We start from the raw sequence: 112,462 nt of genomic DNA, 5'->3' as shown, positions 1-112,462 counted from the left end.
CCGCCTACCGTGACCGTCTCAAACGGGCGGTGCCCGAGGACGCGGCCGGTATCGACCGGTTCATCGACCTGTCGGAGGCGGTGGCGGCCACCAGCAGGGCCGGACTGACCGGCAAGTCCATGGTGAACCTGTTCCGCGAGTCCCCGCAGACGATGCGCTTCAGCCGCCGCTCCCTGGCGAAGGTCCTCGACCACTGCGGGCTGACGCCCCGGGGACGCACCCTCGTCGCCGCCCAGGCCGGCAACTACGGCGCCATGCCCGACAGCATCACCTTCGCCGAGCACGCCAACATCACCGACCACTACCTGCGCGGCGCCTACTACCCCGAGGGCGGCGGGATGACCCTGGTCGCCGCCTTCGTGGAGGCCCTGGAGGCGTACGGCGGCGAACTGCACACCCGGTGCCCGGTGCGCCGCATCCTCGTCGAGGACGGCCGCGCCACCGGCGTCGAACTCGACGACGGGCGCCGGATCTCCGCACCGCTGGTGGTGTCCAACGCCGACTACCGCCGCACGGTCCTCGAACTGTGCGGCGGCGAGCGCAGCTTCCCCGCCGAGGTCGTCGAACGCACCCGCGCGGCAACCATGCGCGGCGCCATCGTCGCCGTCTACGTGGCCCTGGACACCGAGCTGACCGGACTGCCCAACGCCAACATCTGGTGGCACGCCGACGACGACATGGAGGGCGCGCACGCGCGGATGCTGGAGCAGTACGCGCGGGACGGCTCGATGCCCGCCCTCACGCACCTGACGTTCTCCTTCGCCTCCCTCAAGGACGCGGGGGCGCCCGCGGTGTGCCCGCCCGGGCACAGCAACTTCCAGATCATGACGGGCTGCCCGCCCGGCTACGGCTTCTGGGGCGTCGAGGGCGGCCCCGTCGACGGCAAGCCCTACCGCCGCGACCCCGCCTACCTGCGCCGCAAGCACGAGATGACCCAGCTGATCGTGGACACCGCCGAGAAGGTCATCGGCCCGTTCCGGGACCGGATCACCCACCTGGAGACGGCGACCCCGCTCAGCAACGAGCGCTACATCGGCGCCAGCGGCGGCACCCCCTACGGCCTGGCCTCCTGGGGCTCCTTCGGCCGGCGCCCCGACGTACGCACCGAGGTGGAGGGCCTGTACGTCGTCGGCCAGAGCGTCCGCCACGGCAGCGGCATCGGCGGCGTCGCCCGGGGCGGGATCCACGCGGCCGCGACCATCCTGGACCGCCCGCTGCTCGCCGAGGCATACGCCGGCACGCGCCTCGGCGACCCGGCCCGGCTGCCCGACCGCGGCCCCGACTGGGACCCACTGGCCGTCTCCCGCGGACGCGCCCGGCAGCGCGCCAAGGGCCTGGCCCGGATCGGCTGACTCCGCCCGCCCTCCACCCCCCTTTTTTTCCGGCCCTCTTCCCGGCCCCTCTCCCAGGAGCAGTGTTTCCCATGACCCAGGTCCCCGACTTCGCCGTCGTCCCCGGCGCCCAGGTGCACGAGGCACTCACCGGCCACGAGGACACCGTGATCGCCGCCGTCGAGGCCGCCTACCGGCTGCACGGCGAAGGCGAGACCGTCAACCCCGACTCCTACTTCCTGCGGTTCCCGGACCGCCCTTCCTCCCGGATCATCGCGCTGCCCGCCTCCGTCAGGGGCGAGGTCGGCGTGCACGGCATCAAATGGATCTCCAGCTTCCCGGAGAACGTGGCCGCCGGGATCCCGCGCGCCTCCGCCGTCCTCGTCCTCAACGACGCGGAAACCGGCTACCCGTTCGCCTGCCTGGAATCCTCCATCATCAGCGCCGCCCGCACCGCGGCCTCCGCCGCCCTCGCGGCCGACCGGATCAGCGCCGCCCGCGGCCCGCGCCCCGCCCGCGTCGGCTTCTTCGGCGTCGGCCTCATCGCCCGCTACATCCACACCTACCTCAAAGCGGCCGGCTTCTCCTTCGAGGAGATCGGCGTGCACGACCTGTCAGCCGAACACGCCGACGGCTTCAGCGACTACCTGCGGCGCACCGAGAACGACGGCGTCCGCATCACCGTGCACGACAAGGCCGAGGACCTGATCCGCTCCAGCGACCTGATCGTCTTCGCGACCGTCGCCGGCGAACCCCACGTCACCGACCCCGGATGGTTCACCCACAACCCGCTCGTCCTGCACGTCTCGCTGCGCGACCTGTCACCCGAGATCGTGCTGTCGGCGTGGAACGCCGTCGACGACATCGACCACTGCCTGAAGGCGAACACCTCGCTCCACCTGGCCGAACAGCGCACCGGCAACCGCGACTTCGTCGCCGGCACCCTCTACGACATGCTCACCGGCACCATCGCCCCGCCCACCGACCGGCCGGCGATCTTCTCCCCGTTCGGCCTCGGCGTACTCGACCTCGCCGTCGCCAAACACGTCTACGACCGCGTCCACGAGGCCGGCGGCCTGCACACCGTCCCCGGCTTCTTCCACGAGCTCAAGCGCTACGGCTGAGCCCGAGGCCACGACAGAAGCGACTGCCATGAGATCTTTCGCCAACCTGGACGAGTTCACCGCCGCCGTGGGAGAGCACCTCGGCCACAGCCCCTGGCAGGAAATCGGCCAGGAACAGGTCGACCAGTTCGCCGGCGCCACCGGCGACCTCCAGTGGATCCACGTCGACCCCGAACGGGCGTCGACCGGCCCCTTCGGCGGGACCATCCTGCACGGCTACATGACCCTCGCCCTGCTGCCCGCCATGATGCGCGCCATCTTCGACATCGAGAAGATCGAACTCGGCGTCAACTTCGGCCTGGACAAGGTACGTTTCCCGCACCCCGTGCCGGTCGGCGCCCGGGTGCGCGGCGGCGCGAAACTGACCGGCGTGCGCGAGACACCCGTCGGTCATCTCGCCGCCGTCCGCATGACCGTCGAGGTCGAGGGGCAGCCTCGGCCCGCATGCATAGCGGACACCCTGTCCCTGTTCGTCGGGCCCTGACCCAGCCCCCGCGGCCGGCCGGGAGGGGAGGAACCACCACCTTCCGGCTCGCCAAGAGGGGAGTTAATACCACCGATTTCCAGGGCCCCTCGCCGCCACAATGAACGAGGGCCGGAGATCCGGTCCCACGGACCGCCAGGGAACAGGCAAGGCCAGGAAGGAGCGAGTCCCATGGACCGCACGATGCAGCTCTCAGAGCGTCGCGACCCGGGTGGGATCAGAGGATTCTCGGTCGCCGCAGGATTACTGGGACTGAGCCGCGCACTGACCCTGTGCTGGATGTCCATCGCCGCCTTCGGCCGCTCCCTGGCCGTCTCCGGTGCCATCTCCCTGCCGGCCCCCGGCCTCGGCGTGGTGCCGCGCGCCATGGAGGGCGTACGCAACCTCGCCGCGCGCCAGCGCGAACTGGCCCTGCGCTGGTCGGGGGTGAGCATCCCCGGCCCGCCCGGACCACTGCCGCCGGCCCCCGCGCAGGCATCCGGGACGGTCGCCCGCTACCGGTGGATCATGAGCGACCCGCAGACCCGCCGCGAGTACGTGTGGATCCTGGTCGACCCGATAGCCGGCGGACTGCTCGCCTTCGTGCCGTTCGCCCTCCTGCTCAGCGGCGTATGGGGCGTCTTCCTCGCCTTCTTCGGCGTCCCGCTGTCCCACGAATGGGACGGCCTGTGGTACCAGTTCATCCCCATCGAGGGCCACGCCACCGCGACCCTCGCCGGCGTCCTGGGCGTCCTCCAGGTCCCCCTCGCCATGTGGGCCGCACCCCGGATCGTGCGACGGCACGCCCTCTACACCCGGGCCATGCTGGCGCCGAGCGAAAGCGAACTGATGGCCAGCCGCATCCAGCACCTGGCCAGCACCCGCTCCGACGCCGTCGACACACAGATGGCCGAGATCCGCCGCATCGAACGCGACCTGCACGACGGCGCCCAGGCCCGCCTCGTCGCCATGGGCATGACCCTGGACGCCGCCGACCACCTCCTGGAGACCAACCCGCAGGCCGTGCGCGCCCTGCTCGCGGAGGCCCGCGAGTCCTCCTCCAAAGCCCTCCAGGAACTGCGCGACCTCGTACGCGGCATCCACCCGCCCATCCTCGCCGACCGCGGACTCGCCGACGCCGTAAGGGCGCTGGCCATCGAATGCCCCGTCCGCACCGAGGTCACCGTCGACCTGCCCGGCCGCCCGCCGATGCCCGTCGAATCCGCCGCGTACTTCGCCATCTCCGAGATCCTCACCAACGTCGCCAAGCACTCCGGCGCCGTCCGCGCCTGGATCGACATCCGTTACGATCGCGGGATGCTGCGCATCACCGTCACCGACGACGGCCACGGCGGTGCGGACGCGTCCCGGGGCACCGGACTGCGAGGCATCGAGCGCCGACTCGCCACCTTCGACGGAATCCTGGCCGTCAACAGCCCCGTCAACGGCCCGACCATGGTGACGATGGAGCTCCCGTGCGGATTGTCCTCGCCGAAGACCACTTCCTCCTGAGGGACGGCCTCATCCGCCTCCTCGGCGCCTACGGCCACGAGGTCGTGGCCGCCGTCGACAACGGGCCCGAACTCCTCAAGGCCCTCACCCGCGAGCAGCCGGACGTCGCCGTCGTCGACGTCCGGCTGCCGCCGGATTTCACCGACGAAGGCCTCAGAGCCGTCCTCGCCGCCCGCCGCGAGATGCCCGACCTGCCCGTACTGCTGCTGTCCCAGTACGTCGAACCCCTCTACGCGCGCGAGCTGCTCGCCAGCGGCGGCCGCGGCGTCGGCTACATGCTCAAGGACCGCGTCACCAACGGCAGCCAGTTCCTCGACTCCATCCAGCGCGTCGCCGACGGCGGCACCGCCATGGACCCCGAGGTCATCACGAAACTCCTCGCCCGCAAGGACCGCGACGAAGCCGTCGGCAGCCTCTCCGAACGCGAACGCGAAGTCCTCGAACAGCTCGCCCAGGGCCGCTCCAACGCCGGCATCGCCCAAGGGCTGTTCATCACGGAGAAAGCCGTCGCCAAGCACATCGGCAACATCTTCACCAAGCTGGGACTGCACGCCACGGACACCGACAACCGTCGCGTCCTGGCCGTGCTCGCCTACCTGGACCAGTGATCCCCGCGGCACACCACCGCGGGGCGGGAGACACCCGGGCCTCCCACCCCGCGACGGTCGGTCGCACCACTCCGCGTCAGGGACGGTCCTCGTCCCGCGCGGACTCCTCCGCCTCCTTCGCCTGTACCTCGGGATCGAGCGGAGCGCCGTCCACCGACGCCAGCCGACCCGACTCGGGCACCTCCGTCGCGGCGGGCGGTTCCACCAGCCAGTCGGGATTGGCCTGCTTGTCCCACCACTTCCAGGCCGCGAAAGCACCACCGGCCACCGCGCCCGCCACGGCCAGCGCCTTGGCGATACGACCGGCCCTGGCCCGCCGCCGGTGCTTGCGAGCCAGCTTCTGGATCTCCTTGGGCGAGACCTGGCCACGCAGCGCGGCCAGCGCCGCGGCACCCCGCGCCGCCGCCTCGTCGCGCACCGGCCCGGCCGCGGCCACGGCCTGCTCGATCTTCGGCCGCGAGTACTCCGCCGCCTGCCGGGCGGCCTTGCGGGTGCGGACCGCCGCCTCACGGGCGGCCTGGTCGACGTTCGGCGGGACATGGGCCATGGCCTGCGCCCGGGCCAGCTCAAGCCGTGGCGCGAGACGGGCGTCGTACTGGACGCGGGCCTGTTCGGCGGCCTGCGACACCTTGGGCGCGAGCCGTACGCGTGCCTCCTGCGCGTAGTGCGCGGCACGCTCCTTGGCCGTGTCGGCGTAGGGCGCCACCACTTCCGCGGCGTGCAGCACGCTGTCCTTCGCCGAGCCGGTCGCGGCGCGCACGCTGTCGATGCGGGTCACGGGTTCCTCCTCCTCGGTGGCGTACGGTATTTCGACTTTCCACCCTTTTACGGATCATGCCTGTCAACGGGACATGGGGCATGCGAGGACGGGCATACGGGTGCCGAACGAGCCGCTCACACCCCACGCCCCACACGAAGAGCGGATGAATACGGGGCAACACGAGCCTGTCGACGACAATCCCGACAATGCCACGAATCGCCGCCGCGCGCGCCCGCCCCGGGACGATTCGCGCCCACTGGACACGGTCGGGCGACGCGCGCCCTGGAGCGTGCGAGGATCAGAGGGTCACAGGAAGACAACGGAAGGCAGATCGTGGCCGAGCAGCTCTACGCCACCCTGAAGACCAACCACGGCGACATCGAGGTCCGGCTCTTCCCGAACCACGCGCCCAAGACGGTCAAGAACTTCGTCGAGCTCGCCCAGGGCGAGCGCGAGTGGAAGCACCCGGCCACCGGCGAGGCGAGCCACGACAAGCTCTACGACGGCACGGTCTTCCACCGGGTGATCGGCGGCTTCATGATCCAGGGCGGCGACCCGCTCGGCAACGGCATCGGCGGCCCCGGCTACGAGTTCGAGGACGAGTTCCACCCCGACCTGTCCTTCAACAAGCCCTACCTGCTCGCCATGGCCAACGCCGGCCCCGGCACCAACGGCTCGCAGTTCTTCATCACCGTCTCCCCGACGCCGCACCTGAACCGCAAGCACACCATCTTCGGCGAGGTCACCGGTCCGGCCGGCCAGAAGGTCGTGGACGCCATCGCCGCCGTCCCCACCACCAAGCCCAACAACCGTCCGGTCAACGACGTCGTCATCGAGACCGTCGTCATCGAGCGCCGCCAGGTCTGACCGGCCCCCGACGGGCCGGGAACCAATGACCCCGCTCGTCCGTAAGGATGAGCGGGGTGGTGCAGTGTCCACGAGACGACCGAGGTGACCGGCATGGACCAGGAGGCCGCAGGCAGCACGCAGGACGCCAGGAGCGTGCCCGTGTGCTACCGGCACCCGGACCGCGAGACCGGCGTCCGCTGCACCCGCTGTGAGCGCCCCATCTGCCCCGAGTGCATGGTCAGCGCTTCCGTGGGCTTCCAGTGCCCGGATTGCGTACGCGGCGCTTCCGGCCCCGGGCAGCCCCGTGCCGCGTCCCGGCCGCGCACCGTGGCGGGGGGCACGGTCACCGCGGACCCACGGCTGGTCACCAAGATCCTCATCGGCTTGAACCTGGCCGCGTACCTGGTCCAGCTGTCCATCGGTGACCGCTTCACCAACCGGTTCGAACTCCTCGGCCAGGCTTACGTGCCGCTGCTCGGTTCCGCCGAGGGCATCGCCCAGGGCCAGTGGTACCGGCTGGTGACCGCCATGTTCCTGCACGGCGGCTACGTCCACATCCTGTTCAACATGCTCAGCCTGTGGTGGATCGGCGGCCCCCTGGAAGCAGCCCTCGGCCGCGCCCGCTACCTCACCCTCTACTTCGTCTCGGGCCTGGCCGGCAGCGCGCTCACCTACCTGATCGCCGAACCCAATCAGCCCTCGCTCGGCGCCTCCGGCGCGATCTTCGGCCTCTTCGGCGCCACGGCCGTCCTGATGCGCCGGCTCAACTACGACATGCGGCCGGTCATCGCCCTGCTGGTGATCAACCTCATCTTCACCTTCGGGTTCAGCGGCATCGCCTGGCAGGCCCACATCGGCGGCCTCGTCGCAGGCGTCGTGTGCGGCTACGCCATGGTCCACGCCCCGCGCAAGAACCGCGCCCTGATCCAGTACGGCACCTGTGCGCTGGTCCTGGCCGTGGTGGTGGTCCTGACGCTGGTCAGGACGGCTCAGCTCACCTGATACCGAACCGTTGTCCACAGTCTGTGCCGGATCTTGTGCACAGTGTGTGGCAACAGCTGCGCCCCCTGCCGCTCAGGTGTGTTTCCCCAGGTCGGGCAGGGGGCGAGGGTTACGCGTCAACCGGTACGTCTGTCATACCGGCGTCAACCTCCGACGGGTTATCCACAGATCGTCTTTCTTTTGTCCCCAGCGTGTGGACAGTGCCTGTGGATAACTCAGCGGATAGCCCTGGGCAGAGCTGCGTTCACCCGGAAGCAGTCGTTACTTCCACTGGGTGGAGACGCCGAATCCCGCCGCGATGAAGCCGAAGCCCACCACGATGTTCCAGTTGTCCAGCTTGTCGATCGGCAGCGAACCGTCGGTCACGTAGAAGACGACGATCCAGGCCAGGCCGATGAGGAACATCGCCAGCATGACGGGCGCGACCCAGGCACGATTGGTCAGCTTGATGGCCGTGGCCTGCTTCGACGGCGGCGGCGTGTAGTCGGCCTTCTTGCGGATACGTGACTTCGGCACGAGGGTCTCTCCTGTCGATGCGCTGCGTGGCCGCGCAGGTAACTGGGTCGGGCTCCGGGGCAGCGTACAAGGGGACAGTAAGGGCAGACTGAGCACTCCCCCGGGCGTCCGTTAGCGTAGTGCTTCCGCGGCGCCGAAGGAGATAAGGGTACGTTGAGCAATTCTGCCGACTCCCCCGGGACGGGATCAACGGGTTCCGGCCCTGTCCCCCCTGCCGGCGGGTCCCGTTTTCGGCCGGTGCGGGTGCTGACCGCGGCGGTCTTCGCTCTCGCCGGGCTGATCTTCTTCACCAGCTTCAACACCGCCAAGGGCACCGACATCCGTACGGACTCGTCCTTGTTGAAGCTGTCCGACCTCATCCAGGAGCGCAGCCACAAGAACAAGGGGCTGGACGAGTCCAACGCGGCGCTGCGGGACGACGTCGAGTCGCTGGCCGAGCGGGACGACGGCAGCACCAAGGCGCAGGACGAGAAGCTCTCCGGGCTGGAGAAGAACGCGGGGACGGAGAAGCTCAAGGGCAAGGCGATCACGGTCACGCTCAACGACGCCCCGCCGAACGCCACGGCCAAGCTGCCCGGCTATCCCGAGCCGCAGCCCGACTACCTGGTCATCCACCAGCAGGACCTCCAGGCCGTGGTGAACGCGCTGTGGCAGGGCGGGGCCAAGGGCATCAAGGTCATGGACCAGCGGCTGATCTCCACCAGTGCCGTGCGCTGCGTGGGGAACACGCTGATCCTCCAGGGCCGTGTCTACTCGCCGCCGTACAAGATCACGGCGGTCGGTGATCCGGCGAAGATGCAGCAGGCGCTGGCGGCGTCCCAGGCGATCCAGACCTACATGGTGTACGTGAACGTCTACGGCCTCGGCTGGAAAGTCACCGAGGACGGGACGGTGACTCTGCCCGGCTACTCGGGCACAGTGGACCTGCACTACGCGAAGCCCGTGAAGTAGGTGCCCTCACCAGGAGCCGCCGGTGCGCGTGTTCGTCAGGACCGTCAGCGAGCTCTGCATCACGGTCGGCACCTTGATCGTGCTGTTCGTGGTCTATGTGCTGTTCTGGACCGGCGTCAAGGCCGACAGTGAGATGAACGACCAGATCGACCAGCTGCACCAGCAGTGGTCGAAGGGGGCCGTGCATCCCACGGCCGCCGCGTCGCGGGGGGCGGGCAAGGCGGCGCCGACGCCCGCTCCGGAGCCCGGGCCGTACACGTACGGCAGGCCTTTCGCGATCATGTACGTCCCGCGGCTCGGTTTCACGTGGAACAAGCCGGTGCTCGAGGGCACCGGCACCGACGTGCTGAAGAAGGGGCTCGCCCACTACGCGCGCACCGCGCGACTGGGCCAGGAGGGCAACTTCGCCGTCGCGGGTCATCGGCGGACGTACGGCGACCCCTTCAAGGACTTCCCGAAGCTGAGGGCCGGTGACGCGGTCGTGCTGACGGACGGAACGACCTGGTTCACCTATCGGATCGACAAAGGGCCTTACAAAACGGTTCCGAGCGACGTTGAAGTGATCGACCCTGTGCCACGTAAGTCGGGGTACACGCGTCCGGGCCGGTATCTGACGCTGACCACGTGCGATCCCGAATGGGGTCACAGTCATCGGCTGATCGTCTGGGCGCACCTCGACTCCACACAGCCTGTGGAGGCAGGCGAACCGAAGGCTCTGCGCCGTTAGTCTGGTGACGTACGGCGGGAGTCTGGTGCCGTGGTGGAACGGAAGGGACGGCATGTACGGCTGGATCTGGCGGCATCTGCCGGGAAACACGTGGGTGAAGGCGCTGACCTCACTCCTGCTGGTTCTGGCCGTGGTCTACATCCTCTTCCAGTACGTGTTCCCCTGGGCCGAACCGCTGCTGCCCTTCAACGATGTGACGGTGGACAACCAGTGAGTGCGCGGATTCTCGTCGTCGACAACTACGACAGCTTCGTCTTCAACCTGGTCCAGTACCTCTACCAGCTGGGCGCCGAGTGCGAGGTGCTGCGCAACGACGAGGTGTCGACGGCGCACGCCCAGGACGGTTTCGACGGTGTGCTGCTGTCCCCGGGCCCCGGTACGCCGGAGGAGGCGGGGGTCTGCGTGGACATGGTCCGGCACTGCGCCGCGACCGGGGTGCCCGTCTTCGGTGTCTGTCTGGGTATGCAGTCGATGCAGGTGGCGTACGGCGGGGTGGTGGACCGTGCGCCCGAGCTGCTGCACGGCAAGACCTCGCCGGTGGAGCACGAGGGCAGGGGCGTCTTCGCCGGGCTGCCCTCTCCCTTCACCGCGACCCGCTACCACTCGCTGGCCGCGGAGCCGGCCACCGTCCCGGCGGAGCTGGAGGTCACGGCCCGGACGCACGACGGGATCATCATGGGTCTGCGCCACCGCGAGCTCCCGGTCGAGGGCGTGCAGTTCCACCCCGAGTCGGTGCTGACCGAGCACGGGCACCGGATGCTGGCCAACTGGCTGGTGGAGTGCGGCGACCAGGGTGCCGTGGCGAGGTCGGCGGGGCTCGCCCCGGTGGTGGGCAGGGCCACGGCGTGACCGCGCTGCGCCCCGAGCGCGAGGACTCGTACGGCGGCGCGTCGTACGGCTCCTACGGCATGCCGCCGCACGAGGCTCCCATCGATGAGGAGACGGTGGCGCTGCGGCTGCCGGAGCCACCGCCTGTGTCGTCCTCTGCGGCCCCTTCGGCCTCGCCCGCCACTCGAACCACACCGGGCGGCCGAGCGGCCCGTAGAAAGGCCGCCAAGCGGCGTGGCGGGCGTCATGGCGGTGCGCGGGAGGCCGCGCAGGAGCCGTCCGGGGAGCCGAGGTCCGGGGCGCCGCTGTCGCGGGTCGAGGCCCGGCGGCAGGAGCGGGCCCGCAAGCCGGGCCCGGCGGTCGTCGCGAGCCGGGCGATCGGTGAAATCTTCATCACCACGGGTGTGCTGATGCTGCTGTTCGTCACCTACCAGCTGTGGTGGACGAACGTCCGGGCGCACGCCCAGGCCGGCCAGGAGGCGAACAGCCTCCAGCAGGACTGGGCGAGCGGCAAGCGCGCGCCGGGGACCTTCGAGCCGGGGCAGGGCTTCGCGATCCTGCACATTCCGGAGCTGGACGTGGTGGCGCCGATCGCGGAGGGCGTCAGCAACAAGAAGGTGCTCGACAAGGGCATGGTCGGCCACTACGGCGAGGGCGCGCTGAAGACGGCGATGCCGGACGCGAAGACCGGCAACTTCGGCCTGGCCGCGCACCGCAACACGCACGGGGAGCCCTTCCGGTACATCAACCGGCTCAAGAAGGGCGACGCGGTCGTCGTCGAGACGCAGGACACGTACTACGTCTACAAGATGACGTCGATGCTGCCGGTGACGGCGCCCTCCAACACGAGCGTGCTGGACCCCGTCCCGAAGGGGTCGGGCTTCACCAAGCCGGGCCGCTACATCACCCTCACCACGTGCACGCCGGAGTTCACGAGCAAGTACCGGCTGATCGTCTGGGGCAAGATGGTCGAGGAACGGCCGCGCAGCAAGGGCAAGCCGGATGCGCTCGTCGAGTAAGGGCAGATGAACAGTGGCAGCGACCGCCGACGACACCGAAGAACACACGGGGGCGCCCGCGGCGGCGCCCGCGCCACGGCGCCGGGGCACCGGCCCGATCGCCACGGCGGTCAGCTTTTTCGGTGAACTCCTCATCACGGCGGGCCTCGTGCTCGGCCTCTTCGTCGTCTACTCCCTGTGGTGGACGAACGTCGTCGCCGACCGTACGGCGCACAAGGAGGCCGACAAGGTCCGGGACAGCTGGGCCCACGGCTCGTCGGGCGGCCCGGGGGCGCTGGACACCAAGGACGGCATCGGCTTCCTGCACGTTCCCTCGATGAAGAACGGGGAGGTCCTGGTCGAGAAGGGCACGTCGACGGACGTCCTGAACGACGGCGTCGCCGGCTACTACACGGACCCCGTCAAGGCCACGCTGCCGACCTCCGGCAAGAAGGGCAACTTCACTCTCGCGGCCCATCGTGACGGTCACGGCGCCAAGTTCCACAACATCGACAAGGTGGAGAAGGGCGACCCGATCGTCTTCGAGACGAAGGACAAGTGGTACGTCTACAAGGCCTTCGCCATCCTCCCGGAGACCTCGAAGTACAACGTCAAGGTCCTGACCTCGGTCCCGAAGGAGGCAGGCGTCAAGAAGCCCGGCCACTACATCACCCTGACGACGTGCACGCCGGTGTACACGTCGCGGTACCGCTACGTGGTGTGGGGCGAACTGGTCCGCGTGGACAAGGTCGACGGCAAGCGGACGCCGCCGAAGGTACTGAGCTGACTGGGCTCAGCGCAGCACCTTCACGCGGTCCAGCACGTCCGTGCGGTCCAGCACGCTGTCGCGCGGGGACTTCGATCCCAGCAGCGCCGATTCGGTGATCACGTTCTTTGCGTGCGCTGCGTACGAAAGAGCCCCGGCACCCATCTCACACGGGTGCCGGGGCTCTTTCGGTATGCGGTCAGCCGCCGACACCGCCGAGGAAGTTGGTGCCGCCGTTGTTGTTGCCGCCGTTGTTGTTGTTTCCGCCCTGGCCGACCGTGACCACGTTGACCGAGGTGCCCTGGTCGACCGGGTTGCCCGCACCGGGGTCGGAGGTGAAGACGATGGCGTTGTCGTCCTGGGACCCGGTGACGTTGCCGAGCTGGAGGCCCGCCTGCTGGAGCAGGGTCTTGGCGTTCTTCAGCGTCTGGCCCTGGAGGTTCGGAACCTGCGTCTGCTGGTTCTGCTTGGCCTTGCCGATCTGGATCTGCACCGTCGAGTTCTTGCTGACCTGTGTGTTGGCCGGCGGGTCGGTCGAGATGACCTTGCCGACCTTGGAGTTGTCGTCGGTCTCGACCTCGGTGCAGTTGCCGACCAGGTTGTTGGCCGTCATCTGGGCCTTGGCCTCGTCGCAGGACTTGCCGCTGACGTCGGGGACGGTCGACTTGGCTTCGGCCTTGGCGACGGTGAGGGTGATCGTCGAGCCCTTCTCCTTCGATGTGCCGGCGTCAGGGTTCTGGGCGGTGACGACGCCCGGTGTCCGGGTGGACACCTCGATCTTCTTCTCGACCACGAAGCCCTTGTCCTCGAGCTGGGACTTGGCGTCGTCGAACTGGGCGCCGAGGACGTCCGGCACGATGACCTTCGGCGTGCCCGTCGACACGGTCAGGGTGACGGTGTCGCCCTTCTTCACGTCCGTGTCCGGGGTGGGGTTCTGAGCGCAGACCGTTTTCGTCGGCTTGCCGCAGGCCTTCCTGGTGACCGAAACCTTGAGGTCGACGTTCCTGGCCATGCTCCTCGCGTCGGACTCTGTGTGGTCGACGAAGTTCGGAGCCTTGAAGGTGTCGTCCCCCGAGTTGTTCCCGGGGAACGCCCACTTCCCGATCAGGATCGCGCCGACCAGGACCAGGATGCCCGCCACGACGAGCAGGATCGTGGAGGTGTGGTTCTTCTTCTGCTGGCGGCGGCGGTCGGGGCGGTCGTCGTAGCCGTAGCCGCCGTCGTCCGGGTTCATCGGCGGCAGCATGGTCGTGGCGCCGCCGCCCGCGTCGGAGCGGAGGGCCGTCGTCGGCTGGTCGTCCGGGTAGCCGCCGTAGCCGACGGCGCCCAGGGCCGCCGTCGCCGCGACGGGCTGGCCGTCGAGGCAGGCCTCGATGTCGGCGCGCATCTCGTCGGCGGACTGGTAGCGGTAGTCGGGGTCCTTGACCAGTGCCTTGAGGACGATGGAGTCGATGTCGGGCGTGATCTCGGGGTCGAAGACCGAAGGAGGCTGCGGTTCCTCGCGGACGTGCTGGTAGGCCACCGCGACCGGGGAGTCGCCCACGAAGGGCGGGCGGACCGTCAGCAGCTCGTAGAGGAGACAGCCGGTCGAATAGAGGTCCGAGCGGGCGTCGACCTGCTCGCCCTTGGCCTGCTCCGGGGAGAGGTACTGCGCGGTGCCGATGACCGCCGCGGTCTGCGTCATGGTCATGCCGGAGTCGCCCATCGCACGGGCGATGCCGAAGTCCATGACCTTGACCTGGCCGTTGCGGGTCAGCATGACGTTCGCCGGCTTGATGTCGCGGTGGACGATGCCGCTGCGGTGGGCGTACTCCAGGCCCTGGAGGATGCCGATGGTCATCTCCATCGACCGCTCCGGCAGCAGCTTGCGGCCGCTGTGCAGAAGCTCACGGAGCGTGGAGCCGTCGACGTACTCCATCACGATGTACGGGATCGAGACCCCGTCGATGTAGTCCTCGCCCGTGTCGTAGACCGCGACGATCGCGGGATGGTTGAGCGAGGCGGCCGACTGGGCCTCCCGGCGGAAGCGGGCCTGGAAAGACGGATCGCGCGCGAGGTCGGCGCGCAGCGTCTTCACCGCCACGGTGCGGCCGAGGCGCGTGTCATGCGCGAGGTAGACCTCGGCCATGCCACCACGTCCGAGCACCTGGCCCAGCTCGTACCGGCCGCCGAGGCGACGCGGCTCTTCCATAGTTCCCTACCAGCCCTCTCCGTCGGTCCCGGCCGGCACGTGGGTGTGCGACCGGAGGCTGTCGTCCGGGCCTACCGTACCCGGCTCGCTCTGTGTGACCTGGCCAAGCCCGTCACCCGATACAGGACCGGTATCGCAACGTGCACCGATGCGTGGGAGACGTGAGCGGAGTCACTTCTTGGACTTGATGACCGCCTCCATCACGCTCTTCGCGATCGGGGCCGCGAGGCCGCCGCCGGAGATGTCGTCGCGGCTCGCCTGGTCGTCCTCGATCACGGTGGCCACCGCGACCGGCGAGCTGCCGTCCGGGAGCTTCGCGTAGGAGATGAACCAGGCATACGGGTTCTTGCTGTTCGCGACGCCGTGCTGGGCGGTACCGGTCTTGCCGCCGACCGTGGCGCCGCTGATCTGCGCCTTCGTACCCGTGCCCTCCTTGACGACCGTCTCCATCATGTCCTGGAGGATCTGGGCGTTCTTCGGCGACAGCGGCTGGCTCAGTTCCTCCGGCTGGGTCTTGGCGACCGGGTCGAGGCTGGGGGACTGGAGCGAGTCGACCATGTACGGCTTCATCAGCTTGCCGTCGTTGGCGACGGCGGAGGCGACCATCGCCATCTGGAGCGGGGTCGCGGCGGTGTTGTACTGGCCGATCGAGGACAGCGCGGTCTGCGACGCGTTCATCTTGTCGGAGAACACCGAGGCGTTGGATCGGACCGGGGTGAACTGCTCGGCGTCGAAGCCGAACTTCTTGGCCTCTTCCAGCATCTTGTCGTTGCCGAGGTCCGCGCCGATCTTGCCGAAGACGGAGTTGCAGGAGACCTTGAGCGCGACCCGCATGGGCGCGTTCTTGCAGGGGATGTTGCCCTCGTTCTTCAGCGGGGTGGTGGTGCCCGGCATGATCCACGGCAGCGGCGACCTGGTGTTCTCGTCGGCCGAGGTGTACAGCCCGTTCTCCAGCGCGGCCGCCGCGGTGACCACCTTGAAGGTGGAGCCCGGCGGGTAGGTCTCGCGCAGCGCCCGGTTCAGGGTCGGGTCGGCGGGGTTGTTCTCCTTCTTCAGCGCGGTCCAGGCCTTGGTGTCCGTGGTGAGGCTGTTGCCCGCGAAGGAGGAGGGGTCGTACGACGGGTAGGAGGCCAGGGCCAGGATCTTGCCGGTGGACGGTTCGAGGGCGACCACGGCGCCCTTGCCGCCCTGCTGCTTCAGGCCGTTGTACGCGGCCTTCTGCGCGGCCGCGTTGAGCGTGGTGACGACGTTTCCGCCCTGCTGGGGCTTGCCCGTGATCATGTCGAGGGTCTTGCGGAAGAAGAGCCGGTCGTCGTTGCCGGTGAGTATGCCGTCGTCGATGGACTCCAGCTGGGTGGCGCCGAAGGCCTGGGAGGCGTACCCGGTGACCGGCGCCCACATGGCGCCGTCCTTGTAGGTGCGCTTGTACTTCAGGTCGCCGCTGCTCGTCTTGACGGACCCGGTGATGGGGTTGCCGTCGACGATGATGTCGCCGCGCGGGGTGGCGTAGCGGGCGATGGTGACGCGGCGGTTGTTGGTGTCGTCCTTGAGGCTGTCGGCCTTGACGTACTGGAGCCAGTTGTCGCGCAGGAGCAGCGTGAGGACGAGGAGACCGCAGAAGATCGCGATCCGGCGCAGGGGCTTGTTCACGGGCGGACCACCTGGGTCATCTCGGCGTCGGGGCTGGCGGCGGGGGCGGGCGCCGGACGTCTGGCGGTGTCGCTGATGCGGATCAGGATGCCGATCAGGGCCCAGTTGGCCAGCACGGAGGAACCGCCGTACGCGACGAACGGCATCGTCATACCGGTCAGCGGGATGAGGCCCATCACACCGCCGGCCACGACGAACACCTGGAGCGCGAAGGCGCCGGACAGGCCGACGGCGAGGAGCTTGCCGAAGGGGTCGCGGGCGGCGAGGGCGGTGCGCACGCCGCGCTCCACGATCAGGCCGTAGAGCAGCAGGATCGCCATGATGCCGGCCAGGCCGAGCTCCTCGCCGAAGGTGGCGAGGATGAAGTCGGAGTTGGCGGCGAACTTGATCAGGTCGGAGTGGCCCTGGCCGAGGCCGGTGCCGAGGGTGCCGCCGGAGCCGAAGGCCCACAGGGCCTGCTGCAACTGGTCGGAGTGGAGGATGCCGTCGTGGGTCACCATGCGGCTGAGCTTGTACTCGCGCATCGGGTTGAGCCAGGCCTGGACACGGGTCTGGATGTGCGGCTCGAAGCTGGCCACGCCGACGGCGCCGACCGCGGACATCAGCAGGCCGAAGACGATCCAGCTGGTCCGCTCGGTGGCGACGTACAGCATGATCACGAACATGCCGAAGAACAGCAGCGAGGTGCCGAGGTCGGTCTCGAAGACCAGGATGAGGATCGAGAGCACCCAGACGACCAGGATGGGGCCGAGGTCGCGGCCGCGCGGCAGGTAGAGGCCCATGAAGCGGCGGCTGGCCAGCGCCAGCGCGTCGCGCTTCACCATCAGGTAGCCCGCGAAGAAGATGGCGAGGGCGATCTTCGCGAACTCGCCGGGCTGGAGGGAGCCGAGGCCGGGAACCCTGATCCAGATCTTGGCGCCGTAGATGTTGGCGCCGAGGCCGGGCACCAGCGGCAGGATGAGCAGGACCAGTGCGCCGAACATGGAGATGTAGGTGTAGCGCTGAAGGACGCGGTGGTCCTTGAGGAAGATCAGCACGACGACGAACATCGCGATGCCCAGCGCGGTGTAGAGCAGCTGCCGGGGCGCGGCCGCGGTGAAGTGGGGCAGCGACTGGAGGAGCTTCGACTGGTCGAGCCGCCAGATGATGACGAGCCCGAGGCCGTTGAGGAGGGTGGCGATGGGCAGCAGCAGCGGGTCCGCGTATGCGGCGAACTTTCTTACAGCGAGGTGGCCGACGCCGGCCAGCAGGCCGAGGCCGAGGCCGTAGCTCAGCAGTCCGGCGGGTACCTGGTCGTTGATGGCCAGGCCCACGTTGGCGTAGGCGAACACCGGGATGGCGACGGCGAACACCAGGAGCGCCAGCTCGGTGTTGCGTCTGCTCGGTGCGCCGATGGCGCCGATGGTGGACGTGTGGTGCGTCGACGGGTTGGTAGTGCTCATCGTGTGACGGGGCCTCTCACGGCTTGCCTACTGCTTACCGCACAGCGAGACGACCTTCTGCTCATCCTCCGAGAGGGTGGGGCCGGGGCTGGGGGTCGCGGGCGGGGTCGTGGACGGAGACTTCGAGTTCGAAGGGGACGGCGCCTTGCTGCCGGACGGGTTCGGTGTCGGCGAGGCCTTGGACGTGAAGGAGGTGTTGGTGGTTCCCGTGGTGCCCGAGGTCTTGCCCTGGCCGGTCTTGCTGTTGCTCTTGTCGGCGGCCGTCTGGCGCTCGGTCTCCTTCTTGCAGGCGGAGGCCTGTACAAAGAGTTCGTCGATCTTCGACTGGGCGTCCTTGAGGCCGCCCTCCGCGATCGTGTTCTTGACCTGCTTCTGCTGGTAGGGCGGCAGGTACTTGAGTTCGATCTCGGGGTGGTCCTTCTCGACCTTCGACAGTGACACCCAGGCGAGGTCCTGGCTGATGCCCCGGTACAGGGCGACGTGCTCGTCCTTGGTGCCGACGTAGTACTGGGTCTGGGTCCAGCGGTAGCCGCCGTAGAGGCCGCCGCCGATGACGGCGAGGGCGAGGGCGCTGTAGACGGAGCGCTTGAGCCACCTGCGGCCTCTGCGGGGTTTGACGAAGTCCTCGTCGGTGTAGTCGCCGAAGCTGCCGCCGGGGACGTAGCCGGTGGTGTCGCCGCTGCCGGGCGGGCCGAACTCGCCGCCGCCCTGGCCGTGGCCCTGGCGGCCGAGGCCGGAGGCGCGGCCGGCCGGGGTCTGCATGATGTTGTTGTCGTGCAGGTGGTTCTGGTTCTCGGCGACGGCGCCGACCACCACGGGGGTGTCGGACAGCTGTCCGGCGAGGGTGTCGCCGGTGTCCAGGTCGAGGACGTCGGCGATGATCACGGTGATGTTGTCGGGGCCGCCGCCGCGCAGGGCGAGCTGGATCAGCTCCTGCACGGTCTCCTGCGGGCCCTGGTAGCTGGCGAGGGTCTCCTCCATCGTCTGGTGGGAGACGACGCCGGAGAGGCCGTCGGAGCAGATCAGGTAGCGGTCGCCGGCCCGTACCTCGCGGATCGACAGGTCGGGCTCCACGTGGTCGCCGCTGCCGAGGGCGCGCATGAGCAGGGACCGCTGGGGGTGGGTGGTGGCCTCTTCCTCGGTGATCCGGCCCTCGTCGACGAGCCGCTGGACCCAGGTGTGGTCCTGGGTGATCTGGGTGAGGACGCCGTCGCGCAGCAGGTAGGCGCGGGAGTCGCCGACGTGGACGAGGCCGAGCCGCTGTCCGGTCCACAGCAGGGCGGTGAGGGTGGTGCCCATGCCCTCGAGCTGGGGGTCCTCCTCGACCATGGAGCGCAGCTGGTCGTTGGCGCGCTGCACGGCGTGGCCGAGGGAGGTGAGGATGTCGGAGCCGGGCACGTCGTCGTCGAGCGTGACCAGGGTGGAGATGACCTCGGAGGAGGCGACCTCGCCGGCCGCCTGGCCGCCCATGCCGTCGGCGATGGCGAGCAGGCGCGGACCGGCGTAACCGGAGTCCTCGTTACCCTCCCGGATCATGCCCTTGTGCGATCCGGCGGCGAAGCGCAGTGACAGACTCATGCGCACCTCGCCCGTCGGCTCCGGGTACAGCCGGTCGTGTCGAGCCACACTGCCCACCCTCCGGTCGGGAGCGCGCCGGAGACCGGGGTGCGGTCCGCCGTTGCGTGCTCGCTCCGCTCGCGCTCAGTCATGATGTAGCACTACTTCCGCAGCTCGATGACGGTCTTGCCGATGCGGATCGGCGCGCCCGGCGCGATCGGTGTGGGAGTCGTCAGCCGGGACCGGTCCAGGTATGTGCCGTTGGTGGAGCCGAGGTCCTCGACGATCCACTGGCCGTCGCGGTCCGGGTAGATCCTGGCATGACGGCTGGAGGCGTAGTCGTCGTCCAGCACGATCGTGGAGTCGTGGGCGCGGCCCAGGGTGATGGTCTGGCCCTGGAGTGCGACGGTGGTGCCGGTCAGTGTGCCCTCGGTCACGACCAGTTTGGTGGGGGCGTTGCGGCGCTGCCGGCCGCCGCCCTGCTGGCCGCGCTGCTGCGGGGGCGCGGCCTGCTGCCGGGCCGCGGCCTGCTGCGGGCGCGCGGCCTCCCTGCGCGCGCCGCGCTGGGTGACGCGCGTACCGAACAGGTCGCTGCGGATGACCTGCACGGCCACGATCACGAACAGCCACAGTACGGCCAGGAAACCCAGCCGCATGACCGTGAGGGTCAGCTCTGACATTGCCCCCGCTTCACCCTTCGGCTTGCCGGTAAATGATGGTGCTGCTGCCCACGACGATCCGCGAGCCGTCGCGGAGCGTAGCGCGGGTGGTGTGCTGCCCGTCCACCACGATGCCGTTGGTGGAGCCGAGATCCTGGATCGTCGAGGGCGTTCCGGTCCGGATCTCGCAGTGCCGGCGGGAGACGCCGGGGTCGTCGATCCGCACGTCGGCCTCGGTGCTGCGGCCCAGCACCAGCGTCGCGCGGGAGATCTGATGGCGGGTGCCGTTGATCTCGATCCAGTAGCGGGTGCGTCCGCCGCTCATCGGGGCGGCCGCGGGCCGCTGGGTGGCGGGCTGCGGGTAGCCGTATCCGCCGGGGCGCGCGCCGGGGGGCGGCGCGGAAGGCATGGGCGGGGCGGCGGCGGGCGGGTAGCCGTATCCACCGCCGGGGGCGCTCGGGCCGGGCCGTCCGGTGGGCGGAGCCGCCGAGGGCGCCGCGGGTGCGGAGGGGGCCTGCTGGCTGCTCGACGAGGCGAGCGTGCGGCTGCGCACCCGGTACAGGCCGGTGTCGAGGTCGTCGGCCTTCTCCAGGTTGACCTTGATCGGGCCCATGAAGGTGTAGCGCTGCTGCTTGGCGTAGTCGCGCACCATGCCGGCGAGCTCGTCGCCGAGCTGGCCGGAGTAGGGGCTGAGGCGTTCGTGGTCCGGCGCGCTCAGCTCCACGATGAAGTCGTTGGGTACGACGGTCCGGTCGCGGTTCCAGATGGTGGCGTTGTTGTCGCACTCCCGCTGGAGCGCGCCGGCGATCTCCACCGGCTGGACCTCGGACTTGAACACCTTGGCGAAGGTGCCGTTGACCAGACCTTCGAGGCGCTGCTCGAACTTCTTCAGGACTCCCATGGGGCACCTCCTCCGTAGCTGTCGTCCTGCCTTGCCGTACTGCGGTTCCGTACTGCCTTGCCTGGTACTGCTTACTGATCGTATCCACGCGGCCCGGCAATCAGCCGGTTCCCCGAGCGGCTCCCCTTCGAACTCCTCTTGTCAAGGATCGTAGAGGGGCGTGAAGACCAGTGTCCCGCACCTGGCTGTGGACCTGGCCGCCTCCTGGAGAGATGACCGTGACCGGTACGAGGTTGATACGTGAACAGGGTCTCCTTGATACGTGGTCCCAGGGAGCGGGGCGCGGGCGGGGAACGGATGTGAATCGGCCCTGTCCGGCGTGCTAATGTTCTGGGTGTCGGAAGGGGCCAGCCCGAAAGGGCCGGAACCGGAAGGCACACCCAATGCGCGGGTGGCGGAATAGGCAGACGCGCTGGATTCAGGTTCCAGTGCCCGCAAGGGCGTGGGGGTTCAACTCCCCCCTCGCGCACAGAGGCTACGGGCCCATCGTGTTCATCACGGTGGGCCCGTTGCCGTTGGTGGAGCGACGGCGTGCGGTGTGACGAGTCTCTCAGGTCGTGCGGCGGTGCGCCGCGAGTGCGGCCGGTACGACGGAGGCCGTCACCGCGAGGAGTGCGCAGGCGCTCGCGGTGGTGCCGAGCGCGGCCCAGGGGAGGCGTACGGCGGCCGGGGCGGACAGCAGGTGCAGGGCGGCGCCGAGCCCCCACAGGTTGAGGGCGGTGACCAGCAGTCCGAGGAGTGTGCCGACCGCGACCACCGTCAGGGCCTCCGCCGCCACCAGCCGCAGCGCCTGTGCCCGGGTCGCGCCGGTCAGGCGCAGGACGGCCAGGTCGCGCCGCCGGTCCGAGGTGGCCATCACCGCGGTGTTGGCCACCGAGACGGCGGTGCACAACAGGGCGATGCCCAGGACCAGCAGGAGCCCGAGGCGGGTGGTGCGGTCGGTGCCCGGGGTGTTCGCCCGCAGCCACTGCTCCTTGGTCAGCACCTGGCCCCCCGAGGCGTTCACGGCCGTGCGCAGTCCCGCGGCCACGGTGTGCGCGTCGGCGCCGGGCGTGAGGGCGATGTCGACCCGGTCGACCGGTGCGCCGGGGGCGTTGCGCGGGGTGACGTAGACGCCGTTGTCGCCGGTGCCGGTGGTCATGACGGCGGCGATCCGCAGCGTCTTCGGGGTGCCGTCGCCGAGCCGGACCCGGACGCGCTGCCCGACGGTGTGCCGCCGCCACTCCTGGTTGACGATGATCGAGCCGTCGTCGAGGTCGGCGATACGTCCGGCGGTCAGCGGGAGCCGGGCGGTGGCGGCCAGCCGTGCCGGGTCGGCGGCGTGGGCCTCGGATCTGATCAGTGCCACGCCGTCCTCGAGGACGTACACCGCGGTCGAGGAGATCGCCGTCACGCGAGCGCCGGGCACCGCGCGCAGGCGGCTGAGCGTCGCCGTGTCGAAGCCCACGCCGTCGGCCGGTCCGTCGGCCGGGCCGTCGCTTGGCGCGTCGGCCCGGGCGTCCGGGGTGATCACGAACGCGGCGGTCGTCCGGGCGCGCGTCTCGGCGGCCTTCGTCGCGTTCAGCGTCGCGGTGGCGCCCAGCAGTGAGCCCGCGAGAGCGACGGTGACCAGCACCGGGGCGGCGACCGCGGCGGTGCGCCGCACATCGGCGGCCGCGCTCTGCCGCACCAGCATGCCGGTGACGCCGGGCAGCCGGACCAGCGCACGCACCACGGGCCGCACCACGGCGGGTGTGAGCAGCGCGACCGCGGTGATCAGCAGCATGGGTCGGCTCACGTACGACTTGCGGTGCAGCAGGTCGCCCGGGTCGCCGGCCAGGGTCAGGCACAGTGTGGCGGCGGCCGTCAGCAGCAGTGCCGTACCGCACAGCCACCGGCTGGCGGTCATCACCCGGCCGTCCACGGACGCCCGGCGCAGCGCCTGGAGCGGCCCGGTGCGCCCCGCCCGCCAGGAGGCGGCCAGCGCCCCGCACACCGCGACCAGCAGGCCCGTCCAGAAGGCCAGGTGGTACGGCCAGACACTGTCGCCGATCGTGAACCAGCGCGGGGCGAGACCCTCGTCGACGACCCGTCCGGCGAGCCAGGGCGCCCCGTACGCGCCGGCCGCGCAGCCGGCCGCCGAGGCGAGCACGCCGACCGTCAGGGCCTCGGCGAGCACCGTCCGGCGGATCTGCCCGGCACTCGCCCCGACGGCGCGCAGCAGCCCGAACTCCCGGCGCCGCAGGGTGACGCAGAAGGCGAAGGTGGAGGCCACGACGAACACCGACACGAAGGCGGTGACCCCGCCGGCCGTGCCGAACAGGGCGTTCAGCGCGGTGAGGGCGTCGCGGTCCCGGTCGGGGTCGGCGTCGGCGAGGCGGCGGGCGTCGCCGGTGAGGACCTGGACGTCCGTGCCGTGGGTGTTGTGGGTGCCGTGGGCGCCCTCTGTGGTTCGTATCACCTCCTGTACGGCTGCGGGGTCGGCGTCGACGGTCAACTGGGTGCTGGTCGGGGAGAGTCGGGCGGCCCGGGCGTCGGTGTAGAAGACGGCGTGCTCGAAGTCGTTGCGTGCGGTGACGGTTCCGACGACCCGGACGGTGCCGTGGCCGGTGCGGACGCGCTCGCCCGGACGCGCCCAGCGGCCGCTGGTGACGACCTCGTCCGCGGTACGGGGCGCGCGGCCCGCGGTGAGGGTGTACGGAGCGAACGCGGCCGTGGACCAGGGGTGGCCGACCAGATCGCCGGGTCCGCTGTCCGCTCGTACGGGGAACGAGCGGTCCTCGACGACGGTTCCCAGCTCCCTCAATCGGGTGATGGCCGCCGCGGGGACGGGGCGCGGCCGGGCGAGTTTCCGCACCCGGTCCCCGGCCGGGGTGGCCACGCGCAGGGTGTCCGCCCCCTTGACCACGACCGGCGCGGCGGCGAACCGCTCGGGGGCGCGGTGGGGTGCGTGCAGGGACGCGGCGAGGGTCAGGCCCGTCACGGTGAGGAGGGTGACACCGAGGAAGAGGGCGATGAAGCCGCCGGTGAAGGTGGTCCAGCGGGTGCGCAGGGTGCTCAGGGCGAGGGTCAGCACGCGGCGCCCTCCAGTCCGGTCATGCGGGCGGCGATCCGGCCCGCGTCCGCGCCGTCGAGTTCGCCGGTGAGGCGGCCGTCGACGAGGAAGACCACGCGGTCCGCGCAGGCGGCGGCCACCGGGTCGTGGGTGACCATGACCACGGTCCGGCCGTCCTGGTCGACCATGTCGCGCAGCAGTCGCAGTACTTCGCGGCCGGTGCGGGAGTCGAGGGCGCCGGTCGGTTCGTCGCCGAAGAGCACCTCGGGGCGGGTGATGAGGGCGCGGGCCAGGGCGACCCGCTGTTGCTGGCCGCCGGACAGTTCGCCCGGGTGGTGCCGGGCGCGGTCGGCGAGGCCGACCCGGTCGAGCGCCTCGCGGACCCGCGCGCGGGAGGGGCGGCGGCCGGCCAGGCGCAGGGGGAGGGCCACGTTCTGTTCGGCGGTCAGGGACGGCAGCAGGTTGAACGCCTGGAAGACGAACCCGATGCGGTCGCGCCGCAACAGGGTCAGCCGTCTCTCGCTCAGCCCCGCGAGTTCGGTCCCGCCGACCCTCACCGACCCGGAGGTGGGCCGGTCCAGCCCCGCCGCGCACTGCAACAGCGTCGACTTGCCCGAGCCGGAGGGGCCCATGACGGCGGTGAAGCTGCCGCGCGGGAAGCCGAGGGTGACCCCGTCGAGCCCGGTCACCGTCCCGTCGCCCGTGCCGTATTGCCTGCTGACCGCCCGTAGCGTGATCGCGTCGGTGCTCATCGGTCCCCCTGGGGTCGTCGCCGGTCGACGGCGCCATGAATCGGTGGCTCCACCTGGTGGCTTCATCGGGTGGCTCCATCTGGTGGCTCCACGAAACCGTCGGCGGCCCCCTCGGCGCAGTGCGGCAGGACCGAGAACCGGGGTAGGGCCAGGCATACCCCGACTCCCCTGCCTGGACGGATGGTCCGGGCCGCACCGGCCTCCTACGGTGATCCGCATGCAGCCCCCTCGGAACGTGTGGCAGGCCATGGCCCGGCCCGGCTTCCCGCTGTCGGCCTGGCCGTGGCGCTCGGCCCTCTACCTGCTCTCCGGCGCGCTGACCGGCGCCGTCACCCTCGTGCTGCTCGCGGTCACGGCGGTGGCCGGCGGTGTCCTGGCGGTCGTGCTCGTGGGGCTGCCGCTGCTGCTCGCCACCGCCCTCGCGGGGATCTGGGTGGCCGCGGTGGAGCGGCGCAGGCTGCGCCTGGTCGATGCCGTGCCGGTCGCCGACCCGCACCGGGCGCCGGCGGCCGCCGGGTTGCGGGCCTGGCTGGTGACGCGGCTGCGGGAGCGGGCCACGTGGCGCGAGCTCGGGTACGCGCTGCTGTTCGCGGGCCTGCTGTGGCCGGTCGACGCGCTCGCGGCCGGCGTCGCCCTGGGCGGGCCGCTGTCCCTCGTCGCCACCCCGCTGTTGATGGCCACCGTCGGTGAGGGCCGTGAGGCGAAAGTGCTCAAGCAGTGGACGGTGACCGGCTGGCCGGAGGCGTGCGGGGTGGCCGTGCTCGGCCTCGTCCTGCTGGCCGCGGGCGCCTATGCGCTGGGCGTCACGGCGGGCGCCCGGGCCGCCCTGGCGCGGCTGCTGCTGTCCCCCGAGCCGAGTGAGACGGTGACCGAACTCACCCGCTCCCGCGCGCGGTTGGTGGACGCCTTCGAAGCCGAACGGCGGCGCATCGAGCGCGATCTGCACGACGGTGCCCAACAGCGCCTGGTCGCCCTGACGATGACGCTCGGCCTGGCCCGCCTGGACGCCCCGCCCGGGCCCCTCGCCGACCAACTCGCCAAGGCCCACCAGGAGGCCGGCACCGCGCTGGCCCAACTCCGCGAGCTGATCCACGGCATCCACCCCAAGGTCCTCGCCGACTACGGTCTGGAGGCCGCCGTCGCCGACGCGGCGGACCGCTGCGCGATCCCCGTCGACGTGGACCTGGAACTGCCCGGACGGCTGCCCCGACCGGTCGAGGCGGCCGCGTACTTCGTGGTGTGCGAGGCCCTCGCCAACGTCGACCGGCACAGCGCGGCCACCCGCGCGCGCGTGAGCGGCGAACACCGCGCCGGGCGGCTGGTCCTGCGGGTGCGCGACGACGGCCGGGGCGGCGCCGAGGCCGGCCGGGGCAGCGGGCTGACCGGACTCGCCGACCGGGTGTCGGTCCTCGATGGCACACTCTCCCTGTCCAGCCCCGTGGGCGGACCGACCCTGCTGCGTGTGGAGATTCCTTGCGAACCTTGCCGGCCACGCCCGCCCCGGGAGGGGGCCGAGCGCTGCGCGTAGTGCTGGCCGAGGACAGCGTGCTGCTGCGGGAGGGCCTGACCGGCCTGCTGACCCGTTTCGGCCACGAGGTCGCGGCGGCCGTCGGCGAAGCGGAGGCGCTCGTCGCCGCGGTGGCCGAGCACCGCCCGGACATCGTGGTGACGGACGTCCGCATGCCCCCCGGCTTCCAGGACGAGGGCCTGCACACGGCGGTCCGGCTGCGCGAGCACCGGCCCACGCTGCCCGTCCTCGTACTGAGCCAGTACGTGCAGCGGGCCTACGCCTCCGACCTGCTCGACTCCGGCGACGGAACGGGCGTCGGCTACCTGCTGAAGGACCGTGTCGGACAGGTCGAGGAGTTCGTCTCGGCGCTGGAGGAGGTCGCGTCCGGCGGCACGGTGGTCGACCCCGAGGTCGTACGGCAACTGCTGCGCCGGCGCCGGGATCCGCTGCAACGGCTCACCCCGCGCGAGCGGGAGGTGCTCGCGCTGATCGCCGAGGGCAGGTCGAACAGCGCGGTCGCCCGGCACCTGGTGGTCTCCGAGGCGGCCGTCGGCAAGCACATCGGCAGCATCCTCACCAAGCTGGACCTGCCGCCCGCCGAGGAGACGCACCGGAGGGTGCTGGCGGTGCTGGCGTATCTGCGCGGGTGAGGACGTCCCCCGGCGGGCGGTTCGACCGGCGGTCCGACCGGTGGTGCGACCGGCGGGACCGGCGGGTTTTCCACAGGCTCGGAGTTGTCCACAGGGCCTGACGCGTTTCGGCCACCGGCTGTACGGTCGGCAGGCGTTGATGTTCGTACGAGTGGGTTCGGGGGAGGCGGTCGCGATGACCGAGACCGGTGCTGGAGTGGTGGGGACGGAGACCGGAGCGGCGCGCCGGCTGCCGCGGGTGCGGGGGTTCGCCGACTGGCCGGCGGAGGGTTCGCCGAAGGCGGAGGGCAAGGCGCTGCGGGCGAGCGTCCCGCGCCGCGCGCACAGCGCCCTGGAGCTCGGCGGCTCGCGCCCGGACGCGGTCAGCGCCGTGGAGGAGTCGAGCCTCGGCCGCATCCCGGAACTCACCCCGATCCGGGTCGGCAGGATGGCGGCGACACCGTTCGCGTTCCTGCGGGGCTCGGCGGGCCTCATGGCGTACGACCTCGCCCGCACTCCCACGACCCGCATAGGCACCCAGATATGCGGTGACGCGCACGCGGCCAACTTCGGGCTGTACGGGGACGCGCGAGGCGGTCTGGTCATCGACCTCAACGACTTCGACGAGACGGTGCACGGCCCCTGGGAGTGGGACCTCAAGCGGCTCGCCGCCTCGCTGGTACTGGCCGGCCGGGAGGCGGGCGCCGACGAGGACACGTGCCGTCTGGCGGCACACGGCGCGGTGGGCGCCTACCGGCGCACCATGCGGCTGCTCGCCAAGCTGCCGGTGCTGGACGCCTGGAACGCCATCGCTGACGAGGAACTGGTCTCGCACACCGACGCGCACGATCTGCTCGGCACGCTGGAGCGGGTCTCCGAGAAGGCGCGGGCCAACACCAGCGGGCGGTTCGCGGCCAAGTCGACCGAGGCCGCCGAGGACGGCGGGCGCCGCTTCGTAGACGCCTCGCCGGTGCTGCGCCGCATCCCGGACGCGGAGGCCGCGGCGGTGGCGGCGTCCCTGGAGCGGTACGTCACGACCCTTTCCGAGGACCGCCTGCCGCTGCTGGCCCGCCACACGGTGCACGACGTCGCGTTCCGGGTGGTCGGCACGGGCAGCGTGGGCACCCGGTCGTACGTCGTGCTGCTCCTGGACCACCGCGGCGAACCACTGGTCCTCCAGGTGAAGGAGGCCCGTCCCTCCGCGCTGGTCCCGCACCTGGCGACGGCCGGGTTCGAAGCGCCGGCCGTCGACCACGAGGGCCGGCGGGTGGTGCTGGGCCAGAAGCGCATGCAGGTCGTCAGCGACATCCTGCTGGGCTGGACGACGGTGGACGGGCGGCCGTTCCAGGTGCGGCAGTTCCGCAACCGCAAGGGCAGTGTCGATCCCGCCGCGCTCGCCGCCGACCAGGTCGACGACTACGGCCGGATGACCGGTGCCCTGCTGGCCCGCGCCCACTCCCACAGTGCCGATCCCCGTCTGATCGCCGGCTACTGCGGCAAGAACGAGGAACTGGACGAGGCCATGGCCGCGTTCGCGGTCGCCTACGCCGACCGCACGGAGGCGGACCACGCGGATCTGGTGGCGGCGGTGCGGTCGGGGCGGATAGCGGCGGAGCTGGGCGTGTGAGGCAGGGCACTTGGCACGGGGCGGGCTGCGGACGCCGCACGGGTCCCGGGGCCGACCGTCGTAGGCCACCAGCCCCCGGCCCCGGCTCGGCGGTCCCGGCTCGGCGGCAGGCGTCTCGTCCGGGGTGTCCGATCGGCGGCGGGAGGCGCTTTCGCAGTGGATGACCAGGACCTCAGTGGGGTGGGCTGAGAGGTGGGCCGGGGCCGGGGGCTGGTGGCCTACGCTGGTCGGGTGACGACCCCGGAAGCTGAGCAGTCCCAGCCGCCCCGGCCCGAGGAGCGGCTCGAGCGGGCCGTGCGGGCCGCCGAGCAGGCCCTGATCGAGTTCGAGATCGCGGTGGAGACCTTCCGCGTCGAGGTCGAGAACTTCTCCCGGCTGCACGAGCAGCGGCTCGGCCCGATGTACGCCAGGCTCGAGGAACTGGAGGCGCGGATCGCCGAGGCCAGGGCCGCTCGCACCGGTGATCCCGAGGACGTGCGGCGGGCCGAGGAGGCGCGGGCCCGGGTGATGCCCATCCCGGGTGTCGAGGAACTGCTGCACGGCTGGATGGACGGCCACGGGCTGTTCCCGGAGGCCGCCGCGATGCTCACCGAGCAGGAGGTACGGCCCCCGCAGCGGGTCCGCCCCAGCGAGGAGGCCCGCAAGCTCTACCGCGAGCTGGCCCGCAAGGCCCACCCGGACCTGGCGCAGGAGGAGCCCGAGCGGGCGCGGCGCGAGGAGTTCCTCACCCGCGTCAACGCCGCCTACGCCCGTGGCGACGAGACGCTGCTGCGGGAGCTGGCCGAGGAGTGGGCCGCGGGGCCGGCGCTCGCCGAGCGGCTCCCCAGTCGCAGCGAGGAGCTCTACGCCCGCCTGGAGTGGCTGGCCGAGCGCAAGGAACTGCTAGCCCTGGTCGCCCGCGAACTGGAGGACAGTGCGATCGCCTCGATGCTCCGCCTGGCCCCCGACGACCCCGACGCCCTCCTGGAGGAGATCGCCGAGAAGCTCCGCAAGGACGTGGCGGAGCGGGAGGCGGAGCTGGCGGAGCTGCTCGCGCAGGAGTAGCCCGGATGGTTCCGGGAGCCTCTTCGGGTAGCGTCGGCTGCATGAGTTTCGGAGCTGGTGTGCCCACGGTCGAGGTCTCGGACCTCAAGGACGACGACTTCCTGCTGGACGTCCGGGAGGACGACGAGTGGCAGGCGGGTCACGCCGAGGGGGCGCTGCACATCCCCATCAGTGAGTTCGTGGCCCGGTACGGTGAGCTGACCGAGGCCGCTCCGCAGGACGGCCGGGTCCATGTGATCTGCCGCTCCGGTGGCCGTTCCGCCCAGGTCACGATGTATCTGGTGCAGCAGGGCCTCGACGCGGTCAACGTGGACGGCGGCATGCAGGTGTGGGCGGCCGCGGGCCGTCCCGTCGTCACGGATCAGGGACAGCCCGGGCACGTGCTGTAGCTTCACCGCCGGGCCGGGCGGTCAGCCCAGGGGATGGGTGGCCAGCAGGTCGCCCAGCGTCTCCTCGTACGCCGCCGCCGGACCGAGCGACAGCTCCAGCTGCTTGGCCCAGGCGTGGTAGCGGTGCAGGGGGTAGTCGGTGTCGGCGCCGAACCCGCCGTGCAGGTGCTGCGCGGTCTGCACGACCCGCCGTACGCCCTCCGCGGCCCAGATCTTCGCCACGGCCACGTCCCCGGCGGCGGGCAGTGTGCCCGGCGCGCCCGAGGCGATGCGCCATGCGGCCTGCCACAGCGTGGCCTCCATGGCCCGCAGGTCGATGTACCGGTCGGCGGACTGCACGGCGACCGCCTGGAAGGTCGCGATCGGGTGGCCGAACTGCTCACGCCTGCCGGTGTAGTCGCTGGTCATCCGCAGCACCCGCTCGCCCAGCCCGAGGGCGAGCGCGCACGTCCCGGTGGCCAGCAGCGCGCGCAGCCACTCCCAGGCGCCGTCGGCCTCGATGACGTCCCCGGCCAGGATCCGCGCGGACCGCAGACGCAGTTCGCCCAGCCGCTCCCCGGAGGTGGAGACCTGCTCGGCGAGCACGACGCCGTCGTGGCCCGGGGGGACCAGCGCGAGGACGGTCCGGTCGGCATCGGTGTGCGCCGGTACGACGATGAGGTCGGCGCCGTACGCCCACGCCACCCCGGTCTGCACCCCTTCCAGCACCCATGCCTCGCCGTCCCGCCGTGCCGTCACGGCGAGTTCGGCCGGATCGTGACCGGTGCGTCCGTGCGCCGCGACGGTGAGCACGAGCTCGCCCCGCCCGGCACGCGGCAGCAGCCGGGACCGCAACTCCTCGCCGCCGTGGGCCTGTACGGCCGCGGCCGCCGCGCTGCTCTCCAGCAGCGGCACCCGCGCCAGCACCTTCGCGGACTCCCGCAGCACCTGGCACAGCGCGATGGCGTCCAGGCCCGCGCCGCCGTGCTCGGCGTCGAGCAGCAGGCTCAGCAGGTCCGCGTCGGCGAGCCTGGACCACAGCGTCCGGTCGAAGTCCTCGGCCACGGCACCCGCGGTCAGTGCGGGACTCGGCACCGCGTCCGGCGCGGCCCCGGCGAACACCCCCCTGGCCGCCTCGGCCGCCGCCAACTGCTCCTCGGTGAAGGTGAAGTCCACGGTCCTGTCCTCCCGGCGGATCCGCCCGTACGACGGTGCTGATCTGACGGTCCGTCAAGATAGAACAGGTTCTAGAAGAAGGGAACGGTACTTCAAGGGAACAGTGCTTCAAGGGAACAGTGCGGTCTGCCCCGGCCGGTGCTTCAGCGGTCGAAGTCCAGCTCCACCTTCTCCGTCACCGGGTGCGACTGGCAGGCCAGCACATACCCGGCCTCCGTCTCCTCCGCCTCCAGCGCGAAGTTGCGGTCCATGCGCACCTCGCCCGCGACCAGGAAGGCCCGGCATGTTCCGCACACCCCGCCCTTGCAGGCGTAGGGCGCGTCGGGCCGGTTGCGCAGCACCGTCTCCAGGAGCGATTCGCCGTCCCGGACCGGCCAGGTGCCGCCGCGCCCGTCGAGCCGGGCGGTCACGGTGCTGTGCTCGGGGGCCACGGTGACCGTCGCCGGCGCGGCGCCCGCGTCCACGTGGAAGATCTCCTCGTGGATCCGGGTCCGGTCCACCCCGAGCCCGCGCAGTGCCCGCTCCGCGCCCTGCACCAGCCCGTAGGGCCCGCACAGGAACCAGCCCGCCACCTCGCCCACCGGCAACAGCGCCGGCAGCAGTCCTGTCAGCCGCTCCTGATCCAGCCGCCCGGACGGCAGCCCCGCCTGCTGCTCCTCCCGGGACAGCACCGTAACCAGCTGCAACCGCTCCGGGTAACGGTCCTTCAGGTCGGCGACCTCCTCCAGGAACATCGTGGAGGAGGCCGTGCGGTCGCTGCGTATCAGGCAGAACCGGGCGCGGGGCTCGCGCGCAAGCAGTGTGGAGACGATCGACAGCACGGGGGTGATCCCGCTGCCGCCGACGACCGCGGCGTACAGTCCGGGCGCGGGGTCGAGGGTGAACCGCCCGGCCGGGGTCATCACCTCCAGCTCGTCCCCGACGTTCACCTCCTTCAGCGCGTACGTCGAGAACGCCCCGGCCTCGACCAGCCGTACCCCGACCTTCAGGGTGCGCGGCCCCTCGCCGCCGGGATCCGGCGCCGGTGAGCAGATCGAGTACGTCCGCCGTATCTCGACCCCGTCGGCCCGGCGCCGCAGCGCGAGGTGCTGGCCCGGCGCGTGCCGGTACTCCTCGCGCAGCTCCGGCGGGACGGTGAAGGTGAGGGCCACGGAGTCGTCGGTGAGCCGGTCGACCGCGGCCACCGGGAGCGGGTGGAAGCGGGCCATCACAGCTCCTTGAAGTGGTCGAACGGTTCCCGGCAGGCCAGACAGCGGCGCAGCGCCTTGCAGGCGGTGGACGAGAACCGGCTCAGCAGCTCGGTGTCCGCGGATCCGCAGTGCGGGCAGCGGACGGGGTCGGTCGCGGGCATCGCGTCGGCCGCGTCGGGTCGGCCGGTGCGGGTGCGGGTCGGCCCCAGCTCCAGGGCCACCGGTCCGGCGTCCCGTCCCGCCCGCGGGGGCGCTATCCCGAAGTCCCGCAGCTTGCGCCGCCCTTCGTCGGAGATGTCGTCCGTCGACCAGGCGGGCGTGAGCACCGTGCGTACCGTGACCTCCCGCATGCCGTGCTCGCGCAGCACCCGCTCTATGTCCAGCGACATCGCCTCGATCGCCGGGCAGCCGGTGTAGGTCGGCGTCAGCTCGACCTCCACGGCGTCCGTGCCGCGCACCCGCACCGCGCGCACCACGCCCAGCTCCTGGAGGGTGAGCACGGGCAGTTCGGGGTCGGGGACGGAGCCCGCGAGGCGGAGCAGCTCGGTCTCCAGGGGGGTCGTCGCGGTCACCATGACGCCCCCGGATGGCTGCGGTGCAGGTGCTGCATCTCGGCGAGCATCCGCCCGAACGGCTCGGTGTGCAGTCCCTGACGGCCGGCGCCCGCCGACCACCCCCCGGCCCTCGGCCCCTCGGGCACCGTCAGGGTGGCCCGGCGCAGCACGTCCCCGACCGACTCCAGCCAGGCCGCCTCCAGGGCCGCCCGGTCGACGTCCACACCCTCCACCGGCTGGAACATCTCCCCGGTGAACCGCCACAGCGCCGCGCACGCCCGCCGCATCCGCTCGTGACTGGCCTCCGTGCCGTCGCCGAGTCGCAGGGTCCACTGCTCGGCGTGGTCGCGGTGGTAGGCGACCTCCTTGACGGCCTTCGCCGCGAGCGGGGCGAACGGCCCGCTCCCGGCGGCCAGTTCGCCGTAGAGCAGGTGCTGGTAGGTCGAGAAGTACAGCTGGCGGACGATGGTGTGCGCGAAGTCGCCGTTCGGCTGCTCCACGAGCTGGAGGTTGGTGAAGGCGCGTTCCTCGCGCAGGTAGGCCAGTTCGTCCTCGTCCCCGGCCATCGACAGCAGGACCCGGGCCTGGCCCAGCAGGTCCAGCGCGATGTTGGCGAGGGCGACCTCCTCCTCCAGGACGGGCGCGTGGCCCGCCCATTCGCCCAGGCGGTGGGAGAGCACCAGGGCGTCGTCGCCGAGGGCGAGGGCGGCTGTCATGGGCACGGTGGTCGCCGTCACAGGTGCTTCACCCCCTCCGGGATGTCGAAGAAGGTCGGGTGCCGGTACGGCTTGTCGGCGGCCGGTTCGAAGAACGGGTCCTTCTCGTCGGGGGAGGACGCCGTGATCGCGGAGGCGGGGACGACCCATATGGAGACGCCCTCGCCGCGCCGGGTGTACAGATCGCGGGCGTTGCGCAGGGCCAGCTCCGCGTCCGGGGCGTGCAGGCTGCCGGCGTGGGTGTGGGAGAGCCCGCGGCGGGAGCGCACGAAGACCTCCCACAAGGGCCAGTCGGTGGTGGTCATGCTCGGCTCGCTCCTGTCCCACCGGGGTGCTTCTCACCGGTGTGCTTGGCCGCGTACGCCGCGGCCGCCTCCCGTACCCACGCGCCCTCGTCGTGTGCGCGGCGGCGCTGGGTGATCCGCTGTTCGTTGCACGGGCCGTTGCCCGCCAGGACCTCCTGGAACTCCGTCCAGTCGATGTCGCCGAAGTCGTGGTGCCCGCGTTCCTCGTTCCACTTCAGGTCCGGGTCCGGCAGGGTCAGGCCCAGCGACTCGGCCTGCGGGACGCAGATGTCGACGAAGCGCTGGCGCAGCTCGTCGTTGGAGTGGCGCTTGATCTTCCACGCCATCGACTGCGCGGAATGCCGTGAGGCGTCGTCGGGCGGACCGAACATCATCAGGGACGGCCACCACCAGCGGTCCACGGCGTCCTGCGCCATCGCGTGCTGCTCCGGCGTGCCGCGGCTGAGGGCGAGCAGCAGTTCGTACCCCTGGCGCTGGTGGAAGGACTCCTCCTTGCAGACGCGGACCATCGCGCGCGCGTACGGACCGTAGGAGCAGCGGCACAGGGGCACCTGGTTGGTGATGGCGGCGCCGTCCACGAGCCAGCCGATCGCACCGACGTCGGCCCAGGTCAGGGTGGGGTAGTTGAAGATCGAGGAGTACTTCTGGCGGCCGCTGTGCAGCTTGTCGAGGAGTTCCTCCCGGCTGGTGCCGAGGGTCTCGGCGGCGCTGTACAGGTACAGGCCGTGGCCCGCCTCGTCCTGGACCTTGGCCATGAGGATGGCCTTGCGGCGCAGCGAGGGGGCGCGGGTGATCCAGTTGGCCTCCGGCTGCATGCCGATGATCTCGGAGTGGGCGTGCTGGGCGATCTGCCTGACCAGGGTCGCGCGGTAGGCGTCGGGCATCCAGTCGCGCGGCTCGATGCGCTCGTCCGCGGCCACGGCGGCGTCGAAGGCGCGCTCGTACGCCTCCGTGCCGACGGTTGGCTGCGCGGCTGCTGTGGCCATGCGGTCCCCCTGACCTCGGGCTCTGCTGGAGCACTCTCCCGACCGATCGTTCGGTCCGTGTGGATTCAATGGTGGGGCGAGGCGCCGCGAGGTGTCAACCGCTGTGGAAAATCGCCCCCACAGCCTGTGGACAACCTCGCTCGTCACGCTGTGCCCCACCGTGCCGTACCGCATCGGGAGTGCCTCGGGGCTGCGCCGGACGGGTGAGGCTGAGTACCGTTCCGTGCGGGCGCCGACGAGACGTGCGGTGTCCATGGGCCATACGGCGGTGACAGGGAACGGGGCGGCATGGACGCGTACGACGAGGACTCGACGGCCCCGCCGGGGCCTGACGGCCCGGGCGGGACGCGTCACCGGCCCGGGCCGTCAGGCCCCGGCGGATCGGCCGAGGAGCAGAACGGGCAGAAGGAGCGGACGGAGCAGGAGGAGCCAGAGGAGCAGGAGGAGCCGGAGGAGCCAGAGGAGCAGGAGGAGCCGGAGGAGCCAGAGGAGCAGGAGGAGCCGGAGGAGCAGGAGGGGCAGGAGGAGCTGGAGAACCGTCCGCGCACCGGCCTGGCCGCGCTCTCCCTCCGTTACCAGGTCGGCGCCGCCCTCGCGGTGGCGGTCGTCGCGGTGGCCGTCGGCGTGCATCTCGGCATGGTGTTCCTGCACGTCGCGCCGGCGAACACGGTGACGAAGCAGCACGGCCGGGCGATCGACGAGTGGATCTACCCGGAGTTCGAGCAGAACTGGAAACTGTTCGCGCCGAATCCGCTTCAGCAGAACATCGCGGTGCAGGTCCGCGCCGAGGTCCGGGCGGCGGACGGCACGGTCACGGCCACGGGGTGGTACGACCTGTCCGCGCAGGACGGCGAGGCGATAGACGGCAGTCTGCTGCCCAGCCACACCCGGCAGAACGAGCTGCGCCGGGCCTGGGACTTCTTCGGCTCCACGCACGGCCCCGACAACCGTCCGGTGGGCCTGCGCGGCTCCCTCTCCGAGCAGTATCTGCGCCGCATCGTGGTCCGGCGTCTGTACGCCGAGGACGGCATCGGCCGGGAGGGCGTGATCCGCCGCGTGGAGGTCCGCTCCCGCACGACCAACGTGCCGCCGCCCTCATGGAGTCACGAGCAGGTCTCCGACACCCCGGTCTACCGGGTGCTGCCCTGGTGGACGGTGACGCACGACGAGGCGGCCGGGGGTGTGCGGTGAACCGTCTGGCGCTGTCGGTCTCCCGCGGTGTCGCCCGCGTCACCGAGTCGGCCCTCGGCCCCTACCAGTCCGCCGTGATCCGCATCGGCTCCGCCGGGACCTGGCTGCTGTTCCTGTTGCGCGAGTTCCCCCACCGTGAGCAGCTCTACGGCCCCGACGGTCCCTGGAGCTGGGCCATGGCCCACCGCCTGACCTCGGACAACGGCGCCTTCTCGGCGCTGATGTGGACGGACGGGCGGCCCTGGTTCGAGGCGTTCTACGTGCTCGCCGTCGTCGCGAGCGCCCTGCTCCTGCTGGGCTGGCGCACCCGCACGGCGTCCGTACTGTTCATGGTCGGCGTGCTCTCCCTCCAGAACCGCAGCGTGTTCGTGGGCGACGGCGGCGACAACGTGCTGCACCTGATGTCGATCTACCTGGTGTTCACCCGTTGCGGCCAGGTGTGGTCCTTGGACGCGCGGCGGGCCCGGCGCGCGGCGGCGGCACGCGCGCGCGGGGAGCGGGTGGCCGACCGGGTCGGCCCCCTGCTGTGGGGGGTGCTCGGTCTCGCGCTGGCCGTGGTGACACTGACCGGCAGCATGCACAGCGACCTGTTCGTCCCCGTGCTGCTGTGGACGGTCTGGCTGGTGCAGGGCCTGTGGTGGGTGGTGGGGCGCCGGGCGCGCTCCGCGGAGCCCCGGATCCTGCTGGACGTGGTCGCCAACATCGTGCACAACGGCGCCCTCTTCGTGATCATGGCGGAGGCCTGCCTGATCTACGCCACGGCCGGCTGGTACAAGATCCAGGGCTCGCGCTGGCAGGACGGCACGGCCGTCTACTACCCGCTGCACCTGGACTACTTCTCGCCCTGGCCCGCCCTCGCCGATCTACTGTCGGCCAACGGCACCCTGCTCATGCTGGTGACGTACGGGACGGTCGTCGCGCAGGTCGCCTTCCCGTTCACGCTGTTCAACCGGCGGGTCAAGAACGTGCTGCTGGCCGTGATGATGACCGAGCACGCCGTGATCGCGGTCGTCCTCGGGCTGCCCTTCTTCTCGCTGGCGATGATCGCCGCGGACTCGGTGTTCCTGCCGACGTCCTTCCTGCTCCGGCTCGGTGGCTGGGCGGCACGCGCGCGTGAGCGGCTGATGCGGCGCGGCGGCCGGGACCTGCCCCCGCCGCACCTGTCGGAGGACGGTGAGACCGCCCGCGTAGGCTTCGGGGCATGACCGGCCCCGTGACCCGCTGGCGCGAGCGCGCCGCCGCCTGTGTGCTGCTCGACGGCTTCCACGCCCTCAAGCACGCGCTGCGTTTCGGGGCCGGGGTACCGGTCGCGGTCACCACCGACCGGTCGGCGGCGCTCGCCCTCGCCGACGAGCTGGCCCCGGACGTCCGGGACACGCTGGGCACCCTCCTGGCCGAGGTGCCGGAGGCGACGTACGCCACCCTCGTGCCGCGCCCGCACCCCACCGGCGTGGCCGCCCTGGCCGTACGGCCGTCCCGTGCGGCCAACCTGGAGAAGCTGGCGCACGCTCCGCGCAGCGCGCCCGTCGTGGTCCTCGACAACCCGCGCAATCTCGGAAACGCGGGGGCCGTCATCCGCCTGGCCGCCGGCTTCGGGGCGACCGGCGTCGTCACCACGGGCACCCTCGACCCGTGGCATCCCACGGTGGTGCGCGGTGGGGCGGGGCTGCACTTCGCGACCGCCGTGGAGCGGCTGACCGTCACCGAACTGCCGCCCGGCCCCCTGTTCGCCCTCGACCCGGAGGGCGAGGACCTGCGGGGCATGAAGCTGCCGGACGACGCGGTGCTCGCCTTCGGCTCGGAGCGCAGCGGGCTGTCCGCCGAGCTGCGCGCCCGTACCGACCACCTGGTGTCCCTGCCGATGCGCCCCCAGGTCTCCAGCTACAACCTCGCGACCAGTGTGGCCATGACGCTGTACCACTGGAGCGCCACCGGGGGCGCGCCCGCCTGAGCCGGCCTGTTCCGGACGAGAGGCCCTAGACCTCCCGGCGGACCTCCACCACCCGGAAGCGGCCCGCCACGAAGGCGCCGTCGCACAGGGCCGCGTTGGCCGCCGGGTTGCCGCCGGAGCCGTGGAAGTCGGAGAAGGCGGCCGTCTGGTTCACGTACACCCCGCCGGTGAGGTTGAGCGACAGCTGGGCGGCCTCCTCCAGGCAGGCCTCCTCGATCGCCTGCTCGACCTGCGCGTCGGTGGTGTAGGCGCCGACCGTCATCGCGCCCTTCTCGCGGACCGTGCGCCGCAGCAGTTCCACCGCGTCGGCGGCCGAGTCGACGGCGACGGCGAAGGAGACGGGGCCGAAGCACTCGTTCATGAAGGCGGCCTCGTCATCCGCCCCGTCCCAGTACTTCCGCGCGCCGTCCAGCTTGACGATCACCGGGGTGCGGACGACCGCGCCCGGGAACTCCGGGTTGGCGACCTCGCGCGAGGCGAGCGCGACCTCGCCGAGTCCTGCCGCGGCCTCCAGGCGGGCCTTCACGTCCGGGTTGACGATCGCGCCGAGCAGGGCGTTCGCGCGCGCGTCGTCCCCGAGCAGGCCGTCGACCGCACGCGCGAGGTCGGCGACCACCTCGTCGTAGGACTTGGGACCCTGGTCGGTGCGGATGCCGTCGCGGGGGACGAGCAGGTTCTGCGGGGTGGTGCACATCTGGCCGCTGTACAGGGACAGCGAGAAGGCCAGATTCGAGAGCATCGCCTTGTAGTCGTCCGTCGACTCCACGATCACCGTGTTGACGCCGGCCTTCTCCGTGTACACCTGCGCCTGGCGGGCGTTGGCCTCCAGCCAGTCACCGAACGCCGTCGAGCCCGTGTAGTCGATGATCCTGATCTCGGGGCGGGTGGCCAGCGTCTTGGCGATGCCCTCGCCGGGGCGCTCGGCGGCGAGGGCGACCAGGTTCGGGTCGAAGCCGGCCTCGGCGAGTACCTGGCGGGCCGTCTGGACGGTGAGGGCGAGCGGCAGCACCGCGCGCGGGTGGGGCTTGACCAGCACCGCGTTGCCGGTGGCCAGGGAGGCGAACAGGCCCGGGTAGCCGTTCCACGTCGGGAAGGTGTTGCAGCCGATGACCAGCGCGGTCCCGCGCGGGACCGGCGTGAAGCGCTTGACGAGGGCCAGCGGGTCGCGCTTGCCCTGCGGCTTGGTCCACTCCGCGGTGTCGGGGGTGCGCACCTGCTCCGCGTAGGCGTACGCCACCGCCTCCAGGCCGCGGTCCTGGGCGTGCGGGCCGCCGGCCTGGAACGCCATCATGAACGCCTGGCCGGAGGTGTGCATGACCGCGTGCGCGAACTCGTGCGTCCGGTCGCTGATCCGCTTGAGGATCTCCAGGCAGACCACGGCCCGGGTCTCCGCGCCCGCGTCCCGCCACGCGCCCTGCCCCGCCCGCATCGCGGGCAGCAGGGTGTCGACGTCCGCGTGCGGGTAGGTGACGCCGAGCTCGATGCCGTAGGGGGAGACCTCGCCGCCCACCCAGTCGTCGGTGCCGGGCTGGCCCAGGTCGAGGCGGGTGCCGAGGAGGGCGTCGAAGGCGGCCTTGCCCGCGGCCGCGTCCAGGCTGCCGTTCTCGCCGTACGCCTTCGGGTGCTCGGGGTGCGGGGACCAGTACGCGCGTGTGCGGATCGCCTCCAGCGCCTGGTCGAGGGTGGGCCGGTGCTTGGCGATCAGCTCGTGCGCGGTCAGTTCGGCGGCCATGCGGGACCAACTCCTCGTCTCAAGAGCTCTCCGTCGAGCTCATGACCTGGGCAGAAACAGCAGAACCATGGGCAGGAACAGCCGGACAGAGTTAGAGTAACCGAACGATCGGTCGGGACAAGGGGGTCCGCCGCATCTGTGGAAAACCCCGTGCGGGAGGATCGCGCCCATGACAGCACTCGACCTCAGCAGCCCCGTGGCCGTGGTCGGCACCGGCACCATGGGCCAGGGCATCGCCCAGGTCGCGCTGGTCGCGGGCCATCCCGTACGGCTGTACGACGCCGTGCCCGGGCGCGCCCAGGAGGCGGCCGCCGCGATCGGCGCCCGGCTGGACCGGCTCGTGGCGAAGGACCGGCTCACCGGCGCCGAACGGGACGCCGCCCGTGACCGGCTCCGGCCGGCCGCGAGCCTGGCCGAGCTCGCCGACTGCGCCCTGGTGGTCGAGGCCGTCCTGGAGCGGCTGGAGGTCAAGCAGGAGCTCTTCCGCGAGCTGGAGGACATCGTCGCCGAGGACTGCCTGCTCGCCACCAACACCTCCTCCCTTTCGGTGACCGCCATCGGCGGCGCACTGCGGGGCGCCGGACGGTTCGTGGGCCTGCACTTCTTCAACCCCGCCCCGCTGATGCCGCTGGTCGAGGTCGTCTCCGGGTTCGCCACCGACGTCACCTCGGCCACGCGCGCGTACGAGACCGCCCGCGCCTGGGGGAAGACCCCGGTGGCCTGCGCCGACACCCCGGGCTTCATCGTCAACCGCATAGCCCGGCCCTTCTACGCCGAGGCCTTCGCCGTCTACGAGGCCCAGGCCGCCGACCCGGCCACCATCGACGCCGTCCTGCGCGAGTGCGGCGGCTTCCGGATGGGAGCGTTCGAACTGACCGACCTCATCGGGCAGGACGTCAACGAGTCCGTCACGCACTCCGTGTGGCGGTCCTTCTTCCAGGACGTCCGCTTCACGCCGTCGCTCGCCCAGCGCCGGCTGGTCGAGTCCGGCCGCCTCGGCCGCAAGACGGGCCGCGGCTGGTACGACTACGCCGAGGACGGCGACCGTCCCGAGCCGCACACCGCGGAGAAGGCGCAGGCGCCCGCCTACGTCGTCGCGGAGGGCGGCCTGGGTCCGGCGGCCGAACTGCTCCCGCTGATCCGCGAGGCGGGCATCCAGGTCCGCGAAGAGGAGGAGGACCACGGCACCCGCCTGGTCCTGCCCAGTGGCGGCCAGCTGGTCCTCGCCGACGGCCAGACCTCCGTGGAGTTCCGCGACGTCGTCTACTTCGACCTCGCCCTCGACTACCGCCGGGCCACCCGTATCGCCCTGTCCGCCTCCCAGGACACCTCCCCGCAGACCCTCCAGGAGGCCACCGGCCTCTTCCAGGCGCTCGGCAAGGACGTCAGCCTCATCGGGGACGCCCCCGGCATGATCGTCGCCCGTACGGTCGCCCGCATCGTCGACTTCGCGCACGACGCCGTCGCCAAGGGCGTGGCCACCGAGGAGGACATCGACACCGCGATGTGCCTGGGCGTCAACTACCCCCTCGGCCCCTTCGAGTGGAGCCGCAGGCTCGGCCGCGGCTGGGCCTACGACCTCCTGGACGACCTGCACCTGCGCGACCCCTCCGGGCGCTACGCCCCGTCCCTCGCGCTCTACCGGCACGCGTACGCCACCGAGAGGCGGGAGGGCGCCTGATGACCACCGCCAAGCGGGACACCTACACCCCCGAGACCCTGCTCTCGGTCGCCGTGCGGGTCTTCAACGAGCGCGGCTACGACGGCACCTCCATGGAGCACCTGTCCAAGGCCGCAGGCATCTCCAAGTCGTCGATCTACCACCACGTGACCGGCAAGGAGGAGCTGCTGCGCCGCGCCGTCAGCCGGGCGCTGGACGGCCTCTTCGGAATCCTCGACGAGGACCGCGCGCGCGTGGGGCGGGCCGCGGACCGCCTGGAGTACGTCGTCCGGCGCATGGTCGAGGTACTGATATCCGAGCTTCCCTACGTGACGCTGCTGCTGCGCGTGCGCGGGAACACCGCCACCGAGCGCTGGGCGCTGGAGCGGCGGCGCGACTTCGACCACCGGGTGGCCGACCTGCTGAAGGCGGCCGCCGACGACGGGGAGGTGCGCGGCGACGTGGAGGTGCGCCTGGCGACCAGGCTGGTCTTCGGCATGATCAACTCGATCGTGGAGTGGTACCGGCCGGACGGCCGCGGCATGGGCGAGCGCGAAGTGGCCGACGCGGTGGTACGGCTGGTCTTCTCGGGGCTGCGCCAGGCCGACTGAGGGCACGCTTCGGCGTGAGTACGCGCGCGTGGCGGGCATGAGTACCGCAGCGGATGTCCCACCGGGCCTGTCGGCGATGGGGTGGAGCACATGATCCGAACCGCTGCGCGCCGTCACGCGACCTGGTGGAAGGCGCCCCTCGTGGCCTCGCTGCTCGGCCTGCCGTTCCTCGCCCTGGAGTACCGGTGGTTCGGTTCCCATCACGAGACCGGCGCCTTCGGCGGCGTCCTCTACTGGGCGTGCGGCCTGCTCGCGCTCGCCTGGCTGCTGCCGCGCCGCCGGTCCCTGCGCACGTCGCGCATACTGGCCGCCGGCGCCGGACTCGGCTTCGCGCTGCTTCCGGCGCTGTGGCTGATGGTCGCGATCGCGGTGACGCCCTCGTCCTGACGGCCGGCCGGGCGGTCAGGACTCCGGTTCGAGGTCCTCTTCCTCGAACACCAGCAGCGTCCGGGTGCTGAGCACCTCCGGGATGGCCTGGAGCCGGGTGAGCACCAGCTCGCGCAGGGCCCTGTTGTCCGGCGTGTGCACCAGCAGCAGGACGTCGAAGTCGCCGCCCACCAGAGCGATGTGCGAGGCGCCCGGCAGCTGTCTGAGCTGCTCGCGCACGGTGCGCCAGGTGTTCTGCACGATCTTCAGGGTGATGTAGGCCGAGGTGCCGTGCCCCGCCCGTTCGTGGTCGACGCGGGCGCCGAAACCCCGGATGACACCGTCCTCGATGAGGCGGTTGATGCGCGCGTAGGCGTTCGCGCGCGAGACATGGACCCGCTCGGCGACCGACCGTATGGACGCGCGGCCGTCCGCCTGGAGCATCCGCAGGATGTCCTGGTCGATGGCGTCCAGCGGACGCGGCGGTGGCAGAGTGGCACCGGACTCCGGGCTCTCGGCCTCCGGGCTCTCGGCCATTTGTTCAGATGCCATGTCCCCCCGCCTTCCCGCCGTGGACGACCTGCGTTCATTCCAGGGTGTGGAGAACCGTTTGTCCACAGCCTCGGGGGCCCCGTAGCCAAAATGTGTCGACGACCGAACAATCGGTAGGTGAGGCGGGTCACTGACGACACGCCTCCCGTAGCCGCTCCCACGAGGAGGTGCCGTCATGACGGTCATGGAGCAGCGGGACGCGTACCGGCCATCGCCGCCGCCCGCTTGGCAGCCCCGTACCGACCCCGCGCCGTTGCTGCCCGACCCCCAGCCGTACCGCGTCCTCGGCACCGAGGCGGCCGCCGAGGCCGACCCGGAGCTGCTGCGCCGGCTCTACGCCCACCTGGTGCGCGGCCGCCGGTACAACACGCAGGCCACCGCGCTCACCAAGCAGGGCCGGCTCGCCGTCTACCCCTCCAGCACCGGCCAGGAGGCCTGCGAGGTCGCCGCCGCGCTCGCCCTCGCGGAACAGGACTGGCTCTTCCCCAGCTACCGCGACACGCTCGCCGCCGTGGCCCGCGGCGTGGACCCCGTCGAGGCGCTCACCCTGCTGCGCGGTGACTGGCACACCGGCTACGACCCCTACGAGCACCGTGTCGCCCCGCTGAGCACACCGCTCGCCACCCAGCTCCCGCACGCCGTCGGCCTCGCCCACGCCGCCCGCCTCAAGGGCGACGACGTGGTCGCGCTCGCCCTGGTCGGCGACGGCGGCACCAGCGAGGGCGACTTCCACGAGGCGCTGAACTTCGCAGCCGTCTGGCAGGCCCCGGTCGTCTTCCTGGTCCAGAACAACGGCTTCGCCATCTCCGTCCCGCTCGCCAAGCAGACCGCCGCCCCCTCCCTGGCCCACAAGGCCGTCGGGTACGGCATGCCGGGCCGCCTGGTGGACGGCAACGACGCGGCCGCCGTGCACGAGGTCCTCAGCGACGCCGTACGCCACGCGCGCGCGGGCGGCGGCCCCACCCTGGTCGAGGCGGTGACGTACCGCATCGACGCCCACACCAACGCCGACGACGCCACCCGCTACCGCGGCGACGCCGAAGTGGAGACCTGGCGCGGACACGACCCCGTACAGCTGCTGGAACGCGAACTGACCGAACGTGGCCTCCTCGACGGGGACGGCGTACGCGCCGCGCGCGAGGACGCCGAGGCGATGGCCGCCGACCTGCGCGAACGCATGAACCGGGACGCGGAACTCGACCCCATGGACCTCTTCGCCCACGTGTACGCCGAGCCCACCCCGCAACTGCGGGAGCAGCGCGACCTGCTGCGGGCCGAGCTGGAGGCCGAGCAGGAAGGCGGTCATCGATGACCACCGTCGCCGTCAAGCCCGCCACCATGGCACAGGCCCTCACGCGCGCGCTGCGCGACGCGATGGCCGCCGACCCCGCCGTGCACGTCATGGGCGAGGACGTCGGCACCCTCGGCGGGGTCTTCCGGGTCACCGACGGGCTCGCCAAGGAGTTCGGCGAGGACCGCTGCACGGACACCCCGCTGGCCGAGGCGGGCATCCTCGGCACGGCCGTCGGTATGGCCATGTACGGGCTGCGCCCGGTCGTGGAGATGCAGTTCGACGCCTTCGCCTACCCCGCCTTCGAACAGCTGATCAGCCATGTCTCGCGGATGCGCAACCGCACCCGCGGCCGGATGCCCCTGCCGATCACCGTCCGTGTCCCCTACGGCGGCGGCATCGGCGGTGTCGAGCACCACAGCGACTCCTCCGAGGCGTACTACATGGCGACTCCGGGGCTCCATGTCGTCACGCCCGCCACCGTCGCCGACGCCTACGGACTGCTGCGCGCGGCCATCGCCTCGGACGACCCGGTCGTCTTCCTCGAGCCCAAGCGGCTGTACTGGTCCAAGGACTCCTGGAACCCGGAGGACCCGGGGACCGTTGAGCCGATAGGCCGTGCGGTGGTGCGGCGCACGGGCCGCAGTGCCACGCTCATCACCTACGGGCCGTCCGTACCCGTCTGCCTCGAGGCCGCCGAGGCGGCACGGGCCGAGGGCTGGGACCTCGAAGTCGTCGACCTGCGCTCCCTGGTGCCGTTCGACGACGAGACGGTCGCCGCGTCGGTGCGGCGCACCGGGCGCGCGGTCGTCGTGCACGAGTCGGGCGGGTTCGGCGGACCGGGCGGTGAGATCGCGGCCCGTGTCACGGAGCGCTGTTTCCACCATCTGGAGGCGCCGGTGCTGCGCGTGGCCGGGTTCGACATCCCCTACCCGCCGCCGATGCTGGAGCGGCACCACCTGCCCGGCGTCGACCGGATCCTGGACGCCGTGGCGCGTCTTCAGTGGGAGGCCGAGGGCTGATGGCACACGCTTCTCATATGCACAGCCTGGAGTTCAGGCTCCCCGACCTCGGGGAGGGGCTGACCGAGGCAGAGATCGTCCGCTGGCTGGTCGAGGTCGGAGACCTCGTAGCCATCGACCAGCCGGTCGTCGAGGTCGAGACGGCCAAGGCGATGGTGGAGGTCCCCTGCCCGTACGGCGGCGTGGTCACCGCCCGCTTCGGCGAGGAGGGCACGGAACTGCCGGTGGGAGCGCCGCTGTTGACGGTGGCGGTGGGGCCGCCGGCGGACGGCGGGAACACCGAGGGTTCGGGCAACGTCCTGGTCGGTTACGGCACCTCGGAAGCACCGGCGCGGCGCCGGAGGGTGCGGTCGGCCGCCGCCGACGGGAAGGCCACGGCCCCCGCTCCGGCGCCGTCCGCCCCCGTGCCATCCGCCACCGCGCCCGTCGACGGCCCGGTCCCCGTGATCTCGCCGTTGGTGCGCCGGCTGGCCCGGGACAACGGCCTCGACCTGCGGCAGCTGTGCGGGTCCGGTCCCGACGGGCTGATCCTGCGGGCCGATGTCGAGAACGCCCTGCGGACCAAGGCCGCCCCCGCCCCCGTGGCGGAGGAAGCCCCCGCCCCTGCCCCGGCCTCCGCCGTCCGCAACGGCGTCCGCACCCCCCTCAAGGGCGTCCGCGGTGCCGTCGCCGACAAGCTCTCCCGCAGCCGGCGGGAGATCCCGGACGCCACCTGCTGGGTCGACGCCGACGCCACCGAGCTCATGCGCGCGCGGGCCGCGATGAACGCGGGCACGGGACCGAAGATCTCCCTGCTCGCACTGCTCGCCCGTATCTGCACCGCGGCCCTCGCCCGGTACCCCGAGCTGAACTCCTACGTCGACACCGACGCCCGCGAACTCGTCCGACTCGACCACGTCCACCTCGGGTTCGCCGCGCAGACCGAACGCGGCCTGGTCGTACCGGTCGTCCGGGACGCCCACGCGCGCGACGCCGAATCCCTCGGCGCCGAGTTCGCCCGGCTGACCGATGCCGCCCGGTCCGGGACGCTGACGCCCGGGGAACTCACCGGCGGCACCTTCACGTTGAACAACTACGGGGTGTTCGGCGTCGACGGCTCCACCCCGATCATCAACCACCCCGAGGCGGCCATGCTCGGCGTAGGCCGCATCGTGCCCAAACCCTGGGTGCACGAGGGCGAGCTGGCCGTACGCCAGGTCGTCCAGCTGTCGCTCACCTTCGACCACCGGGTGTGCGACGGCGGCACGGCGGGCGGCTTCCTGCGGTACGTGGCGGACTGCGTGGAACAGCCGGCGGTACTGCTGCGCACCCTGTGACATCCGCGATGTCCGGAAGAAAGGACACACAGGACATACTCGGAGGGTGACCGACAACCTCCCGGCCGCCGGACCCGCCCTGCCGTACGACGCCGTCGTGCTGGCCGGCGGCGCCGCCCGGCGGCTCGGCGGGGCCGACAAGCCCGGCCTGCGGGTCGGGGGACGCCCACTGCTCGACCGGGTGCTCGCGGCCTGCGCCGACGCGGCCACGACCGTCGTCGTGGCCGACCCCCGCGCCACCGCCCGCCCGGTGCGGTGGGCCCGCGAGGAACCCCCGGGCGCCGGGCCGGTCGCCGCGCTCGACGCCGGGCTGCGGCACACCACGGCGGAGCACCTGGTCCTGCTCTCCGCCGACCTGCCGTTCCTCGAAGCGGCCACCGTGGGGCGGCTGCTGGCGGCGCTGCGCACCACCGCCGCCGAAGGCGTGCTGCTCACCGACGCGGACGGACGCGACCAGCCGCTGGTGGCCGCGTACCGCACGGCCGCGCTGCGCCGTGAGCTGACGACGCTCACCGACGCCCACGGCGGCCTCACCGGGCTGCCCCTGCGCCGGCTGACCGGCGCGCTGGACCTCACCCGCGTCCCGGACCCCGTCGCCTCCTTCGACTGCGACACCTGGGACGACATCGCCGCCGCCAGGGCACGGATCAGGGAGCATGGGCACGTGTTGGATGAATGGATCTCCGCAGTCAAGGACGAGCTGGGCATCGACCTGGACGTCGACACCGGCGTCCTGCTCGACCTCGCCCGTGATGCCGCGCACGGCGTGGCCAGGCCCGCCGCACCGCTGACCACCTTCCTCGTCGGCTATGCCGCGGCCCAGGGCAAGGGCGGCCCCGAGGCGGTCGCCGAGGCCGCCCGGAAGGCCGCGGCACTGGCCCTGCGCTGGGAGGAAGAGAGCAACCCCGCCCAGCCCGCCCCGGGTCCGGACGCCGGATGACCGCCCGCGCCACCCGGACCGGCGGGTACGCCGAGCACGCCGAGGAAACGGACGACCTCGACGTCGAGGAGGCGCTCGCCCTCGTGAGGGAACCCCGCGAAGACAACGGCCCCGCCGCAGGCGGCCCCACCCGCGGCGGCCAGGTCCCCGCGCCCGCCGCCGAGGCGGGGCACGCCTGCGACGACCGGCACCACAAGGCCTCCCCCTGGCCCCAGGCGCGCGAGACCGCCGCCCGCGCGGCCCGGGCCGGTGCCCGCCGTGCCCCGGTCGCCGTCTCCCTCGGGGACGCCCTGGGCCTCGCCCTCGCCGCCCCCCTCGACGCCCTCACCGACCTCCCCTCCTTCGACACCTCCGCGATGGACGGCTGGGCCGTGGCGGGCCCGGGCCCCTGGGACGTCCGGGAGGAGGGCGTCCTGGCCGGTCACGGCCCTGCCGAGCCGCTGACGGACGGAGAGGCGGTACGGATCGCCACCGGTGCCCGCATCCCGCCGGACACCACCGCCGTCCTGCGCAGCGAGCACGGCCGCACCGACGGCAAGGGCCGACTGCACCCCACCCGCGACACCGTCCACGGCCAGGACATCCGCCCGCGCGGCCAGGAATGCCGCAGCGGAGACCAGCTGCTGCCCGTCGGCACCCTGGTCACCCCCGCCGTCCTGGGGCTCGCGGCCGCCGCCGGATACGACACGGTCACCGCGGTCCCCCGTCCCCGGGCGGAAGTCCTGGTCCTCGGCGACGAGTTGCTCACCGAGGGCCTCCCGCACGACGGGCTCATCCGTGACGCGCTCGGCCCGATGCTGCCGCCCTGGCTGCGCGCCCTGGGCGCCGAGGTCACCCGGGTGCGCCGACTCGGCGACGACGCCAAGGCCCTGCACAAGGCCGTCACCTCGTCCGACGCCGATCTCATCGTCACCACCGGCGGCACCGCCTCCGGCCCCGTCGACCACGTCCACCCCATCCTGCGCCGCATCGGTGCCGAACTCCTCGTCGACGGCGTCAAGGTGCGCCCCGGCCACCCCATGCTGCTGGCCCGCACCAAGGAAGGGCAGCACCTCGTCGGCCTGCCCGGCAACCCCCTCGCGGCCGTCTCCGGTCTGCTCACGCTCGCCGAGCCCCTGCTGCGGACCCTCGCCGCCCGCCCGGCCCCCGAGCCGTACACGCTGCCGTTGAAGGACGCGGTGCACGGGCATCCGCACGACACCCGGCTCATCCCCGTCGTGCTGCGCGGCGATCACGCCGTGCCGCTGCACTACAACGGCCCGGCGATGCTGCGCGGCATCGCCGCCGCCGACGCGCTCGCGGTCGTACCGCCGGGCGGTGCCCGTCAGGGGCAGGAGGCCGAGCTGCTCGACCTGCCATGGGCGGCCGCCGGGATCGGGGTGTGTTTCACGTGAAACCCCGGGACCGGGCCGGCCACGACCGGGTGGCCCTCGACCGCTCGGCTCCCGGCGAGGAGTAGCGTCGCCGCCATGTATGCGATCACGATTCCCGAACCCGGTGGACCCGAGGCGCTGGTCTGGGACGAGGTCCCCGATCCGGTGCCCGGGGAAGGCGAAGTGCTGGTCGAGGTGGTGGCCGGCGCCGTCAACCGTGCCGACATCATGCAACGGCAGGGCTTCTACGACCCGCCCCCCGGTGCGTCCGTGTACCCGGGCCTCGAGTGCTCCGGCCGGATCGCCGCGCTGGGGCCCGGTGTGGCCGGCTGGTCGGTCGGTGACGAGGTGTGCGCGCTGCTCTCGGGCGGCGGCTACGCCGAGAAGGTCGCCGTCCCGGCCGGGCAGCTGCTGCCCGTGCCCAAGGGCGTCGGCCTGAAGCAGGCGGCGGGGCTGCCCGAGGTGGTCTGCACCGTCTGGTCCAACGTCTTCATGGTCGCCCATCTGCGCCCCGGTGAGACGCTGCTCGTGCACGGCGGTTCCAGTGGCATCGGCACGATGGCGATCCAGCTCGCCAAGGCGGTCGGCGCCAAGGTCGCCGTCACGGCCGGCACCAAGGAGAAACTGGACTTCTGCGCCGAACTGGGCGCCGACATCCTGATCAACTACCGGGAGCAGGACTTCGTCGCCGAGGTCAAGGAGGCCACGGGCGGCGCGGGTGCCGACGTCATCCTCGACAACATGGGCGCCAAGTACCTGGACCGCAACGTCAGGGCCCTCGCCGTCAACGGCAGGATCGCCGTCATCGGCCTCCAGGGCGGAGTCAAGGGGGAGTTGAACCTGGGCGCGCTGCTCACCAAGCGGGCCGCGATCAGCGCGACCTCGCTGCGCGCCCGTCCGCTCGGCGAGAAGGCGGCCATCGTCGCGGCCGTACGCGAGCACGTCTGGCCACTGCTCGACGGCGGCCACGTCCGGCCGGTCATCGACCGCGAGCTGCCGATGCCCGAGGCGGCCGAGGCCCACCGGGTGGTGGAGGAGAGCGGTCACATCGGCAAGGTGCTGCTGACGGTGCCCGAGCGGAGCTAGGACAGGCTCTGGTACGGGTACGGGTGCCTGACTAACCGCGCCGCACCCGCAGTCCCACGAACGCGAGCCCCAGGCCCAGCCCGACGAGGATGAGGCCGCTGCCCAGCGGCAGGATCCGCACGAAGGGCTCGGCGGCGTCCTCGCGGCCCCGGGCGACGGTCCGGTCCTGGTCCTGCGGCGGCGCGGAGGGGACCGGTACCGCCTGCCCCGGCGACTCGGAGACGGCGGGGGGCTCCGTGCCGCCGTCCTGCGGCTCCTGTGCCTCCTCCGCCTCGTCCTGCGGGTCCACGTCCTGTGGATCCGCGTCCTGGGCGGGGGCGGTGTCGTCGTCCCCCTCGATCCGCGCGGCGGGCTCCTCCAGCCGCCCGGGCCGCCGGCGCCCTTCACCGGCCCGGCTGCCGGCCCGGGAGGGACTGGCGGAGGGCGAGGAGGAGCGGCCGGGGGCGGGGGAGTGCGTGGCGGAGCCCGAGGGCGTGGGCTGGGCGCCGTACGACGCGGTGGCGCCGTACGGCAGCACGACCGCCGCGAGGAGAAGCGGCAGCGGTGCCACGCGAAGTGTGAAGCGCAGCCATGGAGTCACGTCGGTGACCTCCCGAGCCCAGTCGGCAAGACCGTCGCCGACAAGCCTCACATTCACCTCTCAACCAGGCATTCCGGATTACTCCGGAGGGTCTAAGGGGGGCCCGAGGCGGGTCGAAAAGGTGGATCAGCGGCGTCGGGGGGCACGACGGTGATGAGGTGTACACGTGCGAGAGAATGGCGGCATGGAGATGCCGAGGAACGATAGGTCGCCGGAGAACCCGCAGATCCTGGTCGTGGGCCAGGACGGGACGGCGCTCGGTGGCGGTGGGGACGAGGGCTCCCGTGAGATCCCGGTGACGGAGCAGGTGGAGCAGCCCGCCAAGGTCATGCGGATCGGCAGCATGATCAAGCAGCTGCTGGAGGAGGTCCGGGTGGCGCCTCTGGACGAGGCCAGCCGGGTCCGGCTCAAGGAGATCCACGCGAGCTCGGTGAAGGAGCTGGAGGACGGCCTGGCGCCGGAGCTCGTCGAGGAGCTGGAGCGGCTCTCCCTGCCGTTCACCGACGAGGTGACCCCCAGCGACGCGGAACTGCGGATCGCGCAGGCCCAGTTGGTGGGCTGGCTGGAGGGACTCTTCCACGGTATCCAGACGACCCTGTTCGCCCAGCAGATGGCCGCGCGGGCCCAGCTGGAGCAGATGCGCCGCGCCCTGCCGCCGGGCATGAGCCAGGAAGGCGCCGACGATCCCCGTGCGGGCGGCCGCTCGGGTGGCCCGTATCTGTAGACGACCGCAGCGTAGAGCGCCGCAGTGTAGACGGCCGTAGCGAGACGGCCTCAGCCATAGAGGGCCGCAGCCGTAGACGGCCTCAGCACGAAGGGCCCGGCCAGGAGGCCGGGCCCTTTCCGATGCGCATGGCGGCTCAGCCGGTCGCCGGGTTGCCGGTGGAGACCCTGATCTCGATCGTCGGCATGTCCTTCGGGGAGACGTCCGTGCCGGCGGTGGGGAACTGCCCCATGACCGCGCCCTCGCCGTAGGTGTTCTCGTCGACCTTGACTTCCTTCATCTGCCAGCCGGCGGCCTGGAAGCACGCCTTGACCGACTTGATGTACTTGAACTTGAAGTCCGGGACCTGGATCTTTTTCGGGTCGTTGTAGGACTCCTCCGGCTCCGTGCACTCGGTCGTCTCGACCGTCTTCGACGTGTCCGGTCCGCGGTGACCCACCGCGTCGGAAGGCGAGGCCGAGGTGCTGGAGCCCCCGCCCTTGGCGTCGTCGTCGCTGCCGCCGGTGTTCATCACCAGTGCCACGATGAGGCCGACGACCGCGACCAGGGACACCGCGATCGAGCCGATGATCACCGGTCGGTTGCCCTTGCCGCCGCCCGGCCCGGAGGACTGGACGGAGGTCTGGGGCGTGATGTTGTACGGCGGCGGGGTGCCGGGCGCCTGCTGCCCGTAGCCCATCGGCGCCGTCTGGTAGCCGCCCTGCTGGGGGTAGCCGTAGGACGGGGCGCCGTACGGAGCCGGCGCCGGGACAGGCTGGTACGGCGTCTGCACGGGCCCGGTGGGTGCCGGGGTGGCCTGGTCGACCGGCGGGAACACCGCGGAGCCGACGCCCGCGCCGCTCTGCGTCGGGCCGGCGCCGGGCACGATGCTCGGCGCGGCCGTCTGGAGGGAGGCGGCGACGCGCAGGCACTCGTCACGCATGGACTCGGCGGTCGGGAAGCGCTCGTTCGGGTTCTTCTTCAGCGCACGGGTGATCAGCGCGTCCACCGCGGGCGGCAGGGAACGGTTGATCGAGGAGGGCACCACCGGCTCCTCCTGCACATGCGCGTACGCGATCGCCAGCGGCGAGTCCGCCTCGAACGGCAGCCTCCCGGTGACCAGCTGGAACAGCATGATGCCGACCGAGTACAGGTCGGAGCGGGCGTCCACCCCACGGCCGAGCGCCTGCTCCGGCGACAGGTACTGCGGGGTGCCGACGACCATGCCGGTCTGCGTCATCGAGGTGACCCCGGACTGCATCGCGCGGGCGATGCCGAAGTCCATGACCTTGACGACACCGCGCTTGGTCATCATCACGTTGCCCGGCTTGATGTCCCGGTGGACCAGGCTCATCTCGTGGCTGATCTCCAGCGCGGCCAGCACATCGGCGGTGATCTTCAGCGCCTTGTCGGCGGGCATCGCGCCGTACTGCCGGACGTCCTCGTCGAGGACCGAGCCCAGCGGGCGGCCCTCGACGAACTCCATGACGATGTACGGCGTGGTCATCCCGTCGAGGGAGTCCTCGCCCGTGTCGAAGACCGAGACGATGTTGGTGTGCGTGAGCTTGGCCACTGCCTGGGCCTCGCGGCGGAAGCGCTCGCGGAAGGCCTGTTCCCGGCCGAGTTCGGTGTGCAGTGTCTTGATGGCGACCTGGCGGTCCAGCACGGTGTCGTACGCCAGGTGCACCGAGGCCATGCCGCCTTCGCCGAGCAAGTCGCGCAGCTGGTAGCGGCCGGCGGCGAGAGACCGCCCCGCGTACCGGCCCTGAGCGCCGTCCTGGCTCATGTTCTGCGTCCCCCATAGGCGCCGGTGACCGTGCAGCCGGTGACCCGAAGCCGGTGATCCAATGTGCTATTCCCGGCCAAGTCTGCCCCAGGGCGGTGACACGTCAAGCTCGGTGCCCGATCCGTGACCGTAAGCGAAAGAAGCGTCGCGGAAGCGTTACAGCGGGCGTACCTCCGGTACACAGAATTTGCACGACAGCGCGTGCTAGAGGTTTCATGGCCGGTCCGTCTCGGGCCGGTCCCGGATCCGATCCCGGACCGGAGGCTTGCGCGGAGGCTGTAGCGTGGCCGACGGAGACCGTAACAACACCGCGCGCACCGCGGGCAGAAACGACGGCGAGGACCGATGGCACAGACGCACAGCGCCCAGGGCCCGTCCGACCCCGAGGCGTCTGGCGGCGGCATGTCAGAGACGCCGGAGATGTGGGGCAACGGAGGGCTCGTCGGCGACGGCCGGTACCGGCTGACCCACCGGCTCGGCCGGGGCGGCATGGCCGAGGTGTTCGCGGCCGAGGACGTCCGCCTGGGCCGGACGGTCGCCGTGAAGCTGCTGCGCGCGGACCTGGCCGAGGACCCGGTGTCCAAGGCCCGCTTCACCCGCGAGGCACAGTCGGTGGCCGGGCTCAACCACCACGCGATCGTCGCCGTGTACGACTCCGGTGAAGACTTCGTGGGCGGCCAGTCCGTGCCGTACATCGTGATGGAGCTGGTCGAGGGCCGCACCATCCGCGACCTGCTGCTCAACGCGGAAGCGCCGGGCCCCGAGCAGGCCCTGATCATCGTCTCCGGCGTCCTGGAGGCGCTGGCCTACTCGCACCAGCACGGCATCGTGCACCGCGACATCAAGCCCGCCAACGTCATCATCACCGACAACGGCGCCGTCAAGGTGATGGACTTCGGCATCGCCCGCGCCCTGCACGGCGCGTCCACGACGATGACGCAGACCGGCATGGTCATGGGCACCCCGCAGTACCTCTCCCCGGAGCAGGCGCTCGGCAAGGCCGTCGACCACCGCTCCGACCTGTACGCGACGGGCTGTCTGCTGTACGAACTCCTCGCGCTGCGGCCCCCGTTCACGGGTGAGACCCCGCTGTCGGTGGTCTACCAGCACGTCCAGGACATTCCGGTGCCGCCGTCGCAGACCTCGGAGGGGACCTGCCCGCCGGAGCTGGACGGCCTCGTCATGCGCTCCCTCGCCAAGGAGCCGGACGACCGCTTCCAGACGGCCGAGGAGATGCGCGGGCTGGTCCAGTACGCGCTCCAGATGCTGTACGACCAGGGCGGCCACACCGGCACCTGGAACACCGGCCCGGTGGACACGCACGACGGCCGGCACACCCCGGCGGCCGGTTTCGCCGGGACGACCGTCATGCCGCACCCCGCGGACGCCTCGGGCACCACACAGATCCCGCAGACGATCCTGCCCGCCGGGTACGGCAACGGCGACGACGGCGGCTTCGAGGGGCACGGCAACAAGGGCAGCGGCCGCGGCAAGCTGTGGATCCTCGCCGTGCTCGCGGTGATCGCCATCGCGGCGGGCGTGGCACTGGCGCTTCAGCACAAGGGGACCAACACCGACGATCCGGGCACCAAGACGTCGCCGACCAGCTCGCACTCCTCCAAGGAGACGAAGAAGGCCGAGAGCCCGACCGACGAGCCCACCGACGAGCCCACCGACACGTCCACGGACGACAATTCGGACAACGGCAGCGGCGGGAACTGGCAGCCCTCGTCGCCCACGCCGTCGTACACCCAGTCCGACACGGCCAGCAGCGACCCGACCGACGAGCCGACGGATCCGCAGACCTCCCAGGAGCAGCCGACGGACCCGGGGACCGAGACCCAGACGCAGCCGTCGGACCCGGCCACGGACCCGGGCACCGGCACGGACGACGGCGGGGCCACGGACGGCGGCGCCGGGGGCGGTGCCCCTTGAAGGACACCCACACCGACTGACGCGGGTGCGCCGGCCCACTGAGCCGCGACCGGCCGCGCCGCGTCACTCCACGAACGCGTCGCACACCGCGTCGTACTCCCGCGTCCACCACACGGCGAGCGCCGAGGCCGCCGGGAACTGCGGGTCGGCGCGGGTGTCGCCGCGTTCGTAGTGCCAGCGCAGCATCCAGAAGTCGTTGAGGCGCTCCCACCACACCCGGTGCACCGCCGCGGCCAGTTCGGAGGGCGTGGCCCCGGCCGCGCGCCGGTACGCGCGCGCGTACGCCCGCACTTTCGGCAGGTCGAGGGCTCCCATGGGCCGTACGAAGAAGATCGCGGCGGCGCGGACGGCCTCCTCCGCGCGGGGCTGCACGCCGAGCCGGTCCCAGTCGACGATCGCGGCCGGCGCATCGCCCTTGTAGAGCAGGTTGAAGGGGTGGAAGTCGCCGTGCACCCAGCCCACCGGGCCGCCGCGCGGCGGGCGCCGGTCGACGTGCCGCTCCAGCAGTTCCCGGCGTTCCAGCAGCCGGTGGCGGGCCAGTTCGTCGAAGGCGTCGAAGGGGCGGTGGCGGCGGACGTGGGCGAGCAGGTCGTCGATGAGGGCGAACGTGTCGGCGGGGTCGGCGCTCTTCACCGGATGGGGGCTCGTGGCGGGGCGGGTACGCCCCTTGGGGGGCATCACACGCTCTAGGCAGGCGTGCACCGCGCCCAGGAGCGCCCCGAGCCGGGCGCACTGGCCGGGGGTGAGCTGGCCGCCGTGGCGGTGCCTGCCGTCGATCCAGGGGTACAGGGCGTAGGCGTGGCCGCCGACGACGGCGACCGTGCGTCCGTCGCGGTGGGCGAGCGGCTGGGCGACGGGGACGCCGAGGGCGGCCAGGCGCTGGGTGGCCCGGTGCCGGCGTTCGATCGCGGCCGGGTCGGCGGTGTCCGGGTCGAAGTGGTGCTTGAGGAAGTAGCGGCCGCGGGTGGTGCACACGCGGTAGCCGCGGTTGAGCAGACCCTGGTCGACGGGCTCGCAGGTGACGGCGGAACCGGCGGCATAAAGGCGCAGCAGGGCGCCCAGAGGGGGCGCGTGGGGTACGAGGGGGGGTACACATGAGCGCGGCACGCGCCAGATGGTAGGGCAACGCAAGAGCCCGTGAGCTGGGCCTTGTCACAGGCAGTCGCGGGCGGTCGCTTTCGGTCACGACTGCGTCACGCCTGCGTCAGGTGTGCGGCACCGTGCCCGCCGTGCCTCCGTCGTCCGAAAAGATGCGCCCGGCCGCCCGGCGCCGGTGGCCGGCGCGCGACACCGACTCTTCCCGTGACCTGGGTGAGCGGGATAACGTGCCGTTGCTCCGGCCTCCTGCAAGGCTGTGACCAGCATCCTTCCGGTCCTGACCGATTTACTTGGAAATCCAAGCAAAATGGCAGGTCAGGAGGGGTTTCACAGAAATGTGGCGCACTGGGTAACGTGACCGTTGCAGGGCGCTCGCCGGGGCACCTGTCACGCCTGTTCCCGGCCGAGTGGCACCCACCCCGTGCCCGGTGGTCGAAAACAGGTGAGCCGCACTGGCCTACCGGCAACCCCGGGGGCCGGACCGACGGAGGAGCACACGTGACCGTGGACAGCACTGCCGCGCGCCAGCCGCGACGCAGCGCCGGAAGCAAGGCCGGCACCACCGGCACCAAGCGCACCACTCGCACCACCGCCCAGAAGAGCGCCGACCCGGAGCTCGTGCAGCTGCTGACCCCCGAGGGCAAGCGGGTCAAGCACGCCGAGTACGACAAGTACGTCGCCGGCATCACGCCCGAAGAGCTGCGCGGCCTGTACCGCGACATGGTGCTCACCCGCCGCTTCGACGCCGAGGCCACCGCCCTCCAGCGCCAGGGCGAGCTCGGCCTGTGGGCCTCGCTGCTCGGCCAGGAGGCCGCCCAGATCGGCTCCGGCCGCGCCCTGCGCGACGACGACTACGTCTTCCCGACCTACCGCGAGCACGGCGTCGCCTGGTGCCGCGGGGTCGACCCGACCAACCTGCTCGGCATGTTCCGCGGTGTGAACAACGGCGGCTGGGACCCGAACGGCAACAACTTCCACCTGTACACGATCGTCATCGGCTCCCAGACGCTGCACGCCACCGGCTACGCGATGGGCATCGCCAAGGACGGCGCGGACTCGGCGGTCATCGCCTACTTCGGCGACGGCGCCTCCAGCCAGGGCGACGTCGCTGAATCGTTCACCTTCTCCGCGGTCTACAACGCCCCGGTGGTGTTCTTCTGCCAGAACAACCAGTGGGCGATCTCCGAGCCGACCGAGAAGCAGACCCGCGTCCCGCTCTACCAGCGCGCGCAGGGCTACGGCTTCCCCGGCGTCCGCGTCGACGGCAACGACGTACTGGCCTGCCTCGCGGTCACCAAGTGGGCGCTGGAGCGCGCCCGCGGCGGCGAGGGCCCCACCCTGGTCGAGGCGTACACGTACCGCATGGGCGCCCACACCACCTCGGACGACCCGAGCAAGTACCGGGCCGACGAGGAGCGTGAGGCCTGGGAGGCGAAGGACCCGATCCTGCGTCTTCGCCGGTTCCTCGAGGCCTCAAACCACGCGGACGAGGGATTCTTCGCGGAACTCGAGACCGAGAGCGAGACGTTGGGCAGGCGAGTGCGCGAAGCGGTCCGCGCCATGCCGGACCCGGACCACTTCGCGATCTTCGAGAACGTGTACGCGGACGGGCACGCGCTCGTCGACGAGGAGCGCGCCCAGTTCGCCGCCTACCAGGCGTCGTTCGCCACGGAGTCGGACAGCGGCCTCGCCGCTGGAGAGGGGGTCTGATCATGGCAGTGGAGACGGTGAAGAACCTGCCCCTGGCCAAGGCGATCAACGAGTCGCTGCGGCGCGCCCTGGAGGCGGACCCCAAGGTCATCATCATGGGCGAGGACGTCGGCAAGCTCGGCGGTGTGTTCCGGGTGACCGACGGCCTCCAGAAGGACTTCGGCGAGAGCCGCGTCATCGACACCCCGCTGGCCGAGTCGGGCATCGTCGGCACGGCGATCGGGCTGGCCCTGCGCGGCTACCGCCCGGTGGTGGAGATCCAGTTCGACGGCTTCGTCTTCCCGGCGTACGACCAGATCGTCACGCAGCTCGCGAAGATGCACGCCCGCTCGCTCGGCAAGGTCAAGCTCCCGGTCGTCGTGCGCATCCCCTACGGCGGCGGCATCGGCGCGGTGGAGCACCACTCCGAGTCGCCGGAGGCGCTGTTCGCGCACGTCGCCGGTCTGAAGATCGTCTCCCCGTCCAACGCCTCGGACGCCTACTGGATGATGCAGCAGGCCATCCAGAGCGACGACCCGGTGATCTACTTCGAGCCGAAGCGGCGCTACTGGGACAAGGCCGAGGTCAGCACCGAGGCGATCCCCGGCCCGCTGCACAAGGCGCAGGTGGTCCGAGAGGGCACCGACCTGACCCTCGCCGCCTACGGTCCCATGGTCAAGCTCTGCCAGGAGGTCGCCGCCGCGGCCGCCGAGGAGGGCAAGAACCTGGAGGTCCTGGACCTGCGCTCGGTCTCCCCGATCGACTTCGACTCCATCCAGGCCTCGGTGGAGAAGACCCGCCGCCTGGTCGTGGTCCACGAGGCACCGGTGTTCTTCGGCTCCGGCGCGGAGATCGCCGCCCGGATCACCGAGCGCTGCTTCTACCACCTGGAGGCCCCGGTGCTCAGGGTCGGCGGCTACCACGCCCCGTACCCGCCGGCCCGCCTGGAGGAGGAGTACCTGCCGGGCCTGGACCGGGTGCTCGACGCCGTCGACCGCGCCCTGGCGTACTGAGGAGAGGGTCGTGACGACGATGACGGAAGCATCCGTGCGTGAGTTCAAGATGCCGGATGTCGGCGAGGGCCTGACCGAGGCCGAGATCCTCAAGTGGTACGTCCAGCCGGGTGACACGGTCTCCGACGGCCAGGTGGTGTGCGAGGTCGAGACCGCCAAGGCGGCCGTCGAACTGCCCATCCCGTACGACGGAGTGGTCCGCGAACTGCGCTTCCCCGAGGGCACCACGGTGGACGTGGGCACGGCCATCATCGCGGTGGACGTGGCGGGCGGCGCGCCCGCCGAGGCACCGGCGCCCGCTGCCGCGCCCGCTGCCGCGCCCGAGGAGAAGAAGCCGGAGGAGCCGAAGACCGAGGGCTCGGGCCGCCAGCCGGTACTGGTCGGCTACGGCGTCGCCGCCTCCTCGACCAAGCGGCGCCCCCGCAAGGGCCCGGAGGTCGCGGTCCCCCAGGCCTCGGCGGCGGTCCAGTCGGAGCTGAACGGCCACGGGCCCGCGGCCGCGAAGCCCCGCCCGCTGGCCAAGCCGCCGGTGCGCAAGCTCGCCAAGGACCTGGGCGTCGACCTGGCCACGGTCACCCCGTCCGGCCCCGACGGCATCATCACGCGCGAGGACGTCCACGCGGCCGCGGCCCCGGCGGCAGCGGCCCCCGCGCCGGTGACGGCCGCGCCCGTGTCCGTACCCGCCGTTCCCCCGGCGCCGGTCGCGACGTACGACACGGCCCGCGAGACCCGCGTCCCGGTCAAGGGCGTCCGCAAGGCCACCGCGCAGGCCATGGTCGGCTCGGCGTTCACGGCACCGCACGTCACGGAGTTCGTGACGGTCGACGTCACACGCACGATGAAGCTGGTCGAGGAGCTCAAGCAGGACAAGGACATGCAGGGCCTGCGGGTCAACCCGCTCCTGCTGGTCGCCAAGGCCCTGCTGGTCGCCATCAAGCGCAACCCGGACATCAACGCGTCCTGGGACGAGGCGAACCAGGAGATCGTGCTCAAGCACTACGTCAACCTGGGCATCGCGGCCGCCACCCCCCGGGGTCTGATCGTCCCGAACATCAAGGACGCGCACGCCAAGACGCTGCCGCAGCTGGCCGAGGCGCTCGGCGAGCTGGTCGCCACGGCCCGCGAGGGCAAGACCTCCCCCGCGGCCATGCAGGGCGGCACGGTCACCATCACCAACGTCGGCGTCTTCGGCGTCGACACCGGCACGCCGATCCTCAACCCGGGCGAGTCCGCGATCCTGGCGGTCGGCGCGATCAAGCTCCAGCCGTGGGTCCACAAGGGCAAGGTGAAGCCCCGCCAGGTCACCACCCTGGCCCTCTCCTTCGACCACCGCCTGGTCGACGGCGAGCTGGGCTCCAAGGTGCTGGCGGATGTGGCGGCGGTGCTGGAGCAGCCGAAGCGGTTGATCACTTGGGCGTGACGAGCGTCACAGGGTAACCTCGAAGACTCGGAGGTGACGGCCGCAACTTCGTCTTGCGACCGCCCCCTCCGTCTTTCTCACTAAGGGCCTCTCAGGCCTGGTTGAGCACGTACACCGGCGCTCCGTTTTCCGCCGCACCCTGCGAACGGATGCAGGCGTGCTTCTGCAGCAGGCGCAGGCACTCGTTGACGCGGCGCACCGGAAGTCCCGTACGGGCCGCGATCGATTCGAGCGGCTCGCGGAGCTCACCCTGCTCGACGAGGACCGGGGCGATCACCACGGCCACCGTCCATACGTCCTCGGTCACGGACAACCGGTGCCGCCAGTCCGCCAGCAGGGATTCCGTGGTGGGCAGCGCCGTGAGGCGGCCGCCGGGCGCCCGACGTTCGAGGACGAGAGCGTCGAGCCGGTCCGCGATGCGTTCCATCGCCCGGACCATGGCCTGCTGCACGGCGAGTGTGGCCTGCTGGGTGGTCAGCATCTCCCTCTGCAGCGTGACTGTCTCCTTCTGCAGCGCGAGCGATTCCTGCTGTGCGTTCGCAAGCTGCTCGTCCAGCTGGAGGTTGTGCGCCTCGAGCCGGACGATGGCCTCCGCGACCTGGTCCGGCATGGCGTACACGACCGGAGCGCCGGGGTCGAGGGGCTGCACCTCGGCCTCTTCGAGAGTGTAGGAACCCTCCCGCTGAACTGTCTCGATCACCTCGGCGGCCCACTGCTTGAAGGGCTCGCAGGAGGGTTTCGTGCAGGCCTGGACGAGGCGGATCAGGCCCTGGAGATCGATGAGCTGCAAGTCTCGGCGCCACTCCCTACCTGCGGGAACGCTGAGAGAGTGACTTCCAGTCACTGTCTCAAGACTCTCTCGATGGTCCTCCGGGACATGGTCCGTCAGGGCCTTTCGGGTCGTGGTGTACCCCAGCTCCTTGCAGACATCCACCGCCGGAAACCAATGGCTCCCGTCCGGCATCGTCAGCCGCCGCACCCGGGCGCCGGTCGCCGCGTACACGAAGTCGCTGATGTCGATCGCCTCGTGCCGTTCGGCAGAGTCGTGGCGCTTGCTTGGTTCGATCATGTGAACCACCTCCGCTGCGGAACGTAGAGCGGAGCAAATCGAATATGCCAACTCGGACCCGGATATTCACGATTGCGAGCGAAGATCAGCAATATTGCTGACCCACACGGCACTTGAGCGTCAGTGATCTCAACTGACTTATTCTGAACACATGGTGACGGAGTTAAACAACAGCAGAGCGCGGCACGCCAAACGGCGTGACAAGGACAAGGGCGGACTCGCACGCTCCTCCGCGCTCATGGCCGTCGGCACCGTCGTATCCCGGGCGACCGGGCTGATCCGGACGGCTCTGCAGGGCGCGGCGCTCGGCAACGGGCTGCTGGCCACCACGTACAACACCGCCAACACCGTACCCACACCAGCCTGTACACGCTGCTGATCGGCGGCGCGCTCAACGCGGTCCTCGTGCCGCAGCTCGTCCGGGCGCGTAAGACCGATCCCGACGGCGGAAAGGCCTACGAGCAGCGTCTGGTGACTCTGGTCGTCACCGTGCTGGCCGTCGGAACGGCACTCGCGGTGTGGGCGGCGCCGCTGATCGTGCGCATCTACATGCCTGACACCCCCGACGGCCACCAGGCGTTCCGGCTCACCGTGGTCTTCGCCCGGTTCCTGCTGCCGCAGATCTTCTTCTACGGCCTCTTCTCGATCTACGGCCAGGTTCTCAACGCCCGCGAGAAGTTCGGCGCGATGATGTGGACGCCGGTGCTCAACAACATCGTGCTGCTGGCGATGTTCGGCGGCTATCTGAGCCTGATGACCGTGCCGAAGTCGGTCGCGGATATCACAGACACGCAGGTGCGCTGGCTCGGCGTCGGAACCACGGCCGGGATAGCGGTCCAGGCCCTCGCGCTGATCCCCTTCGCCCGCGCCGCCGGCTTCCGCTTTCGTCCCCGGTTCGACTGGCGCGGTACGGGACTGGGTTCCGGCATCCACGCGGCCAAGTGGACACTGCTCTTCGTCCTGGCCAACCAGGTCGCCCTCGCCGTGGTCACCCACTTCGCCGCCGCCGCCGATCAGGAGCTGCCGGACTCCGACGTGGGTTACACCGCGTACAGCTACGCACAGACCATCTGGTTGCTGCCCCAGTCCATCGTCACGGTCTCCCTGGTCACCGCACTGCTGCCGCGCATGAGCAAGGCCGTCGCCGAGGGCCGGATCACCGACCTGCGCTCCGACCTGTCCCGATCGCTGCGGATCAGCGGGGTCGTCATCGTGCCGACGGCCTTCCTCTTCCTCGCGCTGGGCCCGCAGATCACCACGCTGATCTTCGCGCACGGTGCCGCCGACCCGGCCTCCGCCCGGCCGATGGGCCACATGCTCCAGGCGTTCGGTCTCGGCCTGATCCCGTTCTCGGCCCAGTACCTGCTGCTGCGCGGCTTCTACGCCTTCGAGGACACCCGTACGCCGTTCCTCATGGCGGTGTGGATCGGGGCGTGGAACATCGCCCTCGTCACCGCCTGCCACCTGCTCTTGCCCACCCGTCTGGCGGTCACCGGCATGGCCGGCGCCTACACCCTGTCCTACCTGGCCGGACTCGCCCTCACCGCCCGCCTGCTGGCGAGAAAGGCCAGTGGCCGGCTCGACGACGGAACCGTGCGGGTCACCTACACCAAGCTGCTGACCGCGGCGGCCTGCGCGGCGGGGGCGGGCTGGGCGGCCGCGCGGTCCTGCGGCACCGCCCTGGGCACGGGCACCGTACCGGCGGCGCTCGCCGTCCTCGCAGGGACGCTCGTCCTGGCGGTCGTGTACCTCGTACTCGGCCGGCTTCTGAAGGTCGGTGAACTGCGGCGGCTGCCCGGCCTGGGCTGAGTGCCGGACATGCGAAGGGCCCGCCGCTCACCGCGACGGGCCCGTACTCCGCGAGGGCGTCAGCCGAGCTTGGCGAAGCCGTAGTTCATGATCTTCTTCGCGTCCGACTCGCGCTGGGCGATGGAGGAGGAGGCGAGGACGGTGCCGATGACCGTCTTGCCGTTCCGGGTCGCGGCGAAGACCAGGCAGTACTTGGCCTCGGGGCCGGAGCCGGTCTTCACGCCGATGGTGCCGCTGTAGCTGCTGAGGAGCCCGTTGGTGTTGGTCCACGGGTTCATCGTGCGGGTGCTGCCGGTCTTGGTGATCGTCTTGGCCGTGTACGACTTCGTCTTGACGATCGTGCGGAACGTGGAGTTCTTCATCGCGCTGCTGGCGATCTTCGTCAGGTCGCGCGGCGTCGAGAGGTTGTTGCCGTTGCCGATGCCGTCGAACGAGTCGAAGTGCGTGTGCGTCAGGCCCAGGTTCTTGGCGGCGGTGTTCATCTTGCCGATGAAGTTGGCCACGCGCTTGGCGCGGGTGGAGCCGGAACCGTACTTGTCGGCCAGCGCGTAGGCGGCGTCGCAGCCGGAGGGCAGCATCAGGCCGTAGAGCAGCTGACGGACGGTCACCTTGTCGCCGACGATCAGGTGCGCCTGGGAGGCGTTCTTGGCGACGACGTAGTCGCTGTAGGCCTTCTGGATGGTGACCTTGGCGTCGAGGTTGAGGTTCGACTGCGCGAGCACGACCTTGGCGGTCATGATCTTCGTGGTGGATCCCGTGGGAAGCTGGGTGTCCGCCTTCTTGGTGAACAGCGTCGTGGCGTTGGCGTTGTTCATGAGGTAGCCGCCCTTGGCCACGATCGAGGGCGTGGTGACGGCCTGCGCGGGTGCCGCGGTGAGGGCGCCCGTGGCGAGCAGCGCGCCGGAGGTGACGGCGACGGCTGCGGCTCGGCGGATGCGGATGCCCTTAATGCCGGTAATCAAGTAAATACCCCGATTGTCTCGAATGCCCTAGATAATGCGGCCGAGTTGAGGTGGCACAGGAGTGGGGCCGCACGTGTCTGACACGTAAGTAGCACAGAAGGTTGTGTGGCTTCTCGGGGGGTTCCCCATTCCGGATGTGAGATGGGTGACGCCCGGGATGCCGCCGGGACACGCGGGGTCCGCATGGTGGACGGGGAAGGGCTGCGTGTACGTGTTGTATCTAAGATGTGCACATGCCACCAGTGCCGTCCGTCGCCCCGCCCGCACCCCTCAAGCAGCCACCCGCCGCCGACCGCGTCTACACCCACGTCAAGCAAGGCGTCCTGGACCGTCGTTACGAGGGCGGCATCCTGCTCACCGAGGGCGAGCTGGCCGAGGCCGTGGGTGTCTCCCGCACGCCGGTGCGCGAGGCGCTGCTGCGCCTGGAGGCGGAGGGGCTGATCAAGCTCTACCCGAAGAAGGGCGCCCTGGTGCTGCCCGTCTCCGCGCAGGAGATCGCCGACGTGGTGGAGACCCGGCAGCTGGTGGAGGAGCACGCGGCGCGCAAGGCCGTACCCGCCGGGCCCGGGCTGATCGAGCGGCTCGAGGAGCTGCTCGCGCAGCAGAAGGCGCAGGCCGCCGCCGGAGACCTGGCCGCGGCCGCGGTCACCGACCGCTGCTTCCACGCCGAGATCGTGCGCAGCGGCGGCAACGAGATCCTCTCCCGCCTCTACGACCAGCTGCGCGACCGCCAGCTGCGGATGGGCGTCGCCGTGATGCACTCCCACCCCGACCGGATCGCCAAGACCCTCACCGAACACGAGGAGATCCTCGAGGCACTGCGCTCGGGGGACGCGGAAGCGGCGGTGGCGGTCGTGCACCGGCACGTGAGCTGGTTCTCGCACCTCGCGCGGGGGGAGGTCCGATGAGCGCCACGAGCGCCCACACCACCCTTCCGGGGGACCCGCCGGGCGGCCGCCGCGCCGTCGCCGTGTGGTCCATCGGCGTCTCGGTCTACTTCGTCGCCGTCATCTTCCGTACGTCCCTGGGGGTCGCCGGGCTCGACGCGGCCGAGCGCTTCCACGTGAACGCCTCCGCCCTGTCGACGTTCTCGATCCTCCAGCTCCTGGTGTACGCGGGCATGCAGATACCCGTGGGCCTGCTCGTCGACCGGCTCGGCACGAAGAAGGTGCTGACCATCGGCGTCGTGCTGTTCACGGCGGGCCAGCTCGGCTTCGCGTTCTCCCCCTCGTACGGCACGGCGCTCGCCTCCCGCGCGCTGCTCGGCTGCGGTGACGCGATGACCTTCATCAGCGTGCTGCGGCTGGGCACGCGCTGGTTCCCGGCCCGGCGCGGGCCGCTCGTCGCGCAGCTCGCGGGCCTGGCCGGGATGGCCGGCAACCTGGTCTCCACGCTGGTGCTGGCGCGGCTGCTGCACGGTGTCGGCTGGACCCCGGCGTTCGCGGGCAGCGCGGTCGCCGGCGCGGTCGTCCTGGTTCTCGTCCTGCTGTTCCTCAAGGACCACCCCGAGGGCTGCGAGCCGGAGCCCTTCCCGCACCGGGGCGCGGCCTACGTCCGCAGGCAGATCGCCGCCTCCTGGCGGGAGCCGGGCACGCGCCTCGGCCTCTGGGTGCACTTCACCACCCAGTTCCCGGCGATGGTGTTCCTGCTGCTGTGGGGCCTGCCCTTCCTCGTCCGGGCGCAGGGCCTCAGCCGTGCCACGGCCGGTGAACTGCTCACCCTGGTCGTCCTGTCGAACATGGTGATCGGCCTGGTCTACGGTCAGGTCGTCGCCCGGCACCACGCGGCCCGGCTGCCGCTGGCGCTGGGCACGGTCGCGGCGACGGCGGTGATGTGGGCGGCGACCCTCGCCTGTCCGGCCGACCACGCCCCCATGTGGCTGCTGCTGGTGCTGTGCGTGGTGCTGGGCGCCTGTGGCCCGGCGTCGATGCTCGGCTTCGACTTCGCCCGCCCCGCCAACCCGCCGGAGCGTCAGGGCACCGCCTCCGGAATCACCAACATGGGCGGTTTCGTCGCCTCCATGACGACCCTGTTCGCGATCGGTGTCCTCCTGGACGCCACCGGCGACGACTACACCATCGCCTTCTCCGCCGTCTTCGTCCTCCAGGCGCTCGGCGTCAGCCAGATCCTGCGCCTGCGCGGCCGGGCGGCCCGCCGGGAGCGGGAACGGCTGGTCGCCAGCCGGGTGGAGACGGTGCACGTACCCGCCTGACGCGAGCGAGAGGGCCCAGGGCCTGGCGCGAAAAGTCCCTCCCCCAGCCTTCGGCCGGGGCCGCCAGGGCACGCACCGACTGCGACACCAGGCCTGCCCCACGCTCGAACACACTCGCGCGGGGGCACCCCCGTCGCGGCGGGCGCCGGGCCCGCCCTTCGGGCGGACGACGGGACTTTCGCGACGGGCCCTAGCCGGTCACCGGTACGAGGGTGAGGTACGCCAGGCCCAGGACGCCCCGGTAGCCCATCCACTGCCCCCGGTGTCCGTCCAGGCGTTCGCGGGTCCCGGCCGCGAGTGGGTGGTCCGGGTGGCTCGCGAGCCACACCTCGGTGTCCGCCTGGTACGCGGACTCGAACTCCCCCCACTCGGCCGGGCTCGCCGTCTCGGTCCACTCGGGCCGGAACCCGGCCGCCACGGCCAGGTCGACGAGCCGGGCCAGGCTGTGGTGGTCCTCGGCGGAGGCACCCGGCCACATGCCCGACAGCTCGGCCGGCGTCGGCGTCCGCTCCCAGAAGCCCTCCCCGAGCACCACCCGGCCGCCGTCGGTCACCAGCCGGCGCAGCTCCCGCAGGGCTTCGGTGGTGTGCGCGGAAGACTCGGCCGTGCTCAGCGCCTGGCTCGCGCCGAGGCACAGCACGAGGTCGGCGGGGCCGCGCCCGGTGCCCAGGGCGGACTCCTCGACGAACTCCACGCGGTCGGCCAGCCCCCGCGCCCCGGCGTTCAGCCGCCCGCGGGCCAGATCCTCGGCCCGCACATCGATGCCGGTACCCCGGGCGTCCGGTACGGCGTCCAGCACCCGGAGCATCAGTTCGCCCCACCCGCAGCCGATGTCGAGCACGGTCGCGGGACGCGGGCCGGCGAGCCGCCGCACCATCGCCGCCGCCCGGGACTCGGAGAGCGGGCCGTGGAAGGTGAGCCGGGTGAGCCGGGGCGGAAGGCTGTCTTCGGTCGTCATGGCGGCCACGCTAATTTCCGCCGGCCGCCCGGGACACCGGATTTCCCGGCTCCTCACCCCGTCACGGCCTCACCCCGTCACGGCGTCACCGCGAAGTTCCGCAGGATCGCCCCCGTCAGAGCCGGTTCCCCCTCGGCCTTCACCCGGTCGGCTACGGCCTCCGGCGTGACCCGGCCGCAGGCCAGGCGGACGTACGTCTCCCAGTCGAGGGTGAGGGTGGCGGCGGGGCCGAGCGCGGGCGTGCTCTCCAGGGTGCCGCGGCCCTGGATGTCGACGCGTATGGTGCGCAGGAACTCCACGGGCCCGTGCACGTCGAAGACGATCGCCGAACTCCGGGGCGCCTGCGCGTCGTGCGCGACCACCCGGGGCAGCGCCTCGAGCAGCACGTCCCGGGCGACGTGCGCGCCGGGCGAGTCCAGGTTGCCCGGCCGGCCGAGGGCCGCGCGCAGGTCCTGCTCGTGCACCCACACGTCGAACGCGCGGGCGCGCATGGCCTCTTCGAGCGTGATCTCCCGGCCGAGCGGGCCGCGCACCTTGTGGCCGGGGTCGCGGGACTCGTTGCGCAGCTGGCGGTTGCGGCGGATGACCGTGTACTCCAGCTCCGAGGTCATCTCCGGGGCGGTGTGGTGCCGGCGGACGTCGACCTGCATCTCCATGTAGCGCTGGTGCTCGTTCGTGACGTGGAACAGGTCGCGCGGCAGCGTGTGGATGGGACGCGGGTCGCCGAGCATCTCGCAGTCCATGCCGATGACATGCGAGACGACGTCGCGGACCGACCAGCCCGGGCACGGGGTCCGCCGGTTCCACTCGCCCTCGACGAGCGGCTGAACCAGTTCGGATATCGCTTCGATGGAGTGGGTCCAGGCGTCGGCGTAGGGCTGGAGGGTGGGATGCAGACTCACGGAACGGGACCCCTCGGCGGTCGGTACACGGGCAGGTTGTGGCGGCGTTGCCAGCGGGACGTTGCTGTCGGCGGGTGTCTTGGAACGCTAAGTTACGCTGCTGTGAGGCACCCCGGCAGTGCTTTCGTGTGACGATCGTAGGCCCGGTATGGACGGCTCGAATGCCAGGACGGTGGTAGTGTGCGCGCCTCGCTGATCCAGATCGCCGTAGAAGAGGACGAATCGGTCGAAGACCGGCGGCTCCGAGTGGCCGCGCTGGTCCGCGACCAGGCCGGGTCCGATCTGGTCGTGCTGCCCGAGCTGTGGACGACGGGTGCCTTCGCCTACGAGGAGTTCGGGCGGGAGGCCGAACCGATCGAGGGCCCCACGTACGAGGCGATGGCGAAGGCTGCGAGCGACGCGGGCGTGTGGCTGCACGCGGGCTCGATCCCGGAACGAGACCCGGAAGGCCCCCTCTACAACACCTCTCTCGTCTTCTCCCCCTCCGGTGACCTGGCCGCGGCCTACCGCAAGATCCACCGCTTCGGCTTCGACAAGGGCGAGGCCGTGCTGATGGGTGCGGGCCGGGACCTGGTGACGGTCCGTCTGCCCGGCACCACCCTCGGCGTGGCCACCTGCTACGACCTCCGTTTCCCCGAACTCTTCCGCGCGCTCGTCGACGCCGGCGCCGAGACCCTGGTGCTCCCGGCGGGCTGGCCCGAGCGCCGTCGCGCGCACTGGACGCTGCTGGCCCAGGCGCGGGCGGTCGAGAACCAGGCGTTCGTGCTCGCCTGTGGAACGGCCGGGACGCACGCCGGAGTTCCCCAGGCGGGTCACTCGATCGTGGTGGATCCGTGGGGCGAGGTACTGGCCGAGGCGGGCGCCGGCGAGGAGGTCCTCACGGTGGAGTTCGACCCGGCGAAGGTCGCCACGACCCGTGAACAGTTCCCGGCGCTCAAGGACAGGGTCCTGGGCCTGGAGCCGCCTCGCTGATCCGGGGAGGGTCTTGGTGAGCATCTCCCGGCCGCCGGCGTCCCTCCTGGCGTAGTCGGGCGCCTTGCCCTTGCCCTTGCCCAGCGAGGTGCCCTCCGCCGGAACGGACCCGGGGTGCCTGCGGTCGGCCGCCAAGCCCTCCGGGTACAAGGTGTCGAGGGCGGTGTCGCGGATCTGCCGGTCCCGTTCGTCCTCCAGGGCCTTCTTCTCCTCCGGCGCGGTACCGGCGGCCCGGGTGAGCATGAACCGGCCGAGGGCCCCGCCCGACACGGCCGTGGCCGCGCGCCTGGCCTCCCGCGCGGCTGAGGAAGACCCTGGACCGGCGGGTGATGCGCGATCCAACGTACCCCCTAGTCCTCCCGCTCCTGCTCCGCCAGGTGGATCACGCACACCGCCACCGCGATCAGCAGCGCCGGGTCCGCGTCATCCCGTACGACGTCCACGCCGTACGTCTCCCTGACGTGCAGCCAGCGCCGGGAGATCACCGCCAGCAGCTCACCGTCGTACTCGACGGCGAACTCGCGGTCCAGGATCTTGCCGCTGACGTCCAGCTCCGTGCCGTCCACCAGGGACACCCGGTAGTGGTTGCGCAGCAGGGACAGCCGCTTGCGCTTGATCCGCGCCAGCGGCTCGCCGTCCCGCTCGATCACCATGGTGTTCCGCAGGCTGAGCATCTTCTGGTGGATGTCGATGAGGACCCGCCCCTGCGTGTCCTTCAGCTCGAAGGTGTCCCGCAGTCGCATCGCCTTGCCGTCGACGAGGAACACCTTGCTGCCGTGCTCGTCCTCGATCCAGTAGTCGTCACCGATGCCGAGGATCCGGTCGCGTACGAGGAATCTCATGGCGTTACGGTTTCCCCGGGCACCGGCCCGGGACGCGGGACGTGGGCTGATGGGATGACCGGCCCACGCGGACGGCGTGGTGGACCCGCGTCGTCAGCCGGACGGCCGCTGTCCCCGGGCGGCCACGGCGAGCTCCTAGGGGTGGAAGTCGGCCCGTGGCGCGCCCGCCGCCCGAGCGCTGCGGACCGGGGTCTCGACGAGTGCGGCCGGGGAAGAGGCGGTCGACTGGCTTTCTGAAGCCGGTCCTCCCGCTTGGACCGACAGCGACTCCCCGGTGGCCGGTCCGAAACGCCGCCGGTACGCCGACGGGCTGAGCCCCGTCCCCTGCCGCAGCCGCGCGCGCAGATTGGCCGCCGTACCCAGCCCACTGCGTGCCGCCACGACGTCGAGCCGCTCCTCGCCGCGCTCGATCAGCCGGCAGGCCAGCGCCACCCTCTCCCCGGTCAGCCAGGCCAGTGGGGTCGTCCCGAGCTGGGCCCGGAAGCGCCGGTGGAGCGTCGCGGGGGAGACCGCCGCGCGGGCTGCCAGATCCGCCACCGACAGCGGCTCCCCCAGCCGCTCCTGCGCCCACGCCAGCAGCGGGGCGAGCGACTCGTCGGGCACGTCCGGCACCGGCCGCTCCACGAACTGCCGCTGCCCGCCGTCCCGGTGCGAGGCGAACACCAGCCGCCGGGAGACGGCGTTGGCGATCTCGGCGCCGTGGTCCCTCCGCACGATGTGCAGCCCCAGGTCGAGCGCCGAGGCGCTGCCGGAAGCGGTGAGGATGTCCCCGTCGTCGACGAAGAGGACGTCCGGTTCCAGCCGTACCTGGGGGAACCGGGCCCGGAACGCCTCCGCCCACATCCAGTGACAGGCCGCCCGCCGCCCGTCCAGCAGCCCGGCCTCGGCCATGGTGAACGCCCCCGAACAGAAGCCCACGAGCCGCGCGCCCCGCGCGTACGCCTGGCGCACGGCATCGAGTACGCGTGGGGAGCGCGGGACGCCGGTGTCGGGACGGTTCGGCACGATCAGCGTGTCCGCGTCCTCCGCCGCCTCCAGTCCCGCGACCCCGGTGAGCGTGAAGAACCCGTCCCGCATAGGGGTCTCGGCCCGGTCCGCGCACAGCCGGAAGTCGTACAGCTCCCGCCCGAGCTCGGGCCGCCGCAGCCCGAACACCTCGATGGCGCAGCTCATCTCGAAGGGGTTGGAGTTCTCGTCGACGACCAGCACCACGCGATGCGGCTGAGAGGATCCTTGCGGCATGTGCGATTTCTAGCACTCGTACGGCGGCCCGGGCACCCGCACGATGACGTCATGACACAGGAACCGATCTCCCTCGCCGACGCCCTCGCTTCCTTCTCCGACCTGTGGAGTCCCCGCATCGTCACGACCGTCAACGACTACGACGTCCGCGTGGCGAAGGTCGAGGGTGAACACCTCTGGCACGTCCACGACGACACGGACGAGTTCTTCCTCGTCCTCGACGGCGAGTTGCGGATCGCCCTGCGGGAGGCGGCCGGCGAGCGCGAGGTCGTCCTCCCCAAGGGCTCGGTCTTCACGGTCCCCCGGGGAACGGAGCACAAGCCGATCGCCCCGACGGGAGCGTCGATCCTGCTCCTCGAACCCACGGGCACGTCGACGGTCGGCGACCGCCACGAGGAGATCCCGGCCCACGTGGACGCGACCACCGGCCACGCCCTCTTCTGACCGGTTCCCGGAATCCGCCGGGCCGAGGGGTGTCCCGAAGGTGAACTTCCAATCCACAAAGGGAAGTTGCCCAACCGGACGCAGTGTCGCCGCGTCGAACGGTGCGTAGGTCGCAGACGACACCGCACGTTCCTCTCGGAGGTCCCGCAATGCCCCTTCGTTCTTCCGTCCGCCGCCGGGTGATCCGTGCTGTCCCGGCGGCGGCGCTGCTCCTCGGCACCGCCCTGGCCGCCCCGTTGGCCCTGGCCGGAATCGCCGGGGCCGCGCAGGCACCGGCCACCGCCTCGGTCAACCAGTACGACTGGCAGCTCACCTACAAGGCCGCCGCCGGCCAGACCAACAAGGCCACGGTCACCGCGACGCGCACCGCCGACCGCACGGGCATCACCTACGTGATCGACGACGTCGTCCCGATCGGCGCCGGGCACGACTGCGCCTACCCCGACGGCGCGGACCGTACGAAGGTCTCCTGCACGGTCACCCTCGTGGACAGCCAGGACCCGTACGCCGCCCTGGTCGCGAACCTCGGCGACGGCAACGACACGCTCGCGTACAAGAACGCCACCGACCAGGTGTACTCCTACGCCGAGATCTCGCTGGGCGCCGGCAACGACAAGCTGACCGACTCCGGCAGCCTCGACGGCGCCTACGCCTCGGGCGACGCGGGCAACGACACGATCACGGTCGGCGCGGAGGGGCTGGCCTGGGGAGGTGACGGCAACGACACCGTCCACGCGAGCGGCGGCGACAACATCGTCCAGGGCGGCAAGGGCGACGACGTTCTCCACGGCGGCTCCGGAAGCCAGTACCTGTCCGGCGACGACGGCAACGACAGGCTCTACGGCGGCACCGCCGACGACACCCTCTACGGCGGCAAGGGCAACGACGCCCTGTACGGCAACGCCGGCAACGACCGCCTGTACGGCAACAGCGGCGACGACAAGCTCTACGGCGGCCCGGGCCGCGACACCCTGTCGGGCGGCCCCGGCCGAGACGTGACCCACCAGGACTGAGTGAGGCGCGGCACGCCGCGCTAGTCGCCGAGCTGGTGTTCCACGCGGTGGCGGATGTACTCGTCGGGATGGGCCCGGGCTGTCGCCACCGCTTCGGTCACCAGGTCGTGCAACTCCGGTGGGTAGGCGGACTTCGGCTCGACGAACTGGCGGTTGAAACTCGGTCGGGATCATGGACGGCCGCCTTGACCAGCGCGTGGAAAGGACTCGTCGGAAAGGGTCAGGCCTCGGCGGCAGGCGTCACGCAGCGCCGTCCGAACGCGGCGCACCCAGGTGCGTGGATCGCCGGGGCCCGGCTCGGCAGGGGCATCGAGTGAGAGGACCCGGACGACGTCCGCGAGGCACCCGGCAAACGCCTCCCGCCGGTGCTCCGTACGCCCCGGCAGCGCCATGAATCCCTGTACCGCCCGCGCCGCCCCACCGGCAGCCGTCTCCTTCCCGTCCGCAGTCAACCGCCGCCCCTTAGCCGTCGGCCTTGCCGTACGCGTGTGATCCGGTGTTCATACCCGGATGGCAAGCTTGAACCATGAACGATGCCGCACCTCGCCGCGCCCGTGTCCGTGCTCCTGAGCTGGTCGGGAAGGGGGGCTGGCTGAACACCGGGGGGCAGCAGTACAGCCTCGCGGAACTTCGTGGGCGGATCGTCATCCTCGATTTCTGGACCTTCTGCTGCATCAACTGCCTGCACGTCCTCGACGAGCTCCGCGAGCTGGAGGAGAGGCACCGGGACACCGTCGTCGTCATCGGCGTGCACTCGCCGAAGTTCGTGCACGAGGCCGAGCACCAGGCCGTCGTGGATGCCGTGGAGCGGTACGGGGTGGAGCACCCGGTGCTCGACGACCCGGAGCTGGCGACCTGGAAGCAGTACGCGGTGCGGGCTTGGCCCACGCTCGTCGTCATCGACCCGGAGGGCTACGTCGTCGCGCAGCACGCCGGTGAGGGGCATGTGCACGCCATCGAGCGGCTGGTGACCGAGCTGGAGGCCGAACACGAGGCGAAGGGCGCCCTGCGGCGCGGGGACGGCCCGTACGTGGCGCCGGAACCGGAGCCGACCGCGCTGCGCTTCCCGGGCAAGGCGCTGCTGCTGCCGGGCGGGAACTTCCTGGTCAGCGACACCACCCGGCACCAGCTGGTCGAGCTGGAGGGGGACGGGGAGACCGTCGTACGGCGTATCGGCTCCGGTGTGCGCGGGTTCGCCGACGGCGGTGCCGAGGAGGCCTCTTTCAGTGAGCCGCAGGGGCTCGCACTGCTTGAGGACGTCGATGAGGGGGCGTCCGTGGTCGTCGCCGACACCGTGAACCACGCCCTGCGCCGCCTGGACCTCGCCACCGGGACGGTGACGACCCTCGCCGGTACCGGAAAGCAGTGGTGGCAGGGCTCACCGATCTCGGGCCCGGCCCGCGAGGTCGACCTGTCCTCCCCCTGGGACGTGGCCGTCTTCGGCGGCAAGGTGTGGATCGCCATGGCGGGCGTGCACCAGCTGTGGGCGTACGACCCGGCCGGGGGCACCGTCGCCGTCACCGCCGGTACGACCAACGAGGGGCTCGTGGACGGGCCGGGCGCCGAGGCCTGGTTCGCGCAGCCGTCCGGGCTCGCGGCGACCGCCGACCGGCTCTGGCTCGCCGACTCCGAGACCTCCGCGCTGCGCTGGGTGGATCTCGACGGGCACGTCCACACCGCCGTAGGTACCGGCCTCTTCGACTTCGGGCACCGCGACGGCGCCGCCGAACAGGCCCTGCTCCAGCACCCGTTGGGCGTCACCGCGCTGCCGGACGGCTCGGTGGCCGTCTGCGACACCTACAACCACGCCCTGCGCCGCTACGACCCCGCCACCGGCGAGGTGACCACCCTCGCCACCGACCTGCGCGAGCCCAGCGACGCCGTGCTGGTCGGCGAGGACATCGTGGTCGTGGAATCGGCCCGGCACCGCCTGACCCGGCTGCGGCTGCCCGAGGAGGCCGTGCGCGTGGAGTCCGTGGCCCACCGCACACAGCGGGCGGCCACGGAAGTCGCCCCAGGGACGCTCCGGTTGGACGTCGTCTTCCAGCCTCCGGCCGGCCAGAAGCTCGACACCCGCTACGGTCCTTCGACCCGTCTGCTGGTGTCCTCCACCCCGCCGGAGCTGCTGCTGAAGGGTGAGGGCGCGGACACGGAGCTGTCCCGCACGCTCGAACTCGACCCGCAGGTCACCGAGGGCGTACTCCACGTCTCCGCGATGGCCGCCTCCTGCGATGACGACCCGGCCAACGAATATCCGGCCTGCCACGTCCACCAGCAGGACTGGGGCGTCCCGGTCCGCCTCACCGTGGGCGGTGCGGACCGCCTCCCCCTCGTGCTGGCGGGGATGGACGAGGCCGCCGAGGCTCAGACGCCGTAACCGTCCCGGTAGCCGTCGCCGTATGCGCTTCCGTGGTGATGGTGGTGCGGCTCCTCCTCGACGACCGTGGTCGTCGGCGGCGGCATCACGACGCGCCTGCGCCGCGCGATGCTGCTGAACGTCGCCACTCCGATCAGCCCCACGATCATCAGGATGAACCCGACCAGATGGAGGTTCACCCCGCTCATGTGCCAGTCGGTCGCGAAGGTGAGGATGGCTCCCACGGCGATGAGGATGATGCACCCGCCGAGGCCCATGGCTGTCGCCTCCTGTCCGGACCGGCCGTTCCGGTCCGAGACTGCGGGTACCCCCGTTGTCAACCCGCATGCGATGCCGCATGCGATGCCGGGCCGTTCCCGGGATCGAACGATTTAAATGAGTTGGGCCGGGCGGACCCCGCTGGTACCGTCTGGGCAGCCGTGAGACGACGCCAGGAGGTGAGACCCATGAAGGCTGTAGTGGTGTGGGTGCTCCCCTCTTTGGTCACGGTGGGCGGTTGACGTAGGTGTCGCCGGGAGCGCCGCAGACAGGCACTCCTGAGAGGCAATACCTATGAACTCTTCGAACTCCGTGGTCACGCGTGTTTCGGACACGCAGTGGCACGCCCTGGAGGACGACCGCACGGTCGGCCGCGGCCACGCTTCGCGGCGGCCCGACGGGCGCCTCTTCATCAGCGTCGACGCGTGGCACGGCGCCGTCTTCGACCGCATCGCCGACGCGATGCGGGCCGACCTCCCCGCACCGCTCCACACCGTCGTCGACGAAGCCGACCACGGCTCGAGGTCCGCCTGGGAGCGGGCCGGTTTCGCCGCCGCGCGCCGCGAGCGGGGCTATCTGGTGCCCACCGACCCTCAGCTCACCGGGCTCGGCCCGGTGCGACCCCCGTCAGGTGTGACGATCGTGCCCGCCGGTCAGGCGGAGGAGGGCCCGCTGCGCGCCCTGGACCGCGTCATCCGCGACGAGGTCGAGGCCACCGTCGGCTGGCGGACGATGCCGGCCGAGGTGCTGCCCTGCCCGCCCGGGAGCACCGTGCTCGACCCGTCGAAGTACGCGGTGGCGCTGCACGACGACCAGTACGTGGGACTGGTGCGGTTGGCGACGCGGACCCGGCAGCCGCGGATCGGGCTGATCGCCGTGCGGTCCGACCGGCACCGCCGCGGCATCGCCCGGGCGCTGCTGGCCCACGCGCTGGGGGCACTGCACCGCTCCGGGACCGCTTCGGCATGGGCCGAGGTGGACGAGTCCAACGCGGCGGCCACCGCCCTGTTCGAGGGCGTCGGCGCCCGGCGCGCGGGCGGCACCCTGGAACTCGTCCGCCACTGACGACCCGTCACCTACCTGAAGAGAACAGGAAGAGAAGAGAAACCATGACAAAGCAAGCAGGGGGCGTGGAAGTCGAGGGCACCGTCGTCGAGTGCCTGCGCAACGCCACCTTCAAGGTGGAGCTCCAGAACGGGCACACCGTGCTCGCACACATCAGCGGGAAGATCCGGAAGAACTACATCAAGATCCTCCCGTACGACCGGGTGCTCGTCGAGCTCAGCCCCTACGACCTGACCCGCGGCCGGATCCGCTACCGGTACAGGTCGTAGCGGCCGGCCGTCCCTCGCGGCGACCCCGGCCTAGCCCTCCAGGAACGCCTCCAGCGCGTTCGCCAGCAGGTACGGGTCGTCCGCGCCGCACAGTTCGCGGGCGCTGTGCATCGACAGGATCGCCACGCCGATGTCGACGGTGCGGATGCCGTGGCGGGCCGCGGTGATCGGGCCGATGGTGGTGCCGCAGGGCATGGAGTTGTTGGAGACGAAGGACTGGAAGGGGACGTTCGCCTTCTCGCAGGCGGCGGCCCACACGGCGCGGCCCGAACCGTCCGTCGCGTAGCGGTTGTTGACGTTGACCTTGAGGATCGGGCCGCCGTTGACGCGCGGGTGGTGGGTCGGGTCGTGCCGCTCCGGGTAGTTGGGGTGGACCGCGTGGCCGGTGTCGGAGGACAGGCAGACGGTGGCGGCGAAGGCACGCGCCCGGTCCTCGTAACCGCCGCCGCGCGCGAACACCGAGCGCTCCAGGACGCTGCCGAGCAGCGGTCCGTCCGCGCCGGTGTCCGACTGGGAGCCGTTCTCCTCGTGGTCGAAGGCGGCCAGCACCGGGATGGCGGGCAGCGGTTCGCCGGAGGCGGCGACGGCGGCGAGGGCGGCGACGCCCGCGTGCACGGACAGCAGGTTGTCCATGCGCGGGCCGGCGACCAGTTCGCGGTCCCGGCCGAGGTAGGCGGGCGGCTCCACGGAGTGCGTCATCAGGTCCCAGCCGGCCGCCTCGCCCGCCGGCAGCCCGCACTCGTGCTCCAGGAAGGCGATCAGGTCGCCGTCGCGCACGTCGTTGCCCAGGCCCCACACCGGCTGGAGGTGCCGCTGCTTGTCCAGCTTGAGGCCCTCGGAGGACACCGACCGGTCCAGGTGGATGGCCAGCTGGGGCACCCTGAGCAGCGGCCGGTCGACGTTCACCAGGCGGGTGGTGCCGTCGCGCAGCGTCAGTCGTCCGGCGAGCCCGAGGTCGCGGTCGAGCCAGGAGTTCAGCAGCGGCCCGCCGTAGATCTCGACGGCGACCTGGCGCCAGCCGTGCGCCCCGGTGTCCGGCTGCGGCTTGACCCGCAGGTTGGGGGAGTCGGTGTGCGCGCCGACGATCCGGAACGGGGTGTGGGCGGCGGCGCCCTCGGGGACGTACCAGGCCACGATCGCGCCGCCGCGCAGCACGTACTTGCCGCCGTGCGTCCCGTCCCAGGCGTCCGTCTCCGCGACCTGCCTGAAGCCGGCCTTCTCCAGCCGTTCGGCGGCGTTCGCCACGGCGTGGTACGGCGAGGGGCTCGCCGCGAGGAAGGACATCAGGTCGTCGGTGTGGCCGCGGTCGAAGCGGGCTGGTGCGCTCATAGTCTTCACCTTAACGACGTACGAGGGCCCGCTCCCCCCTACCGGGAGCGGGCCCTCGTGAGTGTTCAGCAGGGACGGCGGGGCCGGATCAGAACGCGGCCTCGTCCAGCTCCATCAGGTCCAGGTCGACGCCCTCGGCCACCTTGCGGGCCAGGGTGACGCCGGGCAGGACGTTGGCCGCGAAGAACTTCGCCGCCGCGATCTTGCCGGTGTAGAACGCCTTGTCCTTGGCGGAGGCCGTCTGAAGCTTCTCGGCGGCGACCGCGGCGCCCTTGAGCAGCAGGTAGCCGACGACGACGTCACCGGAGGCGAGCAGCAGCCGGGTGCTGTTGAGGCCGACCTTGTAGATGTTCTTGACGTCCTGCTCGGTGGCCGCGAGGTCGGTGAGCATCAGGCCGACGATGGCCTCCAGCTCGACGGCCGCCTTGGCGAGGTGCTCGCGTGCGCCGGCCAGCTGCTCGCCGCCCGTGCCGAGTGCCAGGAACTTCTTGATGTCCTCGGCGAGGGAGTTCAGCGCGGCGCCCTGGTTGCGGACGATCTTCCGGAAGAAGAAGTCCTGGCCCTGGATCGCGGTGGTGCCCTCGTACAGGGTGTCGATCTTGGCGTCGCGGATGTACTGCTCGATCGGGTACTCCTGGAGGAACCCGGAGCCGCCGAAGGTCTGGAGCGACTGGGCGAGCTGCTCGTAGCCCTTCTCCGAGCCGTAGCCCTTGACGATCGGCAGGAGCAGGTCGTTGAGGGCGTGCTCGGCGGAGGTGTCCTCGCCGGCGGCCTCCTTGACGGCTATCGCGTCCTGCACGGAGGCGGTGTAGAGGACGAGGGCGCGCATGCCCTCGGCGTACGCCTTCTGCGTCATCAGGGAGCGGCGCACGTCCGGGTGGTGCGTGATGGTGACCTTGGGCGCGGTCTTGTCCATGAAGTTCGCCAGGTCGGGACCCTGGACGCGCTCCTTGGCGTACTCGAGGGCGTTGAGGTAGCCGGTCGACAGCGTCGAGATCGCCTTCGTGCCGACCATCATCCGGGCGAACTCGATGATGCGGAACATCTGGCGGATGCCGTCGTGCTTGTCGCCGATCAGCCAGCCCTTGGCGGGGTGGCGGTCGCCGAAGGTCATCTCGCAGGTGTTGGAGGCCTTCAGGCCCATCTTGTGCTCGACGTTGGTGGCGTAGACGCCGTTGCGCTCGCCCAGCTCGCCGGTCTCGAAGTCGAACAGGTACTTCGGGACGAGGAAGAGGGACAGGCCCTTGGTGCCGGGGCCGGCGCCCTCGGGGCGGGCGAGGACGTAGTGGAGGATGTTCTCCTCCATGTCGTGCTCACCGGAGGTGATGAAGCGCTTCACGCCCTCGATGTGCCAGGAGCCGTCCTCCTGCTGGACGGCCTTGGTGCGGCCGGCGCCCACGTCGGAGCCCGCGTCGGGCTCGGTGAGCACCATGGTCGAACCCCAGGTCCGCTCCACGGCGATCTGCGCGATCTTCTTCTGGACCTCATTGCCCTCGTCGAAGAGGATGCCGGCGAACGCCGGGCCGGAGGAGTACATCCACACGGCCGGGTTCGAGCCGAGGATCAGCTCCGCGTACGCCCAGATCAGGGACGGGGGAGCCGTCGTGCCGCCGATCTCCTCGGGCAGGCCCAGGCGCCAGTACTCGGAGTCCATGAAGGCCTTGTAGCTCTTCTTGAACGTCGCCGGGACCGGCGCGGTGTTCGTCTCGGGGTCGAAGACCGGCGGGTTGCGGTCGGCGTCCGCGAAGGACTCCGCCAGCTCGTTCTCCGCGAGGCGCGTCAGCTCCTCAAGCACGCTCTTGGCGGTGTCCGTGTCCATCTCCTCGAACGGGCCGGTGCCGTAGAGCTTGTCGCGGCCGAGTACTTCGAAGAGGTTGAACTCGATGTCGCGGAGATTGGACTTGTAGTGCCCCATGGTGACGGCTCCGTATAGGACTGGGCGAGGCACTGGCTCCTCGCATCTGGTTCACGTACCAACAAGTAGCTACGATGATGCTACCCGTCGGTAATAAGAAGCAACCCCTACCGGTCCAAGTGTGAGAAGGGTCTACATACCCGCGCTCGGAAACGGCTCGACAACCCTTGACGGCCCTCCTGCCCCGCGGGGCATCTCGGTACGCTTACGCGCATGTATGGATACGGCCAGCCCATGGACGGTGGCGCCGCTCAGCAGCAGCAGTACGCCTCGTCGCAGCAGATGCCCGGCGGCGGCCTCGGCGGGTACGGCCAGCAGCAGCCGCTCTACCCGGAGCCGTCCCCGCCCTCGCTCGCGGACGCGGTGCGCGCCTTCACCACCGGCCAGCTGGCCGCCGAGGACTTCCAGCAGGTGTTCGCCACCTCCAAGGTGTACTGCCCGCGCGGCGACAACCCCGGCTTCCTCGCCCTGCACAACACCCAGCAGCCGGTGATCCCGATGTTCACCTCCCTCAAGGAGCTGCGCCGGTACGCGGGCAAGGAGTCCAAGTACTTCGTCATCACCGGCTCCGAGGTGATCGACCTGCTGCCGACCGGCTACGGCTTCGTCCTCGACATGGAGGGCGAGCACCGCATGGTCTTCGACGCGAAGGCGGTGGAACAGATGGTGGAGTTCGCGATGCGCCGCATGTATGGCTGACAGCTCGCCGCTGGTCCTGCACGGGCGGGGCCGGGCGAGTGCCCGATTACGCGACGGCGTGCTGCTGCTGGAGTCGGGCGGGGTGCGCCGCCGGATACCCGTCGGTGCGATCGAACGCGTGGAGGTGCGCGGCGGCAAGGGCCGTGAGCTGGCCGTCGTCCTGACCGCCGCCGATCCGGCTCGTGCCAAGACGTACACCCTCACCGCCCGCAGCGCCCCGGCCGTGGGCGCCTTCGCGGGAGCCGTGCGGCGGGCGCTGCCGGCGCGGGTGCCCGGGAAGCCGCGCGCGGACGGAGCGGCGCGGGTGTCCGTGGAACCGCTGGAGCGGCCGGGGCTGGAGCCGTGGCGTGTGGGCCTGTGGGCGCTCGGGGTTTCCCTCCTGCTGGTCGCCGGGCTCCTGGCGGCGTGCGGAGCGGGGGCGAAGGCCGTCGCCCTGTGGCTGGCGGGCGCGGTGGTGCTCGGCTTCGGGGCCGTGGCCGTCCGCAGCGCGTGCGGGCAGGTGCGGGACGCCGTGGTGCTGCGCAGGCGGGGGATCACCGTGGAGGGCCGGCTGAAGTACTCCTTCGACACCGGCAGCGGTGAGGACCGGGTCACGCACCACGTGTACCGCTATGTGGACGCCCTGGGTGAGCCGCGCGAGCGCACCGGGGAGGAGGGCGGCCCGGACCAGGTCGAGATCGTGTACGACCCCGAGGACCCGGAGGGCACCACCAAGGTCGGGCGGGGCACCGCCGGACAGCTGACCTCCGGCGTGCTCGGCCTGCTCCTGCTCGCCGTCCCCATGGCGGGGATCGGCGCGGCCATGGTGGTGACGGCGCTGGCATCCCTGTTCGCCTGAGAGCGCCCGTGGCGGCCCGGAGGGAATTCCCCCCGGGCTCTTTCCGTTACTGGTGGCAGAAAGTTCAATGCTCAACTAAACTGGCCGCACAAGGAGGTACCGACATGCCTGCAGTGACCGTCGAGAACCCGCTGACCCTGCCCCGGGTGATCGCGCCCGCCGACGCCGTGGCACGGCCCGTGCTCGCCGTCACGACCGCGCCCAGCGGTTTCGAGGGCGAGGGCTTCCCGGTGCGCCGGGCGTTCGCCGGGATCAACTACCGACACCTCGACCCGTTCATCATGATGGACCAGATGGGCGAGGTGGACTACGCGCAGGGCGAGCCCAAGGGCACCCCCTGGCACCCGCACCGCGGCTTCGAGACCGTCACCTACATCATCGACGGCATCTTCGACCACCAGGACAGCCACGGCGGCGGCGGCACCATCACCAACGGTGACACCCAGTGGATGACCGCGGGCTCGGGCCTGCTGCACATCGAGGCGCCGCCGGAGTCGCTGGTCATGTCGGGCGGCCTCTTCCACGGTCTCCAGCTGTGGGTGAACCTGCCGGCCAAGGACAAGATGATGGCCCCGAAGTACCAGGACCTGCGCAGCGGCGAGGTCGCGCTGCTCACCACGCCGGACGGCGGCGCGCTGATCCGTGTCATCGCCGGCGACCTGGACGGCCACCAGGGTCCGGGTGCGACACACACGCCGATCACGATGATCCACGCCACCCTCGCCCCGGGTGCCGAGCTGACGCTGCCCTGGCGGGAGGACTTCAACGGCCTCGCCTACGTCCTCGCGGGCCGCGGCTCGGTCGGCACCGACCGCCGCCCCGTCCACCTGGGCCAGACGGCGGTCTTCGGCGCGGGTTCCTCGCTGACCGTCCGCGCGGACGAGAAGCAGGACTCCCACACCCCGGACCTGGAGATCGTCCTCCTCGGCGGACAGCCCATCCGTGAGCCCATGGCCCACTACGGCCCGTTCGTCATGAACACCCGCGAGGAACTCCAGCAGGCCTTCGAGGACTTCCAGAAGGGCCGCCTGGGCACGATCCCCGCGGTCCACGGGATGACGGAGGCCGGACCGCAGGCCTGACGTCGGGCCTGGCCGTGGATTTCGGCCGGGGTGACATACGGGGGTGACACCCAAGGGTGGGTGTCACCCCCGCGGCATGCCCCGGCGGGCACCCTCCCCCGGGGCGTGGTGCCATGGGCGCATGCCCCCGCCGCCGGCCCTGCTCCCCGCCCCGGTCCGCAGGCTCGCCGCCTGGTGTGCGGTGATCCTGCTCGTGTCGGGGGTCGTGTGGATCGGTATCCGGCTGTGCGGGGAACTGCGTACGGCCGTGATCCCCGTGCTGCTCGCGCTGCTGGGCACCGCGCTGCTCGGGCCGCTGCACCGGCGGCTGGTGCGGGTCGGGGTGCAGCGGTCGGTGTCGGCCGGGCTGACCTGTGTCGCGGTGGTGGCCGTGGTCGGGGGCGCCGTCTACATCGTCGTCGCCGCGCTGATCGACACCGGCCCCCAGATCGTCTCCTCGCTCAAAGCGGCCGCGAAGAGTGTCGCCCGGCATTTCGGGGCGGCCGGCACCTCGGTGGACGACCTCGCCGCCCACTCCGGTGAGCTGCTGCGCAGGTTCGGCGGGACGGCGGCCTCCAATGTGATCAGCGGGGTCAGCGTCGTCGGCCAGACCATCGCCGAGGCCGTGCTCGCCCTGCTGCTCGTCTTCTTCTTCCTGCGCGACTCCGACCGGGCCGTCCAGACCCTGCGCTCCGTCGCCCCCGGCGGCACCGCCGACACCCTGGAGGCCATGGCCCGGCGCGCCTACGAGGCCGTCGAGGGCTTCATGCGCGGGACCACCCTCATCGCGCTCATCGACGCCACCTGCATCACCATCGGGCTGCTCGTCCTGAGCGTGCCCGGCGCGGTCGGCCTCGGGGCGCTCGTCTTCGTGGGCGCCTACATCCCTTACCTCGGCGCCTTCATCTCCGGCGCGGTCGCGGTGCTGGTCGCGCTCGCCGACCGGGGGTTCGTCATCGCGCTGTGGGCGCTGGGGGTCGTGCTCGCCGTGCAGGTGCTCGAAGGGCATGTGCTCCAGCCGGCGATCCAGAGCCGCACCGTGCAGATGCACCCGGCGGCCGTGCTGCTGGCGATCACCGCCGGGGCGTCCGTCGCCGGGATCCTCGGCATGCTGCTGTCGGTGCCCCTGACCGCGGCAGGCTTCGGGGTCCTGCACGAAATCAGGCTCCGGCATACGCCCAGCTGAGCAGCGCCGGGTAATGGCGAGAGTGGATCTTGGGCTGCCCGGTACGCTGGGGGGAGTTTCCCGTGAAACGAGTCCCCGATCCGCGAAGACTGGATGAACGACGATGCATCGGTACAGGTCCCACACCTGCGGCGAGCTCCGCGCCTCTGACGTCGGCACCGACGTCCGGCTGAGTGGCTGGCTGCACAATCGGCGCGACCTGGGCGGCATCCTCTTCATCGATCTGCGCGACCACTACGGCATCACCCAGCTGGTCGCCCGCCCCGGCACGCCCGCGTACGAGGCCCTCGACAAGGTCTCCAAGGAGTCGACGGTCCGCGTCGACGGCAAGGTCGTCTCCCGCGGCGCGGAGAACGTCAACCCCGACCTGCCCACCGGCGAGATCGAGGTTGAGGTCGGCGAGGTCGAGCTGCTGGGTGCCGCCCAGCCGCTGCCCTTCACGATCAACACCGAGGACGGGGTCAACGAGGAGCGGCGCCTGGAGTACCGCTTCCTGGACCTGCGCCGCGAGCGCATGCACCGCAACATCATGCTGCGCACGGCGGTCATCTCGGCGATCCGGCACAAGATGACGGCGCTCGGCTTCAACGAGATGGCGACGCCGATCCTGTCCGCGACCTCCCCCGAGGGCGCCCGCGACTTCGTCGTCCCGTCCCGGCTGAACCCGGGCAAGTTCTACGCCCTGCCGCAGGCCCCGCAGCAGTTCAAGCAGCTGCTGATGATCTCCGGCTTCGACCGCTACTTCCAGATCGCGCCCTGCTTCCGCGACGAGGACGCGCGCGCGGACCGCTCGCCGGGCGAGTTCTACCAGCTCGACGTCGAGATGAGCTTCGTCGAGCAGGAGGACGTCTTCCGCCCGATCGAGCAGCTGATGACCGAGCTGTTCGAGGAGTTCGGCGGCGGCCGCCACGTCACCTCGCCCTTCCCGCGGATCCCGTTCCGCGAGGCGATGCTGAAGTACGGCTCGGACAAGCCCGACCTGCGGGCCAAGCTGGAGCTGGTGGACATCACCGACGTCTTCGAGGGCTCAAAGTTCAAGGCGTTCGCGGGCAAGCACGTGCGCGCGCTGCCGGTGCCGGACGTCTCGGCGCAGCCCCGCAAGTTCTTCGACCAGCTCGGTGACTTCGCGGTGACGCTGGGCGCGAAGGGCCTGGCCTGGGTGCGCGTGGCCGAGGACGGCTCGCTGTCCGGCCCGATCGCGAAGTTCCTCACCGAGGAGAACGTCGCCGAGCTGACCAAGCGGCTCTCCCTGGCCCCCGGCCACGCCGTCTTCTTCGGTGCGGGCGAGTTCGACGAGGTCTCGAAGATCATGGGCGCGGTGCGGGTCGAGGCCGCCAAGCGCGCCGGGCACTTCGAGGAGAACGTCTTCCGCTTCTGCTGGATCGTCGACTTCCCGATGTACGAGAAGGACGAGGAGACCGGCGCGATCGACTTCTCGCACAACCCGTTCTCGATGCCGCAGGGCGGCCTGGAGGCCCTTCAGACCCAGGACCCGCTGGACATCCTGGGCTGGCAGTACGACATCGTCTGCAACGGCGTGGAGCTGTCGTCCGGCGCGATCCGGAACCACGAGCCGGACATCATGCTGAAGGCCTTCGAGATCGCGGGCTACGACCGTGAGACCGTCGAGGAGAAGTTCGCCGGCATGCTGCGCGCCTTCCGCTTCGGCGCCCCGCCGCACGGCGGCATCGCCCCGGGCGTGGACCGCATCGTCATGCTCCTCGCGGACGAGCCCAACATCCGCGAGACCATCGCCTTCCCGCTCAACGGCAACGCCCAGGACCTGATGATGGGCGCGCCGACGGAGCTGGAGGAGGCACGGCTGAAGGAGCTGCACCTCTCGGTGCGCAAGCCGCAGCCGAAGTAGGCCCCGGCCTGAGACAGGCCCCAGCCTGGCGGCCCGGAACCGGGGACGGTTCCGGGCCGCTTTTACCTGGTGGGGGGCCGGGTAGCGGCGGACGAGGCGGGGTGAGACGGCGAAAACCGAGGTGGCTCGAAACCGGCGTCGGTTTCGAGCCCTTCTCAAGCTATCTGACGTGTCAGTGACCTTTTCCAAGGTCACTGACAGGCTTCTTACTTAACTTCCCGGCCCATGACAGGAGACGAACAAACTTCAGCCCCAGCAGACCTGACCCGCCGCAAAGTCCTGGTCGCCGGTGGTGCGACGGTGGCCGCGGTGGGCGTCGCCGGCACCCTGACGGTGAACGCGTCGGCGGACGAGGCGAACTCCGAGGCCACCGGCGACGGCGACGCGTGCTACACGCTCACCTCGGAACTCGTCGAGGGCCCGTACTACATCGACGCCGACAAGCTCCGCCGGGACGTCACCGAGGACCAGGAGGGCATCCCCCTCACCCTCACGCTCAAGGTGATCGACTCCGAGACCTGCAAGCCCGTCAGGAACGCGGCCGTCGACATCTGGCACTGCAACGCGGTGGGCATCTACTCGGGCTACGAGGCGATGGGCAGCGGCGGTGGCGGCCCGGCCCCCACGGGCGAGCCGCCGACCGGCACCCCGACCGGCGAGCCCCCCACCGGCGGCCCGGGCGGAGGCGGCGGCGGACACCAGGAGCCCACGGACGACGACCGCTTCCTGCGCGGTACCTGGCACACCGACCGGCACGGCCACGTCACCTTCAAGACGGTCTTCCCCGGCTGGTACCAGGGCCGTTGCGTCCACATCCACGTCAAGGTGCACGTGGACGGCGAGTGGACGGACGCCGGTTACGAGGGCGGGCACGCCTGCCACACCGGCCAGCTGTTCTTCGACGAGAAGTCGGTGCTGCTGACGGAGTCCGTGGAGCCGTACGCCGGCAACACCACGACCCGCACCACCCTCGACGAGGATTCCATCTACCCGGACAACGGGCACGAGGGCGGCCTGCTCTACCTCAAGTACGACAAGAAGCACATCGCCCGTGGTGTGCGTGCCCACCTGACCCTGGGCGTCGACGCGAGCGCGACGAACGACGGCACGGGCGGCGGCGGCCCCCGGCCCACCTCGTCGGCGTCACCTTCCGCTTCGGCGAGCTGACAGCTCACCGGAGACGCACAGCGAGCCCGACGGTGCGTCACAGCGACCTCCCTTGTCATAAGGGGTGACAAGGGAGGAAGCGACGGCCATGGGATTCAGGATCACGATCAGCACGATCACGCGAAAGCGCCACCGACGGCGGTCCGGCCTGGAAGCGGAGGCGGAGGCCAACCACTGGCTCGTACGGCTCGGCGGCAGCCTCGCCCCACCCGACGCCAGGACGTGGGCGACGGCGGGCGAGCGCGCGGGGCAGGCACTGACGAGCGCCGCGGAGTGCCACCGCGCGGCCCGGGTCCAGCTGGCCGCCGCCCGCACGGCGGAGGAGTACGAACAGGTGACACGGACGGCACGCGAGGGCCTGCGGCACCTCGGAACGGCACGCCTGTCCCTCGCCCCCCTGCCTCAGTCCTCCGGCTCGTCGGGCGACGCGCCCTCCTCCAGCAGCCGCTCGGCGATGTCCGTGGACCAGGCCAGGGCCCAGGCGCGCAGACCGGTGACCTCGTCCTCCCCCAGGCCGTACGCCGTGAACGCCGAGTCCGCGTAGTAGTCCATGCCCTCCAGGCGGCTCTGGAGGGTGGGCAGGTCGAACTCGTCCCTGGCGTGGCGACGGGCCAGTTCCTCCAGTTCGGGGTGGGTGAAGCGGGCGGAGGCAGCCCTCGCGTCGATCAGGTCGACGGCGAGCCCGCGGTCGTAGAGGGCCCGGATCTTGGTGCCGACCGCGTCCTCCAGACAGAGCGCCGGGCCGTAGGGGGTCGGGACGGGCGGGCTCCAGAAGGTTTCCTTGTGCAGGGCCAGCTCGGTGACCGGACCACCCGTCTGCGGGTCCGTGACGGACAGGTGCGCGGACAGCGGGTCCGCGTCCCGGAGCGTCACCTCCCGCCCCCGGCCGGTCAGCGCATCGCCGAGGGCGCGGGCGATCCGGTCCATCGGCTCGGTGCTCTCCGTCGCCAGATCGACGTTCGCGTGCGGGCGGTCGAGCAGACCGTGGGCCTGAAGGGCGTAGCCACCGGCCAGTGACACCGGGGCGGCCGTGTCCACGGCGAAGACGTCGGCGAGGAGGCGGAGGTGCGCGTCCGCTCCGGGCGGGGGAAGGTGCGGAAGGTTCACCCTGAAAAGTTTTCCCCAACCACGGCAACCTTCCCCTCACCCGCGACCACTGACGAGTCGTAAGCCGACCCAGCACGTAAGGACTCCTCCGTGGCATCCCCCGTGGCATCCCCTTCGCAGCGCCCCTCCCACCGCCGGTCCCTCCGCACGCGGCGTGTCCTCGTCGTCTCCGCCGCCGCCGTGGTCGCCGGTGCCGGTGCCGGCTTCTTCGTGATGAACGCGAACGCCGGCGGCACCGACCTGTACCACCAGACGCCGGCCGCCAAGGACGGCTGGGCGTCCTCCGGGTCCGGTACGACCGGCGGGGCGAAGGCCGACGCGGCGCACACCTTCACGGTCAGCACCCGCGCGCAGCTCGTGAAGGCGCTGGGGTCGGTGTCCGACACCGCCCCCCGGATCATCAAGGTCAGCGGCACCATCGACGCCAACACCGACGACTCCGGCAAGAAGCTCACCTGCTCCGACTACGCGTCGGGCACCGGCTACTCCCTCTCCGCCTACCTGAAGGCGTTCGACCCCGCCACCTACGGCCGCTCGAAGCTGCCCTCCGGTACGCAGGAGAAGGCCCGGTCCGCCGCCCAGACGAAGCAGGCCAAGAACGTCACCTTCAAGGTGCCCGCCAACACCACCATCGTCGGCGTGCCCGGCACCAAGGCCGGGATCACCGGCGGCATGCTCCAGATCCAGAGCGTGGACAACGTCATCGTCCGCAACCTCACCTTCTCCGCCACCGAGGACTGCTTCCCGCAGTGGGACCCGACCGACGGCGACGACGGCAACTGGAACTCGAACTACGACTCCGTCACCCTGCGCGGCGCTACGCACGTCTGGGCGGACCACAACACCTTCACCGACGCGCCCCACTTCGACAGCGCCAACGCGAAGTACTTCGGCCGCGAGTACCAGATCCACGACGGATCCCTCGACATCACCAAGGGCTCGGACCTGGTGACCGTCGAGCGCAACCAGTTCACCAACCACGACAAGACCATGCTGATCGGCAGCAGCGACACCGACAGCACCGGCAAGCTGCACGTCTCCATCCACCACAACGTGTGGAAGGGCATCGTGCAGCGCGCGCCGCTGGCCCGCATCGGCCAGGTGCACATCTACAACAACCTCTACGACACCGCGACCGTCAACGGCTACGTCCTCCAGTACAGCATCAACTCCCGCGCCAAGGCGCAGGTCGTCGCCGAGGACAACTACTGGAAGATCCCCTCCACCCAGAAGTTCTCCAAGCTCCTCAGCGGCGACGGCACGGGTTCCGTCGCCGGCAGCGGCAACCTCGTCAACGGCACGGCCACCGACCTCGTCGCCGCCTACAACTCCGCGTCGTCGAAGAAGATCAAGACGACGGTCAACTGGACGCCGACGCTGACGGCAGGGCTGGAGACGTCGGCGAAGAACCTGCCGACGTCACTGGCGACGACGACCGGTGCCGGGGTGCTGAACTAGCGGATCCCGGAGCGCCCTGCCTCCGGAGGCCGATCCGCGTGCCGGGTCGGCCTCTCCGCCATGGCCCGGGGCTACTCGTCTTCGAAGATCGCTTCGGCTGTCGGGGCTGTGACGGCGCGCCGGTGCCAGTGGCGCAGGGTCTCGGGGTCGCCGCAGCCGGTGATGCGTTCCCGGACCGCTTCGGGGATGTCGATGCCGCGCACGTCCAGGACGTCCAGGATGTCCTCGGCTCGGCCTTCGGCTCGGCCTTCGTCGCGGATTTCCTCGGAGAGATCTGACTTGTAGAAGGAGAGGTCCACGGCCACCAGTTTCCTCCACAGCTGTGCGGCCGGGTGCTTGCCCAGGCCTTGTGCGATGAGTTCGATGATCGGGTTGGCGACGTTCTGCGGGGTGTCCCGCAGCACGGTCGTCATTGACTTGAGTATGGCCCCAGCGTCCGGATGCTTGGCGTGGGTGATCGCCGCCAGCGTGGCGAGGACGAGATCCTTGCGGACTTCGGCCGGATCGGTGATCACCGGCATGTTGTGCGGTCCGGCGACCAGCGGCCGCAGGGGCAGCAGGGGCCACTGGCGAGGACCGAAGCTGACCTGAGCAGCTACAGCAGCGGTACAGACGGCAACTCCTGCGTCGAACTGGCCGTCACCCCCGGCACCGTCCACGTCCGCGACTCCAAGCACGCCGAAGGCCCCCGGCTCGCGTTGGCGCCGGAGGCCTGGGCGGACTTCGTGAGGTACGCCTCGGGAAGCTGAAACGGCCCGGGGGCAGCTCACTTCAGGGGGTAGGAGCGAAGACTCCCTCCGCCGTGTCGACCGTGATGGCGCGGTCGAGATAGCGAGTGAGGGCGTCCGGGTCCGGACACACGTAGAGGGGGCGGAAGACCTCCTTGGGTAGCGCGATGTCACGCACCTTCAGGACCCGCAGGACCGCTGCGGCCCACGCTGCGGTGTATCCGGCGGTGTATCCCCGGACCCAGTCCTCGTCCTCGTGTTCGTTCTCGGGCTGCTTGTCCACCGTGGCCCGGATGCGGGCCATCTCCTGGAGAGGGAGGGAGCCCTGTTGTCTCAGCTTCTCCAGTCCGAAACGGAAGTCGCCCACGATGCGCTCCGGGGGGATGCCCAAGTCCATGCCTGCCAAGGTGAACCAGAGCAGGTCGTGCAGGTTCGATGAATCGTCGAGATCGAGATCGTCGGTCACGATCGCCTCCTGGCTCAGGCTTCGGCCTGGTCCGCGGTGGGCCCCGGGTCCTCGGCGAAGAGCTCGTCAACGCTCTCCACATGCGGCGTCCGGTCCAGCCAGTGGTTGAGGAGGTCGAGGTCGGTGCAGCCAGCGATGCGGTCCCGGGCCTCCTCGGGGACGGAGACGCCCCGTGCTTCGAGGAAGCGAAGGATGGCCTTGGCCTCGCCCTTGGCCTCGCCCTTGGCTTCGCCTTCGGCCTTGCCCTCCAGGTACGTCTGCTCGAAGAGGGTTCCCCGGCCGGGGAAGTAGGTGGCGATCATTTTCTGAAGCCCTTTCCATGTCTCCCTGGCTGGAGTGTCCTCCAGGCCGATTTCCACGAACTCGCACCAGTTATTTCGCTGTGGCCTTGTCGAAGAACCGGATTCCGCCGGCCAGCATGTTCAGTATGGCGGGGTGGTTCTCGCTCTCGCAGTGCACGATGGCAGAGATCGTCGCCAGCGCCGGATTCTCGGTGACCATCGACACGTCGGTGATCTCCGGAACGTTGTGCGGACCCAGGACGAACGGGCGCGTCACCTGGGTGGCCCAGGGGCCGACGCGGCTTTCGAACGGCCCCGTCGCCCACTTCGCGGTCCGCTTGCTGTGGCAGACCGCGACCAGCAGCACCGGGAGTCCGAACTTCGCATGCAGGTACGCGACGTAGTACGCCCAGCTGATTCCTTTGCCCGGGACTGGGTCGGTCTGTTTCTCGACGGCGACCATGAACCGGTCCCCCTCGGACAGCTCGACTTTCAGCACGGTGTCCACACGGCGTTCCATGGGACGGATCTCCGTGGCGTCCGGGGACATCGCCTCGATGATCGCTTTTGCCGGAGGCGGCAGGCCCAGTGCCTCGAAGACGGGGGCGAGGGCCTCGGGATGCTCCTGGAAGATCCGATGTGAGGCCTCGTGTGTCGATGTGACCATGGGGGCAATCTCGACGATCACGAGGTGAGCTGTCCGGGTGATGAGGAGCATTCACCCGTTCGAGACACGGATGAACGTTTTTGTGTGCCGGTGCCACGCGCTACCGGTGTGCGAGGCCGTCCAGCATCAGGGTGAGGGTGAAGTCGAAGCGGTCGTGGCCCTCGCCGGCGGTGAGTTCGGGGGCGTGGCGGGTGGTGTGGGGGAAGGTTTCGGGGGGCAGGGCGGTGAGGCGGCGTAGGAGTTCGTCGCGGCTGTGGACCCAGATCGCGTCGTCGTCCGCCGAGCGTTGGCGCGCGACCGATACTTCGAGGCAGTAGGCGGCCACGTAGAGCAGGAGGGCGTCGATGGCCCAGGCGGCGGCCTGTGGGGCGATGCCGCCGGTGAGCAGGATCGCCAGCATTCCCTCGCTGACGCGCACGGTCTCCAGGTTGGTGGGGGCCATGGCGAGCGCGGCGCGGGAGATCCCGGGGTATTTCAGGTACTGGTCGCGTATCTGGGCGCACACGCCGCGGATCTGCTCCCGCCAGGCCGCGGGGTCGGGCTCGGGCAGTACGAGTTCGGCGCACAGCCGTCCGATGAGCAGCTCGTCGAGGTCGGCCTTGTTGACCACGTGGGCGTAGAGCGAGGCGGGACCGGTGTCGAGCGCGCCGGCCAGCCGGCGCATGGTCAGCGCCTCGTAGCCCTCTGTGGCGATGACGCCCAGCGCGGTGTCGACGACCTGCTCCACGGTGATCGGGACCTTGCGCCGCCGCGGCCTGGGCTCGGTGTCGGGGCTCGGCGGCTGGTGGCGCGCCGCGCGTCGCTCTCTCGGGTTCACCCGTCCACTATAGCTTGACACGAACACTGTTCGTATATAGAACGCTGTTCGTGTCTAGCGATGAGAAGTACGACGTGGACGTGACCGTGGTCGGGGCCGGGCCGGTGGGCCTCCTGCTCGCCGCGGAGCTGGCGCTCTCCGGGGCGAGCGTGCAGATACTCGAGCGGCGGGCCGAGCCGGACGAGGCGGTGAAGGCGCAGTCGATCAATGTGCCGACGGCCGAGGCACTCGACCGCCGAGGACTGTTGCCCAGTGGCGGCGGGCGAGTGGGCGGTACGCGGCTGACCGGGCATTTCGCGGGGATGGTCCTCGACCCCGACCTCGTGGACTGGGCCGATCCGGACTTCGCCGCGCACACCGCCGCCGGCGGGGCGCGGATGCTGCCGCAGCCTCGGTTGGAGGCGCTGCTGGCCGACCACGTCGCGCGCCTCGGCGTCCCGGTGAGGCGCGGGGTGGAGGTCACCTCGCTCGAAGACACCGGCGACGGCGTGATCGTCGGCACCACCGCCGGTACGGTGCGCGCCCGGTGGCTGGTCGGGTGCGACGGTGGGCACAGCACCGTGCGCCGCCTCGCGGGCATCGACTTCCCCGGTACCGACCCCGAACTCACCGGCTACCAGGCGGTCGTCGACATCGCCGACCCCTCGCCGCTCGCGGACGGATGGGCGTGGTCGAGCCGGGGGGCGTACCGCTACGGGCCGCAGCCCGGGCGGGTGGCCACCCTGGAGTTCGGCGATCCGCCCGCCGACCGGTCGACGGCGGTCACCCTTGAGGAGGTGCAGAGCAGTCTGCGCCGGGTCTCGGGTACCGACGTCACGCTGACCGCGCTGCGCGCCACCCCCACCCGCTGGACCGACAACACCCGCCAGGCCGCGACCTACCGGTCGGGACGGGTCCTCCTGGCCGGGGACGCCGCGCACGTGCACCCGCCGTTCGGCGGCCAGGGGCTCAACCTCGGGGCCGGCGACGCGATGAACCTCGGCTGGAAGCTCGGTGCCGTGGTCGCCGGGTGGGCGCCTGACGGGCTGCTCGACACGTATGACGCAGAGCGCCGTCCCGTCGGCGCATGGGTGATGGACTGGACGCGGGCCCAGATCGGAGTGCTGCGCGGGGACGCCAAGTCAGCCGCGCTCCGGGGGGTCGTGGGTGATCTGCTGAGCACGCGGGAAGGGGCGACGTACGCGGTCAAGAAGATCTCCGGTGTCGCGCAGCGCATCGACCTACCGGCGGACTCCCCCGGCCATCCGTTGATCGGGCGGTTCGTTCCCGACCTGTGGCTGGGGGACGGCTCCCGGCTGGCCGACCACGGTCACGGCGGCGGGTTCCTACTGCTCGACCGCACCCTGGACGGCGCGCTCGGCCGCCTCGCGGTGGCCTGGGGCGGGCGGGTGAACCGTGTGATCGATGGCGATGCGACGTCGGCCCCGGCCGGGGTGCTGGTACGTCCGGACGGGGTGGTCGCGTGGGCTGCCGATGTCGTCGATGCCGCTGCCGTTGCCGGTTGCGAAGCCGTCTTGCGGCGGTGGGCCGGCGTGCCGTCCTGAGCTTGCACGTGAAGAGGCCCGGAAACGAGTCGTTTCCGGGCCTCCGCGTGCGAGTGGGTGTACGCCCTACTCGCTCGGCTTCTCCTCAAGACGCGGGAACAGGACCGCGCCCTTGGTGACGGTGGAGGCGGGCGGGAGCTGGCCCCACTCGCCGGCGTCCTGGACCTTCTGGTCCGCCAGCGCGCCCAGGGTCGCCTCGGCGCCCAGGGAGTCCCAGAGCTTCTGGGAGGTGTCCGGCATGACCGGGTTGAGCAGGACGGCTACCGCGCGGAGCGCTTCCGCAGCGGTGTAGAGGATCGTGGCGAGGCGAGCCTGGCCCTCCGGAGAGCCGTCCTTGGCCACCTTCCACGGCTCCTGCTCGGTGAGGTAGCCGTTGACCTGCTTGACGAAGTCGAAGACGGCCAGGATGCCGCCCTGGAAGTCCAGCTCGTCGCCGATCTTCCGGTCGGCCTCCGTGACGGCCTTGGCCAGGCCCTCGTGGACGGCCTTCTCCGCCTCGCCGACGGCCGTCGCCTCGGGCAGCGCGCCACCGAAGTACTTGCCGACCATCGCGGCGACCCGGGAGGCCAGGTTGCCGTAGTCGTTCGCCAGCTCGCTGGTGTAGCGGGCGGAGAAGTCCTCCCAGGAGAACGAGCCGTCCTGGCCGAAGGCGATCGCGCGCAGGAAGTACCAGCGGTAGGCGTCCACGCCGAAGTGCGAGGTCAGGTCCTGCGGCTTGATGCCGGTCAGGTTCGACTTCGACATCTTCTCGCCGCCGACCATCAGCCAGCCGTTCGCGGCGATCTTGCCGGGCAGGGGCAGGCCCTGCGCCATCAGCATCGCCGGCCAGATCACCGCGTGGAAGCGGAGGATGTCCTTGCCGACCAGGTGGACGTCGGCCGGGAAGGTGGCCTCGAACTTCTCCTGGTTCTCGTTGTAGCCGACCGCCGTGGCGTAGTTCAGCAGCGCGTCGACCCACACGTAGATCACGTGCTTGTCGTCCCAGGGGACCGGGACGCCCCAGTCGAAGGTCGAGCGGGAGATCGAGAGGTCCTGGAGGCCCTGGCGGACGAAGTTCACGACCTCGTTGCGCGCGGACTCGGGCTGGATGAAGTCCGGGTTGGCCTCGTAGTGGGCGAGGAGTTTGTCGGTGTACTCGCTCAGCTTGAAGAAGTAGTTCTCCTCGCTGAGGATCTCCACGGGCTTCTTGTGGATGGGGCAGAGCTTCTGACCTGCGAATTCGCCTTCGCCGTCGAGCAGCTCGCCCGGGAGCTTGTACTCCTCGCAGCCCACGCAGTACGGGCCCTCGTAGCCGCCCTTGTAGATCTCGTCCTTGTCGTACAGGTCCTGCACGAACTCCTGGACGCGGTCGGTGTGCCGCTTCTGCGTGGTGCGGATGAAGTCGTCGTTCGCGATCTCCAGGTGCTCCCACAGGGGCTTCCAGGCCTCGGTGACGAGCTTGTCGGCCCAGGCCTGCGGGGTGACCCCGTTCGCCTCGGCCGTGCGCATGATCTTCTGACCGTGCTCGTCCGTGCCGGTGAGGTACCACACCTTCTCGCCGCGCTGACGGTGCCAGCGGGTGAGCACGTCGCCTGCGACGGTCGTATAGGCGTGGCCCAGGTGAGGAGCGTCGTTGACGTAGTAGATGGGGGTCGAGACGTAGTACGCCTTCGCCCCCTGCTTCTCGGATCCAGTGGCCGCCATAAGTCGAAATCCTACTGGCCCGCTGAAGATCGACTCACATGCGTTTCGGGGGGTGGACCTGTGGCGTGGGGCCACCGGTCCACCCCCCGAGGGGACGGCAGGGTGCTTCTACGGGCGCCAGGCCGCCAGTACGCCCTCGTAGAGCTCGGCGTCGGTGAGCTCGCGCGGGGTCGGGCCCGCGTGGAAGAACGACGCGTTGTCGGTCTTCAGTTTGCGGAGGTAGTCGAACGCCTTGTTGTCGTGCTCGCCGAAGGCGACGAAGGAGAAGAAGACGCCGGGGTGGGTCCTCGCGGCCTCGGTGAGGGACTGGGTGGCCGGGGTCTTGGCGTCGGGGGCGCCGTCCGTCTGGAAGACCACCAGGGCGGGGGCGGTGGGGTCGGGGGTCTTGTCGTGCAGGGCGAGTACGGCTTCGACGGCGGCGTGGTAGCTGGTGCGGCCCATGCGGCCGAGCCCTGCGTGCAGGTCGTCGATCTTGTTCTCGTGGTCGGTGAGGGTGAGCTCGCCGGTGCCGTCCAGCTCTGTGGAGAAGAAGACGACCGGGACCGTGGCCTCGGGGTCGAGGTGGGCGGCGAGGGCGAGGGTCTGCTCGGCGAGGGCCTGGGCGGAGCCGTCCTTGTAGTACGGGCGCATGCTCGCGGAGCGGTCGAGGACGAGGTAGAGCTTTGCGCGTGTGCCGGTCAGCTCCGCTTTTTTGAGGGTGGCTGTTGCTGCCCTGTAGGCGGTGAGCAGGGCGGGGGCGCGGGTCTTCACGCGGGTGAGGGGGATGGCCGGGGTGGCCTTGGCCTCAGCCTCGGCCTCCGGCTGGGGCTGCGTCTCGGTCTCGGCGTCCGGCTCGGCCTCGGCCTCGGCCTGCGGCTCGGGGGTCGGCTGGGGTGCGGCCTCGGCTTCGCCTTCGGCCGGGGTGTTCCCACCCGCACCACCCGTGCTGGTTTCGTCGTCGGGTGCCGGTGGCCCCTGTGGGGCGTCCTCGCCGTCGGCGGCCGCGGTGGCCTCCGGCTGGGGCTGCGTCTCGGCCTCGGCGTCCGGCTCGGCCTCGGCCTGCGGCTCGGGGGTCGGCTGGGGTGTGGCCTCGGCTTCGCCTTCGGCCGGGGTGTTCCCACCCGCACCACCCGTGCTGGTTTCGTCGTCGGGTGCCGGTGGCCCCTGTGGGGCGTCCTCGCCGTCGGCGGCCGCGGGCTGCGGCTGCTCCTGGGCGGGCTCCGCCTCAGCCTCCGGCTCTACCTCGGTCTTCGCCTCCGGCTCCGCCGGTACCTCGGCCTCCGGCTCGGTGGCTGCTTCCGCTGCGGGCTCCGGCTGTACCTCGGTCTTCGCCTCCGGCTCCGCTTCGGCCTCCGGCTCCGCCGGCACCTCGGCCTCGGCTACGGGCTCCGGTTCTGCGTCGGCGGCAGCTGCCGGCTCCGGCTCGGCCTGCGGCTTCACCTCGGGCTCGGGCTCGGCCACGGGCTCAGGGGTGGGCTCCGTAAGCGGCTTCAGGGTGAGTTCGGCTTCGGTCGGGTGGGGGACCGTCACGTTGTCGAAGGCTGCTGAGACCAGGTCGTGTTCCGTGGCCTGCTCGTCGGGGGAGGACGGGCGGGGCTCGGGGATTCGGGCCGTGGCCGTGGCCGTGGGCTCGGGCTGCGGCTGCGGCTCCGGGGCGGTCGGCTGGGGCGAAGGCGTGCTGTCCGCACCCTCTGCTTCGGCGGTACGCCCCTTGCGTGACCGGCCGAACGCGTTCCGCAGGAGAGTGAGAATGCCCATGTGCGCAACCCTTCGCTGAGTTGATGCCCGTAGATCCCTGGCCAGGACGGACACGTAAGGTTAGCGGCCCCGGATGGCGATCTTTGGGTGGGTCAGTGTGGTGAGACGGCCCGTGGGGACTCGGCGTTGCGGATGCCGTAGGAGCGTTTCGTCAATTCAAGGGCCGGCTGGGCTACTTCGGGCGATGCGGGGCGCGTCCGTCATGGACTCCGCTGGTGCAGGGTCAGGTCGGTGAGCAGTGCGCGGTGGTCGGTGCCGGTGAGGCCGAGGAAGCGGGCGCCGGTCGCGGAGAAGTCCGGAGAGACGAGGACGTGGTCGATCTGGGTGCCGAGGATCCGGGCGGTGCGGGAGGGCCAGCTGGGTGTGCGGTCGTCTCCGGCCAGGCGGGCCGCGTCGGAGAGGCCGGTGTCGAGGATGTGGCGGAAGGCGGCGTGGTCCTGGGAGGCGTTGAAGTCACCGGACAGGATGGTGGGGGTGTGCCGGTCGGCGGCGGCGAAGTCGCGCAGGCGGCCCAGTTCGCGGTGCCAGACGCCGAGCTGTCCGGGGAGCGGGGGCATGGGGTGGGCGAGCTGGAGGCGTACGGGGTGGCCGCGTACGTCGGCGACGGCGCCGGGCATGCCCATGGTGCCGGTGACGCCGTCGGTGCCGCGCAGCGGGTAGCGGCTGAGGATGAGGGAGCCCTTGGAGCCGCCCGCGGCGACCGCCTGTCGGTGGGGGTAGGTGCCGCCGAACTCCCGCCTGAGCGTGACCTGACAGGTGTACTCGCACTCTGTACGAACACCAGGGCGGGCTTGTAGCGGCGGATGGCGGGGACGAGGGAGCCGGTCCCGCGGCCGAACTCGACGTTCGAGGTCAGCACGCGGAAGGAGGCCAGCGGCTGCCCGGGGGTACTGCCGGCCTTGCCGTACGGCTCGATGAACCAGGCCAGCAGCCCGAGCAGGGCCAGGCCCCACACCAGGCCCGTCCACCACCGCGTGAGGAGCGCGAACAGCAGGGCCGCCCCGGTGGGGAGCAGCAGCCACGGCAGGAAGGCCAGCAGTTGGGGCACCGGAGTGATGCCGTCGGTGTCGGCGACCCGGCAGCCGACGACCACGCTCACTCCCGCGCACAGCAGCCCGGCACACCAGGCGCCGAGCCGACTGCGTTCGGGGTGGTTCGTCACGTGCCCGAGGGTACGAGCCTGCCGTCCACCCGTGCCAGGAACCTCCCCAGCACCTCGTTGAACTCCTCCGGGCGTTCCAGGTTGGGCATGTGTGCCGCGCCCTCGATCACGTGCAGGGCCGAGTCGGGCAGGGCCGCGTGCATCGCCTCGGCGTCGGAGACCGGGGTGAAGGCGTCGTCGGCGCCGACGACCACGAGCGCGGGCACGCCGACCCGGGTCAGCAGCTCGCGGTAGTCGGGGCGTTCGGCCCGGCCGCGCAGGGCCGCCGCGGCACCCTCGGGCGGGGTGGCCGTCATCATGCGGTGGACGTGGGCCTTGACCTCGGGTGCGGCGTACGGGGCGACCATCTTCTCCAGGACCTCGTCGGCGTACCCGCGCATGCCCTCCCGCAGCAGCCGGCCGGCCATGGCGGTCCGGGTGCGTCTGCCCTCCGGGGTCTCCGCCGCCGGGAAGGTGTCGGCGAGGACCAGGCCCCGTATCCGCTCGGGGAACTGCCGGTAGCAGTCCATGACGATCTGCCCGCCCATGGACAGCCCGGCGAGCACGAAGGACTCCACCCCCAGCTCGTCCAGCAGCTCGGCGATGTCCCGCGCGAACCGGGCGAGCGGGGTGACGCCGGGGACGACGGGGGAGGCGCCGTAGCCGCGCAGGTCGGGGGCGATCACCCGGCGGGAGGCGGCGAAGGCCTCGGTCTGCGGGGCCCACATGGTGCGGTCGAAGGGGTGGCCGTGGACGAGGACGAGGGGGAGCCCGTGCGGAAGTTCGGGGCCTTTGTCCTCGTATGCGAGGAAGGAGGTCATGTGACTGACCCTAGGGTGATCAACTACTCGGTGCAATAAAATCTTTGCCCTCGGTGCAATGCCACGGGTCCATGGATCAAGGAGAGTTGTGGAGGACTTCCGGTACCTCGCCGACCGGATCGCCGACGAGATAGCCGCCGGCCGGCTCCGGCCGGGGCAACGGCTGCTGCCGCAGCGGACGTTCGCCCGGCGGCGCGGGATCGCCGCCTCGACGGCCGGGCGCGTGTACGCCGAACTCGTGCGGCGCGGACTGGTGGTGGGCGAGGTCGGACGCGGCTCATTCGTGCGCGCGGCCACCGGACCGGAGGCGGCCGGGCGGGCGCTCACGGAAGCGTCCGCCGCCGGCCGATCGGTCAACCTGGAGCTCAACTACCCCTCCGCGGCGGGCCAGTCGGAGATCCTCGCCCCCGCCCTGGCCTCCCTGCTCCGCCCGGACGCGCTCACCGAGGCGCTCCGCCCGGCCGCCGCCACCGGCCACGCCGCGGCCCGGGACGCGGTGGCCGCCCTGCTCGGCACCGGGGCCTGGCGCCCGGACCCCGCCGGGATCCTCTTCACCGGCAACGCCCGTCAGGCCATCGCCGCGACCCTCGCCTCCGTGGTCCGGCCCGGCGGCCGTGTCGGCGTCGAGCCGCTGACGTATCCGCTGGTCAAGGAGATGGCCGCCCGGCTGGGCATCACCCTGGTGCCGCTCGCGGCGGACGACGGAGGCCTGTGCCCGCGGTCCGTCGCCGCCGCCCACCGGACCGCTCCCCTGTCCGCCCTCTACGTCCAGCCGACCCTGCACAACCCGACCTCGGTGACCATGGGCGCCGAGCGGCGCGGGCAACTCGCCACCGTCGTGCAGGAGCTGGGGCTGCCGGTCGTGGAGGACCGCATCTGGTCGTTCCTGCACCAGGGCCCCGAACCCCCGCTCGCCGCCCTCGCCCCCGCCCTCACCCACGTCGTCGACGGCCTCTCCAAACGCGTCGCCCCGGGCCTCACCGTCGGTTTCGCCGTCGTACCGCCGGACCGGGCCGAGGCGGTGGCCTCCGCGATCCGGTCCGGCGGCTGGAGCGCGGGCGCGTTCGCGCTGGAGGCGGCGGTGCGGTGGCTCGGCGACGGGACCGTGGCACGGCTGGTGGCGGCCAAACGGGCGGACGCCGCGCGACGGCAGCGGCTGGTCGCCGAGGAGCTCGCCGGATTCACCGTACGGTCCGACCCGCAAGCCTATTTCGCCTGGTGGGAGCTGCCCGCACGCTGGCGCGCCGACACCTTCACCGCCGCCGCGGCGGCCCGCGGGATCGCCGTCACACCGGGTACGGCCTTCCGCGTGGACCCGAACCGCACCCCGGACGCGGTCAGGCTCGGGCTGGCGTCGGTGTCGGAGCCGGAGCTGGTGGAGGCGTTGCGGGCGCTCGCCGGTGTCGTGGGCGGAGCGCGGCCCAAAGGTGACGTGCGCGCCGGGTGAGGCGGGCGGGCGGTGTCACGGTCGGCTCGGGGGCGATCGGGCTCAGGCTCGGGCTCGCGTCGGTGCCGGTGCCGGTGTTGGTGACGGTGCCAGTGACGGTGGGGGCGTTGCGGACGCTCGTCGGCGTCCTGGGCGCAGCGCCGCCCTCAGGTGACCCGCGTACCGGGTGAGCCAGGCGGTCAGTGCCACCGTCAGGCCGCAGACGAGCAGCAGCCAGGAGGCCGTGCGCAGGGTCTCGGTGAGGGCGTCGTAGACGGCGCCCGCCGCCGGCGGGGAGACGTCGTCGGGCAGGTCGGCGAGGGTGAGGCGGCGGCCGACGGTGAGGACGAGGACGAGCAGGGCGCCGCCCAGGGCCGTGCCGAGGGCGGTGGCGGCGACCGCGCGGCGGCGGTGCACGGCGACGAGGATCCCGGTGGCGGCGAGGACGACGGCCGCGACGGGCAGCCAGAAGCCGGCGACTTCGAGCATGCGGAACCCCTTTCGGAGCCGGCCCAGCTCACCGGCCGGGAGGACGGTCACCGCGGTGTGCGCCACCGGGATGCGGGCGGCCAGCGGCACGTGGTCGTGGGTGAGCTGCCGTTTGACCTGGGCGGTGACGGGGGCGAGGTCGACGGTGACCGGCTGCTCGCGCACGGCGCGTCCGTCGCGCAGTGCCCGGAGCACGGCGTCGTGGGCGGCCCGGTTCCCGGTGTCCCAGGCGAGGCGGAAGGCATGCGTCCGGGTGAAGGAGCGCACCGCGTCGCGCACGAACGGGCGGACGGCACCGCGCACCGGTCCGCCCACGTCGACCTCGCGCATGATGCCGTCCGCCACCGTTTCCGCGACGGCGTCACGCACGTCCGGGTCGGTGGCGAGCGGCGCCATGGCGGTGACGTACCGGCCCGTGTCGGCGAGCCCGTACGATGCCCAGGCCCCCAGCGTGCCGACGGGCACGAGGAGGCAGGACAGGGCGATCAGTACGGCCGAAAGGGCGCTCCTGGGACGTGGGGACACACTCCCAGGACACGTCCCGGCACCGGGGTGCGCGAGCCGGACGGGTGCATTCGGGGGGATGCGGGACACGGGTGTGGGGCCCCGGCCGCCGGGCGGGGCCCCACACCCGGCCGGGTGCCCGATCACCCGATCCGGTGTCCGTTCACCTGATCCGGTGTCCCGCGGCGTCCTCGTGCGTGTAGTAGCGGTAGAAGATCGCCGCGAACAAGGGGACGGCGAACGCCACGGCCAGCCCCGCGGACGCCAGCACGGTGTGGCCGCGGCCGCTCAGGCTGTACAGGAAACCGAGCGCGCTGCCCCACAGGGCCGCCCACAGGAACGCGTGCACCTCGCGCTTCACGTGCGGGCCGACGGCCTGCACGCCCATGTAGAGGGCGAAGAACACGATCGCGGTCACGAAGCCGAACAGGACGTTCCAGCCGGTGATGGGTCCGCCGTAGCGGGTGTTCGCGGCGGCCCAGTACCCGTAGATCAGGGCGAGCACCAGCGGAAACGCCCACCTGGTGATCGCATGCGTCCGCTCGCTGAAGACGTCGGGCGGGCCGCCGTACCGGGCCACCTCACCGGACGTGGGTGCGGCGTGAGCCATGAGAGCTCTCCTCTCTCCTCGCCCCTGCCTTACAGGGCACACCCCAGGGGAACACCCTGGCAAGCCGGAGGAAGGGCCCGGGTTCCCGGATGCGGCCCACCCACTCCCGTGCTTCGCTTGAGGTCATGAAGGGCTGGCCGCACTGCACACCGTGACCGACCGCGAGGCCATGCACCGACGACAGCCCTTGCGGGTCCGTGGCCACAGCGTCGCCTGGGTGGTGCCGCTGCTGCTGCTCGTCACGATCACGCTGGTCGACGTCAGCACCGGCGCGAACATCCGGATCATCACCTGGATCGTCCTGGTGCCCGGGATCGCCGCCGCGCTCTGCGGGCTGTGGGGCACTGCCGCCTTCGCCGTGCTCGCGGTCGTCGACTACGTGCTCGTGGACAGCGTCTGGTTCAACCAGTACAAGGTGGGCTGGCCCGACTCCGTCCTGGTAGTCGTCGGCGGCGTCCTCGCCACCCTGGCCTGCGCGGTCCGACTGCGCGGCGAGCGGCGCATGCTGCACATGCGGGACATCGCCGAGACCACCCGCCGCACCGTGCTGCGCCCGCTGCCGCCGGGCTGGGGCGGCCTGGAGCACGCCGCCGCCTACCTGGCCGCCGACACCGAGGCCCGCGTCGGCGGCGACTTCTACGACATCCAGGCCGGCCCCAACGGCACCCGCGTCCTCCTCGGTGACGTGCAGGGCAAGGGGCTCGCCGCGGTGGAGGCGGCGGCCGCGCTGCTCGGCACCTTCCGGGAGATCGGCTACCACGCGGGCGACCTGGCGACGGTCGCCGCCCACCTGGAGGTACGCATGGGCCGCCACCGCTTCCACAGCATCTCCCTGGGCCGCGACGACGGCGACCGCTTCGCCACCGCCGTGCTGATCGGTTTCCCCCTGGTGGACGACGGCACCGTCGAGGTCGTCAACTTCGGCCACGAACCCCCGCTCGCGGTCGGCCCCCACGGGGTACGGCCCCTGCCGGGCGGCGACCGCCTCCCGCTGGGTCTCGGCGGGCTCCTCCCCGCCGCCGGCCCGCCGCTGCCCACCCGGGTGCCCTTCGGCCCGGGCGAGACCCTGCTGCTCACCACGGACGGCGTGACCGAGGCCCGCGACGGCCACGACGTCTTCTACGACCTCGCCGGCCAGGTCGCCCGCGCCACCGCCGCCGACCCGGACACCGTCCGGCCCCGCCGACTGGTCCGCCTGGTCCGCGAGGGCGTGCTGCGGCACAGTGGCGGCCATCTCGGGGACGACACCACGATCTTCGCGGTACGGCGCATCGCGGGGGTCGTGCTGGGGGGACGTTTCCGGGCCTGACACCCACGTTTGCACCCGCAGCGGTTACGGTGCTGCTCTGACCGGTCACAGGGCCGACCGGTCGGCCTGACCGATCAAAGGGGGGACGATGCCCGGAACCGTGCTGCTGCTCGCGGCCTCACCGATGGGCAAGGGGCGCCTGGTGGACGCGGCCTCCGTGCTCCCCGTCCTCGCGGCCGTCGCCCCCGCCGTGCTGTCCGGCACCGACACCGCCAACGTGGTCGAACTCGCCGACCCGCTCGACCCGCAGGCCGTCCTCACCCGGCTGCGCGCCGCCGCGGCCGCCCCCGGCCCGCTGACCGTCTTCGTCACCGGGCAGCTCCAGCTCGACCGTCGCCAGCGTCTGCCCCACCTGGCGCTGGCCCGCACCACCCCGGCGAGCGTCCGCTACACGGCCCTGCCCTGGCACTGGATCCGCGAGGAACTGCGGCTGCGCCCCACCGGCGCGACCACCCTGGTCGTCGACCTGCACGCGGACGCCGAGACCTGGGAGCACCTGCACGGCACCCCCCTGGACTCCGGCCGGAACAACGCCGTCTTCGGCCGCATCGCGCCGCCGCCGCCCCGCCGCCAGGTGGCCTCGCCGTCGTACATGAAGGCGGTGGCGACACTGCTGCGCAGCGGTTCGCGCCCCCCGTTGGAGCAGTTGCACGAGCAGGCGCTGGCCCGGACCGCCGACGAGGGCGCCCACCGTGACCTGGTGCTGGCCCCCGCCGGGCGGCTCGGCGCCGCCGATCCGCATGCCGAGATCAGCGCCGCCGTCCAGGCCGGCCGGCACACCGACGCCGACGCCCTGGCCGCGCGCCACGAGGAGGCCGCCGTGCGCGCGTACGGGCCCGGTTCGCAGGACGCGCTGCACTGGGCGGAGGTCCGGGCGGACCTGGCGATGTTCGCGGGCGACCCGGTGCGCAGCTGCCGTACCTGGCTGGCGGTCGCCTCGGCCCGGCTGGCCGCCGGGCAGGCGCCGGACGCGCCCCCGGTGGAGGCGGCCGTGGACCGCGCCCACCATCAGTGGGGGTGCATCGACGACACGGCGCGGGCCCGTGAACTCGGGCCCGCGCTCGCGGAGTTGCGGCTCAGGGTGCCGGGACGCCGACAGGGCGCGCTGGACCATGTCCAGCAGCAGCTGCGGCAGCTCCAGACCCAGGGCTGAGCCGCGGCCGGCCTCAGCTGGTGAACGTGAGGTACTTCCAGGCGCCGTGCGTCGTGGAGTTCACGGTGTCACCGGAGGAGGCGTTGATGTACGAGGAGCGGACCCGGAACCGCCAGCCGATGTCCTGGCTGTGGTTGCCGGTGATCTCCACCTTCGAGACGCCGTTGGAGTCCATGCCGAAGTACTCGGGGTCACCGGCGCGCCAGGCGCCCTGGTAGTACACCTCGAACTCGAACTTCTGCTTCCGGCCCGGGTAGTACGGCATCTTCGTCGTGATCACCGGGTTCTTGGACTTGTGGACGAAGTAGTACGTGTGGCCCCACGTGTTCTTCGTCTTGTAGTGGCCGCTGACCGAGGTGGACACGCTCACCTGGGCGCCGACCGTGCTGGTCGCCGACCGCGGCTGGTAGCGGGCGTCGCCCGCGAACTTCGCGGTGACCTTGGTGTCCCGCTTGAGGTCCAGGACGGCCGACAGGTTGCCGTGGGAGTCGACCTTTCCCGACTTGACCAGCTTGTTCGGCTTGTCGGAGCCGAACGGGTCGGCCCAGATCTCCACCGTGCGGTTCTTGTACGTCGTACCGAGGTGGGCGGTGAACTTCACGTCCTTGCCGTACGAGTACACCTTGCCGTTGTTGTCGACCGACAGCGCCGGCTTGGCACGGGAGACGTCGACGGTGTCGGAGGCCTTCCCGGCGGCGTGGCCGGCGTCGCCCGCGTACGCCACCGTGTACTTCACCTTGCCGCCGGCCGGCGGGGTGTCGGTGAAGGAGTAGGTGCCGTCGGCCTTCGCGGTCACCGAGGGCAGGGCCTTGCCGTTCGGGGAGTCCAGGTCGGTGCGGGTGACCGTCAGCTTGACGCCGGCGGGGAGGGCCACGTCGGAGGTGACCTTGCCCTTGACGGTGAGCTTCTTGGCGCGGTCGGCCGTCGCCGGGGCGTCCACGGTGACGGTGGTGGCGGCCTTGGCGGGGGCGTCGAACTCGCGCAGCGCGTAGACGCCCTCGCTGTTCCTGCTCACCGCGAACAGCCGGGAGCCGTCCGGCGCCCAGGCAAGGCCGGAGGAGACCAGCAGGTCGGAGCCGCTGCCCTGGCCGGTGTTGGGGAAGTCGTAGGTGCGGACCGCCTCGCTGCCGCCCGGCTTGAAGACGTAGACGTCCGGCTCGTACGAGCCGCTGATGCCGGCCGCCACCGTGCCGTCGGGCGCGACGGCCACCGAGTTCGGGTAGGCGTCGGTGACGTACTTGCCGTCCTCGTTCAGGTCGGAGGTCCTGAACACCTGCTGGTAGTACGGTGCGCCGCTGGCCACCACGACGTCCTTGCCGTCGGGGGTGACCTGGAGGTCGCCGAGGTTGTCACCGGCCTCGCGGGTGCCGGCCACCCGGCTGGCGGTGCCCGACGAGACGTCGTACGAGGCCAGCTCGACGGGGCTCTGGCCGACCGCGCCCGCGATCAGCGTGCCGGAGCCCGGCGCCGCGTCCAGCATCGGTGCGGAGTACCAGCCGTTGTCCTGGCCCAGGGTGACCTCGTGCTGCTCGCTCGTCAGGTCGACGGAGCCGATGTCGCCCTCGGTGGCGCCGCCGTAGCCGAACCACAGCCTGCCGCCCGCGAGGGCGACGCTCAGCGGCTTGTCGCCCACTGTGTAGCGGGTGGTCTCGGTGTCCGTCGCGGTGTCGATGACGGCGATGGCGTCCAGGTCCCGTACGGCCGCGTAGAGCGTGCCCGAGTCGGCGGACAGTTCCAGGCCGAAGACGCCGGCCAGGTTGGTGGTCAGCTGCTTGACGACGTTGCCGGCGTAGTCCGTGACGACGATCTTGCCGTTGAGCGGGTCGCTGACGAAGACCCGCTGGTGGACGCCGTCCACAACGATGTCACCGGTCGACTTGACCGGCAGGATCTTGGTGGAGTCGGCGGACGCCGGAGTGGCGGCGAGCGCCGCCGAGCTGAAGAGGACCGCCAGGGTGGTGGCGGCCGTGCGAGTGCGCATACGCACGCTGATTCGAACCCCCCGGAACGAATGGAAGTAGAAGAGCGTCACGCGACACGGCCGCTGATATGTGTGTCCCCTGTGGGCCGTGGGTGACGACTGAGTGAAGCGCTTGCAGGCTACGTCATGCAACTGACAATTGAGCCAGGGCTCCGGCGACCAGCGTCCGCACGCCCGGCGCGACCGTGGAGAGATCGGGCGCGAAGTGCGGGCTGTGGTTGCTCGGCACGGCCTGGAGCTTGTCCCAGATGCCCTCGCCCTCCGCGGCCTCCCACACCGGGTGCGGAGTGGTCGTCACCAACCAGTAGGAGTACGGGATCGAGCCCGCCGCGAGCTGGGGGAAGTCCTCGCTGCCCATCGCCGGGCCCGGGTCGAACACGGTCGCCGCGCCGAACACCTCGCCGTGCACGGCGGCGACCCGGCGGTCGGTATCCATGTCGTTCACCGTCACCGGGAAGGTCGCGCCGACCGTCACCTCGGGTTCCCTCGGGCACCCGGCGGCCAGGCACTCGCCGAGCGCGATACGCCGGATCGCGGCGAGCATGCGCTGCCGCACCGCCTCGGACTGGGTGCGCAGGTTCAGGGCGATGCGCGCCTCGGACGGGATGATGTTGTGCCGGGTGCCCGCCTCGATCCGGCCGACCGTCAGCACGGCGGACTCGGCGGCGGCGGTCTCCCGGGCGACGACGGTCTGGAGCCGGGTGACGAGGTACGCGGCCGTCACCACGGGATCGACGGTCGCCTCGGGCCGGGACCCGTGCCCGCCCCGCCCGTGCACGACGATGTCCACGTCCGTCGAGGCGGACATGATCAGCCCGGGTGAGTGCGGGTACAGCCCGGCCGGGCCGGGGGCCGCGTGCTGCCCGAGCAGCACGTCCGGTCGTACCAACCGCTCGTACAGTCCGTCCTCGACCATGCGGGCCGCGCCCTGCCCGGTCTCCTCGGCGGGCTGCCCCACCACCAGCAGCGTCCCCGACCAGGTCTCCCGCCCGTCCGCCAGCGCGGCCGCCGCGCCCGCGAGCCAGGTGACGTGCAGATCGTGCCCGCAGGCGTGCATCACGCCGTCCGCCTCGGAGGCGTACGGCAGTCCGGTCTCCTCCCGGACCGGCAGCGCGTCCATGTCCGCCCGCAGCAGCACGGCGGGTCCGTCCCCGTTGCGCAGCACCCCCGCCACGCCGGTCCCCCCGACCCCCTCGACCGTCTCGAACCCGGCGGTCCGCAACCGTTCGGCGAGCCTGCCGGCGGTGCGGTGCTCGGCCATGGACAGCTCCGGGTGACGGTGCAGGTCCCGGTAGAAGTCCTCCAGGGAGGGGACGGGGAGGTCGGCGGTCAGGTCGAGGGCGGTGCGGGCGGCGGGGGAGGTCATGGGGGTCAGGGTAGGCGTTCGTCCGTCACCCGTCCGGCGGTGACAGGGCGTGCACGACACGCGGAGTGCCGGACAATGGTCACTACTGGGCTCCCGCCCGGAGCGGACTGCCCCAGGTGGGGGGCCTGGACGGGTACCCCGGCCCGATTGCGGCGGGCCGGGGGCTCCATCTCAGGCATCAGGGTCACCAGTCGTTGTCGTTGTCACGGTCGTTGTCGCGGTCGTTGTCACGGTCGTGGTCGTTGTCACGGTCGTGGTCGTTGTCGTGGCGGATCGTCCGGAAGCTGGCCACCCCGAGGGTGGGCACCACGCCGAAGCTGGAGCTGTGGGGTTCGACCGTGGTGATGGGAGCGCCGTTGTCGCAGACGTTCCCGTTGAACACCTCGACGGTCTTGCGGCTGTCGTTGCGGATGTTCAGGCTCGTGGCGGTGCCCACGAGTGCCACGGTGACGCAGTCGCCGGGGTTGCTGGTGTAGCTGCGCTCGTTGATCTTGATCCGGCCCTCCTCCTCGTGGTGTTCCTCGTGGCGGCGCTCGTGGTGGCCCTCGTGGCGGCCCTCGTTGCCCTTGCCCTGGAAGCTGTTGCCCCCGACGTTGCCCACGAAGGCGCTCACGTTGCCGGTGCCCTCGTTGCCCTTTCCTGCTCCCGGGTCGGCACCGGTACCGGTACCGAGAGCGGGCGCCTGCATGGCCTCCGCCTTTTCGACGACCGGGGCCTGGTCGACCGGCCCGGAGGCGGCCGAGGCGTAGGTGATGCCGCCCGCGACCAGAGCCGTGGCGGCCACGATTCCCGCGGTGACAGCGGTGGAGCGGCTGGTCTTCAGCATGCAACTTCTCCTGTCTGAGAGAGACCGGCCGGGACAGCCTCCCGGCACGTGATTGAACGTACTAACCGCCACGATGACTGTCATATCGGGGCAAATCGACAGGCCGCTCTCAGGGCTCCGAACGGGGGACGCCGGGCGACGGCCCGGGCGGCTGACGGCATGTGAAATAGCCGTAAACAGAAGGAACTTGAGGGTCAGTTAGCCTTTCAAGGTGATAATCTGATATTTCGTCACTCCTACGGCAGCACGCACCTGGAAAACTGCCGGACAATCAGCTGAGTGACCATCAGAGGGCCGCGTCGGGCCTAGCGGCGAGGCGCGTGCTGGGCCGAGGGTGTGGCGGGGGTGCCGTCCGTGGCCCGGGCCGGTCCCGCGTTCGCCGCCGTGACGAGGGCGACGACGGCGACCACGGCCGCGGCGACGCCTCTGGCGTACCGTGCGGTGGGGCGTCCGTAGCGTGCGGCTGAGCGTCCGAGCACGGCAACCTCGCAACAACAGCGGCGTATTAAGCATGTTTAATGCGACGCTTAACCTAGGGGCTGGCCAAGCCGAACGGCAAGGGGTTTAGGGGGAGTTGGGGGTGCAGGAACGTGACGATCCTGAGACCATCGGGCGACGGGTGCAGCAGCTGCGGGCCGAACGCGGCCTGACGCAGAAACAGTTGGCGGAGCCGGCCTACACGCCCGCCTACGTCTCGACGCTCGAGGCAGGGCGGGTGCGGGCCTCCGACGAGGCGTTGCGGCACATCGCGGGCCGGCTCGGCGTCACCTTCGAGGAGCTGGCCAGCGGGCGCTCCCCCCACCTGGCCACCGGTCTGCGGCTACGGCTCACCGAGGCGCAGCGCACCCTGGCCACCGGCGAGGCCAAGGAGGCGGCCGTCCAGTACGCCGTCCTGCTGGCGGAGGCCCAGGCGCACGGGCTGGCCGGCGAACAGGCCACCGCGCTGCTCGGGCTCGGGGAGTGCGCCCTGGAGACCGGCGATCTGGTGGAGGCCAGGCAGTACTTCGAGCGGGCCGAGCAGGGGATGGCCCAGGGGCCGCTCCCGGTGCGGGTGCCCGCCCTGCGCGGCCGCGCCGTCGCCCACTACCTCGCCGGTGAACTCCGGTACGCCGTGTACCTGTTGGAGTCCGCCGTCGACGAGCTCAACCGCGGCGGGCTGCACGACCCGGACGCCCTCCTCCTGCTCTACGCCAGCGTCATCGGCCCGTACATGGACATGGGCGCCCACGCCCGCGCCGCCCAGGCCGCCGAGTTCGCCCTCGCTCTCGCGCCGCAGGTCGAGGACCCCGCGCTGCTCGCCCGGATGCACCGCTCCGTCGCCCGCACCCTGCTCGCGGAGGGCCGGGTCGCCGAGGCCGACGCCTCCCTGGCCAAGGCGGCCGAGCTGTACCGCCGGCTCCAGATCCGTACCGAACTCGCCAACTGCCACTGGATGCGCGGCTACGTGTACGCCCAGGACGGTGAACTCGAGCGCGCGGAGCACGAGTTGCGCGAGGCGCTCACCATGCTCTCCGCCACCCGCGCCGCCCTCTACAGCAGTCAGGCCGCCGTCGAGCTCGCCGACGTCCTGCACCGGCGCGGCAAGTCGCAGGAGGCCGCCGAGCTGCTGCACGGGGTGCTCGGGGACCTGTCGTCGGAGCGGGGCGCCGTGCACGCGGCGGCCGCGCACCGCCTGCTCGGGATCATCGCCGAGGACGCCCGGGACACGGAGGCCGCCGAGGAGCACTACGTGCGCGCGCTGAGCCTGCTGGAGCGGGCGGGCGCCGCCGGTGACCTCGCCGACCTGTGCCGGCTGCTCGGCGATCTGCTGCGCCGGACCGGGCGGGTGGAGGCCGCCCTGGACGCCTACCGGACGGGGCTGGGACACCGTACGGCCCCCGGCACCACCACCCTCGGGCCCGCACCCGCGCAGCCTCCGCTCTGAGCTGCGGCAAAAGCGGTTTCGCCCCCCTCGCCACGGGTAGTCGGGACTCCTCCCGGGCGGGCTGACCTGCTCCGGGAGCCCTCGACGACGGCCGGTCCGAGGCTGAAGGAGGCGGTGAAGGTGCGGCCCAGGGACGACGGTGCGCGTCTCGGCGGTTCGGGCGGCGCACCGGAGGAGCGGCGCCGCCCGGGCGTGCCCGGAAGCGCGGTGCCGCATCGCAAGGACCCGGCGGAGGCCCTGGCCGAGGCGGTACGGGGCGCGACGCCGGAGCAGCTGCCGGAGCGGCTGTGCGCGGCCGCGGTCGAACTGCTGCCGGTGGCCGGCGCGAGCGTGTCACTGCGCAGCGAGGGCGTACCGGTGCTGGTCGGGGCCAGCGACGACACGGCGGCCGGCGTGGCGGAGATGCAGGCCACGCTGGGCGAGGGACCGTGCGTGTGCGCCGCCGAGACCACCGCCGCGGTGTTCGCCGGCGACCTCACGGCCGGGCAGGACATGGCGCGCTGGCCGGTGTACGCGCAGCAGGCGACCGGCGCGGGGGTCCGCGCGGCGTACTCGCTGCCGCTCGGCGACTCCGCGGTGTGCGTGGGCACGTTCGACCTGTACGGCACCGACCCCGGCGAACTGACCGGCCCCGACCTGCACATCGCCCGGCTGCTGGCGAGCGCGCTGACCACGGCGCTGATGTCGCTGCCCCGGGGCGAGGAGGAGATCGGCCGCGCCGGCGGCTTCTGGCTCGACGGCCTGGCCGCCGGGCACAGCGAGATCCAGCAGGCCATCGGCATGATCATGGCCCAGCTGGGGATCGACGCCGACGAGGCCCTGGCCCGCCTGCGCGGCCACGCCTTCGCCTGCGGGCGTACGGCGCTGGAGATGGCCCATGACGTGGTCGCCCACCGCAAGCGGTTCCACGAGGAGCGGGCCTGAACCGCGGGCCGGCGGTCAGGCCTGGGCGCGGGCCCGGTCGCGGATCTCGGCCAGGCGCTGGGCGCCGAGTTCCAGGGCCCGGCGGGTGCTGTCGTCCGGGGGTACGGCGCCGAGCGCGCCGTCGGTGAGCACGATCGCCTCGTCCGCGACCCGGACGGCGGCGACCTCCAGGGTGAGCACGGGCGCCTGCCCGTTCATGTCGCTCTCGCCGGTCACCGTCACCCGCAGACCCTGGCGGGCGTCCCCGACCGCCGGCAACGGCAGCTCCTCGACCTGCACCGCCTCGACGCCCGAACGGGTGGTCGTCGCCAGGAACTGACCGCAGGTGCCCGGCAGCGTCCGCAGCCAGGCGAGCGCGCGGTCCACGTCCGCCGGGCGGTGGGCGGCGACCTGGTAACGCAGCTGGGCCTGGTCGTCGCCGTCGTCGAGGGCGGACACGGCCAGGCTGCCCGACGGCCGGCCCAGCGGTTCCTCGGTGTACAGCGCCTCCAGCAGCCGCCGGCAATCGGGCGCGGCGGTCGTCGTCGCCTTCAGCAGGCCGTCCCGCCACGTCGCCGCGCCTTCGGACGGCACCCAGGGCGCGCCGAGATCGGCCTCGGTGATCAGGGCGGACCGGGCCTGGGCGGCGGTGAGCCCGGCGGCGCCGGCCTCGGTCCCCGGCCCGGTCGAAACGGGCTCGGCGAGCGGATCCCGGGCCTGCCCCGGCGTGCTCGCCAGGCAGGCGGAGGCGGTGAGCAGCGTGGCCGCGGTGACGGCGACGGCGGCGGGGGCGGGGCGGCGGTGCATGTACCCACGGCACCATTGCCTCCGGCGGGTCACCAGCTGTCCGGGCCGTCCGGGTGAGGGGTGAGGGGGTGAGGGGGTGAGGGGGTGTCGTCCCGTCGCGGGGGGGGGGGGGGGCCCCGCCCCCCCCCCCCCCCCCCCCCCCCCCCCCGCCCCCCCCCCCCCCCCCCCCCCCCCGAAAGATGGCTACGGGGAGGGCCGGGGGGCGGCGGGCCCGGGA

At 71.5% G+C, this 112,462-nt stretch carries 102 protein-coding genes, 1 tRNA gene and 3 pseudogenes (1 of these 106 running past the window's edge); 59 read left to right on the top strand and 47 right to left on the bottom strand.

Translation table 11 applies throughout. From position 1 onward, the window contains the following. From ACFY01_RS22485 to ACFY01_RS22465, 5 genes are all read left to right on the top strand, one after another. A protein-coding gene (locus ACFY01_RS22485) for a phytoene desaturase family protein (protein ID WP_390737482.1) crosses the window boundary here: on the top strand, positions 1-1,352 show its 3' portion. 373 nt of this gene lie to the left of the window's left edge; only the last 1,352 of its 1,725 coding nucleotides appear in the window; its start codon lies beyond the left edge, outside the window; its stop codon occupies positions 1,350-1,352. Between the two features lie 71 nt (positions 1,353-1,423). Next, on the top strand, positions 1,424-2,455 hold the full coding sequence (gene sbnB / locus ACFY01_RS22480; protein WP_390737481.1) for a 2,3-diaminopropionate biosynthesis protein SbnB: 1,032 nt from the start codon (positions 1,424-1,426) through the stop codon (positions 2,453-2,455). A 28-nt stretch (positions 2,456-2,483) separates the two neighbouring features. Then, positions 2,484-2,939, top strand: a complete 456-nt coding sequence (locus ACFY01_RS22475) for a MaoC family dehydratase (protein WP_390737480.1) — start codon at positions 2,484-2,486, stop codon at positions 2,937-2,939. A 183-nt stretch (positions 2,940-3,122) separates the two neighbouring features. Next, positions 3,123-4,430 (top strand): histidine kinase, encoded by a 1,308-nt coding sequence (locus tag ACFY01_RS22470; RefSeq protein WP_390737514.1) that lies wholly within the window; start codon positions 3,123-3,125, stop codon positions 4,428-4,430. Continuing rightward, positions 4,394-5,038, top strand: a complete 645-nt coding sequence (locus ACFY01_RS22465; protein WP_390737479.1) for a LuxR C-terminal-related transcriptional regulator — start codon at positions 4,394-4,396, stop codon at positions 5,036-5,038. Before ACFY01_RS22470 ends, ACFY01_RS22465 begins: the two co-directional genes overlap by 37 nt. Positions 5,039-5,114: 76 nt before the next feature. Here ACFY01_RS22465 and ACFY01_RS22460 read toward each other — a convergent pair whose 3' ends face one another. Further along, positions 5,115-5,816, bottom strand: coding sequence for a DUF5324 family protein (locus tag ACFY01_RS22460; protein WP_390737478.1), 702 nt, complete (start codon positions 5,814-5,816; stop codon positions 5,115-5,117). Between the two features lie 315 nt (positions 5,817-6,131). Between ACFY01_RS22460 and ACFY01_RS22455 the strand changes: the two genes are divergently transcribed. Both ACFY01_RS22455 and ACFY01_RS22450 read left to right on the top strand, forming a co-directional pair. Next, positions 6,132-6,665: a peptidylprolyl isomerase gene (locus tag ACFY01_RS22455; protein ID WP_390737477.1), complete on the top strand. Its 534-nt coding sequence runs from the start codon at positions 6,132-6,134 to the stop codon at positions 6,663-6,665. A 93-nt stretch (positions 6,666-6,758) separates the two neighbouring features. Continuing rightward, on the top strand, positions 6,759-7,649 hold the full coding sequence (locus ACFY01_RS22450; protein WP_390737476.1) for a rhomboid family intramembrane serine protease: 891 nt from the start codon (positions 6,759-6,761) through the stop codon (positions 7,647-7,649). 261 nt (positions 7,650-7,910) lie between these two features. On the opposite strand, the gene crgA is transcribed toward ACFY01_RS22450, so the two are convergent. Next, positions 7,911-8,165: a cell division protein CrgA gene (crgA, locus tag ACFY01_RS22445; RefSeq protein ID WP_132855222.1), complete on the bottom strand. Its 255-nt coding sequence runs from the start codon at positions 8,163-8,165 to the stop codon at positions 7,911-7,913. 153 nt (positions 8,166-8,318) lie between these two features. On the opposite strand from crgA, the gene ACFY01_RS22440 reads away from it, so the two are divergent. Genes ACFY01_RS22440 through ACFY01_RS22415 form a run of 6 tightly spaced genes read left to right on the top strand, consistent with a single transcriptional unit; the run spans position 8,319 to position 12,456 of the window. Next, positions 8,319-9,116 carry a DUF881 domain-containing protein gene (locus ACFY01_RS22440; protein WP_390737475.1) on the top strand — a complete coding sequence of 266 codons (798 nt, stop codon included), beginning with the start codon at positions 8,319-8,321 and terminating at the stop codon, positions 9,114-9,116. Positions 9,117-9,138: 22 nt separating this feature from the next. After that, positions 9,139-9,843 (top strand): class E sortase, encoded by a 705-nt coding sequence (locus tag ACFY01_RS22435; RefSeq protein WP_390737474.1) that lies wholly within the window; start codon positions 9,139-9,141, stop codon positions 9,841-9,843. Between the two features lie 52 nt (positions 9,844-9,895). Continuing rightward, positions 9,896-10,057, top strand: a complete 162-nt coding sequence (locus ACFY01_RS22430) for a hypothetical protein (protein WP_390737473.1) — start codon at positions 9,896-9,898, stop codon at positions 10,055-10,057. After that, entirely contained in the window at positions 10,054-10,692 is a 639-nt protein-coding gene (locus tag ACFY01_RS22425; RefSeq protein ID WP_390737472.1) for an aminodeoxychorismate/anthranilate synthase component II, read from the top strand. The genes ACFY01_RS22430 and ACFY01_RS22425 overlap by 4 nt, the downstream gene beginning before the upstream one ends. Then, entirely contained in the window at positions 10,689-11,690 is a 1,002-nt protein-coding gene (locus tag ACFY01_RS22420; RefSeq protein ID WP_390737471.1) for a class E sortase, read from the top strand. The genes ACFY01_RS22425 and ACFY01_RS22420 overlap by 4 nt, the downstream gene beginning before the upstream one ends. A gap of 13 nt (positions 11,691-11,703) precedes the next feature. Continuing rightward, positions 11,704-12,456 (top strand): class E sortase, encoded by a 753-nt coding sequence (locus ACFY01_RS22415; RefSeq protein WP_390737470.1) that lies wholly within the window; start codon positions 11,704-11,706, stop codon positions 12,454-12,456. 178 nt (positions 12,457-12,634) lie between these two features. Here the strand turns inward: ACFY01_RS22415 and pknB are convergent, their stop codons facing one another. The 6 genes from pknB to ACFY01_RS22385 all read right to left on the bottom strand — a co-directional run bounded on the left by pknB (position 12,635) and on the right by ACFY01_RS22385 (position 20,835). Continuing rightward, on the bottom strand, positions 12,635-14,626 hold the full coding sequence (gene pknB / locus ACFY01_RS22410) for a Stk1 family PASTA domain-containing Ser/Thr kinase (RefSeq protein ID WP_390737469.1): 1,992 nt from the start codon (positions 14,624-14,626) through the stop codon (positions 12,635-12,637). 171 nt (positions 14,627-14,797) lie between these two features. Further along, on the bottom strand, positions 14,798-16,276 hold the full coding sequence (locus ACFY01_RS22405) for a peptidoglycan D,D-transpeptidase FtsI family protein (protein ID WP_390737468.1): 1,479 nt from the start codon (positions 16,274-16,276) through the stop codon (positions 14,798-14,800). Then, positions 16,273-17,718: an FtsW/RodA/SpoVE family cell cycle protein gene (locus tag ACFY01_RS22400; protein WP_390737467.1), complete on the bottom strand. Its 1,446-nt coding sequence runs from the start codon at positions 17,716-17,718 to the stop codon at positions 16,273-16,275. Before ACFY01_RS22400 ends, ACFY01_RS22405 begins: the two co-directional genes overlap by 4 nt. A 27-nt stretch (positions 17,719-17,745) precedes the next feature. After that, positions 17,746-19,296, bottom strand: a complete 1,551-nt coding sequence (locus ACFY01_RS22395; RefSeq protein ID WP_390737513.1) for a Stp1/IreP family PP2C-type Ser/Thr phosphatase — start codon at positions 19,294-19,296, stop codon at positions 17,746-17,748. A gap of 140 nt (positions 19,297-19,436) precedes the next feature. Further along, positions 19,437-19,955 (bottom strand): FHA domain-containing protein, encoded by a 519-nt coding sequence (locus ACFY01_RS22390; protein ID WP_390737466.1) that lies wholly within the window; start codon positions 19,953-19,955, stop codon positions 19,437-19,439. Positions 19,956-19,965: 10 nt separating this feature from the next. Further along, entirely contained in the window at positions 19,966-20,835 is an 870-nt protein-coding gene (locus ACFY01_RS22385) for an FhaA domain-containing protein (protein WP_390737465.1), read from the bottom strand. A 385-nt stretch (positions 20,836-21,220) separates the two neighbouring features. Here ACFY01_RS22385 and ACFY01_RS22380 point away from each other — a divergent pair. Continuing rightward, positions 21,221-21,304, top strand: a tRNA-Leu gene (locus tag ACFY01_RS22380). An 81-nt stretch (positions 21,305-21,385) separates the two neighbouring features. Here the strand turns inward: ACFY01_RS22380 and ACFY01_RS22375 are convergent. Continuing rightward, positions 21,386-23,890, bottom strand: a complete 2,505-nt coding sequence (locus tag ACFY01_RS22375; RefSeq protein ID WP_390737464.1) for an FtsX-like permease family protein — start codon at positions 23,888-23,890, stop codon at positions 21,386-21,388. Beyond that, positions 23,884-24,621: an ABC transporter ATP-binding protein gene (locus ACFY01_RS22370; RefSeq protein WP_390737463.1), complete on the bottom strand. Its 738-nt coding sequence runs from the start codon at positions 24,619-24,621 to the stop codon at positions 23,884-23,886. Before ACFY01_RS22370 ends, ACFY01_RS22375 begins: the two co-directional genes overlap by 7 nt. 247 nt (positions 24,622-24,868) lie before the next feature. On the opposite strand from ACFY01_RS22370, the gene ACFY01_RS22365 reads away from it, so the two are divergent. The 5 genes from ACFY01_RS22365 (at position 24,869) to ACFY01_RS22345 (ending at position 29,820) form a co-directional block, all read left to right on the top strand. Continuing rightward, complete coding sequence (locus ACFY01_RS22365; protein WP_390737512.1) at positions 24,869-26,149, top strand: sensor histidine kinase; 1,281 nt, start codon at positions 24,869-24,871, stop codon at positions 26,147-26,149. After that, a complete protein-coding gene (locus tag ACFY01_RS22360; protein WP_390737511.1) occupies positions 26,149-26,781 on the top strand; it encodes a response regulator in 633 nt (210 codons plus the stop codon). Before ACFY01_RS22365 ends, ACFY01_RS22360 begins: the two co-directional genes overlap by 1 nt. A 175-nt stretch (positions 26,782-26,956) precedes the next feature. Continuing rightward, complete coding sequence (locus ACFY01_RS22355) at positions 26,957-28,387, top strand: DUF2252 domain-containing protein (RefSeq protein ID WP_390737462.1); 1,431 nt, start codon at positions 26,957-26,959, stop codon at positions 28,385-28,387. A gap of 231 nt (positions 28,388-28,618) precedes the next feature. Continuing rightward, positions 28,619-29,431 carry a hypothetical protein gene (locus ACFY01_RS22350; protein ID WP_390737461.1) on the top strand — a complete coding sequence of 271 codons (813 nt, stop codon included), beginning with the start codon at positions 28,619-28,621 and terminating at the stop codon, positions 29,429-29,431. Positions 29,432-29,490: 59 nt separating this feature from the next. Then, positions 29,491-29,820, top strand: coding sequence for a rhodanese-like domain-containing protein (locus ACFY01_RS22345; protein WP_390737510.1), 330 nt, complete (start codon positions 29,491-29,493; stop codon positions 29,818-29,820). Positions 29,821-29,841: 21 nt separating this feature from the next. On the opposite strand, the gene ACFY01_RS22340 is transcribed toward ACFY01_RS22345, so the two are convergent. The 6 genes from ACFY01_RS22340 to paaA form a co-directional block, all read right to left on the bottom strand. Further along, positions 29,842-30,975 carry an acyl-CoA dehydrogenase family protein gene (locus ACFY01_RS22340; protein ID WP_390737460.1) on the bottom strand — a complete coding sequence of 378 codons (1,134 nt, stop codon included), beginning with the start codon at positions 30,973-30,975 and terminating at the stop codon, positions 29,842-29,844. Positions 30,976-31,118: 143 nt separating this feature from the next. After that, complete coding sequence (locus ACFY01_RS22335; RefSeq protein ID WP_390737459.1) at positions 31,119-32,183, bottom strand: 2Fe-2S iron-sulfur cluster-binding protein; 1,065 nt, start codon at positions 32,181-32,183, stop codon at positions 31,119-31,121. Then, on the bottom strand, positions 32,183-32,740 hold the full coding sequence (gene paaD / locus ACFY01_RS22330; RefSeq protein ID WP_390737458.1) for a 1,2-phenylacetyl-CoA epoxidase subunit PaaD: 558 nt from the start codon (positions 32,738-32,740) through the stop codon (positions 32,183-32,185). Before paaD ends, ACFY01_RS22335 begins: the two co-directional genes overlap by 1 nt. Continuing rightward, positions 32,734-33,435, bottom strand: a complete 702-nt coding sequence (gene paaC, locus ACFY01_RS22325) for a 1,2-phenylacetyl-CoA epoxidase subunit PaaC (protein ID WP_390737457.1) — start codon at positions 33,433-33,435, stop codon at positions 32,734-32,736. The genes paaD and paaC overlap by 7 nt, the downstream gene beginning before the upstream one ends. A gap of 17 nt (positions 33,436-33,452) precedes the next feature. Next, positions 33,453-33,740, bottom strand: a complete 288-nt coding sequence (gene paaB / locus ACFY01_RS22320) for a 1,2-phenylacetyl-CoA epoxidase subunit PaaB (RefSeq protein ID WP_390737456.1) — start codon at positions 33,738-33,740, stop codon at positions 33,453-33,455. Then, positions 33,737-34,726, bottom strand: coding sequence for a 1,2-phenylacetyl-CoA epoxidase subunit PaaA (paaA, locus tag ACFY01_RS22315; protein ID WP_390737455.1), 990 nt, complete (start codon positions 34,724-34,726; stop codon positions 33,737-33,739). Before paaA ends, paaB begins: the two co-directional genes overlap by 4 nt. 288 nt (positions 34,727-35,014) lie before the next feature. On the opposite strand from paaA, the gene ACFY01_RS22310 reads away from it, so the two are divergent. Genes ACFY01_RS22310 through ACFY01_RS22300 form a run of 3 tightly spaced genes read left to right on the top strand, consistent with a single transcriptional unit; the run spans position 35,015 to position 37,868 of the window. Beyond that, positions 35,015-35,917 (top strand): DUF5819 family protein, encoded by a 903-nt coding sequence (locus ACFY01_RS22310; RefSeq protein WP_390737454.1) that lies wholly within the window; start codon positions 35,015-35,017, stop codon positions 35,915-35,917. After that, positions 35,914-37,122: an HTTM domain-containing protein gene (locus tag ACFY01_RS22305; RefSeq protein WP_390737453.1), complete on the top strand. Its 1,209-nt coding sequence runs from the start codon at positions 35,914-35,916 to the stop codon at positions 37,120-37,122. Before ACFY01_RS22310 ends, ACFY01_RS22305 begins: the two co-directional genes overlap by 4 nt. Beyond that, complete coding sequence (locus ACFY01_RS22300) at positions 37,119-37,868, top strand: TrmH family RNA methyltransferase (RefSeq protein WP_390737452.1); 750 nt, start codon at positions 37,119-37,121, stop codon at positions 37,866-37,868. The genes ACFY01_RS22305 and ACFY01_RS22300 overlap by 4 nt, the downstream gene beginning before the upstream one ends. Before the next feature lie 25 nt (positions 37,869-37,893). Here ACFY01_RS22300 and paaN read toward each other — a convergent pair whose 3' ends face one another. Next, complete coding sequence (gene paaN, locus ACFY01_RS22295; RefSeq protein ID WP_390737451.1) at positions 37,894-39,600, bottom strand: phenylacetic acid degradation protein PaaN; 1,707 nt, start codon at positions 39,598-39,600, stop codon at positions 37,894-37,896. Positions 39,601-39,769: 169 nt separating this feature from the next. Between paaN and ACFY01_RS22290 the strand changes: the two genes are divergently transcribed. The 3 genes from ACFY01_RS22290 (at position 39,770) to ACFY01_RS22280 (ending at position 42,258) form a co-directional block, all read left to right on the top strand. Beyond that, a complete protein-coding gene (locus tag ACFY01_RS22290) occupies positions 39,770-41,281 on the top strand; it encodes a 3-hydroxyacyl-CoA dehydrogenase (protein ID WP_390737450.1) in 1,512 nt (503 codons plus the stop codon). Beyond that, positions 41,281-41,871 carry a TetR/AcrR family transcriptional regulator gene (locus tag ACFY01_RS22285; RefSeq protein ID WP_390737449.1) on the top strand — a complete coding sequence of 197 codons (591 nt, stop codon included), beginning with the start codon at positions 41,281-41,283 and terminating at the stop codon, positions 41,869-41,871. Before ACFY01_RS22290 ends, ACFY01_RS22285 begins: the two co-directional genes overlap by 1 nt. Before the next feature lie 90 nt (positions 41,872-41,961). After that, a complete protein-coding gene (locus tag ACFY01_RS22280; protein ID WP_390737448.1) occupies positions 41,962-42,258 on the top strand; it encodes an MYXO-CTERM sorting domain-containing protein in 297 nt (98 codons plus the stop codon). Between the two features lie 15 nt (positions 42,259-42,273). Here the strand turns inward: ACFY01_RS22280 and ACFY01_RS22275 are convergent, their stop codons facing one another. Next, entirely contained in the window at positions 42,274-42,789 is a 516-nt protein-coding gene (locus ACFY01_RS22275) for an Lrp/AsnC family transcriptional regulator (RefSeq protein WP_390737447.1), read from the bottom strand. A gap of 175 nt (positions 42,790-42,964) precedes the next feature. On the opposite strand from ACFY01_RS22275, the gene pdhA (ACFY01_RS22270) reads away from it, so the two are divergent. The 6 genes from pdhA (ACFY01_RS22270) (at position 42,965) to ACFY01_RS22245 (ending at position 49,817) form a co-directional block, all read left to right on the top strand. Then, positions 42,965-44,101: a pyruvate dehydrogenase (acetyl-transferring) E1 component subunit alpha gene (gene pdhA, locus ACFY01_RS22270; RefSeq protein WP_390737446.1), complete on the top strand. Its 1,137-nt coding sequence runs from the start codon at positions 42,965-42,967 to the stop codon at positions 44,099-44,101. Next, complete coding sequence (locus tag ACFY01_RS22265; protein ID WP_390737445.1) at positions 44,098-45,102, top strand: alpha-ketoacid dehydrogenase subunit beta; 1,005 nt, start codon at positions 44,098-44,100, stop codon at positions 45,100-45,102. Before pdhA (ACFY01_RS22270) ends, ACFY01_RS22265 begins: the two co-directional genes overlap by 4 nt. A 17-nt stretch (positions 45,103-45,119) precedes the next feature. Then, complete coding sequence (locus tag ACFY01_RS22260) at positions 45,120-46,418, top strand: dihydrolipoamide acetyltransferase family protein (RefSeq protein ID WP_390737444.1); 1,299 nt, start codon at positions 45,120-45,122, stop codon at positions 46,416-46,418. A gap of 46 nt (positions 46,419-46,464) precedes the next feature. Next, positions 46,465-47,358 carry an NTP transferase domain-containing protein gene (locus ACFY01_RS22255; RefSeq protein WP_390737443.1) on the top strand — a complete coding sequence of 298 codons (894 nt, stop codon included), beginning with the start codon at positions 46,465-46,467 and terminating at the stop codon, positions 47,356-47,358. Then, positions 47,355-48,752: a molybdopterin molybdotransferase MoeA gene (locus tag ACFY01_RS22250; RefSeq protein WP_390737442.1), complete on the top strand. Its 1,398-nt coding sequence runs from the start codon at positions 47,355-47,357 to the stop codon at positions 48,750-48,752. The genes ACFY01_RS22255 and ACFY01_RS22250 overlap by 4 nt, the downstream gene beginning before the upstream one ends. A gap of 75 nt (positions 48,753-48,827) precedes the next feature. Continuing rightward, positions 48,828-49,817, top strand: coding sequence for an NAD(P)H-quinone oxidoreductase (locus tag ACFY01_RS22245; RefSeq protein WP_390737441.1), 990 nt, complete (start codon positions 48,828-48,830; stop codon positions 49,815-49,817). A gap of 31 nt (positions 49,818-49,848) precedes the next feature. On the opposite strand, the gene ACFY01_RS22240 is transcribed toward ACFY01_RS22245, so the two are convergent. Next, positions 49,849-50,448, bottom strand: coding sequence for a hypothetical protein (locus tag ACFY01_RS22240; protein ID WP_390737440.1), 600 nt, complete (start codon positions 50,446-50,448; stop codon positions 49,849-49,851). A gap of 133 nt (positions 50,449-50,581) precedes the next feature. Here ACFY01_RS22240 and ACFY01_RS22235 point away from each other — a divergent pair, with 133 nt between their 5' ends. Continuing rightward, on the top strand, positions 50,582-51,121 hold the full coding sequence (locus ACFY01_RS22235) for a bacterial proteasome activator family protein (protein WP_390737439.1): 540 nt from the start codon (positions 50,582-50,584) through the stop codon (positions 51,119-51,121). A gap of 136 nt (positions 51,122-51,257) precedes the next feature. Here ACFY01_RS22235 and ACFY01_RS22230 read toward each other — a convergent pair whose 3' ends face one another. Then, positions 51,258-52,886, bottom strand: a complete 1,629-nt coding sequence (locus tag ACFY01_RS22230; protein ID WP_390737438.1) for a protein kinase — start codon at positions 52,884-52,886, stop codon at positions 51,258-51,260. A gap of 345 nt (positions 52,887-53,231) precedes the next feature. Between ACFY01_RS22230 and ACFY01_RS22225 the strand changes: the two genes are divergently transcribed. Then, a complete protein-coding gene (locus ACFY01_RS22225) occupies positions 53,232-54,821 on the top strand; it encodes a protein kinase (RefSeq protein WP_390737437.1) in 1,590 nt (529 codons plus the stop codon). A 63-nt stretch (positions 54,822-54,884) separates the two neighbouring features. On the opposite strand, the gene ACFY01_RS22220 is transcribed toward ACFY01_RS22225, so the two are convergent. Continuing rightward, a complete protein-coding gene (locus tag ACFY01_RS22220; RefSeq protein ID WP_390737436.1) occupies positions 54,885-55,928 on the bottom strand; it encodes a phosphotransferase in 1,044 nt (347 codons plus the stop codon). A gap of 489 nt (positions 55,929-56,417) precedes the next feature. Here ACFY01_RS22220 and pdhA (ACFY01_RS22215) point away from each other — a divergent pair, with 489 nt between their 5' ends. The 3 genes from pdhA (ACFY01_RS22215) to ACFY01_RS22205 are packed head-to-tail and all read left to right on the top strand — an operon-like array spanning position 56,418 to position 60,041. Beyond that, positions 56,418-57,629 (top strand): pyruvate dehydrogenase (acetyl-transferring) E1 component subunit alpha, encoded by a 1,212-nt coding sequence (pdhA, locus tag ACFY01_RS22215; protein WP_390737435.1) that lies wholly within the window; start codon positions 56,418-56,420, stop codon positions 57,627-57,629. A 2-nt stretch (positions 57,630-57,631) separates the two neighbouring features. Next, complete coding sequence (locus tag ACFY01_RS22210; RefSeq protein ID WP_390737434.1) at positions 57,632-58,621, top strand: alpha-ketoacid dehydrogenase subunit beta; 990 nt, start codon at positions 57,632-57,634, stop codon at positions 58,619-58,621. 10 nt (positions 58,622-58,631) lie between these two features. Then, positions 58,632-60,041 (top strand): dihydrolipoamide acetyltransferase family protein, encoded by a 1,410-nt coding sequence (locus tag ACFY01_RS22205; protein ID WP_390737433.1) that lies wholly within the window; start codon positions 58,632-58,634, stop codon positions 60,039-60,041. A gap of 91 nt (positions 60,042-60,132) precedes the next feature. Here the strand turns inward: ACFY01_RS22205 and ACFY01_RS22200 are convergent, their stop codons facing one another. Continuing rightward, complete coding sequence (locus ACFY01_RS22200; protein ID WP_390737432.1) at positions 60,133-61,110, bottom strand: Bro-N domain-containing protein; 978 nt, start codon at positions 61,108-61,110, stop codon at positions 60,133-60,135. A 238-nt stretch (positions 61,111-61,348) separates the two neighbouring features. Between ACFY01_RS22200 and murJ the strand changes: the two are divergent. Further along, positions 61,349-62,919: pseudogene (gene murJ / locus ACFY01_RS22195) on the top strand (murein biosynthesis integral membrane protein MurJ). A gap of 59 nt (positions 62,920-62,978) precedes the next feature. Here murJ and ACFY01_RS22190 read toward each other — a convergent pair. Beyond that, positions 62,979-63,881, bottom strand: coding sequence for a D-alanyl-D-alanine carboxypeptidase family protein (locus ACFY01_RS22190; protein WP_390737431.1), 903 nt, complete (start codon positions 63,879-63,881; stop codon positions 62,979-62,981). 233 nt (positions 63,882-64,114) lie between these two features. Here ACFY01_RS22190 and ACFY01_RS22185 point away from each other — a divergent pair, with 233 nt between their 5' ends. Both ACFY01_RS22185 and ACFY01_RS22180 read left to right on the top strand, forming a co-directional pair. After that, positions 64,115-64,789, top strand: coding sequence for a GntR family transcriptional regulator (locus ACFY01_RS22185; RefSeq protein ID WP_390737430.1), 675 nt, complete (start codon positions 64,115-64,117; stop codon positions 64,787-64,789). Next, the gene (locus tag ACFY01_RS22180) at positions 64,786-66,093 is read left to right on the top strand and encodes a nitrate/nitrite transporter (protein ID WP_390737429.1); all 1,308 of its coding nucleotides are present in this window, start codon (positions 64,786-64,788) and stop codon (positions 66,091-66,093) included. The genes ACFY01_RS22185 and ACFY01_RS22180 overlap by 4 nt, the downstream gene beginning before the upstream one ends. Positions 66,094-66,283: 190 nt before the next feature. On the opposite strand, the gene ACFY01_RS22175 is transcribed toward ACFY01_RS22180, so the two are convergent. Then, positions 66,284-67,051 carry an SAM-dependent methyltransferase gene (locus ACFY01_RS22175; RefSeq protein WP_390737428.1) on the bottom strand — a complete coding sequence of 256 codons (768 nt, stop codon included), beginning with the start codon at positions 67,049-67,051 and terminating at the stop codon, positions 66,284-66,286. A 77-nt stretch (positions 67,052-67,128) separates the two neighbouring features. Continuing rightward, positions 67,129-67,953, bottom strand: a complete 825-nt coding sequence (locus tag ACFY01_RS22170) for a maleylpyruvate isomerase family mycothiol-dependent enzyme (protein ID WP_390737427.1) — start codon at positions 67,951-67,953, stop codon at positions 67,129-67,131. 180 nt (positions 67,954-68,133) lie between these two features. Here ACFY01_RS22170 and ACFY01_RS22165 point away from each other — a divergent pair, with 180 nt between their 5' ends. Beyond that, a complete protein-coding gene (locus tag ACFY01_RS22165) occupies positions 68,134-68,925 on the top strand; it encodes a carbon-nitrogen family hydrolase (RefSeq protein ID WP_390737426.1) in 792 nt (263 codons plus the stop codon). A 350-nt stretch (positions 68,926-69,275) separates the two neighbouring features. On the opposite strand, the gene ACFY01_RS22160 is transcribed toward ACFY01_RS22165, so the two are convergent. Then, the gene (locus tag ACFY01_RS22160) at positions 69,276-69,767 is read right to left on the bottom strand and encodes an LURP-one-related family protein (RefSeq protein ID WP_361442262.1); all 492 of its coding nucleotides are present in this window, start codon (positions 69,765-69,767) and stop codon (positions 69,276-69,278) included. Positions 69,768-69,902: 135 nt separating this feature from the next. Further along, positions 69,903-71,009 (bottom strand): GlxA family transcriptional regulator, encoded by a 1,107-nt coding sequence (locus ACFY01_RS22155; RefSeq protein WP_390737425.1) that lies wholly within the window; start codon positions 71,007-71,009, stop codon positions 69,903-69,905. A gap of 51 nt (positions 71,010-71,060) precedes the next feature. Between ACFY01_RS22155 and ACFY01_RS22150 the strand changes: the two genes are divergently transcribed. The 3 genes from ACFY01_RS22150 (at position 71,061) to ACFY01_RS22140 (ending at position 74,843) form a co-directional block, all read left to right on the top strand. Next, entirely contained in the window at positions 71,061-71,453 is a 393-nt protein-coding gene (locus ACFY01_RS22150) for a cupin domain-containing protein (RefSeq protein ID WP_390737424.1), read from the top strand. 149 nt (positions 71,454-71,602) lie between these two features. Beyond that, positions 71,603-72,466, top strand: a complete 864-nt coding sequence (locus tag ACFY01_RS22145) for a calcium-binding protein (protein WP_390737423.1) — start codon at positions 71,603-71,605, stop codon at positions 72,464-72,466. A 526-nt stretch (positions 72,467-72,992) separates the two neighbouring features. After that, a complete protein-coding gene (locus ACFY01_RS22140; RefSeq protein ID WP_390737422.1) occupies positions 72,993-74,843 on the top strand; it encodes an NHL domain-containing thioredoxin family protein in 1,851 nt (616 codons plus the stop codon). Here ACFY01_RS22140 and ACFY01_RS22135 read toward each other — a convergent pair. Next, on the bottom strand, positions 74,831-75,100 hold the full coding sequence (locus ACFY01_RS22135) for a DUF6458 family protein (protein WP_390737421.1): 270 nt from the start codon (positions 75,098-75,100) through the stop codon (positions 74,831-74,833). The two genes, ACFY01_RS22140 and ACFY01_RS22135, sit on opposite strands and share 13 nt — an antisense overlap. A gap of 295 nt (positions 75,101-75,395) precedes the next feature. Between ACFY01_RS22135 and ACFY01_RS22130 the strand changes: the two genes are divergently transcribed. Next, a complete protein-coding gene (locus tag ACFY01_RS22130; RefSeq protein WP_390737420.1) occupies positions 75,396-76,166 on the top strand; it encodes a GNAT family N-acetyltransferase in 771 nt (256 codons plus the stop codon). Between the two features lie 44 nt (positions 76,167-76,210). After that, on the top strand, positions 76,211-76,435 hold the full coding sequence (infA, locus tag ACFY01_RS22125; RefSeq protein ID WP_390737419.1) for a translation initiation factor IF-1: 225 nt from the start codon (positions 76,211-76,213) through the stop codon (positions 76,433-76,435). A gap of 30 nt (positions 76,436-76,465) precedes the next feature. On the opposite strand, the gene ACFY01_RS22120 is transcribed toward infA, so the two are convergent. Together ACFY01_RS22120 and ACFY01_RS22115 are read right to left on the bottom strand one after the other, a co-directional pair. Next, positions 76,466-77,764, bottom strand: a complete 1,299-nt coding sequence (locus ACFY01_RS22120) for a M18 family aminopeptidase (RefSeq protein ID WP_390737418.1) — start codon at positions 77,762-77,764, stop codon at positions 76,466-76,468. Positions 77,765-77,852: 88 nt separating this feature from the next. Next, positions 77,853-79,679 carry an acyl-CoA dehydrogenase gene (locus ACFY01_RS22115; protein ID WP_390737417.1) on the bottom strand — a complete coding sequence of 609 codons (1,827 nt, stop codon included), beginning with the start codon at positions 79,677-79,679 and terminating at the stop codon, positions 77,853-77,855. Between the two features lie 213 nt (positions 79,680-79,892). On the opposite strand from ACFY01_RS22115, the gene ACFY01_RS22110 reads away from it, so the two are divergent. The 6 genes from ACFY01_RS22110 (at position 79,893) to ACFY01_RS22085 (ending at position 86,497) form a co-directional block, all read left to right on the top strand. Then, positions 79,893-80,378, top strand: a complete 486-nt coding sequence (locus ACFY01_RS22110) for an SseB family protein (RefSeq protein ID WP_390737416.1) — start codon at positions 79,893-79,895, stop codon at positions 80,376-80,378. Continuing rightward, on the top strand, positions 80,371-81,216 hold the full coding sequence (locus ACFY01_RS22105) for a DUF3592 domain-containing protein (protein WP_390737415.1): 846 nt from the start codon (positions 80,371-80,373) through the stop codon (positions 81,214-81,216). The genes ACFY01_RS22110 and ACFY01_RS22105 overlap by 8 nt, the downstream gene beginning before the upstream one ends. A 104-nt stretch (positions 81,217-81,320) precedes the next feature. After that, the gene (locus tag ACFY01_RS22100; RefSeq protein ID WP_390737414.1) at positions 81,321-82,298 is read left to right on the top strand and encodes a pirin family protein; all 978 of its coding nucleotides are present in this window, start codon (positions 81,321-81,323) and stop codon (positions 82,296-82,298) included. A gap of 121 nt (positions 82,299-82,419) precedes the next feature. Then, a complete protein-coding gene (locus ACFY01_RS22095; protein WP_390737413.1) occupies positions 82,420-83,463 on the top strand; it encodes an AI-2E family transporter in 1,044 nt (347 codons plus the stop codon). A gap of 103 nt (positions 83,464-83,566) precedes the next feature. Continuing rightward, positions 83,567-85,330: an aspartate--tRNA ligase gene (gene aspS / locus ACFY01_RS22090; RefSeq protein ID WP_390737412.1), complete on the top strand. Its 1,764-nt coding sequence runs from the start codon at positions 83,567-83,569 to the stop codon at positions 85,328-85,330. Positions 85,331-85,555: 225 nt separating this feature from the next. Further along, complete coding sequence (locus ACFY01_RS22085; protein ID WP_390737411.1) at positions 85,556-86,497, top strand: intradiol ring-cleavage dioxygenase; 942 nt, start codon at positions 85,556-85,558, stop codon at positions 86,495-86,497. Between the two features lie 402 nt (positions 86,498-86,899). On the opposite strand, the gene ACFY01_RS22080 is transcribed toward ACFY01_RS22085, so the two are convergent. Then, the gene (locus tag ACFY01_RS22080; RefSeq protein ID WP_390737410.1) at positions 86,900-87,604 is read right to left on the bottom strand and encodes a hypothetical protein; all 705 of its coding nucleotides are present in this window, start codon (positions 87,602-87,604) and stop codon (positions 86,900-86,902) included. Positions 87,605-87,706: 102 nt separating this feature from the next. Here ACFY01_RS22080 and ACFY01_RS22075 point away from each other — a divergent pair, with 102 nt between their 5' ends. Next, entirely contained in the window at positions 87,707-89,062 is a 1,356-nt protein-coding gene (locus tag ACFY01_RS22075) for a polysaccharide lyase family 1 protein (protein WP_390737509.1), read from the top strand. Between the two features lie 71 nt (positions 89,063-89,133). On the opposite strand, the pseudogene ACFY01_RS22070 reads toward ACFY01_RS22075, so the two are convergent. Further along, positions 89,134-89,670: pseudogene (locus tag ACFY01_RS22070) on the bottom strand (hypothetical protein); the annotation flags it as partial. Between ACFY01_RS22070 and ACFY01_RS22065 the strand changes: the two are divergent. Beyond that, entirely contained in the window at positions 89,629-89,811 is a 183-nt protein-coding gene (locus tag ACFY01_RS22065; protein ID WP_390737508.1) for a DUF397 domain-containing protein, read from the top strand. The pseudogene ACFY01_RS22070 and the gene ACFY01_RS22065 overlap by 42 nt on opposite strands. Before the next feature lie 22 nt (positions 89,812-89,833). On the opposite strand, the gene ACFY01_RS22060 is transcribed toward ACFY01_RS22065, so the two are convergent. The 4 genes from ACFY01_RS22060 to ACFY01_RS22045 form a co-directional block, all read right to left on the bottom strand. Next, a complete protein-coding gene (locus tag ACFY01_RS22060; protein WP_390737409.1) occupies positions 89,834-90,256 on the bottom strand; it encodes a hypothetical protein in 423 nt (140 codons plus the stop codon). Between the two features lie 14 nt (positions 90,257-90,270). After that, positions 90,271-90,558: a hypothetical protein gene (locus ACFY01_RS22055; RefSeq protein WP_390737408.1), complete on the bottom strand. Its 288-nt coding sequence runs from the start codon at positions 90,556-90,558 to the stop codon at positions 90,271-90,273. 70 nt (positions 90,559-90,628) lie between these two features. After that, the gene (locus ACFY01_RS22050; protein WP_390737407.1) at positions 90,629-91,204 is read right to left on the bottom strand and encodes a hypothetical protein; all 576 of its coding nucleotides are present in this window, start codon (positions 91,202-91,204) and stop codon (positions 90,629-90,631) included. Between the two features lie 100 nt (positions 91,205-91,304). Further along, the gene (locus tag ACFY01_RS22045) at positions 91,305-92,021 is read right to left on the bottom strand and encodes a TetR/AcrR family transcriptional regulator (RefSeq protein WP_390737406.1); all 717 of its coding nucleotides are present in this window, start codon (positions 92,019-92,021) and stop codon (positions 91,305-91,307) included. Positions 92,022-92,071: 50 nt separating this feature from the next. Between ACFY01_RS22045 and ACFY01_RS22040 the strand changes: the two genes are divergently transcribed. Further along, the gene (locus ACFY01_RS22040; RefSeq protein ID WP_390737405.1) at positions 92,072-93,565 is read left to right on the top strand and encodes an FAD-dependent monooxygenase; all 1,494 of its coding nucleotides are present in this window, start codon (positions 92,072-92,074) and stop codon (positions 93,563-93,565) included. Positions 93,566-93,631: 66 nt separating this feature from the next. On the opposite strand, the gene metG is transcribed toward ACFY01_RS22040, so the two are convergent. The 4 genes and pseudogenes from metG to ACFY01_RS22020 form a co-directional block, all read right to left on the bottom strand. After that, positions 93,632-95,248, bottom strand: a complete 1,617-nt coding sequence (gene metG / locus ACFY01_RS22035) for a methionine--tRNA ligase (RefSeq protein WP_390737404.1) — start codon at positions 95,246-95,248, stop codon at positions 93,632-93,634. Between the two features lie 108 nt (positions 95,249-95,356). Beyond that, on the bottom strand, positions 95,357-96,985 hold the full coding sequence (locus ACFY01_RS22030) for a VWA domain-containing protein (protein WP_390737403.1): 1,629 nt from the start codon (positions 96,983-96,985) through the stop codon (positions 95,357-95,359). 200 nt (positions 96,986-97,185) lie between these two features. Beyond that, positions 97,186-98,147: pseudogene (locus ACFY01_RS22025) on the bottom strand (endonuclease/exonuclease/phosphatase family protein). Continuing rightward, positions 98,144-98,947, bottom strand: a complete 804-nt coding sequence (locus ACFY01_RS22020; protein ID WP_390737402.1) for an alpha/beta fold hydrolase — start codon at positions 98,945-98,947, stop codon at positions 98,144-98,146. The pseudogene ACFY01_RS22025 and the gene ACFY01_RS22020 overlap by 4 nt, the downstream one beginning before the upstream one ends. A 58-nt stretch (positions 98,948-99,005) precedes the next feature. Between ACFY01_RS22020 and ACFY01_RS22015 the strand changes: the two genes are divergently transcribed. Further along, positions 99,006-100,394 carry a PLP-dependent aminotransferase family protein gene (locus tag ACFY01_RS22015; RefSeq protein ID WP_390737401.1) on the top strand — a complete coding sequence of 463 codons (1,389 nt, stop codon included), beginning with the start codon at positions 99,006-99,008 and terminating at the stop codon, positions 100,392-100,394. A 42-nt stretch (positions 100,395-100,436) separates the two neighbouring features. On the opposite strand, the gene ACFY01_RS22010 is transcribed toward ACFY01_RS22015, so the two are convergent. Beyond that, on the bottom strand, positions 100,437-101,387 hold the full coding sequence (locus ACFY01_RS22010; protein WP_390737400.1) for a hypothetical protein: 951 nt from the start codon (positions 101,385-101,387) through the stop codon (positions 100,437-100,439). Between the two features lie 142 nt (positions 101,388-101,529). After that, a complete protein-coding gene (locus tag ACFY01_RS22005; RefSeq protein WP_390737399.1) occupies positions 101,530-101,976 on the bottom strand; it encodes a hypothetical protein in 447 nt (148 codons plus the stop codon). A gap of 169 nt (positions 101,977-102,145) precedes the next feature. On the opposite strand from ACFY01_RS22005, the gene ACFY01_RS22000 reads away from it, so the two are divergent. Continuing rightward, entirely contained in the window at positions 102,146-103,285 is a 1,140-nt protein-coding gene (locus ACFY01_RS22000; protein WP_390737507.1) for a PP2C family protein-serine/threonine phosphatase, read from the top strand. A gap of 88 nt (positions 103,286-103,373) precedes the next feature. Beyond that, positions 103,374-104,438 (top strand): hypothetical protein, encoded by a 1,065-nt coding sequence (locus ACFY01_RS21995; RefSeq protein ID WP_390737398.1) that lies wholly within the window; start codon positions 103,374-103,376, stop codon positions 104,436-104,438. Between the two features lie 13 nt (positions 104,439-104,451). On the opposite strand, the gene ACFY01_RS21990 is transcribed toward ACFY01_RS21995, so the two are convergent. From ACFY01_RS21990 to ACFY01_RS21975, 4 genes are all read right to left on the bottom strand, one after another. Continuing rightward, complete coding sequence (locus ACFY01_RS21990) at positions 104,452-106,419, bottom strand: Ig-like domain repeat protein (RefSeq protein WP_390737397.1); 1,968 nt, start codon at positions 106,417-106,419, stop codon at positions 104,452-104,454. A 124-nt stretch (positions 106,420-106,543) separates the two neighbouring features. Next, complete coding sequence (locus tag ACFY01_RS21985) at positions 106,544-107,785, bottom strand: amidohydrolase (RefSeq protein ID WP_390737396.1); 1,242 nt, start codon at positions 107,783-107,785, stop codon at positions 106,544-106,546. Between the two features lie 184 nt (positions 107,786-107,969). After that, a complete protein-coding gene (locus tag ACFY01_RS21980; RefSeq protein ID WP_390737395.1) occupies positions 107,970-108,611 on the bottom strand; it encodes a hypothetical protein in 642 nt (213 codons plus the stop codon). A gap of 305 nt (positions 108,612-108,916) precedes the next feature. After that, positions 108,917-109,090 (bottom strand): hypothetical protein, encoded by a 174-nt coding sequence (locus tag ACFY01_RS21975; protein WP_390737394.1) that lies wholly within the window; start codon positions 109,088-109,090, stop codon positions 108,917-108,919. A gap of 101 nt (positions 109,091-109,191) precedes the next feature. On the opposite strand from ACFY01_RS21975, the gene ACFY01_RS21970 reads away from it, so the two are divergent. Together ACFY01_RS21970 and ACFY01_RS21965 are read left to right on the top strand one after the other, a co-directional pair. Next, positions 109,192-110,535 (top strand): helix-turn-helix domain-containing protein, encoded by a 1,344-nt coding sequence (locus tag ACFY01_RS21970; protein WP_390737393.1) that lies wholly within the window; start codon positions 109,192-109,194, stop codon positions 110,533-110,535. A 120-nt stretch (positions 110,536-110,655) separates the two neighbouring features. Continuing rightward, positions 110,656-111,459, top strand: a complete 804-nt coding sequence (locus ACFY01_RS21965) for a GAF and ANTAR domain-containing protein (RefSeq protein ID WP_390737392.1) — start codon at positions 110,656-110,658, stop codon at positions 111,457-111,459. A gap of 15 nt (positions 111,460-111,474) precedes the next feature. On the opposite strand, the gene ACFY01_RS21960 is transcribed toward ACFY01_RS21965, so the two are convergent. Next, entirely contained in the window at positions 111,475-112,245 is a 771-nt protein-coding gene (locus ACFY01_RS21960) for a hypothetical protein (protein ID WP_390737391.1), read from the bottom strand. Positions 112,246-112,462 lie beyond the last annotated feature (217 nt).

This window comes from Streptomyces sp. NPDC001480, assembly GCF_042894725.1.
In the GTDB taxonomy this organism is placed as follows: Bacteria; Actinomycetota; Actinomycetes; order Streptomycetales; family Streptomycetaceae; genus Streptomyces.
This window is presented reverse-complemented; position numbering and strand designations above follow the sequence as displayed.

Bases quoted from the DNA above. Each gene is read 5' to 3' on its own strand.
- sbnB (WP_390737481.1), top strand. From the start codon at position 1,424: ATGACCCAGGTCCCCGACTTCGCCGTCGTCCCCGGCGCCCAGGTGCAC.
- ACFY01_RS22475 (WP_390737480.1), top strand. From the start codon at position 2,484: ATGAGATCTTTCGCCAACCTGGACGAGTTCACCGCCGCCGTGGGAGAG.
- ACFY01_RS22470 (WP_390737514.1), top strand. From the start codon at position 3,123: ATGCAGCTCTCAGAGCGTCGCGACCCGGGTGGGATCAGAGGATTCTCG.
- ACFY01_RS22450 (WP_390737476.1), top strand. From the start codon at position 6,759: ATGGACCAGGAGGCCGCAGGCAGCACGCAGGACGCCAGGAGCGTGCCC.
- ACFY01_RS22430 (WP_390737473.1), top strand. From the start codon at position 9,896: ATGTACGGCTGGATCTGGCGGCATCTGCCGGGAAACACGTGGGTGAAG.
- pknB (WP_390737469.1), bottom strand. From the start codon at position 14,626: ATGGAAGAGCCGCGTCGCCTCGGCGGCCGGTACGAGCTGGGCCAGGTG.
- ACFY01_RS22400 (WP_390737467.1), bottom strand. From the start codon at position 17,718: ATGAGCACTACCAACCCGTCGACGCACCACACGTCCACCATCGGCGCC.
- ACFY01_RS22395 (WP_390737513.1), bottom strand. From the start codon at position 19,296: ATGAGTCTGTCACTGCGCTTCGCCGCCGGATCGCACAAGGGCATGATC.
- ACFY01_RS22390 (WP_390737466.1), bottom strand. From the start codon at position 19,955: ATGTCAGAGCTGACCCTCACGGTCATGCGGCTGGGTTTCCTGGCCGTA.
- ACFY01_RS22385 (WP_390737465.1), bottom strand. From the start codon at position 20,835: ATGGGAGTCCTGAAGAAGTTCGAGCAGCGCCTCGAAGGTCTGGTCAAC.
- ACFY01_RS22370 (WP_390737463.1), bottom strand. From the start codon at position 24,621: ATGAGCACCGACGCGATCACGCTACGGGCGGTCAGCAGGCAATACGGC.
- ACFY01_RS22365 (WP_390737512.1), top strand. From the start codon at position 24,869: ATGGCCCGGCCCGGCTTCCCGCTGTCGGCCTGGCCGTGGCGCTCGGCC.
- ACFY01_RS22355 (WP_390737462.1), top strand. From the start codon at position 26,957: ATGACCGAGACCGGTGCTGGAGTGGTGGGGACGGAGACCGGAGCGGCG.
- ACFY01_RS22335 (WP_390737459.1), bottom strand. From the start codon at position 32,183: ATGGCCCGCTTCCACCCGCTCCCGGTGGCCGCGGTCGACCGGCTCACC.
- paaD (WP_390737458.1), bottom strand. From the start codon at position 32,740: ATGGTGACCGCGACGACCCCCCTGGAGACCGAGCTGCTCCGCCTCGCG.
- paaC (WP_390737457.1), bottom strand. From the start codon at position 33,435: ATGACAGCCGCCCTCGCCCTCGGCGACGACGCCCTGGTGCTCTCCCAC.
- paaB (WP_390737456.1), bottom strand. From the start codon at position 33,740: ATGACCACCACCGACTGGCCCTTGTGGGAGGTCTTCGTGCGCTCCCGC.
- paaA (WP_390737455.1), bottom strand. From the start codon at position 34,726: ATGGCCACAGCAGCCGCGCAGCCAACCGTCGGCACGGAGGCGTACGAG.
- ACFY01_RS22310 (WP_390737454.1), top strand. From the start codon at position 35,015: ATGGACGCGTACGACGAGGACTCGACGGCCCCGCCGGGGCCTGACGGC.
- ACFY01_RS22300 (WP_390737452.1), top strand. From the start codon at position 37,119: ATGACCGGCCCCGTGACCCGCTGGCGCGAGCGCGCCGCCGCCTGTGTG.
- paaN (WP_390737451.1), bottom strand. From the start codon at position 39,600: ATGGCCGCCGAACTGACCGCGCACGAGCTGATCGCCAAGCACCGGCCC.
- ACFY01_RS22290 (WP_390737450.1), top strand. From the start codon at position 39,770: ATGACAGCACTCGACCTCAGCAGCCCCGTGGCCGTGGTCGGCACCGGC.
- ACFY01_RS22285 (WP_390737449.1), top strand. From the start codon at position 41,281: ATGACCACCGCCAAGCGGGACACCTACACCCCCGAGACCCTGCTCTCG.
- ACFY01_RS22280 (WP_390737448.1), top strand. From the start codon at position 41,962: ATGATCCGAACCGCTGCGCGCCGTCACGCGACCTGGTGGAAGGCGCCC.
- ACFY01_RS22275 (WP_390737447.1), bottom strand. From the start codon at position 42,789: ATGGCATCTGAACAAATGGCCGAGAGCCCGGAGGCCGAGAGCCCGGAG.
- pdhA (WP_390737446.1), top strand. From the start codon at position 42,965: ATGACGGTCATGGAGCAGCGGGACGCGTACCGGCCATCGCCGCCGCCC.
- ACFY01_RS22265 (WP_390737445.1), top strand. From the start codon at position 44,098: ATGACCACCGTCGCCGTCAAGCCCGCCACCATGGCACAGGCCCTCACG.
- ACFY01_RS22260 (WP_390737444.1), top strand. From the start codon at position 45,120: ATGCACAGCCTGGAGTTCAGGCTCCCCGACCTCGGGGAGGGGCTGACC.
- ACFY01_RS22250 (WP_390737442.1), top strand. From the start codon at position 47,355: ATGACCGCCCGCGCCACCCGGACCGGCGGGTACGCCGAGCACGCCGAG.
- ACFY01_RS22245 (WP_390737441.1), top strand. From the start codon at position 48,828: ATGTATGCGATCACGATTCCCGAACCCGGTGGACCCGAGGCGCTGGTC.
- ACFY01_RS22235 (WP_390737439.1), top strand. From the start codon at position 50,582: ATGGAGATGCCGAGGAACGATAGGTCGCCGGAGAACCCGCAGATCCTG.
- ACFY01_RS22230 (WP_390737438.1), bottom strand. From the start codon at position 52,886: ATGAGCCAGGACGGCGCTCAGGGCCGGTACGCGGGGCGGTCTCTCGCC.
- ACFY01_RS22225 (WP_390737437.1), top strand. From the start codon at position 53,232: ATGGCACAGACGCACAGCGCCCAGGGCCCGTCCGACCCCGAGGCGTCT.
- ACFY01_RS22210 (WP_390737434.1), top strand. From the start codon at position 57,632: ATGGCAGTGGAGACGGTGAAGAACCTGCCCCTGGCCAAGGCGATCAAC.
- ACFY01_RS22200 (WP_390737432.1), bottom strand. From the start codon at position 61,110: ATGATCGAACCAAGCAAGCGCCACGACTCTGCCGAACGGCACGAGGCG.
- ACFY01_RS22185 (WP_390737430.1), top strand. From the start codon at position 64,115: ATGCCACCAGTGCCGTCCGTCGCCCCGCCCGCACCCCTCAAGCAGCCA.
- ACFY01_RS22180 (WP_390737429.1), top strand. From the start codon at position 64,786: ATGAGCGCCACGAGCGCCCACACCACCCTTCCGGGGGACCCGCCGGGC.
- ACFY01_RS22175 (WP_390737428.1), bottom strand. From the start codon at position 67,051: ATGACGACCGAAGACAGCCTTCCGCCCCGGCTCACCCGGCTCACCTTC.
- ACFY01_RS22160 (WP_361442262.1), bottom strand. From the start codon at position 69,767: ATGAGATTCCTCGTACGCGACCGGATCCTCGGCATCGGTGACGACTAC.
- ACFY01_RS22155 (WP_390737425.1), bottom strand. From the start codon at position 71,009: ATGCCGCAAGGATCCTCTCAGCCGCATCGCGTGGTGCTGGTCGTCGAC.
- ACFY01_RS22150 (WP_390737424.1), top strand. From the start codon at position 71,061: ATGACACAGGAACCGATCTCCCTCGCCGACGCCCTCGCTTCCTTCTCC.
- ACFY01_RS22145 (WP_390737423.1), top strand. From the start codon at position 71,603: ATGCCCCTTCGTTCTTCCGTCCGCCGCCGGGTGATCCGTGCTGTCCCG.
- ACFY01_RS22140 (WP_390737422.1), top strand. From the start codon at position 72,993: ATGAACGATGCCGCACCTCGCCGCGCCCGTGTCCGTGCTCCTGAGCTG.
- ACFY01_RS22135 (WP_390737421.1), bottom strand. From the start codon at position 75,100: ATGGGCCTCGGCGGGTGCATCATCCTCATCGCCGTGGGAGCCATCCTC.
- ACFY01_RS22130 (WP_390737420.1), top strand. From the start codon at position 75,396: ATGAACTCTTCGAACTCCGTGGTCACGCGTGTTTCGGACACGCAGTGG.
- infA (WP_390737419.1), top strand. From the start codon at position 76,211: ATGACAAAGCAAGCAGGGGGCGTGGAAGTCGAGGGCACCGTCGTCGAG.
- ACFY01_RS22120 (WP_390737418.1), bottom strand. From the start codon at position 77,764: ATGAGCGCACCAGCCCGCTTCGACCGCGGCCACACCGACGACCTGATG.
- ACFY01_RS22115 (WP_390737417.1), bottom strand. From the start codon at position 79,679: ATGGGGCACTACAAGTCCAATCTCCGCGACATCGAGTTCAACCTCTTC.
- ACFY01_RS22110 (WP_390737416.1), top strand. From the start codon at position 79,893: ATGTATGGATACGGCCAGCCCATGGACGGTGGCGCCGCTCAGCAGCAG.
- ACFY01_RS22105 (WP_390737415.1), top strand. From the start codon at position 80,371: ATGGCTGACAGCTCGCCGCTGGTCCTGCACGGGCGGGGCCGGGCGAGT.
- ACFY01_RS22100 (WP_390737414.1), top strand. From the start codon at position 81,321: ATGCCTGCAGTGACCGTCGAGAACCCGCTGACCCTGCCCCGGGTGATC.
- ACFY01_RS22095 (WP_390737413.1), top strand. From the start codon at position 82,420: ATGCCCCCGCCGCCGGCCCTGCTCCCCGCCCCGGTCCGCAGGCTCGCC.
- aspS (WP_390737412.1), top strand. From the start codon at position 83,567: ATGCATCGGTACAGGTCCCACACCTGCGGCGAGCTCCGCGCCTCTGAC.
- ACFY01_RS22085 (WP_390737411.1), top strand. From the start codon at position 85,556: ATGACAGGAGACGAACAAACTTCAGCCCCAGCAGACCTGACCCGCCGC.
- ACFY01_RS22055 (WP_390737408.1), bottom strand. From the start codon at position 90,558: ATGATCGCCACCTACTTCCCCGGCCGGGGAACCCTCTTCGAGCAGACG.
- ACFY01_RS22050 (WP_390737407.1), bottom strand. From the start codon at position 91,204: ATGGTCACATCGACACACGAGGCCTCACATCGGATCTTCCAGGAGCAT.
- metG (WP_390737404.1), bottom strand. From the start codon at position 95,248: ATGGCGGCCACTGGATCCGAGAAGCAGGGGGCGAAGGCGTACTACGTC.
- ACFY01_RS22030 (WP_390737403.1), bottom strand. From the start codon at position 96,985: ATGGGCATTCTCACTCTCCTGCGGAACGCGTTCGGCCGGTCACGCAAG.
- ACFY01_RS22020 (WP_390737402.1), bottom strand. From the start codon at position 98,947: ATGACCTCCTTCCTCGCATACGAGGACAAAGGCCCCGAACTTCCGCAC.
- ACFY01_RS22015 (WP_390737401.1), top strand. From the start codon at position 99,006: ATGCCACGGGTCCATGGATCAAGGAGAGTTGTGGAGGACTTCCGGTAC.
- ACFY01_RS22005 (WP_390737399.1), bottom strand. From the start codon at position 101,976: ATGGCTCACGCCGCACCCACGTCCGGTGAGGTGGCCCGGTACGGCGGC.
- ACFY01_RS22000 (WP_390737507.1), top strand. From the start codon at position 102,146: ATGCACCGACGACAGCCCTTGCGGGTCCGTGGCCACAGCGTCGCCTGG.
- ACFY01_RS21995 (WP_390737398.1), top strand. From the start codon at position 103,374: ATGCCCGGAACCGTGCTGCTGCTCGCGGCCTCACCGATGGGCAAGGGG.
- ACFY01_RS21990 (WP_390737397.1), bottom strand. From the start codon at position 106,419: ATGCGCACTCGCACGGCCGCCACCACCCTGGCGGTCCTCTTCAGCTCG.
- ACFY01_RS21985 (WP_390737396.1), bottom strand. From the start codon at position 107,785: ATGACCTCCCCCGCCGCCCGCACCGCCCTCGACCTGACCGCCGACCTC.
- ACFY01_RS21980 (WP_390737395.1), bottom strand. From the start codon at position 108,611: ATGCTGAAGACCAGCCGCTCCACCGCTGTCACCGCGGGAATCGTGGCC.
- ACFY01_RS21960 (WP_390737391.1), bottom strand. From the start codon at position 112,245: ATGCACCGCCGCCCCGCCCCCGCCGCCGTCGCCGTCACCGCGGCCACG.